Genomic DNA, 108,826 nt, shown 5'->3' with positions numbered 1-108,826 from the left:
CCACCCGACGAACGGCCGCACCCGGTCACCGGGCGCGGCCGTTCGTCGGCTTGCGGTCAGCTCGACCGGCCGCCACCGGCGGCATCGGACAGCGGCTGCGCCGGACGTCGCTGCCGGTCGGCGCCCCGGCGTGGCCGCGACCAGCGGCGCATCGCCGGCTGCTCGACCAACGCGTAGAGGGTCGATGCCAGGACCAGGCAGAGCAGGTACGTCGCGATCAGCACCGCGATGCCGGTGCCCAGGTCGAACGTCACCCGGCTGTACATGCCGGACACGCCATTCTCGCCGCTGAAGGCCGCGTGGACCATGAACATCACGGTGATGTGGATGACGAAGAAGGCGTACATCCGATCGCCCAGCCACACCATCAGACCGCTGTTCATCAGCGTCCGCCGCCCGTGGACGTCGGCCATCGCGAAGGCGGGGATCAGCAGTGCCATCGGGATGAGCGGGACGAAGGTGTACCCGTAGAAGATCGGCACGTCGAGCGTGACGAGGTAGGCGCCGAGGGTGAGCAGTGCGGCGGGCAGGGCGTGCAGGCCGATCCACCGGCCGGTGAGGACGATGCGCGCCATGATGATGCCGACCACGAACTCCAGGGCCCGGGTCAGCGGGAAGTAGAAGCCGAACCAGTGCTGGGGCCAGGAGATTTCCGGGGCGACCAGCGACGGCGGGTGGTCCGGCAGGAAGGCGCTGGCGATCACCGGGACGAGCGCCGCCAGGGCAGTCACGCCGATCGCCCAGGCCCACAGCCGGCTCGGCGAGATCTTCCTGACCAGAACGTAGAGCAGCGGGAACGCCGCGTACGCGAGCACGTCGATGTTGGCCGACCACATCGGACCGTTGAGATTCCCGAACAGGAACGACTCGATCGGGAACCAGGAGCTGACCAGGAACAATCCGGCCAACGCCTCGGCCGCCTTGATGGGCGTGCCGGTCGGGATCAGCAGGACCAGGAGGATGGTGTACACCACCACGTGGTTGGGGAAGAGCTTGAAGAATCGACGACGCCAGAATGACCGAGCATTGTCGGTCGACGACGCCGTCCACGTCACCACGAAACCAGTGAGGACGAAGAAGTAGGCGAGACCGAACATCCCGGCGTTGGCGCCATACAGGATGTAGCCGAGCATTACCTGGGGATCGGTGAACAGGCCCAGGGCGAGCCCGTGGGTGAAGAACACCGACAGGCCGGCGAGGGCCCGAAGTCCCGTGAGCGACGGTAGGCGGGTACCGCCGATTCCCGGAGAACTCTCCGGCCGTGCTCCGGGTTGGGTGGTCGTCATGGAGTGCACCTCCGGGTGGGAACGTCCGTCGGTACCGCCGACGGTCGGGAATTGGGGCAGCGGCGACAGTCGCCGGCCGGCTCTCGACGGCCCGGCGACGTCGCCGGCGTCGAGGTGGCCGCTTGGCCGGCGTGGCTCAGGCCGCGGTACGCGAGTTGCGTAGTACGCGCAGCACCATGCTCGGCCGCATCAGCGCCTCGAGCGGGTCGACCAGGCCGGCCGAGCGCATGAACTGCTCGGTCACGGCGGCGTCCCGGGTGGCGGCCACCTGGACGCGGTACATGTAGGCCTGCACCAGCTTGAGCATCGGGCTCCGCTGACCCTCGACGCCGGGGAAGCTGAGGTTGATGCCCTCGGTCATGCCCCAGGCGGGGTCGATGATCTGCCCGACCTGCCGCATGAACTCCGGAGAGTCCGGCGCCCCGCCGCGTCGTAGCGTGGCGCGTAGCGCCAGGGCCTGTAGCGCGGCGAGACTCTGCGCCTGGGCGAAGACCGGATTCGGGGTGCAGACGGCGTCGCCGAGCACGATCAGCCGCTCGGGGAACCGCGCCATCCGGTCGTAGCGGCGCCGCAGCGTGGTCGGGAACCGGAACAGCACCGGGTCGTTGAGCGGCTCGGCCTCGATGATCGCCTCGTAGATCTCCTTGGCGGCCAGCGTCCCGACGAAAGCGTTGAAGCCGTCGGGATCGGTGGGCGGGTGGTCGCCGAGCAAACCGTAGGCGGTCAACTCGACCAGGCCGCTGTCCGTCTTGGTGAAGATGGCTCCCCGGGGCAGCCCGGGGTTCGCCACCGCGATGATCGAGTGGTCGGTGCCGAACGGATCGGTACGTAACCGGTAGTGTCGGGTCACGTAGCCCAGCCCGATCTTGGTGCCCTCCTCCTCGACGCGCGGGTAGCCCGTGGCCTCCAACCACAGCGGGGTACGGGAACCGCGGCCGGTGGCGTCGACGATCAGGTCCGCATCCAGCGTCTCCTCCGCGCCACCGTCGCGCCGCTGTACCCGTGCCCCGGTCACCCGGGACCGGTCCGGCGACATGGCCAGGCCGGTGATGTCGTACCGCTCCATGAAGGTGACGTTGCCGAGCGCGTGCACCCGATCCCGGACGTGCGCCTCCATGACCGGGCGGCGTGCGCCCACGTTGGTCAGGCCCGCCCGCACCTGCTTGAGCGGCTTGCCGTTGAAATACCAGCGTACCGTGCCGGACAGGTCGGTCTGCGGGCATCCGGCGCTGATCATCTGTGCGGTGATCTCGGGAAAGAGCTCCTCCATGGCGCGGGCGCCCCGGGCGAGCAGCCCGTTGATGTGGCGCGCCTGCGGTGCCCCACGGCGTGCCTCACGTACTCCCAGGAGCTCGTCGCGATCGACGATGATGACCTCGCGGTAGCTCTCGGACAGCGCGCTGGTGGCGAACAGTGCGGTTATGCTGCCACCCAGCACGACCGCGCGTTCTCCGACGAATCTGTTCATGAACGGTCGTCTCCCTTGCGTGATGAACGATTTCGGCGACGTCACGAGAATCGTTTTGATGCCTGGGCGGAGTCGGCTCGCCATCCAGGCTTGCTCTGTGTGGGATCGTGTCAGCCGGTGTGGTCGCCGGGCATCTCCCTGACTGCCCTTGCCGGCGCGGAGACCCCTGGTCACGGCCGGGACGACCGGCCGGGGACGATCGGCGGAGCAGTGCGCCGAAAGCCGCGCGAAGGCGACCGCGAGCCCCTCTCGGCTGATGCCCTCCGACGAGATGTGTTGCCGTGGACCGGGTGCTGTCCGCACCCGACCCGCATCGCTGATCGAGGGGACGGGAAAGGTCTAGAAGGTAACGTCGGGTGCCCGTCGCGCCGGCCGAGCCGGGCCGTCGTCAGGGCCACCGGTGCCCTCGTCGGACTCGGTGACCAGATCCCGCAGCCAGGTCACCGCCGTCCACAGCGCTGTGGTGTCGAGCCGGCAGGGCCGCCGCTGGGCGTCCCGCCGCCGTCGGACGAGCCCGGCGTGCTCCAGGACCCGCAGGTGGCGACTCACCGCGGGCATGGTCATCGCGAACGGGGCGGCGAGTTCGGTCACGCTGGCCTCGCCACGGGTCAGCCGGAAGAGGATCGCCCGCCGGGTCGGGTCGGCCAGTGCCGCCATGATCCTGCTGAGTTCGTCGCTTGCCACAGCTGCTGACCTTCCGTTCTCAGGCGGGATGACCGGGGGCACCCGGCCACCGACGGCAGCACGCCGTCGTGACCGGCCGGCGTCGGGTGATCACGGGGTGGCGGCCTCCGACAGCAACCGTTCGATCCACTCGGGTCTGGTCGGCCGGGTACGCATCCGGGCGTGTCGATGGCGTACGTCGTGCGCCACGGTGGCGTCAATGCCGAGCTTCGCGGTCATCCCGCCGGCCGCGGACGGGTCGAGTCCGCTGCCGGCGGCCCGGGGCAGCACGAGCACGTCCCGGTCCGCCTGGACCCTGGTGGCCACCGCCCAGCCGACCTGTTCGTCGTCGTGGATGTCCACGTCGTCGTCGACGACGATCGCGTGCTTGACCGTGCCCGCCGCGCCGAGCGTGGAGAGCAGCACGTTCATCGACGACCCCGCGGTTTCCGCGCGCACGGCGACGACGGCGTGCAGGCGGCACGAGCCGGCCTCCGGCAGTCGTACGGCCGTCACTTCCGGATGCGCCCAGCGCAGCGTCCGCAGCAGCGCCGCCTCCCGTGGGATCCCGCCGAGCAGGAAGTGCTCGCGGCCGCCCGACAGGATTGTCTGGCACACCGCGCCGTCGCGGTGCCAGCCGCTGACCAGCTCGATCACGGGTGCCGGAGCGCTCGGCCCGTACGTGCGGGGGAACTCACCGAACGGCCCCTCCGGCTCCCGGACGTCGGCCCGGAAATGCCCCGCGAGGACGAACTCCGCCTCCGCGGGTACCGGCAGACCGTTGACCGGACAGCGGACCACCGGCAGCGGGCTGGTCCGCAACGCGCCGGCCACCTCAAGGTCGTCCAGGGTCCGGTCTGCCGCCGGGGCCTGGCTGGCCAGGCCGAGCAGCGGATCGACGCCCAGCACGATCGCCACGTCGAGGTCTAGCCCGCGACGCTCCGTCGCGGCCAGGATCCGGCGCAGCCGTCCAGGCAACACGAGCGTACGCAGGCTCCGTTCGCCGACGGCGAGCATCCGGTTGATCGAGAGGTTCGTCGCGCCGGTCTGCTGATCCCGGACCACGAGCAGCGCCGAGGTCAGGTATCGGCCGGCGTCGTGTTCGTGCTGCACCGTCAGGGGGAGCCGAGAGAGCAGCGCCTCGCCGTCGAGCCGGCGGGCGAGCACCGGCGCGCCGCCGTCGGGCACTGGCGTCCAGGGCCGAGGCCGGTCGAGGGCGGCCAGATAGCGGGTGGCGGTCTCGTGAGGCAGGCAGCCCATCGCCGCGGCGAGGTCGGCGCGGTCGCAGACGAGGTTCCCGGCGAGCGGGAACCTCGCCCCGGCGATGTCGCGGAACAGGACCGCCCGCCGCCCGTCGAGGCGTTCGAGGACCGTCGAAACCTCCTGGTCGAGTTCCACCCGGGAGCGCACCTGGCCGAGTCGGCCCCGGTCGATCAGGTGAGACAGCCAGGAACGCAGGTTCTGCTCGACCGGCCACGCCGCGGGTTGACTGACTGGTACGGCCGGCAGGTTCACGTGTGTGCTCCCGGGGCTGGGACGGCGAAGTGGATGTGCTTCAGCTCGGTGAACTGCTCGACGCCGGCCACCCCCCGGGACCGGCCGACACCAGAGGACTTGACGCCTCCGCTGGGTGTCTCCGGGTAGGAATGGTGGTAGCCGTTTATCCAGACCGTGCCTGCCTCGATCGCGTGGGCGAGGCGCCACGCCCGGCCGAGGTCGCGCGTCCACACGCCCGCCGCAAGGCCGTACGGTGTCGCGTTGGCCAGCCGTACCGCCTCGCCCTCGTCGTCGAACGGCTCGACGGTCACCACGGGGGCGAACAGCTCCTCCTGGACGACGGGTGCGTCCGGGCCGACCTCCGTCACCACGGCGGGCCGCACGAAGTACCCGGCCAGGCCGGCGGGGTGGACGCGGTGGCCGCCGTGTACGCCGTGCCGGGCGGCGGCGGCGGTCAGCGTACGGGTCAACCGCTCTCCGGCGGCTGGCGAAACCAGCGGCCCCATCTGCGTGTCGGGATCACCCGGGTGGCCGACCCGGATCCGGTCGAGCCCGTCGACGAGCCGGTCGAGTACGTCCCGGTATGTCGAGCGGGCAACCAGCACGCGGGTGCAGGCCAGGCACATCTGGCCGCTGGTCACCACTGCCGCCCGTACCGCCGTGAGAACTGCGGCCTCCAGGTCGGCGTCAGCGCAAATGACGAGGGTTCCCTTGCCGCCCAGTTCGAGCAGGGTGCGTTTCATGCCGCTGCCGGCCGTCCGCAGGAGCTCCGTGCCGACTGCGGTCGACCCGGTGAACGCGACGGCCCGCACCAGCGGATGCGAGACGGCGGCGCGGCCCACCGCGGGTCCACCGACAACGAGGTGGGCGACATCGTCGGGCAGCCCGGCCGCGCGACCGAGGGTCAGTATTCGAGCGGTGATCGTGCTGGTCTGCGGGGCGGGCTTGACCAGCGCGGTCACTCCGGCTGCCAGCGCGGGTGCGAGATCCCGGATCAGCAGGAGCATCGGCCAGTTCCACGGGACGACGAAGGTGGTGACGCCGACCGGTTGCCGGACGATGTGCGCCACCGTACCGTCGGGCAGGGTGCCAGCCACGCCTCCGAGGTGCCGGGCCAGGCCGGCGTTGTAGGTCAGCGCGTCCACACAGGCCCGGACCTCTTGGGTCGCCTCGGCCAGCGGCTTGCCGGTCTCGGTCACGAGCGCGTCGACCAGTTCGTTCGCGTGTGCGGCCAGCGCCTCGGCCCAGCCGTGCAGCACCGCGGCCCGGCGGCGGCCGTCGACCGGCCAGCCACCCCGTAGCGCCGCCTCGGCCCGTTGCGCGGCCTCGTCGAGGCGGGCCGGCGTGGTGACCGCGACCGGGGGCAGCGGGGCGAGGGTCGTCGGGTTGATTGGTCGGACGTGGCTGTCCGACAAGAAGGGCGCCGGGTCGTTCACGCCGCCGCCCCGACGGGCCCGCCGGCGTGCTCGGCCGCCGCGCTGACGGGCCGGACAGCTGCCGCACTCACGCGAACACCTGCCCGCCGTCGACGATGACGGTCTGCCCGGTGACGAACGCCGACGCCGGTGAGGCCAGCCAGAGCAGCGGCCCGACCAGGTCGTCGACGTACATCGGCCGGGGCAGGGCGCGGGCCCGGGCTGCCGCCGTGAGGTATTCCTCGGTGTTCAGCGTCCGGCTGGCGTCGTTGTCCACCAGCCCCGGAGCGACCGCGTTGACCCGGATGTTGTGTGCGCCGAGTTCCCGCGCAGCGGCCCGGGTGAGCCCCTCCACCGCCGCCTTGGAAGCGACGTAGTGAGCGAAGCCAACCGCACCGGTCCGCCCCACCACCGAGGAGATGTTGACGATGCTCCCGCCGCCGCAGTCCACCATCGACGGGGTCACCGCCCTGATGCCCAGCCAGGTGCCCTGGACGTTGACCGCGAAGACGCCGTCCCACTCCTCGACGCACAGGTCGCCCAGCGGGCGTTTACCGGCGAGCGACCGGTAGACGGCCGCGTTGTTGACCAACACGTCGAGGCGGCCGAACTCTGCGATGGTCCGCTCCACGACGAGTTGCCAGTCGGACGGCGAGGTGACGTCGGCGGGTGCGAATACCGCGCGGCCGGGCCCGGTCCGGGTCGCCGTGCGGGCCGTCTGCAACGCCTGCCGGGCGGTGCTCAGCAGGTCTACGGCGACGACGTCAGCGCCGGCGGCCGCGAAGGCCCGCACGTATGACTCACCGATCGGCGCGCCGGCGCCGGTCACGACGACGGTTCGTCCGGACAGCCCGGCCACGGGCGGCCCCGCCTTGGGCGGCAGTTCTCTCATCGAATCGCCTCCGTCGGGTCCGGGGTGCCGCGGCCGGCGGCGGTGTCGGCCAGGGCGTGGTAGTCACCATCGGCGAGCCGCCGACGAAGGATCTTGCCTACCGGAGAACGGGGTATCCGATCCACGGCGACGACCCGCTTGGGGCGTTTCAGCGACGGCAGCCCGGCGGCGGTCCGGACGAAGTGCTGGACCTCCCGGACGGCCTGGGCAGGGTCGATGCCGGGGCGCACCACGACGAACGCGGTGACGGACTGCCCCCAGCGCTCATCGGGGAGCCCGACCACGACGTTGTCGGCGACGGTGGGGGCGGTTGCCAGGGCCGCCTCGATGTCCGCCGGGTAGATGTTCTCGCCACCCGAGAGGATCATGTCGTCGACCCGTCCCCGGTACCACAGGTTCCCCTGCTCGTCGCGGCTGGCGAGGTCGCCGGTGTGGTACCAGCCGCCACGGATCGCCGCGCGGTCGGCGTCCGGCCGTCTCCAGTAGCCGGAGAACGCCTCCGGCGAGGCCATCGACGCGATTACCTGTCCCGGTTCACCCGGGTCCACGAGGTCGTCGGGGTGGGCGTCGGGCTCGTTGACGACGACCCGTACCCGGGAGAACAGACCGGCGCGTCCGGCACTGCCGGGCCGGGCCGCCACGTCCGGCTCCACGGTGAAGGTGAAGATCTCGGTGCTGCCGTAGTGGTTCACGAAGGCGTCCGGGCGCACCGCGTCGATGAGCTGGCCGGCGAGGTCCGGGGCCATCGGTGCGCCGGCGTACCCGAGCCGGCGCAGCGACGTCAGCTCGGGCAGCCGACCGGTGCGCAGCAACGACCAGTAGATGGTCGGCACCAGATACAGCGCGGTGACTTCCTCCCGGCTGACGAGCTCCGTCGACTCGTCCGCGTCGAACCTGCGCTGAGGCACCCAGGTACCGCCGACTAGAAGGCTGGCCAGCAACGTGCGTACGCCCATGGTGTGGAACAGGGGCATCACGCCGAGCGTCACGTCTACGGCACGGAGCCCTGACTGCAGCACGTGCGCCACGGTGGCGGTGTGTTCGGCGGCATGGGTCCGGGGCACCCCCTTGGGTTGCCCGGTCGTGCCGGAGGTGTACAGCAGCACGCTGAGTTCGTGGTCCGCGACGGTGACCCGCAACGGACCGTCGGGTTGGCCGGCGGCGAGTGACGCCAACGTGGCACCGGCGGAAGCCGCGTCGTCCGGACCGCCGGCGGCGATCCACGCCTGCGGGCCGGGCAGCTTCTCGCGTGCCCGCGCGCAGACATCGGACGTGCTGGCGTCGGTGACGGCCAGCGTGGGTGCGCTGTCTCGCAGGCAGTGCTCGACGTCGGCCGGACCGTACCGGGTCGAAAGCGGGACCGCGACCGCACCGAGCTTCTGCGCCGCCAGATAGGCACCGGCCAGGCCGGCCCCGTTGGTCATGTGTAGCACCACCCGGTCACCGCAGCTGACCCCTAGGGCGGCCAGAGCACGCGCCACCTGGTTGGTGTGGGCGTCCCACTGGCGGAAGGTCATCGGCCGTGGGCCCGCGACCGCGCGCCGGTGCGGGTGGCGCTCTGCCCCCCACGCCAACATCCGTCCGATTTCCACCGGTCAGCCGAGGTTCTCGACGGCCTGGCGGATCCGGCTCAGCCCCTCGTCGAGGACGTCGTCCGGCGCGGCATAGGTGATCCGCACGTGTCCCTCGCCCCGGTCGCCGAACGCCGTGCCGGCCACCACTCCCACCGAGTAGTGGTCGATGAGGTGGTCGGTGAACTGCTGCGCGTTCAGGCCGGTGCCACGGATGTCCGGGAAGACGTAGAACGACCCGTCCGGGGACGGGCAGAAGACGCCGGGCAGGGCATTCAGCGCGGCGACCACCCGGTCGCGCTTCGCCCGCAGGCGGTCGCGGGTGGCCACCACGTGGTCCTGTGGGCCGGTCAGCGCGGCGAGTGCGGCGAGCTGCACGAAGGCCGGCACGTTGGTCACGGAGTTCTGCTGGAAGATGTCCATCGCGGTGATCAGGTCGCGGTTCGCCACGCACCAGCCGATCCGGAACCCGGTCATGATGTAGCTCTTGCTGAACGTGTCGACCAGCAACGTCCGGTCGGCCATGCCATCCAGGGCGGCGATGGTGTGATGCTCGGCAGGCGGGTACACCAGGTGGCTGAAGATCTCGTCGGAGATCGCCATCACGTCGTGTCGTCGGCACAGCTCGCCGATCTCCTCGAGCCGGTCGACCGTCATGCCGTTGGGCCGCTGCGGAGAGTTTATGATCAACAGTTTGGTGCGGTCGTTCATCAGCCGCGCCAGGTGGTCGATGTCGAAGTGGAAATCCGGCTCGACCAGCGGCGTGTACACCACCCGACCGCCGGCGTAGGTGATCCAGAACTCGTCCGGCGGGTAGCCCGGGTTGGGGAAGATCGCCTCGTCGCCGGTGTCGACGAGCGTGAGCAGGCTCTGCGTCAGCGCGTGCTTGGCGCCCATCGTCACCAGCACCTCCTCGCGCGCCGTGGGTCGGCCGCGACGGGTCGCCTCCGCGGCGATGGCGTCCCGCAGCTCGGGTAGGCCGGGTCCGGGTACGTAACGCACGTGCCCGTCGTGCACCGCCTTGGCGCACGCGTCGAGGATGTGCGGTGCGGGCCGGAACTCCTCGCCCTGAAAGTCACCCTTTTCGAGGTGGATGATCTGGGTGCCGGTTTCCCGTTCGAGCTGCTCGGCCCGGCGCATGGACGCCCACTGCCTCGGCAGAACGAAGTGGTTCGTCCTGCTGGACAAGGGGCTCCGACTGGTCGGCGGTGGGGGGTACGGCGCGGTCACCCGTGATCACTCTCCTTTGTCGGCGCCGCACTGGCCTCGGCAGGCGACGTGCCGCTCACGATTCCAACTGCCGTCGCGGGCGGGCATCTCCGTGCGTGCGTTCGTCGTCACCGTCGTCGTTACCCGAAAGCCGCAGGTGCGGCTGAACTTCGCCGCAATCCGGGAGGTGCGGCGGTCCGATTCCCGGTGCCACGGTCATGGGCGACGTCATGGCCGGTGCGATGACGGGCACGCCGCCCGCGGCAATCAGCGGGACGGGCGGGCTGAGCCGCACCCGGATGGCAATCTTGAGGAGACGAGACGTGCAGCCATTCACGATCAACATCCGACAGTCCGAACTCGATGATCTGCGGCGGCGGTTGGCGCAGACCCGCTGGTCCCCCGATCTGCCCGAGACCGGCTGGTCGCGCGGCGTGCCCCTGGCCTATCTCAAGGAGCTGGTCACCCACTGGATGACCAGCTACGACTGGCGGATGGCCGAGTCCCGGCTCAACGGTCTGCCGCAGTTCACCACGACCATCGACGGGGCCGCTGTGCACTTCGCGCACATCCGTTCGCCCGAGCCGGACGCGCTGCCGCTGATCATGACGCACGGCTGGCCGGGATCGGTGGCGGAGTTCCTCGACGTGGTGGGGCCGCTGACCAACCCGGTGGCCTACGGCGGCTCCGCCAAGGACGCGTTCCACCTGGTGCTGCCGTCGATTCCTGGCTTCGGCTTCTCCGGTCCGCTGCCCACCGCCGGCTGGACGGTCAACCGGGTGGCGGCCGCATGGGTGGAGCTGATGCGTCGCCTCGGCTACGAGCGCTACGGCGCCCAGGGCGGGGACTTCGGATCACCGATCTCCCTCGCGGTGGGCCGTCTCGCCGCCGAGCACGTCGTTGGCGTACACAGCAACATGCTGACCGTCTTCCCGTCCGGCGACCCCGCCGAGTTGGACGGCCTCAGCGAGCAGGACCTGGGCCGGCTGGGCCGACTGGCCAGCTTCGACGCCGATAGATCCGGCTACCGCAAGCTGCTGTCGACGCGCCCCCAGACGGTCTCGTACGCGCTCAACGACTCGCCCGCCGGCCAGTTGGCCTGGATCGTCGAGCGCTTCAAGGAGTGGACCGACGCCGACCTGCCCGACCAGGTCATCGACCGGGACCTGCTGCTCACCAATGTGATGATCTACTGGCTGACCGGCACCGCCGGCTCGTCGGCCCAGATGTACCGCGAGGTCACCGAGGAACAGCGTGCGGCGACCGAGGACCCCAACGGGGAGATGCTGACCGGGTACCGGGAGCAGCCCCTGAGCGTGCCGCTCGGCGTGGCGGTGTTCCCGCAGGACTGCATCGTCCCGATCCGCCGGTTCGCCGACCGTGACTTCCCGACGATCACCCGCTGGACGGAGTTCGACCGGGGCGGGCACTTCCCCGCCATGGAGGTGCCGGAGCTGTTCGTCGGTGACGTGCGGGTCTTCTTCCGGTCGTTGGTCGACGTCTCCTGAGCCAGCCCGGCGTCGTAGCAGACCTCGACCACGCCCGGCCGACCAGTTCCCGCCCGGGCCGCGACCGCACGCCATCCGCGACCTCGTACAGGCTATTTCCCCCACGACAGAAGGACCGTAACGTGACGACAGTTGACATGGGAGCCCGGGCGAGCCGTCGGGAGTGGCTCGCGCTCGCTGTGTTGTGCCTACCGACCATGCTGACCACTGTGGACATCAGCGTCCTGATCCTCGCGCTGCCGAGGCTCGCGACCGACCTGGGGGCCAGCGCCACCCAGCAGTTGTGGGTGACCGACATCTACGGCTTCGTGATCGCCGGGTTCCTGGTGCTCATGGGCGTTCTCGGCGACCGGATCGGGCACCGGAACGTGCTGCTCGGCGGCGCCGCCGGCTTTCTGGTCGCGTCGCTGCTGGCGGCGTACTCGACCTCGATCGAGATGCTGCTCGTCTCGCGCACCCTCCTGGGCATCTCGGCGGCGACGGTCATGCCGAGTGTGCTCGCCCTGATCAGCCAGCTCTTCCCCAACCCGGCCCAGATGGGCGCCGCGATGGGGATCTGGGGCACCGCCGTCATGCTCGGAGTGATCCTCGGCCCGGTGGTCGGCGGTCTGCTGCTCGACTACTTCTGGTGGGGTTCGATCTTCCTTTTGGGTGTTCCGGTCATGGCCCTGCTGCTGCTGGTCGGTCCCGGGCTGCTACCGGCCTCGCGACATCCCCGGCCCGGTCGGCTCGACCTGCCCAGCGCCCTCCTCTCGCTGGCCGCGCTCCTGCCGGTGATCTACGGACTCAAGGAGGTCGCACGCGCCGGCTGGGACGCGGGCGCCGCCGGCACGATCCTCGTCGGACTCGCCTGCGGCCTGATGTTCGTACATCGCCAGCGGTACCTCGAACAGCCGATGCTGGACCTGGCGTTGTTCCGCAATCCGATGGTGAACACCATCATCATGCTGGGCCTGGCCTTCGGGTTCATCACCGCGGGAACAGGTTTGGTGGCGACCCTCTACATGCAGCTCGTGGTGGGGTTGAGCCCGCTCAAGGTGGCCCTGTGGATGCTCATTCCGGCGGCCGCGATGATCGTCGGCGGCAACGTCGGGCCGGCCATCGCCCGGACGGTGCGACCCGCCTACGTCCTCGCCGCCGGCATGCTGCTCGCGGCGGTCGGCGCGCTGATCGTCATGCAGGTCAGCGTCACCGGTGGCCTGGCCACCCTGCTCGTGGGCCTGGTCGTCATGTACGTCGGCGGCAGCCCCAGCGCGACCCTGGCCAACGCCGTGCTGATGTCGTCGGCGCCGCCGGAGAAGGCCGGCGCCGCCGGATCGCTCTCGTCGACCGGCGGGGAGCTCGGCGTCGCGCTGGGTGTCGCCATCCTCGGCAGCGTCGCCGGTGCGGTCTACGGCTCCGCGGTGCAGGTGCCGGCCGAGGTGCCCGCACCGGCAGCGGTGCCGGCGGGAGAGAGCATCGTCGGCGCCGTGGCGGTGGCGGAGACTCTGCCGGAGCCCGTGGCGGCCCAGTTGCTCGACTCGGCCCGGGAGGCGTTCACCGAGGCGTTGCACGGCGCCAGTCTGATCAATTTCGTGCTCTTCCTGGCGGTCGCGCTCATGCTCGCGATCCGGCTCAGGGGCCTGCCGCCGACCGGCGCAGGTCATCCCGGTATGCCGTCGCCGAGCGAGGCGCCGCCGGCTCCCTGACAACCCATCCTGCGAGTCGTCCCGGCTCGCGCCCGCCCCGGCGTGGTCCCGGAACACCGCCGGGGCGCGCCCAGTCGTCACCCCGTGCGGGTTGACGTAGGACCACTCCAGGCCTGTCCGCCCGACGATCTGAGGAAGTTGTCATGCCGCGTCGAAGAATCCGCACCGCCGCTGCGGCGACGGTGGCCGTGCTCGCGCTCGCCCTCGTCATCGTGATCACCCCGAATCCCGTCTCGGTCCGCTGGCGGCAGGTCGATGTCTGTGTCGCGCCGTCGGCGGGCAGCGGTGCTGAGGTCACCGCCAAGGTGCCGAGGTCGGTGGCGAACTGGCTGCTTCGCCGTACCGCCTCCTACTCCGGCGTCTGCGCCTCGTACGGCGAGTCGACGAAGCTGGGGAAGGGCACCATCCGGGCGTTCACCCAGTTCCGTGACGGGGTGCCACACGCGATCGGCCTGTCCATGACCGAGGGCGCGCTGGACGGGCTGCCGAGCCACCCGGCGACCGAGGGCCGCTGGTGCCACGACGTCAACCAGGACGGCGAGACCGATCCGAACACCGAGTGCACCGGCGGGTACGAATTCCCGTTGCAGCTCAGCAAGGAGTTCCGCGACGAGGTGGACACCCCCTTCCAGTACGTGTTGATGAACTGGAACCCGGCGGGGCACCTGCCCGAGCACATCTACGACCGTCCCCACTTCGACGTGCACTTCTACCTCACCCCCAACGAGGAGCGGATGGCCATCCGGCCGGGTCCGTGCGGGATGCTGGTCAACTGCGAGGACTTCGAGGTGGGCCGCCTGCCGCTGCCCGCGCAGTACCTGCCGGCCGACTACAGCGACTTCAGCGCCGTCGAGCCCGGTATGGGCAACCATCTGATCGATCTGACGGGGGCCGAGATCAACGGTGCGCCCTTCACCCACACTTTCATCTACGGCTCGTACGGCGGCCGTCTGACGTTCTACGAGCCGATGGTGACCCACGACTGGTTCCGCAGCGTGGCCTCGGGTGAGAGTGCCGACGGCTGCTTCCCGATCAAACAGCCGCAGGCGTGGCAGATCGGCGGCTGGTACCCCACGCGGTACTGCGTACGGCACCGGGAGAACCGGTCGGAGATCGTGACCACCCTGGAGGATTTCGTCCACCGCGCGGCGGGTTGATCCGGTGACCGCCGGTGGTGCGGCGACAGTGTGGTCGTCGCACCACCGGCCCGGCGCGGTCGTCCGGCATCGCGATTGTCGCGCCCCGACTTCGGTATGCTCACCGCGGGTATCGACGTCGATGCGGAGGCGAACGTGGGCAAGGTCGACAACACCGTTAACCGGACCGACGAGGTCGATGCGTTCATGGCAAAGCTCGATCATCCGTTCAAGGCCGAGGTCGAGCTGCTGCGCGAGGGCATCAAGTCGGTAAACACCAAGATCGTCGAGCAGGTCAAGTGGAAGGCGCCGTCCTTCGCCTACCAGGGCGAGTACCTGGTGACGTTCAACCTGTGGTCGAAGGAGCGCGTCCACCTGGTGTTCCACAACCCGCTGGTGGTCAACATCGACAGCAAGCTGCTCGAAGGCGACTACGCCGACGGTCGCCGGATGGTGTATCTCTCCGACATGAAGGACGCCAAGGCGAACAAGGCAGAGCTCAAGCGGATCGTCAAGCAGCTCATCAAGTTGATCGAAAAGTGATGATCGTCCTCATCCACACGTCGAAGGTGATGCGGCCGGCGCCGGCCGGCCCTCGCGCGTTGACCGAGCCGGCGCTGCGCGGCCCTGCGGAGGAGTTGGCGGGCTACCTGAAGACGCTGTCGGTCGAGCAACTCGCGGCCGTCATGGAGATCTCACCGGTGTTGGCCGCCAAGACCCGCACGCTGCTCGCCGACTGGGGCGTCGAGCCGGATCGGCAGTCGCCGGCGATGGACAGCTTCGCCGGTGACATCTACAGCGGTTTACGCGCGTGCGACCTCTCCGAGGCCGATCGGGCCTACGCCGACCGGCGGCTACGGATCCTCTCCGGGCTGTACGGGATCCTGCGTCCGCACGACGCGGTGCAGCCGTACCGGCTGGAGATGGGCTATCGGCTGCCAGATCCGCGCTACGCCGACCTGTACGGCTTCTGGGGTGACCGGATCGCCGAGTGCCTGCCGCGGCGGGGGATCGTGATCAACCTGGCGGCGGCGGAGTACCACCGGACCGTCACGCGGTTCCTGGACCGGGACCGGTTCGTCAGCCCGCGCTTTCTGACGGTGCATCCGAGGACGGGCGAGCCGCGGTTCGTGGTGGTGCACGCGAAGATCGCGCGCGGGGCGTTCGCCCGCTGGATGCTGACCAACCGCATCGACCAGCCCGAAGCGATCACCGATTTCGCCGAGATCGGTTACCGCTACGATCCGACGCTGAGCCGGTTCCGCGAACCGGCGTTCGTCTGCAAGGAGTTCGAGGGCAAGGGGCTCAGCGTCCGGCTGCTTGAGCAGTAGCAACAGCACCGCAGACCACCCTCGGCGAGCTGGAAGTCACGCTCGGAAACCTGGCTGTCTACCGTGGTCGTCCAAAAAAGTCCGATTGCATCTTTCACCGTACCGCTCTGACCGTCTACATGCTCGTCGTGGTCGCTCACTGGGCCGAGCACCTCGTCCAGGCGTACCAGATATGAGTGCTCGGCTGGCAGAGGCCGGCGGCCTGCGGCGTGCTGGGGATGCCGTTTCCCTGGCTGGTGAGTTCGGAGTGGCTGCAATACGGCTACGCCCTCGTGCTGGTCGGTCTCTTCCTGTAGCGCCCCGGGCTTCACCGGCCGGGCGAGGGCGTGGTGGACGGTGGCGCTCGCCCTCCAGTTCTGGCACCACATCGAGCACGCGCTGCTGCTCGTCCAGGCGCACAGCTCCTTCTGGTTCCCCGGCACCCCGTCGCGACCAGCCCGCTGCAACTCGTCGTTCCCCGGGTAGAGCTGCACCTGTCCTACAACTCGGTCGTGTTCATCCCCATGCTCGTCGCCGCATACCTGCGCGTTCGGCCCAACGACGCCGAGCGTGCCTCGATGACCTGCACCTGCGCGCCCGGCAACGGGCAGACCCGCACGTAGCGGCCGGTCGCGGCCACGGAAGACCGGCCGCCCCGGTGATGTCCACCCAGGCTCGCACCTACGCCGGCTCCGCCGTCGTGGTGGCGGCGCTGGTCGCGCTCCTCGCCTTCGTCGCCCACGTCGACTTCGCGTCGTCGACCGACTCGCCGTTGAGGGTGGTCTCGGTCGTCCCCGCCGAAGGCGCGGTGGTGACCGTGGCACCGTCGGCGGTCCAGATCCGCGTCTCGGGACGGCCAGACACGGGCCGCCCGCCACCCACGTCCACGGCGTCGATCCGGTTGGGGCGGCGCTGCTGGTCATCGACGGCATCGCGCTGCTCGTCGTCGTGCTGCTGCTGTTTCGGCGCCCCACCCGTGGCTGACCCCTCCTGAACCGCCGGCCGGGGCCGCACGCACGGAGATGCCCCGGCCCGCGGCACTGGCGACGCTGACGTTAGCCCCGTGGACGACGCCCGTGCCGGCAGACCCGCCGCGGCGCGCCGTCCGGCGTCGTCCTCCGACGGTCAGCAGACCGGTGAGGCCCACCCATCAGAAAGGTACGTGTCGATGACTCAACTCGGAGCCCGCGCTGTCGTGCTCGGCGGAAGCATGGGCGGCGTCCTCGCCGCCCGGGTCCTGGCCGAATCGTACGCAGAGGTCGTCGTCGTGGAGCGCGACACGGTGCTGGGCGTGAGCACCCCACGGCGGGGAGCGCCGCACACCGCCCACGCCCATGGGCTGCACGCCCGGGGACACCTTATCCTCGAGGAGCTCTTCCCCGGCCTCACGGAGGAGTTGCGCGCTGCCGGTGTGCCCACCGGTGACCTGGGCGAGATGCGCTGGTTCTTCAACGGCCGCCGGATCCAACCGGCCAACACCGGTCTCGTCTCGGTCACCGCTCCGCGTCCCGTCCTGGAGAACCACGTCCGCAACCGGGTCGCCGCGATAGCGAACGTGACCCTCGTCGAGGAGTGCGACGTGCTCGGTCTGGTCACCACCGGCGACCACGAGCAAGTCGTCGGGGTACGTGTGCGGCGGCGGACCGATCGGGCCGAGACGGAGGTGCTCGACGCCGACCTGGTCGTCGACGCCACCGGACGCGGCTCCCGTACCCCGGCCTGGCTCGACGAACTCGGGTTCCAGCGCCCGGAGGAGGAACGGGTCAAGGTGGGGTTGGCCTACACCACCCGGCATTACCGCATCCGGCCGGACATGTTCGACGGGGTGCAGTCGATCAACCCGGTGGCTTCTCCGGCCCATCCGCGTGGAGCGTTCTTCGGACAGGTCGCGCCGGACGTCTGCATCCTGTCGCTGACCGGAGTGCTCGGCGACTACCCGCCCACGGATCCGGATGGGTTCCTGGAGTTCGTCCGCTCCCTGCCGGTCGGAGACGTGTACGAGGCGGTACGCGACGCCGACGCGCTCGACGGCCCGGTCTCCTTCCGTTTCCCCGCCAGCGTCCGTCGCCGCTACGACCGGCTACTGCGCTTTCCTGGCCGGCTGCTCGTCCTGGGCGACGCCTTCTGCAGCTTCAACCCGGTGTACGGCCAGGGCATGAGCGTGGCGGCCATCCAGGCGATGACCCTGCGATCGCACCTGCGGGTGGGCCGACCACCGGAGCCGCACCGGTTCTTCGCGGACCTGTCCCGGGTTGTCGGCACCCCGTGGGACATCTCCGCCGGAGGCGATCTCGACTTTCCCGGCGTCGAGGGACGGCGCACCCTCAAGGTGCGGATCGGGAACGCCTACATGGCACGCCTCCAGTACGCGGCCACCAAGGATCCCGAGGTGACCAACGGCTTCATGCGGGTGGCCGGCCTGATGGACCCACCGGAGGCCCTCATGCGGCCCACGATGGTACGCCGGGTGCTGCGCCACGCGATCCGCCGACCCGCGCCCGGTCCGTCGTGGCTTGATGCGCCGTCGTCCGGCCCGGCCGTCGACCGGGGGCGCTGAGCCGCGTGCCGACCGGGTCGGCCGGCCCGTGACCTGATGACGACACGGGAAGCAGCAGGACGTCAGTGGATCCGCCCGGCGGCCGGCTGTACCACGGTGGTCTCGGTCGTCATCGGGCGTCACTCCCTCGATCGGTCGATCCGCCGTTGTTTGTATTGTCTCCCGCCTGCCGACCGTGGGGTGCGGGACGGCTATCCGGCGGCGGGGAGTTCATCGAGGGTGAGGCCGGGGCGGCTGTCGTCGATGGAGCGCATCCGCCAGCCGGTGGTGAACAGGGCGAGCAGGGCGCCGTCCCGGACGCGGGTGAGTACCTCGGCGTCGCCGACGCCGCGGAGGCGTTGCTCGCTGTCGGGATCGGTGCGACGGGCTACCTGGTAGGGCAGGTGTTCCAGTCGGGTGGTGACACCGAACTCGACGTCGAGGCGGGCGACGGCGACCTCGAACTGCATGGGCCCGACGGCGGCGAGCACGGGCGCCTGGTCGCCTCGACGGTCGGAGCGGAGGACCTGCACGACACCCTCGGCGTCGAGCTGCTCGACGCCGCGACGGAAGCGTTTGAAGGTGGAGGAGTCGGCGGCGCGCAGCACGGCGAAATGCTCGGGGACGAACGACGGCAGCGGCGGGAACGTCACAGCCGGACCCTCGTGCAGGGTGTCGCCGATACCAAGTGCGGTGGCGTTGACCAGACCGATCACGTCGCCCGGGTACGCCTGGTCGATGGTTTCCCGGTTGGCGCCGAACATCTGCTGGGCGTACTTCGTGGCGAACGGCCGCCCGGTGCCCGCATGGGTGACGCTCATGCCACGGGTGAACCGCCCGGAACAGACCCGGATGAAGGCCAACTGATCGCGGTGCGCCTTGTTCATGTTCGCTTGAATCTTGAAAACGAAGCCGGCAAACGGCGCGTCGACCGGTCGCGGCGTGCCGGTCACGTCCGAGCGGGGCCCGGGCGCGGGGGCGTGGGTGGCCAGGACGTCGAGCAGTTGCCGTACCCCGAAGTTCGCGACCGCCGCGCCGAACATGACCGGAGTACTGGTGGCCGCGGCGAAAGCCGCCTGGTCGTGGTCGGCGCCGGTGAGAGCCAGCAGCTCCAACTCCTCGTTCGTGCGGTGCCAGTCCTGGCCGTACCGGTGTGCCGCCCGCCCCGGATCGAGGTGCTCCTCGATCGCCGCGGTCGCACCGCCAGGGGTACGACGAAAGGCGGTCATCTGACCGGTGCGACGGTCGACGACACCATGGAACTCCCCGGCGACACCGACCGGCCAGGTCACCGGCGTCGGCCGCAACTTGATCCGCTGCTCGATCTCGTCGAGTAGCGCCAGAGGTTCCCGGCCCGGACGATCCCACTTGTTGATGAACGTGATGACGGGGATCCGGCGGGCCCGACACACTTCGAACAGTTTCAACGTCTGCGGCTCGAGACCCTTGGCGGCGTCCAGAAGCATCACGGCACAGTCCACCGCGGTCAGCACCCGGTAGGTGTCCTCCGAGAAGTCCGCGTGCCCCGGAGTGTCGAGCAGGTTCACGACCAGATCCCGGTACGCGAACTGCAGGACCGCCGAAGTGATCGAGATACCTCGCTGCTGCTCCATCGCCATCCAGTCGGAGACCACCCCCCTACGACCGGCCTTACCGTGCACCGCACCGGCCTCCCCGATTACCTCGGCGTGCAACGCGAGCGCCTCCGTGATGGTCGACTTCCCGGCATCAGGATGCGAAATCACCGCAAACGTCCGCCGCCGCGCCGCCTCCGCCACAACCCCAGCCACGCTTGCCACCGACGGCACTCACCCACCCCCTTCTACGCCGACCCAGCCGGAACAATACCTTCAATTCAAGGATGTCCGCGCGGGTAGGCCGGCAGCTCAGTTGCTGGTCGCGGCCCGGGTCACGATGGGCGACTGCAGTGCCTCCATCTGACCGGACAGGGTGCCCGCGAACTCTTCGGCGGTGGCGAGTTGCGACCGCAGTGCGGCGCATCGCTCGTGAACTGCTTCGCGGTAGCCCGCGAGGCTGTTCAGCATCCGCTCCCGCTCCGCCTTGGACAGCCGCGCATCACCGGCGAGCCGGTCGACGATGGCCAGCAGCTCGCGCATCTGCTCCAGACTGAACTCCAGCGGCTTCATCCGCTTGACCACCTGGAGCCGGTCCACGTCGGCGTCGGTGTAGAGGCGGAAGCCACCCTGACTGCGCGCGGAGGGCACGATCAAGCCGACCTCCTCGTAGTAGCGGATCGTGCGCAGGCTCAACCCAGTCCGCTCCGCCACCTCACCGATCTGCCGCAACACGCCGTCGCCCATGGCTTCCGTCCGCCTCCCGATCGCGCTCACCACCCGGTGGACGCCCACCAGACAACTGCCGTTCAGGCTAGCCGGCACCACTGGGAGCGAGGGCAACCTGCCAACACACCACCCTGGCACCGGCGGACCGCTGACCGACGGGAAGAGCTGCTGGTTCGTCGCCAAGGCGAACCACAATTCTCACGAAAGGCGAGCACGGGTTACGGCGTCAGCGGTCGTGCAAGAGTCCACCGGCCCGGCGCACCTCACGGTCGGCCTCGTCGTGGGCCAGGCCGGTGGTGCCCAGCAGATCCGTGGCGATCGCCCGGACCTGGGCGACGACGACGTTGCCGGAGAATCCCAGGCCCTGCCGGTAGGCGTCACTGGCCTCCCGCACGGCCCTGCACAGCAGGTCGGCCGCCTCCTGGGGCGGCTGGCCTCGACGAAGGTTGTTGCGGATCACGGTGGCGGCCTCCGCCAGGGCCGCTACCGACTCCCCTAGTTGCGGCGGGCTGGGTTCTCCGTCGCGTAGCAGCGTCACCGCGCGGCGGGCGAGCACCCGGGCGTTGCGGATCGAGCGTTCGATGTACTCGGCGGCGTCCAGATACTGGCGCAGGGCGTCACGCGCGTGCCAGCGCAGCGGAGCCATCGTCGCCGCCTCCTGCCCCTCGGGCAGGATGTCATGGAACTCGCCGAGTTTGCCCTCGCCCTCACTCAGCAGCACCAGAGCGTCGTGAGCCAGCCCGTCGTCCTGTTCCCGCAGGCCGCCCGCGGCGCCGCGCAGACCGTCGATCAGCACGCCGAGCGCAGGCTTGGCGACCCGCGACACCACGGTCAGCGGGTTCACCGGCAGCAGCACCGCCATCACCACCAGCGCCGCCACGCCTCCGATCAGAGCGTCGACGACCCGGGTGACGTAGATGCCCTCGGTGGGTGGGGTGAGGGTGGCGATCAGCACCGCGGAGGCCGCCGACTGGCCGACCACGCCCGCGCTGCCGCCGGCGACCACGGCTGCTGCCATCGCCAGCGCCACCGCCACACCGATCTGCCAGCCGCCGGTGCCGATGAACCAGATGAGCCCGTCGCCCACGGCGATGCCCACCGCCACACCGAAGACCAACTCGACCGCGCGGCGGTACCGCTGTCCGGTGGAGATACCCAGCGTGATCACCGCGGAGATCGGAGCGAACACCGGCTCCGGATTGCCGACGACCCGGCTGGCCACCGCCCAGGACACCGCGGCGGCCACCGAGGTCTGCACCACGACGACCGCGAGGGCACGCAGCCGAAGCCACCGTTCCCGCACGATCTCTGCCGCCCGCGCTCGTAGCCGTGCGGCAACTCCACTCACCCGGGCTCTTCCACGGCCGGCTCTGCCACGGCTCACACTCTAGGCAGCAGGACAGCCCGGACAGCACCGGATCGTCGCAGTTCGCCCGATTGGCAGCCAGCCCACTCCGCCTCTTACGTAAGGTTAGAGTTGTTGCCGAGTGGCGGACCTTTGGATCCGCACCCGCACGTTCAGGTAGGGTCGCGGAGCGCCAATCGTACGATCGGCGCCGCGACGCCTCGGGGTGACGAATGTCGACCCACCTTCCCGCCTCCCTCAGGCGAAGCCGCCCGCCCGGGTACCCGTCGTAGTGACACCGGTCCCAGTCCGACCCATGCAAGGGCGGCCGACGTCGGACACTCCGCGCGTCACCGCCCGCGCGCTGCCACAGTGAGGCCCGTGACCACCAACCCATCCTCGAAAGCCACACCTCAGCCCACCGGCGGCTTCCACGGTTGGCGAATCGCCGGCTATGCCGCTGTGGCGCTGGCGATGACCGCACCCGGCCAGACCGTTGCGGTGTCCGCCTTCGTCGACCCACTCATCGCCGACCTCGGGATCAGCCGATCGACGATCTCCACCGCGTACCTCATCGGCACGCTGACCGGGGCGGCGGCCCTGCCCGCGATCGGGAGACTGATAGACCGCCACGGAGTGCGTCACTGCATGCTGGTCATCGCGGCGGTGTTCGGCGCCGTACTGGTGGCCCTGTCCACCGTGTCGGGGATCGTCGGACTCACCGCCGGATTCGTCGGCATCCGGATGGCCGGACAGGGCGCTCTCAGTCTGGCCGCGACCACCCTCACCGCGCACTGGTTCCGGCGCCGACGGGGTCTCGCGATGGGGATCGCCTCCGCCGTGGGCGCCGCCGGGATCTCCCTCGCCCCGCTGCTGCTGGAGCGGCTCATCGCCCATCACGGCTGGCGCACTGCCTGGCTCGTTGAAGGGCTTCTCGTATGGACGATCGTCATCCCGATCGCGCTCTTCGGCATCCGCAACCGTCCCGAGGACATCGGCCAGCAGGTCGACGGCGCGGCCGCCAACGCCCACCCCGCCAGTCGCGCCCAGACCGACCTGACTCACCGCCAGGCGCTGCGCACGCCGTACTTCTGGGTGCTCTCCGCCAGCGTCGCCACCTCCGGCCTGCTCACCACCGCCATCGCCTTCCACCAGATCAGCCTGCTCACTGAACGGGGGCTCACCTCGGCGGCAGCGGCAGCGAACTTCCTTCCGCAAACCGTCGCGGGAATCGCGGCCACCCTGCTGGTCGGCGCCCTCATCGACCGCGCCAACCCACGGGTGACGCTCCTTGTCTCCATGGTCGGGCTGGCCGCCGCGCTCGCCTGGGCCACCCAGGCCACGCCAGGCTGGTCGGCACTCGGGTTCGGCGTGGCCATCGGCGCCGCCTCCGGCGCCATCCGCACCGCTGAAGCCGCCTTGACCCCTCGGCTGTTCGGAATCGGTCACCTGGGCACCATTCGCGGGACAGTCACCGCGGTCAACGTCGGCTCGACCGCCTTCGGCCCCGTCATGTTTGCCCTCGGACACGACCTCACCGGCAGCTACACCTCCGCCCTGCTGATCGGTGCGGCGCTTCCCCTGGCCGTGGGCGCCGCCGCGACCCTGGCCCCGCTGCCGGCCGAGGAGGGACACGCGACCCCTCGGCGAGCACACCGGAGCTCATCGACGGCTCGTTGACCCCCGCCCGGCCCGACGTCATCGCCCGGCTACACCGCCTACCTGATCGCGAGTTCCGCCAGGTACGCGAACTGTGGAAGGAGATGACCGCCCTGCCGAACCAAGCCCTACCGTCGGCCTGGCGGTCCTCGACCACCCGTGGCCTGCTCGCGGGTTGGCCGACCACGATCTGACCCTGCCATCACAGCCCAGACCCGCACCGCTTCCGACAAGATCGGCTCCGACTGACCCTGGCGCTGGTCACGCGAAACTACGCGGGGATCGCATCACCCCGTCACCCCACCCGAGAGGTCGACGGCGGTCGACGCCCTCGGCGGGAGCCGGCGGAACGGACCACGACAGTCACCCACCAGCACCCCCAAGGAATACCTGCGCGTACAACGACGACCCGAAGGCATTCGGGTGGACGGTCACCATCTCGCCGGTCTACCAAGGTCTCAGTTCCTTGCCCCACGATCCTGCGGTAGCCGCTGCAGTAGCAGCATGCTGGCAGCCGACGAGCCGGCCACTAGGTGCTGTACCAGGTGACCAGGAGCTGCCCATCGACCAGCCGAAAGGTGGTGTCGGCGGAGGAGGTGCGCGCGTGCGGGCTGCCCGAAGGCGGATACCGAAGATGTGTTCGCTGAGGTGGGTTGAGGGCCTGATCAAAGGTGGGTTGGATGCCTGATCAAAAAGCGCAAGCCGTGTCCCCGTCCAGGCTCTGACCGAGCTGCGATGCCACAGAAATTTGGAAGCGGCGTGCGTTTGACCAGGGTGTCGCATCGGCAGGTGGGGTTGGAACGGGCGGTCGCCGAGGACGTGCTCGACGAGGACGTTGACGCAGATGTGGTCGCGCGGGGCGCCGGTGCCGCGGACCTGAACGGCGACGCCCGCCCCTACGATTGTGGCCATGCCGAACACCTCCCCACTTCGGGCCAGCCTGGCGGCGGCGAAGAGTGGAATCCTCCTGCTCAGTCTGACCCCGCCCCGGCGTAGCTCCACGCCGGGGCGGGTTGCGGAGATCGCCCGGGTAACCCGAGACCGCCTCGACCGCCTCGACCTCGACGGGCTCATCCTGTACGACATCGACGACGAGAGCGACCGCAACGAGGAGGAACGGCCGTTCCCGTACCTACCCACCATGGACCCGGCCGAGTTCTACCGCGAGCATCTCCGCGACTCGCGGTATCCCGCGGTCATCTACCGGTGCGTGGGCAAGTACGCCGAAGAGGAGTTCACCACCTGGCTGAAGTCGGCCGACACCGACCGGGTCGTCAGTGTGTTCGTCGGGCCGTCCAGCGGGCAGAAGGCGGTACGTACCACGCTGTCCCGGGCGCACGCGCTGCGCACCGAGGTCCGACCGGGCCTCCTGGTCGGCGGGGTCTGCATCAGCGAGCGACACACCCGCTCCGGCGACGAGCACCTCCGGATGCTGGCAAAGCAGGACCGAGGCTGTGCGTTCTTCATCTCCCAGGTGGTGTACAACGTGGACGCCGTCAAGACAATGCTGTCCGACTACTACTACGCCTGCCGGGACCGCGGGGAGACGCCGCGCCCGGTCGTCCTGACGCTGTCGGTGTGTGGGTCCATGAAGACTCTGTCGTTCCTGCAGTGGCTCGGCGTCAACGTACCCGGCTGGATGATCAACACGCTGGACCACGCGGAGGACCCCCTCGCCGAGTCCTACGAGCAGTGCGTGGCGAACGCCCGCGATCTGACCGCGTTCTGCCGACGGCTCGGCATCCCCTTCGGCTTCAACGTCGAAAGCGTGTCGATCCGCAAGGTCGAGATCGACGCGGCGGTCACCCTGGCGGCCGACGTCCGCGCAATCCTCAAGGGCTAGCGCACCGTGGGCGCTGGACGCCGTCACACTGTCTCGGGTACGCCTGCCGGCCCGCCGTCGTCGGGCATCGGCTCGACCGGCGCCTCGGGCAGCCCGCCCAGCGTAGCGGGAAGCAGCTCTTCGCCGGTGTCCGGCGCGGGCTCAAGAGGTCGATCGTTCTCCCCGGCGACCCGGCCCTGCTGGTGGGCGGTGGAGCCCAGCGGCAGAAACGCGTCGTCATCGAGAACCCGTGGCAGGTGTGCACGCAGTCGACCGCCGCCGCCCAGGTGCTGACGGCATGGCGCCAGGACCGAGTTCGCGGACACGCAGTCCCGCGGTGATCCCGGCGTCACTGCCGCCGATGACTACTCGCGTCATGCCCGGTCCGGAATGAGTTCCCCGACGAGTTTGTCAATGCGGTCGCGGATCTCGTCGCGGATGGGACGGACCGCTTTGACGCCCTTGCCGGCAGGGTCCTCCAGCTTCCAGTCCTCGTACCGCTTGCCGGGGAAGACGGGGCAGACGTCGCCGCAGCCCATGGTGATTATGACGTCCGAGGACTCTACCGTTCCGTATTCGAGGAGCTTCGGGGCATGTCCGGTGATGTCGATGTCGACCTCCTGCATGGCCTCGACGGCGGCCGGGTTGATCTGGTTGGCGGGCTCGCTGCCAGCCGACCGGACCTCGACGGCGTCACCGGCGAGGTGGCGCAGCCACCCGGCGGCCATCTGCGAGCGGCCGGCGTTGTGCACGCAGACGAACAGAACGCTGGGCTTGTCACTCATTCCCGCACTCCTTGAGTGGTGTCAACTGGTGGCGGCGAGGTAGGCGGCGTTGCAGGTGGTGCGGCGCAGCTGTCGTGCCGCTGCCCGGCAGTTCATCGCACGGCCGGAGGCGACGTGACCCCCGGAAACAGCCGGCGGCGCAGGCCGAGGCTGACGTAGACCAGCGCGACCAGTACCGGCACCTCGATCAGTGGTCCGACCACGCCGGCGAGGGCCTGGCCACTGGTTACCCCGAACGTACCGATGGCCACCGCGATGGCCAGTTCGAAGTTGTTGCCGGCGGCGGTGAAGGCCAGGGTGGTGGTGCGCGCGTAGTTCAGGCCAATGGCGCGGCCCAGGGCGTAGGAGCCGGCCCACATGATGGCGAAGTAGGCCAGCAGCGGCACCGCGATCAGCGCCACGTCCCAGGGTCGGGAGGTGACGGCGTCGCCCTGCAGGGCGAACAGGATCACGATGGTGAACAGCAGCCCGTACAGGGCAACCGGGCCGATCTTGGGTAGGAACGTTGCCTCGTACCACTGGTGGCCCTTTGCGCGCTCCCCCAGACGACGGGTCAGGAAGCCGGCGAGTAGCGGGACGCCGAGGAAGATCAGGACGTTGGCGGCGATGGCCCAGCCGGTGACCTCCAGCTCGGCGCCGGGCAGGTTCAGCCACTGCGGCAGCAGGGTCAGGTAGAACCAACCGAGCAGGCCGAAGGCGAGGACCTGGAACACCGAGTTGAGCGCGACCAGGACAGCGGCGGCTTCCCGGTCGCCGCAGGCGAGGTCGTTCCAGATGATGACCATAGCGATGCAGCGGGCCAGGCCGACGATGATCAAACCGGTCCGGTACTCGGGCTGGTCGGGCAGGAAGATCCAGGCCAGGGCGAACATCAGCGCCGGGCCGACGACCCAGTTGAGCAGCAGCGAGGACAACAGCAGCCGCCGGTCACCGGTGACAGTGTCGAGGCGGTCGTAGCGGACCTTGGCCAGCACCGGATACATCATGATCAACAGGCCGAGGGCGATCGGCAGGGAGATTCCGCCGACCTTCACCGCCTCCAGGGCGCTGTTCAGGCCGGGAATCGACCGGCCGAGCAGCAGACCGGCTACCATCGCCAGGCCGATCCAGATGGGCAGAAACTGGTCAAGACGGGACAGGCGGCCAACTACCGCCGTGGCTCCCGGCGAACGCTCCTCGACGTCGGTCATCAGCACTCCCTGCGCGTGTCGCTTCGGGCGCGCGCGTGGCGCGCCAGGTTGGTGAGGTACCCGGCGGCGACTTCGAGGGCTTCGGGCACCAATCGGTAGTAGGTGAACCTTCCGTGCGGTTCGGCCACCACCAAGCCGGCCTCGCGCAGCAGCCGAAGGTGGTTGGAGATGTTCGACTGCTTGGCCCCGGTGTCCTCCACCAGGTGACAGGTGCAGGCCGGGCCACTGGCGAGTAGCGCGACGATCTGCGCTCGCAACGGATCCGCAAGTAGCCTGATCACATCAGGAGCTAATGATATCAGCACGAGGTGATGTAACTATAGACGGACGGCCGTCGTCCACCTCCCCGAGCCGGCCCGTTTGGCGATCGTTGACACGCTGCTGGCGGGAGACGCGTCCCCGGGCGAGCTGGCCCGTGCGCTGCACGTCCCGACCAACTGACGGCCACCACCTGAAGGTGCTTCAAGACAGCGGTCTGGTAGTCCGCCGCCGGTCCGAAGGGGACCGCCGCCACACCTACGTGCGGCTGGTGCCCGAGATGCTCCACGGCCTGATCCCCGCGCCCACCCGGACAGCGCCGCGCGTGGTGTTCGTCTGCACCCACAAATCCGCCCGATCGCAGCTCGCCGCCGCGCTGCGGGCTCACCGAAGCAGCATCACGGCGGCGTCGGCCGGAACCTCCACTCCTGTCGGCGTACGGACTCGCAGGTGGTGAGGTCGAAGGAAGCGATACCAGGGCGTGCGCGCGACGCCCTGGGCATGCGCGATGGCGCTCTACCGCCACGTCGTCGATCGTGAGGAGTTGGTGCGCCTGGTCGCCGACTGTGGGCCGGGGTGTCGTGCCAGCGGGTTCCGTGTCGGTGGTAGCTGTGCGTCACCGACCGCGCCGCCCGGGGCCAGCCGGGCGGTGTTGCGGGGCGGATCCGCCCTACGGACGGGGTCAGTGCTCGTCGTAGTGGCCGGCATGTGCCGCGTGCCGGTGGCCGTGGTGGATGTAGTCGAGGTGGTCGCCGTGCGGTACCGGTGAGTGACCGCAGCCGTTTCCGTGGACATGGTCGTGCTCCTCGGCGACCATGTGCTCGCCGGAGGCGCACTCGTCGTAGTGGTTGTCGTGCTTCTGGTGCACGTGCCCGTCGTGGAGATAGTCGGTGTGTCCGTCGTGCGCGACCGCAACATGCCCGCATCCGTCCCCGTGGCGGTGCTCGTGCTGCTCGGCGGGGCGGTGCCCCTCGGTGCTGCACTCGTCGTAGTGCCCGTCGTGTGCGTGGTGCAGGTGCCCGTCGTGTGCGAAGTCGATGTGGCCGAGGTGCTGGACGCTGGAGTGCCCGCACTCCGGCCCGTGGGTGTGGCGGTGCTCCTCGACATGGGTGGGGTGGATGGTGCGGGTGCTCATCTGATCCTCCTGAGGTCGGTTCGCCTCCCGACAATACATGCAGTAGTGCGCATTCGTTTAGTGGTCGGGGGAGTGTCGACTGGTGAGAGGCGGTGAGCGAAACGAAAATCAGTTCCGATAAGCTGGCGGCCACCCCCTCGACGAAGGAGATCTCGTGGCGGTACCGAAGCGGAAGATGTCGCGGTCGAACACCCGGCACCGGCGGGCGCAGTGGAAGGCGGTCGTGCCGCAGCTGACGCCGTGTCCGTGCCCACGCAAGGAGACGGTGGTACCGCACCGGGCCTGCGTCCACTGCGGTCTGTACCGGGGCCGTCAGGTGGTCGATCAGACGTGAGTGGGCGTCTACCGGTGACGGTGCTGTCGGGTTTCCTGGGTGCGGGAAAGACCAGCCTGCTCAACCACGTGCTGGCCAACCGGGACGGGCTGCGGGTGGCGGTGATCGTCAACGACATGAGCGAGGTCAACATCGACGCCGCGCTGGTACGCGACGGTGGGGCGCTGTCGCGGACCGAGGAGCGGCTGGTGGAGTTGACCAACGGCTGCATCTGCTGCACGCTGCGCGACGACCTGCTCGACGAGGTGGCCCGGCTGGCTCGGCAGGGCCGCTTCGACTACCTGCTGATCGAGTCCAGCGGCATCTCCGAGCCGATGCCGGTGGCCGCCACGTTCGCCTTCGGCGTGGAGGACGGGCAGGTGCTCGACGACCTGGCCCGGCTGGACACCACCGTCACGGTCGTCGACGCGGCGGGGCTGCGGAGCATGATCGAGGCGGGTGAAAGCCTGGAGGCGCGTGGGCTGGCTGCGTACGAGGGCGATGATCGGGGCATCAGCGATCTGCTGGTCGACCAGATCGAGTTCGCCGACGTGCTGGTGGTCAACAAGACCGACCTGATCAGCGCGGAGGACCTGGCCGTGGTCGTGGCCCTGCTGACCCGCCTCAACCCGACCGCTCGGCAGGTCCGGGCCGTGCACGGGCGGGTGGCTCCGGCAGAGATTTTGCACACCGGCCGTTTCGACCTGGAGCGGGCGGAGACCGCGCCCGGCTGGGTCGCCGAACTCAACGGCGGGCATGTGCCGGAGACCGAGGAGTACGGCATCTCCAGCATCGTGTTCCGCGACCACCGGCCGTTCCACCCGCAACGGCTGTGGGACCTGCTCATCGGCGGCCTGGACGCCTACGGCGTCGTACGGTCGAAGGGGTTCCTGTGGTTGGCCAGTCGCCCGGAGGTGCAGGCGCTGTGGTCGCAGGCCGGCCCGTCGGGACGCTGCGACCCGGTCGGCGTGCCGGTCGCGGCGTCCGGCGAATGGCCGCAGGACCCGGACGAACGCGCCGAACTGGAGTCCCGCTGGCATCCCGTGTTCGGTGACCGACAACAGGAACTCGTGCTCATCGGCGTGCACCTGGACGGCGACGGCCTGCGCGCAGCCCTGACGGCCTGCCTGCTCGCCGACACGGAGATCGACGCCGGAGAGGACGCCTGGCAGACGCTGCCCGACCCTTTCCCCGCATGGGACCTCGGCGACCTGCACGACCACGAGCGCGCCGGCCCGGTCCCGGTCTGACCATGGCCACCGCCGTGGCACCGCAGGTGATAGCCAGGTGGCGGCGCGACTGGGAAGCCATGATGCGCCACTACCAGCCAGGCCGTGACGATCTCCTCGCCGACGGGTGCGCGACTGGTGTACCGAGGCCCGACACCTGCTGCGGCCCGACGGGCTGCTCCTCGTCGCTGACGCGATGCCCGAGGCCCCGTACCTGCCCAGCGCGCGAGCTGTGGCTCAGACCCGTGGACCGTGTGGTGGGCCGGGCTGGCCGAGGAACCGGCGATGGCGCCGCTGCTCAACGAGCGGACCTCCGCGCTGGGCGTGCACAGCAGCGCGGAGTTCGTCGCCCCGGCCGACTGGCACCGCGAAGCGGCCCGACGAGCGGGATTCACCGACACGACGGTGCTCCGCCGGCACGCCGGCCACGCCCTGATGGCGTCCCGAGGATGAGTATCCACCGCCGCGCGGCGCCAGCGGTGGCTGTCGCCTACTGCCCGACCTGGGTGGGCGCTGAGACGTCACCTGTCGGAGCATGTCGCGCAGATCCCCTTCAGGTCGAGTCGGTCAGGGTGTGGGGTGAAGCCGGTGTGCTGGTGCAGTTCGCTCAGCCAGATGGTCAAGATGTCGGGTGGGCACTCGGTCACCGCCTCGCAGCTGGTGCAGATCAGGTGCTGGTGTGGTGCCGTACCGCAGTGTCGGTAGGCACGTTGACCGTCGAGGTCGAAGGTGTGCAGCAGTCCGGCGTCGGCAAGGCTGTGCAGCGCGCGGTAGACGGTGGTCAGGCCGACGTGCCGGACGGAGCGGTTGAGTTCGGCGTGGACCTCCTGGGCGGTGAGCGGGCGGGAGCGTCCGACCAGCAGAGCCAGGATGGCGCGGCGCTGTGCGGTGGGCGTCAGACCGACGATCCGCAGCTGCGCGTCCGGACCGATTTGGTTGATCATCGCGGGTCAGGCGCGTCGGCCGAGGTGCACGCTGCGGGCGGAGAGCTGGAACAGGTCTTCTCGGTGGCCGAGCCACCGCTGGTCGGCTGGATCGAGGAGGCGGTTCCAGGCGTCCAGGTCGGTGGCGGTGAGTAGACCGGTGGGCCGTAGCCGAGTGACCCGTTGGGCGAGGGTGCTCAGCACGGAACGCCGGGTGATGTCGGGTAGCGGTGGTGGTCGCTCGTCGAGGGTGGTGCGGGTGGTCACCGGAGACAGGCCGGCGTGGCGTAGCGCCTCGGTCCATCCGTACGGCATCCGCCGGCTGTCGGGCAGTTCGGCGCGCATCCGGGTGAACCAGCGGTCCTGGGCGATGTGCAACCTGCCTTCCAGGCCGGGTTCGCCTAGGCCGACGTCCCAGGGCAGGTGGTGCGCGGGTAGGCCACCTTCGGCGAGGGCGAGTCGTCCGCCGGGTGCGAGCAGTCCGGCGAGGGCGGTGACCGCCGCCTGCTGGTCGCCGACGTGGTGTACCGCGGCCGATGCCCAGATCAGGTCGGCTGGAGCGCCGAGCGACTCCCGCAGGGCGGCCGTCTCGGCGGGGATGTCGGCGCGCAGTGGCTCGACGCGTACCCGTGGGTCGGACCACTCGGCGCGGATGTGGTCGCGGGCGGCGTCGAGGACGGCCGGGCTCGCGTCAGCTGCGACGACCCGCCCGCAGACCATCATCCTGGCGATGGCCAGCGCCATGCCGGCGGCGCCGCAGCCGACGTCGACCGCGAGCCGGTCGGCGGGGCCGACCAGCTCGCGGGCGATCGTCAGGTACCAGGCCCGGTCGTGGCGGGCGGCGTCGACCAGATGCGGGGCCAGTTCGGTCCAGTCGACCGGTACCCCGGTGCTCATTTGCCCTGCGGCCCGCGGCGGGCGTACTTCTGGCGGAACTTCTCGACCCGGCCGGCGGTGTCGAGTAGGCGCTGCTTACCGGTCCAGAAGGGGTGACTGGCGGATGAGATCTGGACGTCGATGACCGGGTAGGTGTTGCCGTCGGTCCAGTCGATCGTCTGGTCGCTGGTGGCGGTGGAGCGGGTCAGGAAGGTGAAGTCGGCGCTCTTGTCGCGGTAGACGACAGGGTGGTACTCGGGGTGGATTCCGGGTTTCATGCGGGTCGCGCTCCTTCGGTTTCGGTGTCGGCTTCTTCGGCTGGGTTGAGGGGGAAACAGCCGGCGAACGGGTCGTGGTAGGTACGCCAGCCCTCCTCGCCGTCGGTGAGTTCGGCGTCGGTCAGCAGGCAGTTGGCGAGCGTGCGGTGCAGCTCGACGGGGTCGACGTCGAGCCCGATGAAGACCAGGTGTTGATGCCGGTCGCCGTAGTAGGGGTCCCACTCCAGGGCGGCGGCGAGCCGGCGTTGGTCGTTGACGTGTTCCCAGCGTTCCTCGGGCATGGTGACCAGCCAGTGTCCGAGAGAACCCATGGACAGACCTCCGCCGGCGAATTCCCAGGCCACCACCGTGTCGGGTTGGCTGGCCAGCCAGAAGTGGCCCCGGGAGCGGATCACCTCGGCGTTGACCTCCTCCAGCACGTCGTGCAGGCGCTGTGGATGGAAGGGGCGACGGGCACGGAAGACCGCGGAGACGACTCCACAGTCCGGATTCGGCTCGTGCGCACCCAGCGTGTATCCCTGTAGTCCTCGGGCGAGCACGCCGGGGGTCTCCGGCCGGTGCCGATGGGTGTGGCGTAGCTGACGGGTCAGCGTCCTGGCGTCGACGAGGTCGCCGTCGACCCGGACGTGGGCCGCCCACGGCGCCATCCGCTGCAGCAGGATCGACAGTCGACTGGTGTCGAACTCGCCGTCCTTGGACTGTCCCCAGAGCACCAGGGTGTCGGCGAACTCGATCTGCCGGACAACGACGTCGGCGAGCGAACGGTGGTCGTCCTCGGCGGCGTGAATCCCGAGGGTCCGTAGGTCGTCGGTGCTGGCGAGGCCGTCGAGTAGGTGTTCGGCGTCGAGGACGGTGACGTAGGAGTCGATGCGGATGAGCTCGGTGATCGGTGCGCCGTCGACGAGGCAGTGGGCGCAGGCGGCGGCGACCGCTTCGGGTTCCACCACCTCGGGCAGCATCAGCACCAGGTCCCGGCCGGGATGGCTGCGGGTGAGCCGGACAAGCGTGGGTAGGACATCCAAGCGCAGCGTGCAGGAGACGCAGCCGTGCCTCAGCTCGACCTGCTCGTCCTCCATGATGCCGGCGCCGCAACGGATCACTCGACGGACGACGCCGTCGCGGATTCCGGTGAGGTCGTGCCGGACCAGCAGGAGCGAAGGGTCGGCGGCCAGCAGCGCGCGGGCGACGGCGAAGGTCGCCGCCGGCCAGAACCCGGACAGCACGGTCAGCGACGGCCGGGTATCAACGTCGGCTGTCGCGGCGTGGGTCGGGGCCTGTGGTGACGACGACATCGTACTCCTCTCGACTCAACTGAAAACGATTGTCATTCTAAGCATATGCGAAGTGGCGAAGCCAGCGAGGATGTACCGGTAATTGCGGCCGCGGCGCGGCCTGTCGACGAGTTCTTCACCGTCACGGTCCAGCTGAGGCTCTGCCCGGCTGCCCGTGAGCAGGACGTGGACCGGTTCGCTGCTCTGCTGACGTTGCTGACTGGTGAGCAACGGGCGGCGTCGCCGCCGGACGCGCGCCTGCGGATTCATCCGCAGGCGCGAGCGGTCTACCGCGGCGGCACCGAGGTCCTGCTGACCCGTCGGGAGTACGACCTGCTGTGGTGTTTGGTCGAGCATCCGCGTCAGGTCTTCACCCGGTTGCAGTTGCTGGACCGGGTGTGGGGGCAGCCCTACACCAGTCCCCGCAGCGTCGACGTCCACGTCCGGCGGCTGCGCGTCAAGATCGGCGTCGATCTGCCGGTGGTGACCACGCTGCGTGGCGTCGGTTACCGCCTCGGTGCCGACTGCTCCGTCGAGATCGTTGAGGACCCCGGGATGGAACTGACCGATCAGCTGATGTAAAACTGAAAACCGTTGTCGTTATCGTAGGCCTGCGTAAGGAGTGATCATCGTGTCCAGACGTTGTGACGTCACCGGGGCGAAGCCGAGCTTCGGCAACGCCGTGTCCCACTCCCACCGGCGCACCCGCCGCCGGTGGAACCCGAACCTGCAGAACCACCGCTACTGGCTGCCGTCCGAGCGGCGCTGGATCATCCTCACCCTGACCGCCAAGGCGCTGAAGACTGTGGACCGCAAGGGCATCGAGAAGGTCGTCGCGGAGCTGCGCGGCCGGGGGGTGAGGGTCTGATGGCTCGCCAGACCGACGTGCGGCCGATCGTACGGCTGCGCAGTACTGCCGGCACCGGCTACACGTACGTGACCCGGAAGAACCGCCGCAACGACCCGGACCGGCTGGTCCTGCGCAAGTACGACCCGATCGTGCGCCGGCACGTCGAGTTCCGCGAGACCCGCTGATGGCCAGGAAGAGCCTGGTCAACCGGCAGGCGCGCCGTGAGGAACTGGTGGCCCGGCACGCCGAGGCGCGTTCGCGGCTGAAGCGGACGGTTGCCCATCCCGACACCGAATCGGAAGTGCGCGCCGAGGCGGTCCGCCGGCTCAGCCGGATGCCGAGGGATTCGAGCCCGGTGCGGCTGCGGTCGCGCGATCAGATCGACGGCCGTCCACGTGGAGTGCTGACCCGGTTCGGGCTGTCCCGGGTGCGGTTCCGCGAGCTGGCCCTGCGCGGCGAGTTGCCCGGGGTGCGCAAGGCGTCGTGGTGAAGGCGGCCTCATGTACCGCCGCGCGCAGGTGCGCGTGGTGTGAAAGGGGAGGTATGAATGCGATGGTGAGGGCTCGCGGTCTCGCGGCCCTGGTTGCCGGAGCGGTGGTGGTCGCCGGCACAATGCTGGCGCCCACCGCTGCCTCGGCAGCCGAGAAGGTGGTGCTGTCCAAGGGGCACACCGATGCGGTCGACGTGCACTACAAGGATGGTGCGCTGTCGTTGAAGGTGCACGATGACACGGTCAGCCCCGCGGTGACGCGGGACCCGGCGGACGTGACGTTCCAGGTCCTGCCGGAAGCGGCCATGGCTGTTCCGGCCGATCCCCGGTTCGCCTTCCTCGGGCCGGCGGGGAGCCAGGTCTGGTTGTTGCCGTTGACCCAGGATCCGGATCTGCTCTGGCCCGGCTGGAACACCACGACGCTCGCCTCGGGGGTGTTCGAGGCGAACAAGGTACGGCTCAGCCTGGTGGACGTGCAGGGGCCGGGCGATGTCACGCTGTTCACGCAGGACTCCTTCGGCGGTCCGATCATCAAGTTCCGCTCGGACGACGGGCTGCCGGACGTCATCGACGTGCCGGTGCACACCCACGCGCATTCGAACTGGGCGTTCAGCGCGTTGGGCAACTACACGCTGAAGTTCCAGGCCGACGCGACGCTGACCAACGGCACCACGGTCAGCACCGGGCCGGTCGACTACTCGTTCGTCGTCGGCGAGCTGACCGGCGGCGGCCCGGAGGTCAGCCTTTCGGTCAGTGGCATGGCCGACGAGTACCAGCCCAACGACACGGTCACGCTCAACGCGGTGCAGACGCCGCAGAGCGAGCTGGACCACTACCACTGGTTCAGCAGGTGCCCCGGCACGGAGGACTGGACCATCATTGCGGGGGAGGCGGGTGCGAGCTACTCGTTCACCGCGACCCGGGAGCTGAACGCCTGCGAGTACGTGGCCAAGCTGTACGGCGATGACCACTCGGTGGCCGCGACCAGCGAGCCGGTGACTCTCTGGGTGGCGTTCCCGCAGGATCCGGGCACCTCGCAGACGATTACCGCGTCGATCGACGAGACGCAGGGTTCGCTGGTGATCAGCGTCGACCCGGACGATCGGGCCGTGGTGCTGCCGCCCGCGCAGCTCGGTGCCGGTGGCGACCGTTGGGAGAGCAACGGTGAGCTTCGACCGGTCACGGTGACCGACACCCGTGCCGGCGAGCCGGGGTGGAGCGCCTCCGGGCAGGTTCCGGCCGACTTCACCGGCCCGGACGGAGCGACGTTCAGCGCCGGCTACCTGGGCTGGAGCCCTAGGGTGCTGGCTCAGGGGTCAGGGCAGGGCGTGGTTGCCGGTCCGGAGGTGGCACCGTACGTCGTCGGAGCCGGCGGCGGTCTGGGCAACAGTGCGGTGCTGGGTTCGGCGTCGTCCGGCGCCGGGCGGGGTACCGCGCAGTTGGGCGCGGGTCTGCGGCTCAGTCTGCCCACTGAGACGGCCGCGGGCACCTACACCACGACTCTCACCCTTACCGCGATCTGATCGCCCGAACCTGTCCGGTGGCCCGGCGCGCAACCGCGCCACCGGACGGTCGTGGGGGTGGGCGGGTCGTTGCCGCGACCCGCCCACCCCCGTCTCGGCGACGCCAGGAGCAGCCGGACCGCCTGCCCGCTGCGGCGACGCGAGCCCCAGCTGTGGATGCTGCTGCCGAACCAGATAGCCCGCCAGGCCCGGTCCGTGGAGTCCGACCAGACCGTCTAGACAGGACGGTGGCCCTACGCTTGGATAAACATGAAAGTCGTTTCCATTAGGGCTGTCGGAGCAGACGCGCTGGCGCTGCTCCTGGTCCGTCACGGACCGATCAGCGGCTCCAGAGCCAACGAGTAAGAGGTGATCGAGGCCATGACTGCTATCCGGACATCGAAAGACACCAGTTTCCTCGCGAGGGCGGGACGCAACGTCGTCGTCGCCATCGCCACTGGAGTCTGTGGGTCCCTGCTGGCCTTGGCTGGCGGCTCGCCCGCGTACGCCGGTGTCTACGCGACCAACGACATCACCACCGGTCACATCGACATCGTGAACATCGAGTGCCCGTCCGCCCCGACGCTCGCCCTGACCACGAAGATCGGTACGGGTACGCCGGTGAACCCGACCGACATGCACAACTATGCATTCGTCTACAACGATGTGAGCACCGCCGTGGCCTGGGTGCCGACGGCCGGGACTGCGGGCTACTGGAAGGTCGACATCGGCTCGGCCACGCAGTCCTCCGCCCCCTGGGTCGGGTTCAACTTCAACAGCGCCTGCCCGGGAAGTGGTGCGGTGTGGATGAGTGCCGCCGGCGCGAATCCTGGTGACGTCCGTCTGTACAACTCGGTCGGCACGCAGGTGCTGGGCACGTCGTCCGGCACGTACTCGCTCGGGTCGGGAGACCACACTCACTTCGAGTGGCGTTTCTTCGCGCCGTCGAAGGCGACCTCGCCGCAGACCTTCAATCTCTACTTCGGCTTCTCGACGGGGTCACCCCTGTCCACCCAGAACTGGCTTGCTGCGAAGTTCGTGATCGTCCCCTAAGTAAGCGCAGAGGGTGAGGGGCGGCCGTAAAGCGGCGGCCACCCCTCACCGGTGAACACCGACGGCGCAGCCCCGAAGGGAAACCCATGGAGCTCTCCAAGCGACCTCGGTGTCGGCAGATGCACAGGTCGATGGTCGCGGTCATGACGGCAACCGCTGTCGTGGCCGCGCTGACATCTGTTCCGTCGCCGGCCAACGCCACCCTGCCCGAGGAAATCTCCGCCGGCGAGCACGAGTTGACCTCGTATCCGACCGAAGGTGGGGGGATGACCATCGGCCTCGCCGATCGTGGCGAGATCACCGAGGTCGCGGGTGGCGAGCTCACCTTCCGTCTACCGTCGCAGGCGTCCTATCCGGTTCCCGACGCGGACGCGTACGCCTGGCTCGGGCCGGCCGGGTCGCCGGGATATGCGACCGAGGGCTGGCTGACCGGGTCGCCGGCTGCCAAGTTGTCGCTGTCCACCCGAGGAGTCGCGGGCTACGACTACTACGACGACCTCCTCGCCGAGAACGGACGCATCTCCTTCGCCTTCTCGGACGTGACCGGTCCCGGCGACTTCGCCTTCTATCAGATACCCGACCTGCCGTTCCTGGCCCCGGAACCGAACGCCCCGGCTGGCTCCCGATTCGGCACCGGAGTCCAACGCGACGGCACGCCGCAGGGGTCGATCCCGACCGAGTTGGCACCCCGCACCACGGTCAACGACCGCTTTCGCTTCTCGGTGGCCGGGATGTACTGCCTGTCCCTGACGACGAGCGCGCCGCTGGCCGGCGGCACGACCGGGACCGCCTCGGTGCGGCTGCGGTTCGCCGTCGGCGACGACATCGCCTTGGACGCGCAGTGCGGGGAGGTCCCTGGCGTCACCGACCCGACGGACCCGACTGATCCCACCGACCCGACGGACCCGACCGACCCGACGGACCCGACCGACCCTGGTGATCCGTCGGTCGCCGACTGGGTGGTCCGCGAGGGCCACGTCGACGCGGTCGCGGCCCGGATCGACACCGTCGACGGGGTGGGCGCTCTGTCGATGCGGGCGAGGTACGACCTACCTGACCGGTCCCGTACGGAGTGGATCGAGTACGACGACCTGGTCATGGTCGTTTCAGACGCCGTGCAACTGACGACTCCAGCGCAGTATGCCCCCGGTAACGACTGGTCCTTCATCGCCCCGGCTGCCACGTCGTACTGGAACCTCCCCCTCGGCCAACTGGCCGGCGCGCCGTGGGCCGGCCTCAGTACTGAGTCTCCGACACTGGCCGGCCTGGAACAGGACCGGGTGCTCTGGCGCGTCGATGCCGTCACCGGGCCAGACAACCAACCTGCCCCCGGAGACGTCGTCCTGTGGGAGGGGTACCCCCAGCGGGCTGGCATCGGCATGGAACGCATCGACCTGCCGGTATTCAGCACGAAGCTCGGCCTACCGGCGGCGCGCTGGGTGCCGCTGCACACGCACGCCCACTTCAACTGGTCGATCACCCAGCCCGGCGTGTACTGCGTCGCGATGACGCTCGAGGCGGAGACCTCAGGACGGCGGATGTCCGTCTCCGAGCAACTTACCCTCGTGGTCGGGGACAGCACCGACGCGGCCACCGTCACACCGTGCGGCCGGACGCAGGACTACCCCGAGCGGAGCCCGGCCGCGCCGGAACCGAATCCGGTGTCGGAGTCGTTCGTGCTGGGCGCCGGGGTGTCCTCGCTGGTCAGTGCCATCAACAACGGCGACCTGGAGACCCGACTGGCGGTCGCTGACCCGACGCTTGCCGGACCCGGGACGAGGCATGACCTGAAAAGTGTGATCTTCCACCGCCCGGCGGCGCTGTTCCGCGCGGGAACCGGCAACGTGCCCGGCTTCGACACCGGCGTGTACGGCAACTCCATGCAGGTGATCCGCTGGGACACCACCGGAGTCCTGCCCGAGCAACTCGACGGCGACCTGCGTTGGTCGCTCGACACCGTGGCGGGACCAGGAGAGGTGGCGCTGTCTCACGGACCCACCCAGACCGGGCCGTTCGTGTTCAATACCGCCACCGGCCAGACCGAGCCACACCGGCTGTGGCCAGGTTCGGGCGGCGGCGAGACCAACAGCGCCGTTCTGTGGTCGTTCAGCCGGCCCGGAAAGTACTGCCTCACCCTGGAATGGGCGGCCGACCTCCCCAGTGGGCAGGTCGCGGTGGACCGCGAGACGCTCACCTTCGTCGTCGACGGCCCGCTCGACCCCACCGTCCGCGCGAACCTCGACGGCACCTACCCGGGTGCCGCCTTCACCCACGACGTCACGACCCTGACGAAGACCTGTGCTGACGGAGGCCGGCCCACCACGTCCGAAGAGGTACCCGTACCCGGTGGAGACCCCGACCCGGTCGACGACCCTTGGAACGTGCCGAACTGGTCGCGTACCGCCTCTGGCGCGGTGATCCTCAACAGCGGCCATGTGGACATCGCCTCGATACTCGACGATGACGGACTGCACACCCGGGTCAAGGACACCACCGTCGAGGGGATCGCACACTCGTCAGACGGCGGCGGCGCGTCCTGGCACGAGCCGTCCGACGTGGTCTTCCAACTGCTTCCGCAATCCGAGACGGTGGTGCCGGGTGACACGTACAGCTTCATCGGGCCGGTGGGCAGTCGCGTCTGGAGCCTCGCGCAGGCCGAGCAGACCGGCCTGCTGTGGCCGGGGTGGTCGACGAAGACCATTCGCTACGCTGACCTTGGCAGGGATGGGCTGTCGTGGGCGCTGACCGGCGTCGACGGGCCTGGCGACGTGTTCGTCTACCAGACCGGCGCGTTCGGTGCGCCGATCCACATTTTCGACTCGAAGAACGGGCTGCCGGACAGAACGCGACTCCACGCGGGTACCCACGTGCACGCCAACTGGATTTTCACGGCGGAGGGCAGTTACTGCCTCGCGTTCGAGCGCACCGGGACGCGGGCCGACGGCTCGTCGCTGTCGGACGCGTTCAACGTGGCGGTGGTCGTCGGAAAGGCCGACCCGACCGCCGTCGATCCCGGCGCTTGCGGACAACTCTAGGCCCGCCAGGGGTTGAGGCTCACTAGGCGTCAACAGCGACGCGTAGTACGGGTCCGGACTCGGTAACCCTGGCGACGCCGGGCGTCCCTGGCAGCTACTGAAGGTGTCGCAGAACCTGACCGTTTCCTCACGCTTCTTCGAGAGGCTGGCCCTGTTGCCCGGGGATGATCCCGGCCGGAACGAACAGGAGGCACTAGATGCGTAGGAGTCGTGCGCTGCTCGTCGCAGCGATCGTGGTGGGCGTGCTGTCGGCGTGCGGCGGATCGCCGGAGACGGCCGGGGTCGACGGGGCGAAGGTGGCCACGCTGGCCAGTGCCGGGGCCACGCCGGTGCCGGAGGCCACGCCGCAGCGCCCGCGGGCCCGGCTGGACATGACGCCCGATGAAGAGGAGGCCCTGATGGTGCCCTACTTCAAGTGTCTGAAGGAGAACGGCTTCACCTTCCTGGAGGCGAAGAGGGCAGGGCTCGGGGACGGCAGCCCGGACGCGCCGGCGGAACTGCGGGCCTGTGAGGAGCAGTTCTTTCCGCTGGTGGCGTGGGAGAAGGACCCCATGAACCCGGAGGCCGCGGATTTCGAGGACGCCGTCAAGGACTGTCTCCGGCAGAAGGGCATCAGGTTCGACGGCGAAGGGTTCGCCGACAACGACGTCACCCGCGCCTTGGATCTGACCCCCGAGTGCGAGCGTAAGGCTGCCGAGTCGCTGAAGTAGCGGGGTTGATTGACGACGGGCGCGGCGGCCGATTGTCGGCCGCCGCGCCCGTCGTCGGCTACTGCATCGGCGTGGCCGAATAACAGCCGGTCAGACCGTGGCCAGCGCCTGCGTCGGGGTCAGCCGGGCCGCGCGGATGCTCGGGTAGGCACCCGCGAGGACTCCGACGACGACGGCTCCGCCCACGCCGGTCGCCGCCGGGCCTACCGCAACCACCAGCGGCCACTGCTGCCAGGACGCGTACCCGATGGTGGCGAGCAGGCCGAACGTGGTGCCGGCCACTCCGCCGAGCAGTGCCATCACGACCGACTCGGTGAGGAACTGCCCACAGATCTGGCCGCGGGTGGCGCCGAGCGCGCGTCGAAGGCCGATCTCGGCGCGACGTTCGAGGACCGCGACGACCATGGTGTTGGCCACTCCGATGCCTCCGACGACGAGGGCGACCGCGGCCAGCGCCAGGAACAGCACGGAGAAACTGCTCTCGGTGGCCCGTTTCGCGGCGAGTGCCTCCGAGGGCCGGGTGACGACCACCTGGCCGGGCCGCTCCGGGCTGATCGTTGTCGCTAGGACGCCGCGGACCGCCTCGACCTCCGACTCCACGCACCTCACGTAGAGGACGGTCGGGTGGCCGTCGAAGCCCAGGGTCGCACGGGCCGCCTCCCAGCCCACCAGGACCGAGCGGTCGATGTCCGGCGACAGCGGGGTGGGGTGCAGGATGCCGATGACGGTGAACGCGGTGTCGTCGATGATCACCTGCTGGGCGGGCTGCCCGGCGGGCAGCTCGGTGACGCCGAGCCGGACGGCCGCGACCGCGCCGAGCACGACGGTGGGGAAGTCCGCCGTGGCGGCGTTCAGCCAACGGCCGGAGCGGACCTCAGCGTTGATCGTGGGTAGGAGGTCGAGCCGGCTGGCCAGCACGGTCAGCGCGCCGCCGTCGTTCGGGTCGAGACGGTCGTTGCGGCGTACCCGGGTGTGGGTGTTGGCGACGGCGCTGACGGCGGTCACCGGGGCGATCCGTTCCACCATGCCCACCGCGGACTCGGGCAGCGGTAGCGCGTCGGGCGACCCGACGTTGGCCTGCGTGGCCTGCAGCCCGTCCGTGCCGAGTTCGGCGAGTTTCTCGCGCAGCGCAGCCTGGCTCGATGACGGGATGCCCGTCACCACGATCATCGTGGCGATGCCGATCGAGATGCCGAGCGCGGACAGCAGGGCCCGGGCCGGACGGGTACGCAACCCGACCAGGCCCAGGCCAATCAGGTCGAGTGGGGCGAGCCGGGTCATCGTGGGGCCGCCGCCGAGTCGCGGACCAGGCGTCCGTCCCGGATCTCGATGAGCCGAGGCATCGAAGCCGCGATGTCCCGGTCGTGGGTGATCAGCGTGATGGTGGTGCCCTCCTCGTTGAGCCGGCGCAGCAGCCTCAGGACCGCCTCACCGGCAGCGCTGTCGAGCGCGCCGGTGGGCTCGTCGGCCAGCACCAGCGACGGCCGGTTGACCAGTGCCCGGGCGATCGCCACGCGCTGGCGCTCGCCGCCGGACAGTTCATGCGGGCGGTGTCCGGTCCGGTGGGCCAGGCCGACTCGGGCTAGTGCGCGCAGTGCGAGTTCGCGGCGCTGCCGGCGCGGTACCCCGGCGTAGAGCAGGCCGGTGGCGACGTTCGCGGCGGCGGTCAGGCCGTCGGTCAGGTGGAACTGTTGGAAGACGAACCCGACCTCGCGGGCCCGCAGTTCGGACAGGCGCCGGTCGCTGAGCGTGGCGACGTCCTGGCCGGAGATGAGTACGGTGCCGGAGGTGGGTCGGTCCAGGGTGCCGATGATGTTCAGCAGGGTGGACTTGCCTGATCCGGACGGCCCGACGATCGCGGTCAGTTCTCCGGGCGCGATGTCGAGGCTGACATCTGCCAGCGCGGTCACGCCGCCGGGGTAGACCATGTTCACATTCCGCACCGACAGTACGTGTTCCGCAGTCACGAGGAGATCACCACGTCCGTGCCCTCGGTGAGTCCCGCGCCTTCGATCTCGACCCAGCCGCCGGCGAACATGCCGGTCCTGACCGAGACCAAGCCGGTTGGACCATGCACGGCGTAGCCGCCCTCGACGAGGGCCACCAGTGCCTCGATCGGTACGGCCAGCACGCCCTTGGCGGTACGGCCGACGAACCTCACCTTGACGGCGGCCGAGTCGAGGGCGGCGATGCTCTTCGCGTCGTTGACGGCCACCGCCACGGACACCGTCGGTGCTTCTGCGCCCTCAGCGGGTACGAGATTCCGGCCCACCGAGATGACCTTGGCCGGCACCGCGCGTTCGTCGGGCAGCACGATCTCGGCGCTGTCGCCCTTGGCAATCCCGGCGACGACGGGCAGTTCGGCGGAGACCGTGACCAGCTTCAGCGTCGAGGTGACCGACATCAGTGGCGCCTGCGCCGGGGATCCGGGCTGCACCGCGATCGAGTCGACGCGGACCGCGCCGGACTGCACCTCGACGTCGCCTACCCGGATCGTGCCGGTGACCGGCATCCCGATGTCCCGCTGCCAGCGTTTGAGCGCGTCGACAAGTGCCGTGGTGAGCACCCCTTCTCCCTTCTGGACCTGAACGGCCTTCGTGCCGTCTGCGGGAACCACCGACTCACCCACCGCCGGCTGGTAACCGATCGAGTAACCCAGCTCGGCGAGATTGTTCGCAATGACCCGGACGTCCCGGCCCACCAGGTTTCGGCCCTCGATCGCGCGGAACAGTGGCAGGTTGCCGTAGAGCAGGACGACCGGCTGGTCGTCGACCCGGAACAGTTGTTCGCCCCGCTTGATTGTGGCGCCGGGCTCCGGCAGCCACGTGACGGTGCCCTCCCGGTGTCCGCTCAGCGGCCGCACCGCACCGAATCCGATGTTTCCGTCCAACGATCTGGTGGTCGAGATGTCCCGGCGCTCCACTTTCGTGGTCGTGGCGCTGGTCGTCTCCTTCGGGGCCGGATCGGCGGCAGACCGGTGGCGGGTGAACGCGACCGTCGTTCCGGCCGCCAGCACGATGACGGTTCCCACGGCGGCAACCCACACCACGAGCCGCCGACGGCGCCGTGGCGGCACCGGTGCGGAGTGACCGCCAGCGAGGTCCGCCGTCGCGGACGAGGGACTCCGAGACGGGGAATCTATGCGCGGTATCAGTTCTGTCGGCGCGTCAGGGTTGGCAGGCATGACGACGAGCATGGGGACGGTTCGTTAGGAAACCGTCAGGTCGTCCGAGGATCGTTCAGCCTGCCGGAGAAGCTGGCCTATCATCACGGCCATGTGTGCTCAGGTCCTGGTAGCCGACGATGATCTGCGGCACGCGGAGGGAATCCGCCGGTACCTCGTCGCGGACGGGCACCAGGCCGTCGTGGTGCACGACGGTCGGGCGGCACTGGAGACCGCTCGCCAGATCCGGCCCGACCTGCTGGTCCTCGATGTGATGATGCCGAGGATGGACGGACTTCAGGTATGCCGGACGCTGCGGCAGGAGTCGGACGTGCTGGTGTTGATGCTGACCGCCCGCAGCACCGAGGCCGACCTGCTGCTCGGGCTGAACCTGGGGGCCGACGACTACCTGCGCAAGCCGTTCAGCCCGCGGGAGCTGATGGCCCGGATCCGCACCCTTCTGCGGCGGGCCGCTCGGGGTGCCCCGCCGGGCCTCGCGGAGAGGCGGCAGGTCGCAGGGATCGGGGTGGATCCGGTCGGGCATCACGTCACGGTCAACGGCGTCCAGATCGAATGCACCCGCGGCGAGTTCGCGATCCTGGCCGCCCTGTCAGAGCAGCCGGACCGGGTCTTCACCCGTACACAACTGCTGCACCACACCCGCGGCATCGACCGCAGCTCGACCGAGCGCACCATCGACGTTCACGTTATGAACCTGCGCCGCAAGATAGAGGACGATCCGCGACGGCCGGCGCACCTGCTCACCGTGCATGGCGTCGGCTACAAACTGGCACCGTGAACGACGACCGCGTGCCGCTGCGGCACAGCCTGCTGACCCGGCTGCTGGTCACGTCGATCCTGATCGCGGTCGCCGCGATCACCGCCACCGCCTGGCTCGCCGTCAGCACCGCGACCCAGGCGCTCAACCAGGAGCAGGGGCGCGCGTTCGCCGACGACAAGGGTGTCTACGACATGCTGGTCGGATACGCGGCCACGCACACGACCTGGTCCGACGTCTCGGACCAGGTCCGCGCACGGGGGGTTGAGACTGGCCGCCGGATCACGCTGATGACCGAGGACCGGGTGGTGATCGCAGACTCGTACGCCGGCCCGTCGCTGAGCACCGCCCACCCGTCCGCCGTGGTGGACCCGCTCAGCCTCGACCTCAGCTTGACCGGCGAGACCAAACAGATCGACGACCGGGTGGTCGGGCCGTACCTGGTTCCTCATGCGGAGCGGCCAGCACTGCGGGAGGCGGCCGAACGGCAGCTGACGTGCCTGGGCAAGCTGGCCTCGCAGGACGGAACTGTTCAGCAGCCGCCGGACGATAGCGTCCCGGTGGTCGGTCGGATCGAGGAGACACCAGGCGGCAGGCCCGCGGTCGTACCGGAGGCCGTTGTCACGTCAGGCTTCTGCGGGGCAGAGTTCGACGCGCTGGTCAGCAGCACCGAACGGGCGGCGCTGGACCAGCTCGGCGTGCTGACCGCCCGCTGCCTCAACCTCGCGGACCGCGCGCACCTGCTGCAGATCCGCCCCGACCTCACGGTCTACCTGGCCGAGTCGCCGGTCACCAGAATGCCGGGTGAGCAAGTCAAGATCCGCTATCCCGAGGAGGGCAGCCAGCTCACCACCGTGGAGGCGCGTGCCTGCGTGGTGAAAGCCCTGCAGATCCAACTTCAGCCATACGTCGCTCCGCGTGCGCTTCTCTTCGTCACCACACCGGATGCCGGCACCAGCCGGACAACGTTCACGCTGTCCACCTCGAACCTCGTCCGGATCATCGCGGTGACCAGCGCCGTCCTGCTCACCACGATCGCCGTCACCCTGCTGGTCGGTCGGCGTCTGGTCCATCCTCTGCGCGTCCTGACCGAGTCCGCCGTACGGCAGGCACCGGCGGCGGTGACGACCAAGGACGAGATCGGCCATCTGGCCCGAGCCCTGAACGACTCGGCTGGTCGCCGCGACCTGGCCGAGTCGCAGCGCCAGGCCATGGTCAATGACGTGACGCACGAGTTGCGCACCCCGCTGAGCAACATCCGCACCTGGCTGGAAGCGGCCCAGGACGATCTCGCCCCGACCGATGCCCAGCTGCTCGGCCTGCTGCACGAGGAGGCGCTCCTGCTGCAGCACATCATCGACGACCTGGGCGACCTGGCCGCCGCTGACGCCGGCATGCTGCGCATCCACACAGAACCGGTGTACGTCAGGGACGTGCTCACCCAGGTGGTGGACGGCCACCGCGGGACCGCGCACGCCGCCGGGGTACGGCTGCGGCTCGACATTGCCGGCGATCCGGTGCTGCCGGCCGACCAGGCGCGCCTGCGTCAACTGGTCGGCAACCTTGTCTCGAACGCGATCCGGCACACCCCGCCAGGAGGCGACGTCACGGTCGTCGCGCACGACACCACCATCACCGTCCAGGACACCGGTGTCGGGATCTCCGCCGGGGACCTGCCCCGGATCTTCGACCGGTTCTGGCGGGCCGACCAGTCGCGCAGCCGGGCCACCGGCGGCAGCGGCCTGGGGCTGGCAATCGCCCGCCAACTGGCCGAGGCGCACGGCGGCACGATCGGGGTGCAGAGCGAACCCGACCGTGGCACGCTCTTCACCATCCGCCTGCCAGGAACATGACCGGCGAATCCACCCTGGTACATCGGGGCGTAGCGTCAGCCAGCACAAGATGGACACACATCGTGTGGGGTGAGGTCCTCGGTCTGGGCGGGACTGAGCTCGCTCGCGGACGTAGCCAGCTCCGGCGACGTTGCGGCGCCGACGGTGACTGACCGAGCGGGCCGTCCGGCCAGCCCACTGGTCAAGCTGGCCTGTCTGGCGTACGCCGGGCCGTGGCCTGGTCCGCTCACCCGCCCGGGTGTGCACGTGGACCTCGGTGGCGTCTGCGCTGCCGGTTCTCTACGATGGGCCATCTTTGTATTCGCGGAGATGGATGCCATGGGGTGATCGGATGCTGGAAGGTAAGACAGTCGTGATCACCGGAGCCAGCGCGGGCATCGGCGCCGAGGCTGCCCGCCGGATGGCACGCCTGGGCGCGACCGTGGCGGTGGTCGGCCGGTCGCCCGAGAAGACGGCCGCCGTCGCTCGCCAGATCGGTGCCGAGCCACTGGTGGCCGACTTCGCCCGGCTGTCGGACGTGCGCAGGCTCGCCGACACCCTCCTGGGCCGTTTCCCCCGTATCGACGTACTGGCCAACAACGCCGGCGTCGTGCTGACCAGGCGCTGCCGTACCGAGGACGGTCACGACCTGATGTTCCAGGTCAACTACCTGTCCTCGTTCCTGCTCACCACCCTCTTACTGGACCGGATGACCGCCATCGGGCCGGCGCGGGTCATCACCACCTCCAGCAAAGGCCACCGGTTCGGCAGCGTCGATCTCGACGATCTCGAAGGTGCCGGCACACGATCCGCGCTGCTGCGGTACGGGACGACGAAGCTGCAGAACATCCTGTTCACCCGTGAGTTGGCGCGTCGTACTCGGGGCAGCGGGCTGACCGCGACGGCGTTCCACCCAGGGGTGACAGCCGCCACCGACATCAACCGGGAAGCCCCGCTGGTCGCTGCACTGGTCCGGTATCGGCTGCTGGGCGGCCTTTCCACCCTTGAAGAGAGTGCCGAACCACTGGTTCACCTGGCCACCATGCCGGATCGGGAGGTGTTCAACGGCGGGTACTACCACCGCCTCACGCCTGACGGGCCAGTCCACCGGCAGGCCAGGGACGACCGTCTGGCGACCCGCCTGTGGGAGCGAACAGCCGAGTTGCTCGGTGCGCCGGTGCCGTGACATCAGCTAAGGCGTCCGCTGTTGGAGGTGGCCGTCACGACGTCGGGGCCGTCGACATCGTGGTGCGGAACGTCTGCCGGTACGCCGTCGGCGAGACTCCGATCGCGGTGGTCCAATGCTGGCGCAGTGACGCGGCGGTGCCGAAGCCGGCCTCGGCGGCTACCGAGTCGACCGGTAGATCGGTTGTCTCCAGCAGACGTCGGGCGTACTCGACCCGCTGCCGCGCTATCCACTGCCCCGGTGTCATGCCGACCTCGGCGCGGAAGCGGCGGGAGAATGTCCGTACGCCCATCCGCGCGTGCCGGGCCAGTTCAGCGAGAGCGATCGGCCGGTGTAGCTGTGCGAGGGCCCACTGCCGGGTGTCGGATGTGGTCGCGGTCGTCGGCTCGGGCACCGGACGGTCGATGGACTGCGCCTGGCCGCCTTCGCGCCATGGCGGCACGACGCACAGCCGGGCAACCCGGTTGGCGGCGGCGCTGCCGTGGTCGCGGCGCACAAGATGTAGGCACAGGTCGATGCCGGAGGCGACGCCCGCCGCTGTGAGCACCTTCCCGTCGTCGGTGAACAGCACGTCCGCGTCGACCCTCACGGCTGGGAATGTGCTCTGAAAGTGCTCGGTGTTGTTCCAGTGCGTGGTTGTCGTCCGGGTCCACGCCGGGGTCAACCCGACCGACTTCTGGCACCGCGAGACCGGCGGCCTGCTCGGCCGGCCGGTGCGGCTGGGCGGGGACCTGTCCGGTGTGGTCGAGGCCGTCGGCATCGGCGCCGCGCTGTTCCGGCCCGGTGACGAGGTCTTCGGCATGCCACGGCTGCCGCAGCCGGCCGGCGGTGGTCATGGCCCACGAGATCAAAGCGGCCGTACCAGAGAGAAATCATCCTGACGCTCTGACCGGGGGCGCCTCGACGACATCCGTGACACGCGCCTCGCCGCCCGGCTACGCGAAGGCGTGCCGCAGCGCCGGAGACGGTGAACAGATCGTGCCCTCGTCAAGATGCCGTGTTGCGGGAATTGTATGGACGCCGTGGATGAGCGTGGCGCACAGTTGGACCATGGAGGATTCCATAGCCGTACGTCATCGCTGCACGGACGAGATCGTCGAAGGGCTGCACCTCGTCCGGCGGTCACCGCGGGGTGTCGGCACCCTGGCGTTGACCGTACGCCGGCCTGCCGTCGACGTCCGCGAGGTGCTGTCCCTGGCCGAACTGGACACTGACGCCGGGCTGCTCGGCGACAGCTGGAGCCAACGACCCAGCTCACGAACGAGTGACCGGTCACCGCACCCCGACATGCAGCTGAACGTCATCAACTCCCGTTTCATCGCACTGATCGCCGGTCCCGATCGGGACGCCTGGGCGCTCGCCGGGGATCAACTTTATGTCGATCTCGATCTGAGCATCGACGCCATGCCAGCAGGCTCACGTCTGGCGATCGGCGACCGGGCCGTCATCGAGGTGACCGACCAGCCACACAACGGCTGTGCCAAGTTCGCGGCCCGGTTCGGACGCGACGCCCACAAGATCGTCTGGACGGAGGAAGGCCAGCGACTACGGCTGCGCGGCCTCAACGCCCGAGTGCTCGTCGGCGCACCGATCGGCACCGGCGACACCATCCGACAACTCTCTGCTGAATAGCGCGTACGCCACAGGCACGGGCGGTGTTCACATCGTCTTGAAACTTCTTGTGGTGGCCGGCAGGAGCCGCCCGCCGTGGGCGCGCTACTTGCCCGTGACGGTGTGCTGCCGTCGGTGGAGCCGTTCGCCGGTGAGCTGGTTACCGAGTCGTTGCGCGAGGCTGGTCTTGGTACGGCGGGGCGTGGAGGCCGCTGAATCCGGTCCGGTGCCGGCGTCGGAGCGGAGCGTGCGGTGCTTATTGCCCTTTTTGTGGGGGTGATCGTACTGGTTCCGATCCGATAGGGTCGGTGCTCTGAGAAGCCAGACCATCACACGAGGTGAACGGGCATGTCCGAGTCTGACCCGGCCATACCTGCTCGCCGTCACCTCATCACGATCGGCGCCGCACGCTATCGCAACCTGCCGGATGCGGCCTATCTGCCGCAGGTGGAGGCGGATGCCGCGACGGTGACGGCACTGTTCGACCGCTTCGGATACCGCCGCGCGCTGGCTGGCCTCGGCGAGTACGCGACTGCCGAGCACGTCCGTCGAGTGATGTCCCACTGGTGCCAGGACGCCGGGATCGGGGGCGACGACATCGTCGCCGTCTACTACGCCGGCCACGGTCTTGTCGACGACCGCCACTACCTCCTCTGCTGGGACAGCACGGAGACGGATCTCGCGGCCAGCGCGCTGCCCACCGAGGACCTGGTCCGGATCCTCACCCGGACCGGCCTGCGCAACCTGCTGCTCATCCTGGACACCTGCTACGGCGGCGCGGGCAGCGCCGAGGCGGCCCGGGTGGCGCTGCAGACGTTGTCTCGCCGGCTGACCGGCGACGCCGCGATCACCGGCATGTGGTTCCTCGCCTCGGCCAGGAGTCGGGACGAGGCTGGAGACGGGACAATGGTGGCTGCGCTCCCGGCGGCGGTCGAGGCGGTGACGGCGCGGACCGGCCAGCGACAGGAGTTCCTGGACCTGCACGACCTGGTCGCGGAACTCAACACCGCGTTCCGGCAGGGCAGCAGCTCTCAGCGGGCCGAATTGACCTCAGGGCTGAGCACCGGCGTGGCCCCGTTCCTGCCCAATGTGGGCTACCGGGCCGACCTGCCGCCGCAGGGTACCGACCTGGAGATGCAACGTCTCGCCGCCAAGCGGGACCTGGTGGAGCACTTCGGGCCGCGTTCCCGGGGCGTGGACTTCGAGTCGGAACAGGGCACCTACTTCAGCGGTCGGGACGCCGCGCTGGCGCAGCTGGTCACCTGGCTCACCACCCCCGGCGGGGACGGCAAGGGCCGGGTGGTCACCGGCAAGCCCGGCTGCGGCAAGTCCTCTGTACTGAGTCGCGTGGTCGCGCTCTCCGACCGGGACTACCGTTCGGGCCTAGAGGTGGCCGACGTTGACCCGGCCACCGTCGTACCGGTGGGGACTGTAGACGTCGCGGTGCACGCCCGGCACAAGCGGCAGGAGGAACTCGTCGCCCGGATCGCCGCCGGGCTGGCGGTGGACGCCGACGGCACCGGCGAGCTGCTCCGGGCGATCAGCCGCAGGGCGCAGGCCGGCGTCAGGACCGTCATCGTGGTCGACGCCCTGGACGAGGCGGGTAGTGGCACCGCCACCGACACCGGTGGACGTGGCGAACCGCGGCGGATCGCCCGCGAGCTGCTGCGCCCGCTCTCCGAGATCCATGGGGTGCACCTGCTGGTTGGCAGCCGCCGAGAACTCGTCCGCAGTCTCGGACCGGCCATGCGAGCCATCGATCTCGACGATTCGGACCTGCTCGGCGCCTCGGACATCTCCCGGTACGTGGTCAAGATGCTCACCGCGCCGGACGAGCCGGACCTGGCCACCCCGTACCGGGACCACCCCGACCTGGCCGAGACGGTGGCACGGGCGGTGGGCGACCGCGCCGCCGGTGTCTACCTGGTGGCCCGGATGACCGCGCGGAGCCTGCGCCTCGCCGCCGAACCGGTCGACGTCAGCGTCCCCGGGTGGGAGAGCCGGCTGCCGAGCGAGATCGGCGAGGCGTTCGACGACTACCTGAGCCGGTTCGGCCCGGATGAGGTCCGGGTACGCCGCCTGCTCGCCCCGCTCGCCTTCGCCGAGGGGCAGGGGTTGCCCCGCGGGCTATGGCCGACGCTGGCGACCGCGATCGCCGGTCGGGAGTGCACCGAGGACGACGTCGACTGGCTGTTGGTCGCGGCCGGCGCGTACATCGCCGAGGTGGTCGAGCACGACCGCTCGGTCTACCGGCTCTACCACCAGACGCTGGCGGAACACCTGCGGCAGGATCCGCGACGACCGGCGGTCCAGGCGCAGCAGCGGATCGTCGCGGCGCTGCTGACCGAGGTGCCGGGGCGCGGCTCGGGACGGCCGAGCTGGTTCGAGGCCCACCCCTACCTGCGGCTCAACCTGCCCACCCACGCGGCGGCGGCAGAGCGGATCGATGAGTTGGCGCACGATCCGGGGTTCCTGCTCGCGGCCGATCAGTCCGCGCTGCTCAGCGCGCTGACCCTGGTGCACTCGGACACCGCGCGGCGGATCCGGACGGCCTACGAACAGGTCGCGCACCGGATCGACCGGGGCGACCTCGCCCAGCGAGCAGCGTACCTGCAACTGTCGGCCCGCCGCTGTGAGGCCGGTGGGCTGGCCGAGGACATCGACCGGCTGGGCCTGGCGCTGCTCTGGTCCACCCGGTGGGCAGAGTGGTCCCGAACGGGCGCGCACCGGCGCCTCCTCGGCCACGAGGGATACGTGACGGCGGTCGCGGTCGGCGGACTCGACGGTCGCCCGGTCGCGGTCAGTGGCGACGACCGGGGCTCGGTCCGGGTCTGGGACCTGACGATCAACCAGCAGATCGGCTTGCCGCTGGCCGGCGGGCCGGAGGGCACCGACGGGATCACCGCGATCGCCCTCGTGGAGGTGGAGGACTACTCGCTCGCGCTGCTCGGCACGGAGGACGGCGCGGTGCGGATCTGCGACCTCTCGACCGGCCAGGAGGTCCAGGCGGCCCTCCGTGGCCATACCAACGGCGTCACGTCAATCGCCGTGGGCGGGCTGGGCCAGCGCCCGGTGGCGCTCACCGGCAGCCGTGACGGCTCGGCGCGGCTGTGGGACCTGCGGAGCTGGCGTCAGCTCGGCGATCCGATCACCGGCCACCACGGCGGCATCCAGGCGGTGGCGCTGGCCGAGCTGCCGGGCCGGTCCGTGGCGATAACCGGGGGCGCGGACGGCCAGGTGCGGATTTGGGACACCACCACCCGGGAGCAGGTCGGCGGCCCGTTGAGCGGCCACACCGAGTCGGTCCAAACACTCGCGCTGGGCCGGTTAAACGACCAGATCGTGCTGCTCACCGGCAGCGCGGACGAGACGATGCTGCTCTGGGACCTGGCCGCCGGCCGCCAGTTGGGAGAGCCGGTTCCCGCCCACCGGCGCGGCGTCCGTACCGTGGCCGTCGACAGCGGTGGAGGGCGCCCGATCGCGATCAGTGGCGGCGACGACAGTCTGGTCCGCGTCTGGGACCTGCACAGTCGGCAGCAACTGGACCAGCCACTGACCGGGCACACCGACTGGGTGCGGGCCGCCGCGTTCGGCGTGGTGAACGGATGGCCGGTCGCGGTCACCGGCAGCGACGACCGTACCGTCCGAGTCTGGGACCTGGCCGCCGACCGGCCGCACGGCGGCCACGTCAAGACGGTCGGGTCGTATGCGCTGGACGCCGACGGCACGCTTCCGTACCTGGTGACCGGCAGTTATGACGGCAGCGCCCGGATCTGGAGCCTGCGCAGCCGGGCGGAGGTAGGCGCGCCGCTCACGGGGCACACCGACGAGGTCGGCGCGGTCGTCCTGGCGGCCGGACCGGGCGAACCGATCCTGGCCACCGGCGACGGCGAGGGGGTGATCCGGATCTGGACGGGCGACCCACCGCAGGTGCCCCGGCCCCCGCTGGTCGGGCACACCAACCGGATTTCGTCGCTCCGGATTCTGCACACCGCTGACCGGCACCTGCTGCTGTCCGGTAGCACCGACGGGACGGTCCGGTGTTGGGACCTGGTCGACCACGCCGCCGCTGGCCCGCCCCTGACCGGCCACAACGACGACGTGGACATGCTCGCCGCCGGCGTCGTCGACAATCGTCACGTGATCATGGCAGGTTCGGCCCAGGGTCGGATTTCCATCTGGGACCTGGAGACCCGGCAGCCGCTGGTGCTGCGCAGACCGAAGGACCGCAAGAGTCGCACCGTGGCCCTGGCTTGTCTGGTGGGCCGTCCGGTGGCGTTGCGCCAGTCGCCAGACCACAGCCTGGTCGGGTGGGACCTCCTGCGGGACCGGCCGGTCACCCCCGTCCTGAGTGGACACACCGGTTGGGTCCGTAGCGCCGCCGTCGACGCGGCCGGCGACCGGCCGATCGCGCTTACGGCCAGCGCCGACGGTTCAGCCCGGGTGTGGGACCTCCGCGACGGCGTCGCCCTCACGCCACCGATGCGGGCAAACTACCTGTGGCACGCGGCGCTCGGCCGGCTGGACGGCCGGTCGGTCGCGGTGACCGGTGACCAGATGTCGGCTCGGCTCTGGGACGTCGCCTCCGGCACGCTGCGCGGCGATCCGCTGGTGGACTACGAACCCTGGGTCAGCAGTTTGGCGGTGACGTCAGCCGGTGCGACGCCGATGCTGATTGTCGGCACCGAGGACATGCTCCGCGTCCACGACCTGACGCCCGAGCCCACCGTCATCTCCCGGATCCCCTGTGGGAGCGGGGTCAAGTCGGTCGCGGCGGCGACCGCCGCCGACGGTTCGGTCCTGCTGCTTGCCGGCTGCCGGGACCACACCCTCCGGATCGTGGACCTCGACCGGCAGCAGGAAATCGGGCGGATCTTCGATCCGTCGCCCGAGCCGTTCGGCGGTCCCGCGGCGCTTGCCACCGCGCACCGGGCCGGCCGGACCATCGTCGTCACCGGCTCGGAGGTGGCCACGCCCCGGGTCTGGGACCTGGCCACCCGGACCATGCTGGCCGAGCTGACCGGCCACACCGCCGCGATCATCGCCGTCGCGGTCTCCGACGACGGGTCGCTGGCAGTCACCGGCTCCCTGGACGCCACCGCCCGGCTGTGGCGGCTCGACGAGTTCAGCCCGCACGGTGCGACGCTCACCGGTCACGACGGCGGTGCCTGCGCCGTAGCGTTCGCCCGGTCCGGCGAACGGCCCGTCGTGGTCACCGGCGACGGCGAAGGGACCTTGCGATGCTGGGACGTTGAGACCCATCAGCAGGTCGCGCACCCGCTGACCCGACACGCGTTGAGGATCACCTGCCTGACCACCGGCTTGGTCGGCGCGAGCGACCTGCTCGGTGTCAGCAGCGCCGACGGGACGGTCCGGATCTGGCGGCTGCCCGACCAGACGCTGCTGACCGAACTCAACCTGGAGGCGTACATCAGCCGGATCGCGCTCACGCCCGACGGGGTGCTCTGCGTAGGCACCAGCTCGGGCCTGGCCACCTTCACGCTCCGGATCTGATCCACTCCGGAAAGAAAGCAGGTGGCGGATGGGACGAGTCGTCCTGGTTCACGGTGTCGCCCAGCAGACGATGGGCCCGGAAACGCTGGCGGCGCAGTGGCTGCCCGCGCTGCGGGACGGGGTGGCCCTCGCCGGCGGCACCTTGTCGTCGGCCACGGTGACGATGGCCTTCTACGGCGACGTCTTCCGCCCCGCCGGCACCCGGAGCCTGGGCGAGCCGCCGTTGACCGCCGACGACGTGACGGACCCGCTCGACCAGGAGCTGCTGTTGACCTGGTGGGCGGAGGCGGCCCGGATCGACCCCGGCGTCTGCGGCCCGGCCGCCACCACCCGGCTGCGTACCCCGTTCGTGATCCAACGGGCACTCGACGCGTTGAGTCACTCCCGGTTCTTCTCCGGCCTCGCCGATCACCTGCTCGTGGGCGCGTTGCGGCAGGTCCGCCGCTATCTGACCGACGACGAGATCCGGCAGCGGATCCGTCAGCGCGTGCTCGACGCGCTGACCGAGGACACCCGGCTGCTGGTGGCCCACTCGCTCGGTTCGGTGGTGGCGTATGAGGCGCTTCACGCCGTCGGTGCCGCCTACCCGCAGGCACTGGTCACCCTCGGCTCACCTCTTGGTATCCGCGGGATGATCTTCGATCGGCTGGCGCCGGCGCCGCGGGCCGGCGCTGGCCAGTGGCCGCCACAGCTAGAGAGCTGGACTAACATCGCTGATCGGGGGGACGTCGTGGCACTGGTGAAGACCCTGGCCCCCGTCTTTCCGGGAGCACTGACGGACGTCAGCGTGCACAACGGGACCAAGGCCCACGATGCTCGTCCCTACCTGACTGCCCGGGAAACCGGCGATGCCGTACGGACAGCGCTCGAGCGCCTGCCATGAGCCCGCCGCCCGGTCTGGTGGCGCTGTGTGAGGATGGCGACGGACCGGCCGGCGAACGCCGCGACGGTGAAGGCGCCGGGGGCCGGTACCCATGCCGCGTCAGTGACTCGCGGCTCGTGGTCGCCTCGCCGGCTACCGGTGGGGGTCGTCATGGATGAACTGGACTTCTGGGTGCGGCTTGAGTTTCGCATCTGCGCCGAGTTCGAGGGCTTCGCGGACAGGCGCCTTCGGTCGTGCTGGTGTGACGGTCTCGTGCGCCGGCGGGCTTGGTGGTTCTTGGTTGGGCCGCGGTGTCGCGCTGTGGCGGCCGGGACTGCCAGAATCGTGTTCAAGGAGCTGTGTGCGCCGGGCGAGGAGACGACATGAGTGACTGGAACGACAAGATCATTGCTGAGTTTCGTGCCAACGGGGGGCAGGTGGGCGGTCAGTTCACTGGGGCGCCGCTGCTGCTGTTGCACACGGTCGGCGCCAAGAGCGGCCAGCTTCGCGTGAACCCGATGATGTACCAGAAGGTGGATGGCGGCTACGCCGTGTTCGGCTCCAAGGCCGGTGCGCCCACCAATCCCGACTGGTATCACAATCTGCTCGCTCGTCCGCAGGTACGAGCGGAGATCGGTACGGAGACGGTCGAGTTGGTCGCCAGGGTTGCGGTGGACGACGAACGGGAACGGATCTGGAGCGCCCAGAAGGCCACGTATGCGGGCTTTGCCGACTACGAGCGGAAGACCACCCGTCAGATCCCAGTCGTCGTACTGGAACCTGCGCCATAGGCGGAGAAGGCGCGACCCCGGCGGTGCATGGTCAGGTCGCCAGAGGCCCTTGCCACTGCCCATCCTCACCGGATGTGAGGATCGATCACCCAGGTCCACCGGTGGCTGCGGCCGGTGAGGCCGAGGACCCGGTCGGTTAGGGGAGTACGGATGACCGACCCGGTCGGGTCGCTCGATCCTGGTCTTCGCGCTGGTCACCGACTTCAACGTCGTCAGGTACATCTTCTCCGCGACCTGCCAGTCACGCGCGTGAAGGTATGCACCCTCCTCGAGTCCACCATCGGAGCCCGGACGAAGCGCACCTCGGGTTGCCCGTCCAGCTCCACCGACCCAGGCAACACGAACCTCGCCCGGCTCGTCCAAGCCCTTACCGTTCATCGACGCCATTCAAGGGCGGCACTGGGGCTCAGACGCCTCGGCGGTAGGTCGTCGGCGTGAACCCCAACCGCTCACGGAACTCGCGGGTCAGGTGGGCGTGGTCGGTGTACCCGAGTTCGGTGGCGATCTGCGAGAGGAGAGCCGTCGGCTCCAGACGGACCCGCTGCGCGGCCTCCTGGAGACGTCGGCGCCGAATCATCTCGACCGGCGTGAGCCCGACATACCGGATGGCCAGCCGCTGCAGCGTACGCGGAGAGATGTGCAGGCGGCTCGCTGCGTCGGGGAGGGTTCGCACGTCGGGGTCGCTGTCGATCAGGTCGGCCATGGCATTGGCCAGCCGGCCTTCGCCGGAGGCGGGCAGGGCTCGGGCCGCCAGCCATTCGCTGAACGTCTCGACCGCTTCGACGTGACGGGCGTCCTGTTCGGGAACCCGCATGGCCTGGACAACCGCGCGGTGCAACTCCGGCGCCTCGATGAGACGTTCGGAGTCCCGAAGATCGGCGGGTGCGTCAACGAACAGGGGCACTGCGGCCGGGCGGAGCAGCGCGCCGACGGCCCAGCCGCGTCCGGTCAGGTCGCGATACGACAGCCGCGTGGTGGGTCCGGAGAGGCTGACCTGCGCGGGCTCGACCACCAGGTGGCAGGCCGGGTACGCGACCAGGTACTGGCGCGAGGAGTGGTCCGCAGCGAAATCCCACTCCGGGATCCAGAACCACCGCACCAGGTCGTCGAGATGCGGCGGCGGAGGCACCCGACGGAACGAGGGCAGCCGTGCCGGGTAGAGGATGCCGCGGGTCTCGGCGCTCATTTCGCGACCCTACGGCAAGGATGACGCGAATCGACAAGCGGCGCGGCGACCGGCGCTCGTAACGTTCTGCCTCATGAACGGTCAGCACACCACCAACGGCATACCGCACGGGTTTACGAGCCTGACCCCTTTCCTGGTGATACCGGAGGCCGCCCGGGCCATCGCCTTCTACCAGGACGTCTTCGGCGCCCGCGTCGTTGATGTCACCGAGATGGGCGGCGTCGTCGTCCACGCCGACCTCGACTTCGGCCAGGGACGCCTGCAGTTTGGCGAACCCAACCCTCAGTACCACCTCGTCGCGGCACCGGCCGGCGACGACGACTGCTACTCGGTGGGGCTGTACTGTTCCGACGCCGACGACCTCGTGGCCCGGGCGGAGAGCGCCGGCGCCACGGTACGCGAGCCCCTCGCGACGTTCGTCTCGGGCGACCGTTACGGCTCGATCCGCGATCCGTTCGGCGTCCGGTGGACCATCATGACGAGGGTCGAGGACCTGTCCCCGGAAGAAAGCACGCGGCGGGTCACCGAGTGGGCTTCCCAGCAGGGCTGACGCGTGCGGGTTACGTGGGGCCCCGGTCAGGTGGCGGGGAGGCGTACTTCGAATCGGCAGCCGCGGGCGGTGTTGCGTACGTCTACCCGGCCGCCGTGCGCTTCGACGAGGCCGCGCACGATGGCGAGGCCGAGTCCTCCTCCTCCGCCTGAGCCGGCCGCTCCGGGTGTGCGGGCGCGTTCACCTCGGAACGCGACGTCGAAGACCCGGTCCAGGTCTTCGCCGGGGATGCCGCCGCAGGTGTCGGAGACGGCCAGCCACACGTTGTCGGGTTCGTGGCCGGCGGCGATGTGTACGCTGCCGTCCTCCGGTGTGTAACGGACGGAGTTGATCAGCAGGTTGCTGACGATCCGGGCGAGTTCGCGTTCGCCGGCCCGGACGCTGGGCCAGCCGCTGTCCGCGGCGATCAGGTGGATGCGACGGCGGGCGGCGAGCGGCGCGACGCCGGCGATCGCGTCGGAAACCACGTCGCGTAACGGCACGGTGGTGGGCATGAGTCGCAGCGCGCCGGCGTTGATCCGGGACAGCTCGAACAGGTCGTCGACGAGCTGGGTCATGCGGTCGGTCTCCACCCGGATCCGCCGGTGGTATTCGTCGACGATGGCCGGGTCGTGGATGATGCGGTCCTCGAGGGCCTCGGCCATGGCCCGCAGCCCGGCCAGGGGGGTACGCAGGTCGTGTGACACCCAGGCCACCAGTTCCCGGCGGCCGGCCTCCAACCGACGTTCGCGTTCCCGGGCTGTCTGGGCCCACACCGCGGAAGCGGCCAGCCGGCTGCCGAAAACGGCGCCGACGGCGAGGCTGATCACCGCGGAGGCGCTGACCGTGACGAGGACGACCCACAGGTCGTGTCGGGACAGGAACATGGCCTGGGCGACCGTGGCGACGCCGGCGACCACGGCGAGCACGGTGACGGTGAGTAGTACCAGGAGGTGGAGAAGGATCGAGCGGCCACGGAGCAGCCGTAGGGTTGCGGCGCCGACCAGGCCGACGACACCTCCGGCGGTGAGCGCGTAGAGCCCGATGAGCAGCGTGTCGGTCACGGGCCGGCTTCCTCATCGAGAGGGTCGTAGCGGTATCCGACGCCCCAGACGGTGCGAATCCGGTGCGGTTCGGCCGGGTCGTTCTCGATCTTCTCGCGCAGCCGGCGGACGTGGACGGTGACCGTCGACTGGTCGCCGAACTGCCATCCCCACACCTTGTCCAGCAGGTCGCTGCGGGACCAGGCCTGCCCGGGATGGCGCATGAGGAAGATCAGCAGATCGATCTCCCGGGCGGTCAACGACAGTGGCGCGCCGTCGACCTTGGCGATGCGGCGGGCGGTGTCCACGGTCAGCGCCGCGTCGGTCAGCTTCGCGGGGACGGTGGAGTGGGCGGTGTGTGCGGCGGTACGGCGCAACACGGAGCGGATCCGCAGCACGAGTTCGCGGGGGGAGAACGGCTTGGTGACGTAGTCGTCGGCGCCGACCTCGAGCCCGAGGACACGGTCGGCCTCCTCACCGAGGGCGGTGAGCATGATCACCGGCAGGTCGGGCAGTTGTCGGCGGATCCGGCGGCAGACTTCGAGGCCGTCGATGCCGGGCATCATGAGGTCGAGTACCACGAGGTCGGGGCGTTGGGCGGCGATCGCGGCGAGGCCGTCGGCGCCGTCGGTGGCCAACTGGACCTGGCAGCCGGCCTGCTCCAGGTAACGCCGGACGACGTCACTGACCGTCAGGTCGTCGTCAACCACCAACACCCGGTGTCCCATCCCCACCACGCTATCGCCGGGATTCACCGACCACCTCCGTCGGGTCTTTCGGATTTCTTACGGACTGCCGCCGCCCCACGCGGCCGGCGAGGCAACACGCATGCCAGCAGCGTCGCGCCGGCGATGACGAGCAGGACGGCGACGAGATTGCGACCGTACGGCAACGGCAGCACCGACGCGTCGTCGGCGGCGCGTCCGAATCCCAGGGCGAGGGGGAGACCGACCACGGTGACCGCTGCGGCGGTGATCGCGGCAATCCGGACCGCCGGACGGTTACGCGCCGGGACGCGGGTCAGCGCGGCGCCGACGGCAAGGACCGCCGCCATCCAGACGGCGTCGTGGCCGACCAGCACGGCGGTCAGGAAGAGCAGCACGCCGGCCGGTGCCAGGTCGCTGTCGGTGAGAGCGCCGACGACGGCGTACGCCATGAGCAGACAGCCACCGATGATCAATCCGGTCCGGGTCTTCATCGTGGCTCGCGTACGGTGATCCGGCTGATCCACTTGGTCTGCAATACGCCGGGCCGGTTCGGCGCCATCAGCCGCGCCGGATAGCCGTGGTCGATGTGCAGGGGTTCGCCGCCCAGCCGCAGCGCGACCAGGGTCAGCGGGTCAAGGACGTGTTCCGGCGGCACGGTGCAGGTGCGGTACCGTCCGCCCACCTGCAGTGACTCGACCAGGGCGTGCGCGTGTCGCGGATCGGCACCCACGAGCGTGACCAGATCGCGCAACCGCACGCCGGTCCACGTCGCGGTGGCACTCCAGCCCTCCACACAGGCGATCGGCAGGTCCGCCGTGTGCTGCGGAAGTCGGTAGAGGGCGGCGAGGTCCAGGCTGACGCCCCGACCGGGTCCGATGACCCGCAGCCGGTACGCCGGATCGAGCGCTGCGGCGCGTACGCCGGCGCCGTTCGCGGTCCTGTTCACCGGTACGCCCTGCGGTCCCACATCGGGATGCCGTGGGGCGAGCACCGCTAGACCGGCGAGCGGCCGGATCGTCTGGCCGACCGTGGTCAGGGTGATCAGACCGGATGCGGCGGCGAGGCCGCCGAGCAGCCCGCGCCGGCTCAGCCCGTCCTGCCGAGGTTCGCGGGTGGGGCGGATGAGTGCGGCGCGGACAGCCGGCAGGTGGACGCCGATGTGTACCAACAGCCCGCCGACCGTCAGCCAGGCCACCCAGTAGTGCCCGGCGGTGAAGAAGAACGGCATCGGCGCATACCAGCGGGCGATGTTGAGGACGCCACTGACCAGCAGGAACAGTGCTGCGGCGACCAGCACCCCGGTGCCCGCGCGTTCGGCCGCGTGGGCGATCGAGCGGGCCGGCGGCCAGCTGAACAGGCGCGGGTAGACCGACCACAGCTTGGCGCCGAGCAGCGGTATCGAGGCGAGACCGGTCGCCACGTGCACACCCTGGGTGAACCGGTAGAGCCCGACCGGTCGGGCCGGCCACCAGAACCAGCCCGGTGGATGCTGGATCAGGTGACTGAGCAGGCCAGTTAGGAAGCAGAAGCCGAACGCCACGCCGAGGGCGGCGCCGAGCTGACTGGTCAGTCGGGCCGACCGCAACCCGGACCGGAACACCCCGGGGCGCATCGGTCCGCGCCGCAGAGCCACCGGCGGTGCCGGCAGTGGTGCCAGACACCACTGGGCGAGCCGCCGCAGCACCGTCGATCGACCGGTCACCGGGGTGTCAGGGTGGCGAACCATCTGCCCCCCTCGGTCCAGGTGTGGAGAACGCGCATCGCCGTGGCCTCGGCCAGCCCGGGAAGATTGTCGAGGGGGACGCAGGCCCAGCGCAGCGAGCGGGCACCTTCCGGGGTCTGCACCGTCGCAGTGCCTGACCAGGCGGGCGTGCCGGCCGGCGCCAGCTCCGTATGGAGATGCCCTTCGGCGGCGAGCAGTTGGCGGCAGCGGCGGAGCAGCCGGTACGGGTCACCGCCGATGCCGATGTTGCCGTCGGCCAGCAGCAGGTGGCGCCAGCGACCGGTACCGGGCACTGGACCGAAGACGTCGCGTTGCAGCGCGGGCGCGCCGCGTCGGCGGGCCAGGCGGACCGCGCTGGCACTGAGGTCGATGCCGAGTACCGTTCGGCCGGCGTCGGCGAGTGCGCTGGTCAGTCGCCCGGGACCGCAGCCGACGTCGAGGGTGTGGCCGGTGCAGGCGGCGATCAGCGCGCCGTCCCCGGCGATCACGTCGCGGCACCAGGCGGCCGGGTCGAATCGGTACACGGCGCCGCTGGCGTGCCGGGCCGTGAACCCGGCCGGGATGCCCGCCGCAGCCCGGTCTATCGCGGTGTCGAAGACCGCGACGGCGTTCACCGGGCAACCACTACGGGCAGTGGCACGTCGGTGGCGACAGCACGGGCGAATCGGCTCTCCGGCGGACACAGCGTGGCCACGGCGTGGGCGTCGGCCGCGGTGTCCACGTCGCGCAGCCGAGGCATCAGGTGCACCCGCAGGCCGCGGCGGCGCAACGCGATCAGGGTGCGCCGGCCGGTGGACGCCGTGGAGGTCGCGATGGTGCGCAGCACGGTGGCGTGGCCGGGGTCGCGCAGGCCCAACGTCCACCAGCCGCCGTCGGTGGCGGGGCCGAGGACCGCGTCCGGGCCGCCCGGCGTGCCGAGCAGCTCTCGGGCCGTGTCGAGGTGGTCGGCGGCGAGCTGTGGGGTGTCCATGCCGATCAGGACGGCGGGCGTGCCGGGTGTCCGCGAGTCCGCGAACGCGTTGGCGAGGCGGTCGCCCAGGGAACCGCCTCTTTGGGTGAGCATCGCCCACCCTGCGGGGGCGAGGTAGTCGCCGTCCAGGACGAGGACCCGGGAGCTGGCTGCGGCGGTGGTGACGGTGTCGAGGGTGTCGGCCAGGGCGGCGGCGGCGATCCGGGCCGCCTGCTCGGGGGTGCAGGGTGGGCAGAGTCGCGTCTTGACCCGTCCTGGTGCCGGCGCCTTGGCCAGCACCAGAACCCGGGGAGCACTCACCGGGCCAGCACCGCGCTCATGTCGCGGATGGCGCGGGCGGTGCCGAGCAGGGTGCCGGTCACCTTCGATCGGGTGCCGGCGGCCCTCGGGTGGTAGTCGACGTCGATCTCGACCACGCGCCATCCGGCCCGATCGGCGGCGATCAGCAGTTCCAACGGGTACCCGAATCGGCGGTCGCGCAGTCCCAGCGCCAGCAGGTCGTCGCGGCGCACGGCCCGGATGGGCCCGATGTCGTGGACGTCCAGGTCGGTCGTGCGGCGCAACCGGTGCGCGAGGACGGCATTGGCGGCCCTGGCATGCAGCGGCCACACCCCCCGCCCGGTCGGGCGGCGCCGGCCGGTGGCCAGTTGCGCCTGCCCGCTGCGGACGTGACCGGCCAGCCGGGGCAACTGCGCCGGGTCGAACGAGCCGTCGGCGTCCATCACGCACACCACCCCGTCGGCGGGGTCCGCCGCCACGACACCGGCGTGCACGGCGGCACCGTATCCGGGCTCGGTCACGCTGATGACTTCCGCGCCGTGGGCGCGGGCCACCCCGGCCGAGTCGTCGGTCGAGCCGTTGTCCACCACGATCGGCCGGTAGCCGGCCGGTATCCGGGCCAGCAGGCCGGGCAGTGCCGGAGCCTCGTTCCGGCAGGGAAGAACCACATCGGTCATGTGGCGGACGCTAACCAGGATCGAGCGGGTGAGGTATTACCGGCCGATGATGAAGTCTTACGAACCGCTGACGGCTTCCCGCCACGGCCGCCTTCAGTGCCTGGCTGGTTCTAGCGTCAGTGCGTGCCTCACGTACTCGTCACCGGCGGAGCCGGTTTCATCGGGACCCATGTCGTCACCGCGCTGCACCGCGCGGGTCATCAGGTGGCCGTCGTGGACGCCGGCCATCCCGCCGCGCACCGTGTGCCACTGCCACACACCGTGGCTGGTGTCCCGCTGAGCCGCATCGACCTGCGTGACCGGGCCGCCGTCGCAGGCGCACTGGCCGACGTCGACGTGGTCGTGCACCAGGCGGCCATGGTCGGGCTCGGCGTGGACCTCGACGACCTTCCCGAGTACGTCGGCTGCAACGACCTGGGTACCGCCGTGCTCCTCGCCGAGATGGCCCGCGCGGGTATCCACCGGCTCGTGCTGGCCAGCTCGATGGTCGTCTACGGCGAGGGTGCCTACACGTGCGCCCAACACGGTGCGGTCCGCCCCGCCCCACGCGCTGCCGTGGACCTGGCCGCCAGCCGGTTCGAGCCCGCCTGCTCCACCTGTGGCGCAGTCCTAAAGCCGGAGCTCATCGACGAGGAGGCACCGGTGGACCCACGTAGCGTCTACGCCGCCACCAAGGTTGCCCAGGAGCACCTCACCGCGGCCTGGTGCCGGCAGACCGGCGGAACCGTGGTCGCGTTGCGGTATCACAACGTGTACGGGCCCGGCATGCCGCGCGACACGCCGTACAGCGGGGTCGCGGCGATCTTCCGCTCCGCGCTGGCGGCCGGCCGGGCGCCTCGGGTGTTCGAGGACGGCTGCCAGCGACGGGACTTCGTTCACGTCGACGACGTGGCGGCGGCCAATCTGGCCGCGGTGGCCGCGACCGGAGGCCGTACCGGCTGGCGTGCCTACAACATCGCCTCCGGCCACCCGGCCACCATCGGGCAGATGGCCGCCGAACTCGCGCGGGCCGCTGGCGGGCCCGTGCCGGTGGTCACCGGCGATTTTCGGCTCGGCGACGTGCGCCACGTGGTCGCCTCACCGGCACGTGCCCAGGCCGAACTCGGGTTCCGCGCGGCCGTCCGCCTCGCCGACGGAGTCAGGCAATTCGCCCACGCACCACTGCGCGGATGATGGCGGTCCTCGCCCGGCTGCGGCGCGACGCCGGGCGGGCGGACCTGCTCGCCGTCCTGGTCGCCGTCGGGCTGTTCGCTGTGGCTGCCGCTGTCGGCGGTCTGCTCTACCTGCTGGGCCGTCCGGTGCATGCCGGCGCGGCGCCGCTGTACGCGCACTGGCGGCCGCACGTCGGCATCGGCACCCCGCTGGCGCTGGGGGTGGCCGTGCTGGTCTGCTGGCGCGGACCCGCGCTGGCAGCGCGGCTGCCCTGGCGGCGGCTGCTCGCCCTGTCCTACGCCACCGCGGTGGCCTGGATATTGTCACTGGCCCTGATCGACGGCTGGCAACGCGGCATCGCCGGTCGGTTGACCACCCGCCACGAATACCTGCACGAGGTCCCCGGCGTCACCGACGTCCCCGCAGTGCTGCGCGACTTCACCACCCGGATCCTCGACTTCCAACCGGACTCCTGGACCACCCATGTTTCCGGGCACCCGCCCGGAGCGCTCCTGGTGTTCGTCTCGCTCGACCGGGTCGGGCTGGGCGGTGGCGGCTGGGCAGGTGTGCTGTGCATCCTGGTGGCGGCGCTCGTCGCCGTCGCCGTGCCGCACACCGTGCGGCTGCTCGGCACCGACGAAGCCGCGCGTGTCGTGCTGCCCTTCGCGGCGCTGTTTCCCGGGGCGGTGTGGTCCGGGGTATCCGCCGACGGCCTGTTCGCCGGCGTGACCGCCGCCGGCGTCGCGTTGCTGGCGTACGGGGTCACCCGGGGTAGCGCGGTCGGCGCGTTCGGCGGTGGCGTGCTGCTGGGTTTCGGCTGCTACCTCTCCTACGGGCTGGTGCTGGTGGTCCCGCTCGCGCTGGCAGTCGTGCTGCTGGGTCACCGGCACCGAACCGCCACATGGTGGGCGCTCGGGGGTGCGGCACTGGTGGTGGGCGCCTTCACGGCTACCGGCTTCGACTGGCTGACCGGCTATCACCTGGTCATCGAGCGCTACTACCAGGGCATCGCCAGTCGGCGCGCGTACGGCTACTGGGTGTGGGCCAACCTCGCAACCCTCGCCGTCGCCGCGGGCCCGGCGACCGCCGTCATCCTCCGCCGGGCAGCAGTCACCGGATGGCAGGGGATCTCGTCGCTGCGACCAGTGGCGGGCATCCTGCGGTTGCCACGCGGCAGCCCCGGGTACGCCACATGGCTGTTGCCCCTCGCTGCTGCGGCGGCCATCGTCGCCGCAGACCTGTCCGGCTACAGCAAGGCCGAGGTCGAACGCATCTGGCTGCCCTTCACTTGCTGGTTCATGGCGGGTGCCGCCCTGATTCCCCACACCGGCCGCCGCAGGTGGCTCGCCGCGCAGGCAGCGGTGGCCCTCGCGGTCAATCACCTGCTCCTGACGGCATGGTAGGCGTGGCCCGACCATGAGGAGCACTCATGAGAAGTGGTTTTCGACAACTGAAAGGTGGCCGGTGTGTCCCCACTCGCGGAACTTGCCGTCATCGGCGGCTCGGGTCTCTACGCGCTGCTCGACGGCGCCACAGAACACGTCGTCCAGACACCGTACGGCGTTCCCTCCGATGCGGTGACGATCGCCGATGTGGGCGGCCGTACGGTGGCGTTCCTCCCCCGGCACGGCCGGGACCACCGGCATCCTGCGCACCGGATCCCCTACCGGGCCAACCTGTGGGCGTTGCGGTCTCTCGGGGTACGCCAGGTGCTCGCGCCGTGCGCCGTGGGCGGTCTGCGGCCGGAACTCGGGCCCGGCACGTTTGTGGTGCCCGACCAGCTCATCGACCGGACCAGCGGCCGGGCGCAGACCTACTACGAGCGGGATGCGGTGCACCTTTCCTTCGCCGACCCGTACTGCCCGGTCGGCCGGGGTGCCCTGCTGGCCGCTGCCGCCGGGCGGGGTGTGGACGCGCACGACGGCGGGACCATGGTGGTGGTGGAGGGGCCGCGGTTCTCCACCCGTGCCGAATCCCGGTGGTACACGGCGATCGGCGGCGCGGTCGTCAACATGACCGGCCACCCGGAGGCGGTGCTCGCGCGGGAGTTGGCCCTCTGCTACAGCTCGATCGCCCTGGTGACCGATCTGGACGCCGGGGTGCAGAGCGGTCACGGGGTGACCCAGGAGGAGGTGTTCCGGGTCTTCGGCGAGAACACCGAGCGGCTGCGAGGTTTGCTGCTCGACGCCATCGACGTGCTCCCGGCCGAGCGGGACTGCCCCTGTCCGCGCAGCCTGGACGGCATGAAGCTCCCGATCGAGCTGCCCTGAACGTGTCGACCTCGACATTGCTGTCGGTCCGGCATCAGTGGCCGGTGCTGAGGGTGCCGGCGAGAGTGCCGTGGATGGCCGCGCTGGGCGTGTTCAGCTCGACGATTTCAACAGTTTTACCCCGTGCCGCGTATTTTGTGGTGATGGCGTCGAGTGCGGCGACGGACGAGGCGTCCCACACGTGGGCGTGGGTCATGTCGATGATGACGTTGTCCGGGTCGTTCGCGTAGTCGAACTGGTAGACGAGATCGTTGCTGGAGGCGAAGAAGAGTTCGCCGTGTACGGAGTAGATGCGGGTGCTGCCGTCGGGGTCCAGCACGCTGGTGACCTCGACGAGGTGGGCGACTCGGCGGGCGAAGATGACCATGGCGGTGAGTACCCCGGCGATGACGCCGATGGCGAGATTGTGGGTGGCGAGCACCGCGCCGACGGTGGTGATCATGACGAGGGTCTCGCCGAGTGGCATGCGCTTGAGGGTGGCGGGGGCGACGGAGTGCCAGTCGAACGTGGCGACAGCGACGATGATCATCACGGCGACGAGGGCGGCCATGGGGATCACCGCGACCACGTCGCCGAGGCTGACCACCAGAATGAGCAGGAACACGCCGGCCAGGAAGGTGGACAGCCGGGTGCGGGCGCCGGATGCCTTCACGTTGATCATCGTCTGGCCGATCATCGCGCAGCCGCCCATACCGCCGAAGAAGCCGGTGACGATGTTGGCCACGCCCTGGCCCCAGGACTCGCGGGTCTTGTTGGAGTGGGTGTCGGTGATGTCGTCGACGAGTTTGGCGGTCATCAGCGACTCCATCAGTCCGACCAGCGCCACGCCGAAGGCGTAGGGGGTGATCAGGGTCAGGGTCTGTGTCGTCCACGGGATCTGCGGCAGGCCGAGCGTGGGCAGGCTGTTCGGCAGTTCACCCTGGTCACCCACGGTGGGTACCGCTACGGCGGCGACCACCGTGATCACGGTGAGGGCGACGATGGCGACCAGCGGGGCGGGGACGGCTCTGGTCAGTCGGGGTAGCCCGACCATGATCGCCAGAGCGAGGGCGACGAGAGGGTAGACCAGCCACGGTACGCCGAGCAGGTGCGGGACCTGGGCGGCGAAGATCAGGATGGCCAGGGCGTTTACGAAGCCGACCATCACGCTGCGCGGAATGAATCGCATCAGTTTCGCCACCCCGAGCACGGCCAGCAGTACCTGGATCGCGCCGCCGAGGATCACCGCGGCGATCAGGTAGTCAAGCCCGTGCTCGCGGGCCAGCGGTGCGACGATCAGGGCGATCGCGCCCGTCGCGGCGCTGATCATGGCTGGTCGGCCGCCGCAGATCGAGATGACCACGGCCATGGTGAACGAGGCGAACAGCCCGACGCGGGGATCCACGCCGGCCAGGATGGAGAAGCTGATCGCCTCGGGAATCAGGGCCAGGGCGACGACCAGGCCGGCGAGGACCTCGGTGCGGAACACCTTCGGCGACAGCCAGGGCGGTCGGGACAGACGCGGCCGAAAGGCCGCGGACAGCATCGAAGACATACAGCCGTTTCCGTTCAGGGTGTGCCCACCAGGCGCACACGTGTGGCCGCACCTGTCAGGGCAGCGGCGTATTATTCGCACATCAGTACCGGTCGGACGTTTCTGGACCGTTTCCGGGCATCGTCGCCCGGAGAAAGGCCGAGAGGGGCCGTAGCCGCACCTCGACGACCTGCACGAAATCTACCGTCTGGTGAGGGTAGAGTCCGACCAACGTGATGATCACCACTGCCGGTCCGCCGGTGTCGGGCCGGGTGGTGTGCCGGCGGACTGCTCTCGCTCCCGGTGGTGCCGGTGAGCGTGAATGGCAGTTGTCTGGTGGGGGCCACCGGGTTGCGGGGTGATCGGGAGGTGGGACGGAAGCGATGGGTGGTGGTGCGTTGCGGCAGATCGGTGAGGTGGCGGAGCGGACTGGGTGAGTCTGCGCACGATCCGCTACTACGAGGAGGTCGGCTTAATCGTGCCCTCCGCGCGCAGTCAGGGTGGCTTCCGCCTCTACACCGACGCCGACGTGGACCGGCTCCAGGTGGTCGAGCGGATGAAGCCGCTGGAGTTCAGTCTGGAGCAGATGCGCGAGCTGCTGGTGATTTCTGATCGGCTGCCTGGGATGTCCGGCTGTCGAGCGGGAGCGGCTGCTCGACACCCTTGCCGGCTACCGTGAGGCTGTTCACGAGCGGTGCGTCGCGTTGCGGTCGCAGCTTGCCACGGCGGAGGAGTTCGCGGCGACCCTGTCTGGTCATCTGGGCGTGTCGGGGTCCTCCAGCGCCACTCGGGCTGCTACCGGCGCCTGAGCGTCTGTCTCGTCCTTGATTGGGCATCCCTGACGTGAAGGTGTTGTTCCGGCTGGGTCGGCGTGGAAGGGGGTGGGTGAGTGCCGTCGGTGGCAAGCGTGGCTGGGGTTGTGGCGGAGGCGGCGCGGCGGCGGACGTTTGCGGTGATTTCGCATCCTGATGCCGGGAAGTCGACTATCACGGGAGGCGCTCGCGTTGCATGCCGAGGTGATCGGGGAGGCCGGTGCGGTGCACGGTAAGGCCGGTCGTAGGGGGGCGCCTCCGCGGCGTCGGCGACGCCGAGGTACTCACCCGCGTCCGGGACGGCGCCCTGCTCGCCCTGTTCACCACCGGCTGGCGGATGCGCTCCATCGACGACAGCCGCCCCGGCCTCACCCTCGATGAACTCCCCGCCGCCGGATAGCCGCCCCGCACCCCACGGTCGCGACCGCACATGCCGTCCTGATGCTCGACCCGCTACGTCAAAGCGGCTCCGTGACATTCTGGTCCGACCCGTCAGCCGTGCGACGGGCGAGGTGGAGAAGGTCGTCGACACTCCACTGATCATCCGCTTGGTGGCCGTACTTGTGGGCGTGGACGCGGCCGTCGGTGCCGATGAGGAAGTCGGCGGGCAAGCCGAGGGCGGTTTCCCCGCGACCAGGGGGTGTGAACTTGCCCGAGGCCACGCCGCGCAAGGCTGCGAGCCAGGTTCGTGGGTGCAGCGCCGCCCACGGTGAGGTGTCGACGCCGAAGCGGGCGTAGAGGCGGCGATGTGGATCGGCGACGGCGGCGAAGGGTAGGTCGCCCTGGTACGGGAGCATGGCGGCGGTTGTGGAGTGGAAGACGGCGACCTCCCGGATGCCAGCGGCGACAATGTCGTCATGCCGGCGGGTGACGGAGCGCAGGTGCAGGTTGCAGATGGGGCAGCCGGCGAAGCGGCGGAATTGCAGGTGGACCAGGCGGTCCGGGTCGGGAATCCGGACCGGTCGCCCGGTGATCGTGGTGAGGTCGAGTGGGCCGACGCGTTGTCCGTTGTGGATCTTGGATCTGGCGATGGTGTCGTCTCCTTCGTTGCTTAGGTGGGCTGGGCGAGGCGGGGCCAGGGGTAGCCGTTGGCCTCGGCTTCGGATAGGGATTCGCGGACGGCGGTCCGCCAGTCCTCGTGCGGGGTGTAGCCGAGTTTGCGGGCGGCGTGGTCGGTGGGGCAGTCCCAGTCTTCGGAGACGTGCACCAGGGAGCGGGTCAGGAAGGGATCGGAGCCGGACAGGACAGGGTGCAGCTTCTCCATCAGCCATGCGAAGGCGTAGCCGGCGGCGTACGGGACGCTGAACCAGGGGCGCGGGGAGCCGGTCTCGTCAGCGATGAACTCGATGACTTGGCGGGTGGTGGGCGACGTCGGGCCGCAGATGTTGAACGACTCGTAGTCGTCGAGCCCATCGGTGGTCGCGGCCAGTGCGTACGCCTCGCCTAGGTCGCTGCCGCCGACGAGCGCGAGGCGGGCGCGTCCGCCGGCGAGCCAGGGCACGAGGCGGGTGCGTAGCCGGGGTACGAGAGCCGGCACCAAACCGAGTGTGTTACCGGCGCCGACGAAGTGCCCGAGGCGCATGGTGACCATCTGGGTGCCGCGGTCGCTGCTGCGGCGCATGTGGTCGTCGAGGTCGATCAGCCGGTCGAGGTGGGGCCAGAAGCCGGTGCGGCGGGTCGGGGCGAAGTCGTCGATCGGTCCGCCGTCGGCGGGACGCGCGGCGATCGCGATCGTGCTGGTCTGGATGAAGCGGCGGACGCCGCGGTCGATGGCCCGGTCGATCAGGTCCCGGTTGGGCTCGAAGAACTGGCGGCGCTCCAGCTCGGCGTGGCCCCAGAAGGCGCCCCAGGTGCCGGCGTGGCAGACCACGTCGATTGAGTCGACTACCGCCTTGCGATATCCGGGGTCGCGCAGGTCGCCGACACGGGCCTCGCCGGTGAAGGCCGGGGGCAGCCGGTCGGGCGTGCGGCAGGCGGCGACGAGGGTGACGTTGGGGCGCGCGGCCAGCGCGGCGAGGATGTTGCGGCCGAGGAAGCCGGTGGCGCCGGTGACCAGCACTCGCGTGGCGCGCGACCGGGGACTCATGCCGTCGTCCCGGTCGGGCTGCCGGCGGCGCACATCCTGCTGATCGATGCGCCGAAGGCGCGGTGGTCGATGTCCCAGGGGTCGAACCGTTGGTGGTCGAGTAGGGGTGTCACGGCTGCTCCTTTGCTGGTGCGGGTTGGGGATTACAGACTTTGGATCCAGCCGGTGAGCCTGGAGGTCTCCCGGTCGATGTAGCCGGGGTCGCCGAGGCTGTGGGCGATCAACGACACGCCCTGCAGCGCGGAGAGCAGGTGCAGGGCCAGGTCGGCGGCGTCGGCGTCGTAGCCGAGCGTCCGGAATTGCCTTGCCAGCCAGCCCAGCAGCTCGGCGAAGATGGCCCCGGCCCGCTCGGCAAGGGGACCGCCCGCCTTGTGCAGCTCGGCACAGAGCGTGCCGACGGGGCAGCCGCTGCCGGCCAGCACCGCACGGTTGTCGGCCGTCATCTGCACGAACGCCGTCAGCCGTGACTGCGCGTCACCGGCCTGCTCCCACCGCGTGCGCAGGGTGGCGTAGTGCCCGGCGTGTTCGGCGACGAGGGCGTCGCCGATGGCGTCCTTGGTTTTGAAGTAGTAGTAGACGTTGCCCAGCGGCACCCCGGCCGCGCCGGCGATGTCTGCGAGCGTGGTCCGGGCGAATCCCTGCTCATGCACGAGCCGGACGGCGGCCTCGATCAGCCGGCTGCGTTTGTCGGATTGGCGGTTCACCACCTCATCCCACCACCCCTCAGTTAGCTAGCTAACTTATGCGAGTGTTAGGAGATCGTCAAGCAGGGGCAACCTCCCGGCCCTGGTGATGAGTTGTCGCGTCCGCATCCGTCATACCTAGGACGGGACACGGCAAGGCGGAAGGATGACGTGATGAGTGCGGACAGGCGGCTGGAGGAGCTGGGCGGAACCGGTCTGGGCGAGGTTGACGAGCCGGCCTTCTCGGGGCTGGCGCGGCGGCACCGGCGGGAGCTGCACGTGCACTGCTACCGGATGCTCGGGTCGTTCGAGGACGCCGAGGACACCGTGCAGGAGACGTTCCTGCGTGCCTGGCGGAGGCGGGAGACCTTCGAGGGGCGGTCGACGTTCCGGGCCTGGCTGTACCGGATCGCCACCAACGCCTGCCTGGACCTGCTGGCCAAGTGCCGCCCGGAGCCCGCGACCGGCGGCGAGGTGCTGTGGCTGCAGCCCTACCCGGACCGGCTGCTCGACGAGCTGCCCGCAGGCGACGCGGACGAGCCGGAGACCGTCGCCGTAGCGCGGGAGACGATCGAGCTGGCGTACCTGGTCGCGGTCCAGCACCTCGCACCCCGTCCGCGGGCCGCGCTGATCCTGAGGGACGTTCTCGGCTGGCCGGCGAAGGACGTCGCGGAGCTGCTCGGGGACTCCGTCAACTCCGTGAACAGTGCGCTACAGCGGGCCCGCGCCGGCATGCGGGAACACCTGCCGACCGAGCGGCAGGACTGGACCGGCGGCGAGGAGGACGCCGGGACGCGCGAGCTGGTACGCCGCTACACCGACGCCAGCGTGACCACGGACATCGACGGGCTCGCCACCCTGCTGCGCGACGACGTCCGCTGCTCGATGCCGCCCACGCCCGGCCTGCATGTCGGCCGCGACGCAGTGGTGAACGACTGGGTCCAGAGCGGCTTCCAGGGAATGAGGGGCCTGCGTGCCGTACCGACCTGCGTGAACCGGCAGCCCGCAGTCGCCTTCTATCTGTGGCGGGGGCAGGCGGCCGGGTACCTGCCGCTGACGATCGACGTCCTGCGCGTCACCGGCGGGGCGATCACCGAGATCATCACGTTCCACGACGACCGGTTCCCCCGGCTCGGGCTGCCCGCGCGCCTGCCGGCGGACGGCACCGAGTAGTCCGGAGTGGCCGCTCGCGCCGCACGGCGGAGCGCGTGCCGCGGTGCGGTGACCACAGGTCCAGCGACGTGATCTGCGCGTTGGGGTCTCGACCCAACTCTTCGTGATCGTCGCACCGACCAAGACCTCCGTCCGACCACCCTTCTCGCCGCGTGATCAGCCGGCGACCGCTGCCGCCACCGCCTGCTCCAGGATGCCGAGGCCCTCGGCCAGTTCCTGATCCGTCGACGTCAGGGGTGGCATGAGCTTCACCACCTCGTCCACGGACCCGGACCTCTCCACCAGCAGTCCACGGCAAAAGGTCTCCCGGGCGACCCGTTCGGCCATGTGGGGTTTCCGGAAGGCCAGGCCCCACACCAGGCCGCGACCACGTGACGCCGCTATGTGTGCCGGGTGCCGAGCGGTGAGTTCCCCTAGGCTCTCATCGAGCAGGATCTCCCGTTCCGCGGTCTGCTTCTCCAGTTTGCTGTCGGTCCAGAACTCGTTCAGTGCGGCGGCTGCCGTGATGAAGGCGGAGTTGTTGCCGCGGAATGTTCCGTTGTGTTCGCCGGGTTGCCATACGTCGAGTTCGGTGCGGAACAGGGTGAGGGACATCGGCAGGCCGTACCCGCTGATGGACTTGGACAGGCAGACGATGTCGGGGGTGATCCCGGCGTGTTCGAAGCTGAAGAACGGGCCGGTGCGGCCGCAGCCCATCTGGATGTCGTCGATGATCAGGAGGATGTGGCGGCGGGCGCACAGTTCGGCGAGATCGGCGAGCCAGGTCGCGCGGGCTGGGTTGATGCCGCCTTCGCCCTGTACGGTCTCCACGATGACGGCGGCGGGTAGGTCCATTCCGCTGCTGCGGTCGCCGAGCATGGTGTCGAGCAGGGTGAGCCCGGAGATCTGGCCGCCGGCGAAGCCGTCGTAGGGAATGCGCCAGGTATGCCCGAGTGGAACGCCGGCGCCTGCGCGTTTGGTGGCGCTTCCGGTGATGGCCAGCGAACCGAGCGACATGCCGTGGAAGGCGCCGGTGAAGGCGACGATGGTGTGGCGTCCGGTTACTTTGCGGGCGAGCTTCAGCGCGGCCTCCACGCTGTTGGTTCCGGTGGGTCCGGGGAACTGGACGCGATAGTCCAGGCGGCGTGGGACGAGTACCCGCCCAGCGAACTCGGTCAGAAAGTCCTGTTTGGCGGCGGTCAGCATGTCGAGGCTGTGGGTGACGCCGTCCTGCTCGAGGTAGTCCAGCAGGGCTCGTTTGAGCACCGGGTGGTTGTGGCCGTAGTTGAGGGCGCCGGCGCCGGCGAAGAAGTCGAGGTAGACGCGGCCGTCGCGGGCGAACATACGGCTGCCTTGCCCGCGGTCGAACACGACCGGCCAGTCCCGGCAGTAGCTACGGACCTCGGACTCGATTGTCGCGGCGGTCATGATGTCTCCATAGGGTTGTAGACCGGGCGGCCCGAGCGCTCGCTGGCGAATGTGGAAGCGACGCCGAAGACGCGTTCACCATCGCGGAGACGACCGGCCGCAGGACCTGCTCGCGGCGCTGAACGACAGGAAGCTCTGGTGCCGACCCGCCACACCGCGCTCGGCGGTCGACGGGTCGGCGTGGTGAGGTCCGACCTCGGCTTTCAGGTCTGAGCCATCTGCTCCCGGAGGCTCCGTGGCCGCATGTCCGACCACACCTTCCCGATGTGATCCAGGCACTCCTGCTTCGACCCGGACGTCCCCTCCGCGGTCCAGCCGAGCGGCAGCTCCCGGTCGGCCCACCAGATCGAGTACTGCTCCTCGTCGTTGCGCACGACGCGGTAGACACCGTCGTCAGTCATGACCCCTCCGGCGTGGTCGGGTGATCCGAGATTGTCAGCCGATACTGCCGGTGCGACCCGTGTCGCCGATAGAGACGAACGCGCAGACGCGTGGTGCGGCTCCGTCCCTGTTCGACGGCCCGCCGAGTCGCCCAGGCTCTGGGTGCGGCGGAACGCCACCTGGAAGGGGGCCCGACATGGCCGAGCGACGCCACCTGATCTCTGTCGGCGACCTCACCGACGACCAACTGCGCTGGATCGTCCAGCGCGGCGCCGAGTACTCGTGTGGCTCTGCGGGAGCACCCCGGCCGCTGTCCGACACGGTCGTCGGTCTGTTGTTCCGTAGGACGTCCACCCGTACCCGGACCGCGTTCTCCGCCGGCGCACTGCGTCTTGGCGCCGAACTGATCACGTACGGCCCCGACGACCTGCAACTGGCCACCGGCGAGTCCGTCGAGGACACCGGGGCGGTCCTCTCCGGGATGCTCGACGTTCTGGTCGCCCGGACCGCCGGGCCGGAGGCCGAGCTTCGGGCGTACGCCGCCCAGAAACGCATGTCGGTGATCAACGCGATGAGCGCGGTCGAACACCCGACGCAGGCCCTCGCCGATCTCACCACGATCGTGCGGCACTTCGGTCGGGTCGAGGACATCCGGGTGCTGTACGTGGGGGAGGGGAACAACACCGCCTCGGCGCTGACGCTCGCGCTGTCCCGATACCCCGGCACCGAGCTGCACCTGCGCACCCCGCCCGGGTACGGCGTCGAGCAGAGATACCTCGATCAGGCGGCGGCGTCCGCCCGACGTGGTGGCGGGCGCGTCGAGCAGCGGCACGATCTGTCTGGTCTGCCACCGGTCGATGTCGTCTACACCACCCGGTGGCAGACCACGGGATCGACGAAGCCGACCCCCGACTGGCGGTCCGCATTCGCCCCGTTCCAGGTCGACGAGGCGCTGATGGCAACCTGCGCGGGCGCGGTGTTCATGCATGACCTGCCGGCACACCGGGGCGAGGAGGTGACCGGGGCGGTGCTCGACGGACCCGCGAGCATCGCCTTCACCCAGGCCGAGAACAAGTACCACAGCGCCCGTGCGGTCCTTGAGTGGTGCGCCGCCGACCGGTCGAGCGGCGGAGCGGTGCTGTGACCAGCTTCCTCGACGACATCCTCATCCACGCCGCGACCCGGCCCGACGCGCCGGCGATCGTCACCCCGGACACCGTCGTGTGCTACCGGGACTTCGCCGCCCGGACCGATCGGCTGGCCCGGGCGCTGGTCGCCCGGGGCGTCGGACCGGAGCAGGTCTGCGCGGTCATGGTCGACCGGGGCCCGGCGGCAGTCATCGCGATGGCCGCCGTGCTTCGAGCCGGCGGCGCCTTCCTCACCCTCGACGCACAGCTACCCGACAAGCGGCTGGCGGGCATGGTCCGCACCGCCCAGGCCAGGTTCCTGGTCACCACGCCAACCCGGGCCGGGCACCTCGACCTCCTCCCCATCGACGGCCCGACCGTATTCGTCAACGCTCCTGACGTGCCGGCGCCCCTGCGACCGCTGTCGCCCCGTTCGCTCGCCTACGTGAGTCACACCTCCGGCTCGACCGGGCCACCGAACGCCGTACTGCTTGAGCACCGCGGCGTGACCAACTACCTACGGTTCATCGTCGACGACTACGGACTTGATCCGGACACCGTGGTGCTGCAGCTCGCGCCCTTCGGGTACGACGCCTCGATCCGCGACACGTTCGCTCCCCTCGTCGCCGGCGGGCAGGTGGTCCTGGTGCCGCGCTCCACCCTGTTGCGTAACCGCGGGTTCGTCGCGGCCCTCCGTGAGTGGGGGGTGAACACGATTCTCTCGGCCACTCCGACGTTCCTGACGTCGCTGCGCCGAAGCGACCTGCCCGACCTGCGGTTGACCGTCTCCAGTGGCGAGTCGCTGCGACCGTTCCTCCTCGCCGGCGGCCGGGACTGCCTGCGCGGACGGATGGTCAACCAGTACGGTCCGACCGAGACCACGATGACCTCGACACGATTCGACGTGCCGCCGGTCCCCGACTCGACGGTCGACCTGATCGGAACACCGATCGACGGTGTCAGCGTCCACCTGCTCGACGACGATCTGCGCACCGTCCCCGACGGCGGTGTCGGCGAAGTGTGGATCGGTGGATGTGGCGTCGCGCGCGGGTACGGCGGCCAACCGGCGTTGACCGCGGACCGGTTCGTGCCGGACCCCCACGGCGCGCCCGGCACGCGCATGTATCGCACCGCAGACCTGGCGCGCCGGCTGCCCGACGGTGACCTCGTGTACCTCGGGCGCATCGACCGGCAGTTCAAGGTCCGCGGATACCGGATCGACCCGGCCGAGATCGAGGGCGCGCTGCTGGCCCATCCCGCCGTCACCGGCGCGGTGGTCACCGCGGATACGGATGCCGGCGGCCGGGTCTTCCTCGTCGCGCACGTCGCTGGCGCGTCGGCGGAGGTGACGGACTCTGTCCTGCGCGCACATCTCGCGACGACGCTGCCCCACCACATGATCCCGCGACGGTTCGCCCGGATCGACACCGTACCCACGACCGTCAGCGGCAAGACCGACCGCAGGGCGATCAGCGTGGACGGGCAATGAGGACGACAGGCATCGTGCCCACCCTCGCGGATGTGCGCACGGCCGCCGACCGGATCACGGGGCTGGTGGATCGTACCCCGGTGCTGGCCCTGGACTCGCGGGTGCTGCTCAAGGCCGAGCACCGGCAGCGCGGCGGCTCGTTCAAGGCCCGGGGCGCGGCGAACGCGATGCTCGGGCGGTACGCGGACGAGGTGGTGGCCGGTTCGTCCGGCAACCATGGCATCGCCGTCGCCATGCTGGGTGCCGCATTGGGTATCAGGGTGACGATCGTGATGGCCGCCGGGGCCAGCGGCGGCAAGGCACACGCGATCCGCTCGCTCGGCGCCGATGTACTTCAGGTGGACGGCGGCGTCGTCGAACGCGACCGCCGGGCCGAGGACATCGCCGTGGCGACCGGAGCGGTCCTCGTGCCGTCCTCCGATGATGAGCTGGTGGTGGCCGGGGCCGGCACCGTCGGGCTCGAGGTGTTCGAGGATGCGCCGGACGTGTCGACGGTCTTCGTGCCGACCGGCGGCGGTGGCCTGCTGGCCGGCGTGTGCCTGGCCGCCTCGGCGCTGTCCCGAGCGGTCCGGGTCGTGGGGGTGGAGCCGATGTCCGCCCGCCGTTACGCCGTCTCGGTTGCCCGAGGTACGCCGACGGAGCTGCCGCCGTCCATGACGATTGCCGACGGCCTCCGAGGTCAACGACCCGGCGTGGTTCCCTGGCTGATCATTCGGCACCGGGTCGACGATCTGATCGGCGTGACCGACGGCGCGATCAGTCACGCACTGGGTGTCCTCCGCCGCGCTGGTGTCAGCGCGGAGCCGAGCGGCGCGGTGGCGCTGGCCGGCGCGCTACGGCGCGGATTCTCCGGCCGTGCGGTGGCGATCGTGTCCGGTGGAAACAGCACGGTCGGCACCGGCGGCAGAAGAACAGAAGAACCTCCGGCAGAACTGCTGCCGGCGTCAACCGGAGAGTCTGCACGTTCTTCCCTGCGCTGGCTCGGTGCTGTGGAGGAGCCTCGTGGCAGGCGAATCGTGGAGCGAGTGCAACTCGAGGAGCGGCTCTATGACCGAACAATCACCCCACGGGTCAGGAGTGCTGGCGACCATCGGAGCGACACCGATCGTCGAGCTGGTGAAGCTCGACCCGGAGAGTCCTTTCAGGACGTTTGCTAAGTTGGAGTCGCACAACCCCGGCGGCAGCATCAAGGACCGCTCGGCGCTGGAGATGCTGCGGGAGCGCATCCGCGACGGACGGCTCGTACCCGGACGCTCGGTGGTGGTCGAGTCCAGCTCCGGCAACCTCGGAATCGGTCTCGCGCAGGTCTGCGGGTACTACGGAATCCGCTTCATCTGTGTGGTCGACCCGCGTACCAACCGGCACAACATAGCCATCATGCGTGCCCTGGGCGCGCAGGTCGAGGTGGTCACCGACGTCGACCCGACCACCGGTGAGTACCTGCCCGTACGCATCCGCAGGGTTCGTGAGCTCGTCGCGACGACCGATCACGCGTACTGCCCGGACCAGTACTCCAACCCCCTCAACCCGAGGGCGCACCACGCGACCGTGCGAGAGATCGTGCGGGCCCTGCCCGAGATCGACTACCTGTTCTGCGCCACGAGTTCCTGCGGCACCCTGCGGGGGTGCGCCGAGTACATCCGCACGCACAAGCTGCCGGTGACCATCGTGGCGGTGGACGCGATGGGCAGTGCGATATTCGGTCCGGCGGTCGGTTGGCGGATGATTCCCGGCCACGGCGCGTCGGTGCGTCCGAAACTGTACCGCAGCGATCTGGCGGACATCGTGCTCCGGGTCGACGATCTCGACGCGGTCGCGGCCTGCCGTCGGCTGGCCGCCCGCGAGGCGATTCTCGTGGGTGGCTCGTCGGGCGCCGTCGTGGCGGGCCTGGAGCAGATGCGCGACCAGATCCGGCCCGGGGCCACGTGCGCGATGGTCTTTCCCGACCGTGGTGAACGGTACCTGGACACCATCTACGACGACGACTGGGTCATGACGTACTTCGGTGACGTGTCGCACCTGTGGAACAAGCCCGACATGCAGGTGGCGCCGTGTTGATTGTCGGGGCAGGTGAGGTCCGGGCAGTCCTCGACGGGGGCGAGCGCGAGGTGGTGGCCGCGGTGGACGCGGCGTACCGGGCGCATGCGTCGGGCCGGACGCAGGTACCGCAGTCGGTGTTCCTCCGCTTCCCGCACGGCGAACGCGAGCGGATCATCGCATTGCCGGCCTTTCTGGGCGGTGAGACGCCGACCTGCGGGGTGAAGTGGGTGTCGTCGTTCCCCGGCAACCTCGGGCGGGGTATGCACCGGGCATCGGCTGTGATGATCTTGAACTCGGTACACACCGGTGTGCCGGAGGCGATCCTCGAAGCGTCGGCGATCTCGGCCGGACGTACGGCCGCGAGCGCTGCCCTCGCGGCGTCCACGCTGTCCTCGTCGAGCCCGGAGACCGCTGTGACGCTCGTCGGCTGTGGTCCGATCAACTTCGAGGTGCTGAGGTTTCTGCGGACCGTGCTGCCGAAGGTCGACACGGTGACGTTGTACGACCTGAGCGCCGAACGGGCACATTCCTTCGCCACCCACGCGCGGTCGGTCTGGCCGACGCTGAAGGTCGACGTGGCCGCAAGCGCGGCCGACGCCCTGGCCCGCCACACGTTGGTGTGCCTGGCGACGACGGCGAGCGCCCCGCACCTCAGTGCCGGGCACTGCCGTCCGGGAACCCTGGTGCTGCACCTATCGTTGCGCGACCTCACCACCGACTCCATCCACTCCAGCGTGAACATCGTCGACGACGCCGACCATGTGTGCCGGGCCGCGACGTCGTTGGATCTGGCCCAACAGGAAGCCGGCCACCGCGACTTCATCTCCGCCTCGCTCGGCGACATCCTGGTGGCCGACGAGCGGTATGTCAGAAGCGACGAGGCCGTGACGGTGTTCTCCCCGTTCGGCCTCGGTTGCCTGGATCTGGCGGTGGCCGACATGGTCCGGCATGCGGCGTCGGCCCGCGGACTAGGCACCACCCTGGACGACTTTCTATCGACAGAGCAGCAGGTGAACGCATGACTGACATCCTCGAAACCGGCAACCAGGTCCGACTGTCGTTCGAGCAGGAGCAGCTATGGTTCCTCGACCAGGTCCGGTCCGGCGCCCAGGAGTACCTGTTGCACTGGGGATTCCGGCTGCGCGGGCCGCTGGACCGGGATGCGCTGACCACGGCCCTCTCAGAGATCGTCGGCCGGCACGAAATCCTGCGTACCCGCTACGCGACGGTTGACGGACAGCCGGTGCAGATTATCGACGAACCCGCACCGGCCGAAGTCACGGTGGTGGATCTCAGCGCGTACCCGGCGGGTGAACAGGACCGGCGGGTACGGGAGATCGGCGAAGCCGCCGTGAGCACGACGATCGACCTGCGCGAGGCCGTGCCATGGCGGCTGACCCTCGTCCAGCTCTCACCCAGTGACGCAATTCTGCTGATCGTGGTGCACCACATCGCCTTCGACGGTCCGTCACTGGGCATCCTGGCCAGGGAACTGGGCGTGCTCTACGCGACCCACGCTCCGGGCGAGGATCCGCCGCCGGAGCCGCTGCAGCCGGTGGAGCTCCAGTACGCCGACTTTGCCGACTGGCAGCGCACCCGCTGGAGCGCGGACGACGCGGCGCTCGCCCGGCAGCTGGACTACTGGCGGGAGCGACTGGCCGGACTGGAGCCACTGGAGCTACCCACCGACCGGCAGCGTCCCGCCGTCTGGGAACCGGCCGGTGACCTGGTCACGTTCGCTGTGCCGGCGCCACTGGCGGCGCGGATCATCGCCGTGGGACGCGCCGCCCGGGTGACCCCGTTCATGGTGTTCCTGGCCACCTACCAGCTCTTGATCAGCCGCTACGCGGACCAGCTCGACTTCGGTGTCGGCGTGTCGACCAGTGGGCGGAACCGTACCGAGCTTGAGCCGGTGATCGGCTCGCTCGCCCAGACGGTGGTGCTACGTACCGACCTGTCCGGCGATCCCACCTTCGTCGAGCTGCTCGTGCGGGTCCGCGAGACGGCCCTGGACGCCTTCGCACACAAGGACATACCCCTGCAACGCCTGGCCGCCGAACTGGCGCCGGACCGCGGCCTCTCCCGCAACCCGCTCTTCCAGGTCGGGTTCGCGGTCCTCAACGGCCAGGGCGAGCCGCTACGCCTGCCCGGGATCGAGGTGGACTGGGTGCCGACCCCCGTGCTCAGCGCCACCTTCGACCTGTCGCTACAGATGACCGAGGAGCCGGACGGATCGTGGGTCGCCCGGATGACCTATCCAACCGCGCTCTTCGACCGGGCCCGGGTCCAGCGGATGGCCGACAACTACCTGGCGCTCCTGGAGAACCTCGCGGCGGCGCCGGAGAGACCGCTGCGCGACGTGCCGACCGTGACGGCCGCGGAGCGGGAGCTGCTGTTCGGCTGGAATCCCACGGGGCGCGAGGCGCCCGGCGCGCTGCTGCCGCACCGGATCCGGGCACAGGCCGAGGCCACGCCGCACGCGGTGGCCGTGGTCCACGGTGAGGTCGAGCTGACCTACGCCGAGCTGATGTCCAGGGCGGACAGCGTGGCCGGCTTCCTGCACGCCCGTGGAGCTGGCGCTGAAACGGCGGTCGGTGTCGCCATGCACCGTGGTACCGACGTCGTGGTCGCGCTGCTCGGGACGCTCACCGCCGGCGCGGTCTACGTCCCGCTCGCACCCGACCTGCCAGCCGACCGGCTGGAGTTCATGATCGACAACGCCGGCATCGAACTGGTCCTCACCGCGGCGGCGCTGCGACAGCTGATACCGCGGCGTACACCGGTGGTGGCGCTCGACGAACAGTGGGACGACATCGTCCGCGCCGTGCCGCCGCCTCCGGTGGCGCTCGACGCCACGAACGCCGCCTACGTCATGTACACGTCCGGATCCACCGGTCGCCCCAAGGGCGTCGTGATCACTCACGGCGGGATCCGGAACCGGGTGCTGTGGGCGGTGGAGCGGCACCAGCTCACCAGTACCGACCGCGTACTGCAGAAGACGACCATCGGGTTCGACGCCTCGGTGTGGGAGTTCCTGGCGCCGCTGGTGTCCGGCGGCTGTGTGGTGATGGCGCCGCCGGACGCGCACCGCGACACCGCCGTGATGGTCGGTGCCCTCGCGGCCCACGGGATCACCGTGGTGCAACTCGTCCCGTCCGTGCTGCGGACCGTGGTCGACGAGCCGGAGTTGGCTGCCTGCGGGGCATTGCGGCTGGTGTGCTCAGCCGGCGAGCCGCTGCCGGCCGACCTGTGCGAGCGACTGCTCGGCGTGCTCGAGGTGGAGCTGTACAACACCTACGGCCCGACCGAGTGTTCGATCGACTCGACCGCGTGGCGCTACCAGCGCGGCGAGGCGGAGGGCACGGTCCCGATCGGCGCCGCGCTGCCCGGCGTCGCCGTGTACGTGGTGGACTCCGCCGATCGGCTCGCGCCGATCGGGGTACCCGGGGAGTTGTGTGTCGGCGGCGTCGGCCTCGCCCGCGGCTATGCCGGGCGCGGCGACCTCGCCGCCGAGCGGTTCACCCCGAACCCCTTCGCGACCCGGCCGGGCCAGCGGTGGTATCGCACCGGTGACCTCGCCAGGTGGCGGGCGGACGGGAGCCTGGAGTTCGTCGGCCGCCTCGATGCGCAGGTCAAGGTGCGGGGGGTACGCGTCGAACCCGGCGAGGTGGAGGCTGCGCTCCGGGCGCATCCGTCGGTCGCGGCGGCAGTCGTCACCCCCTACCGATCCGCCACCGGCGACCTGGAGCTGGCGGGTTACGTGGTGCCGGTCGCCGGGGAGACGGTTCAGCCCGACGAACTGTTCGGATTCGTCGGCACCCGGCTGCCCGCCGCGATGGTTCCCGCCGGAATCATCCCGCTGGTCGAGCTCCCGTCGCTGCCCAACGGAAAGGTTGACCGGTCGGCGTTGCCGGCCCCGGACAGCCAGCCGCGCGACGGGGACCCCGGTCACGTCGCGCCTCGAACGGAGACCGAGCGGGCGGTCGCCACGGTCATGGGCGAGCTGACCGCAGTTGAGCGGGTCGGCGTGGCGGACGACTTCTTCACGTTGGGTGGGCACTCGCTGCTGGCGATCCGGCTCGCGCACCGGTTGCGTCGAAGGTTCGGGCTGGAGCTGACGGTGGCCACGCTGTTCGAGGGACGGACCGTGGAGCGGGTCGCCGCGGCGATCGACGCGGGCACGACGCTCGACAGCGAGCCGCAGATCGTGCCCGTACCCCGCAACGGTGCCCTGCCGACCTCGTTCGGCCAGCAACGACTGTGGTTCTTGGATCAGCTCGAACCGGGCAGCGCGGAGTACCTGATCCCGATGGTGTACCACCTCACCGGGACGCTGGACACGGCGGCGTTGCGCCGCGCGGTGGAGCAGGTCGGCGCCCGGCACGAGGTGCTACGCACCCGCTACGTCGGAGACAACGGTGTCCCGATGCAGATCGTGGATCCGGCCGGCCCGGTGGTCTTCGACGTGGTGGACCTGACCGGTGAGGCGAATGCCGCGCCGCGCGCCAAGGCGATCATCGACGCGGCGAGCGCCCGGCCCTTCGACCTCACCCACGAGCGTCCGCTGCGGGTCGTGGTCGTGCACACGGCGGCCGACGAACACCTGGTCGCGATCACCCTGCACCACATCGCCTTCGACAACTGGTCGCTGGGCATTTTCCTGCGCGAGCTGAACGAGGCGTACGCGGCAGGCGTCGCCGGCACGCCGTGGTCCACGCAGCCGCTTGCGGTGCAGTACGCCGACTTCGCCGCCTGGCAACGTGACCGGCAGGCCGACGGCACCATCGGCAACCAGCTCGAGTACTGGCGACACCGGCTCGCCGGGCTGGTGCCGGTCGAGCTGACCCCCGACCGCCCCCGCCAGCCTGGGCGTGACCTACGCGGTGATCTGCTGATCGTCGATGTGCCGGAGGCCACCGGCGCGGCGGTACGCGAGCTGGGTAACCGCACCGGCGCCACGTTCTTCATGGTGCTGCTGGCCGCGTTCGACGTGCTGCTGAGCCGCTACACCGGCCGTACCGACATCGCGATCGGCACCCCGGTCGCCGCCCGGACACGGCCGGAGAGCGAGGACCTGATCGGCTTCTTCGTCAACAACCTCGTGATCCGTGCCGACCTGGACGGGGACCCGACCTACATCGGCCTGCTCGACCGGGTCCGCCGCACCACCCTGGAGGCGTTCGCCAACCAGGACGTGCCGTTCGAACATCTCGTCGACGCGCTGCAACCGGACCGCGACCTGTCCCGCAACCCGCTGTTCCAGATCATGTTCGAGGTACAGCACACCGACGGTGCCTCGGAGGCCATCCTCGCCGGGTGCACCGCGACCGGCCTGGGCAGCGGCGTCTCGGTGGCGAAGTTCGACCTCACCCTGTCGGTGATGGAGCAACCGGACGGGAGGCTGGAATGCTGGTTCGAGTACGCCACGGCGCTGTTCGACCGCTCGACGATCGAACGCCTCGCCCGCCAGTACCTACGTCTGCTGGGCAGCGTGAGCGCTGACCCGCACGCCCGGGTCAGCGAGCTCGATTTGCTGTCGGCCGACGATCGCCGGGCGATCGTTCACCAGTGGCCGGATCCCGACACCGACCGGCTGGACCTTCTCGACCCGCCCGGCGAACGGCACCTCTCGGTACCGCAGCTGTTCGAACGGTGGGCCGCGAGGACCCCGGACGCGACCGCGGTGGTGTTCGGCGACCAGCGGCTTGGTTTCGCCGAGCTCAACGCGCGGGTCAACGAGCTGTCGCACCATCTCCGTTCGATGGGCGTCGGCCCGGAGGTCGTCGTCGGTTCGTGCCTTGAGCGCGGGTTCGAGCCGGTCGTGGTACTGCTGGCGGTGCTCAAGGCCGGCGGGGTGTACGCGCCATTCGATCCGGAACATCCGCCGGAGCGCCTGCGTTTCATGCTCGCCGACGCCGGAGCGCACCTGGTGGTGACCACAGGCAAGTTCGCCGACCGGTTCGCCGGGCACGGGCGCCCGGTGCTGCTCGTCGACGACGGGGACCGGATGCGGGGCCGACCGTCGGTCAACCCGACGCCGGTGACGGTGCCGGACAATCTCGCGTACATCATCTACACCTCCGGGTCGACCGGCCGCCCGAAGGGTGTGATGATTTCGCACCGGTCCTACGCGCACCACTGCCGGGTGATCGCCGCCTACTACGGCATCCACCCCGGCGAGCGGGTGGTCCTGCTCTCGGCGCTCACCTTCGACGTCGCCATGGACCAGATCGCGGCCACCCTGACCGCTGGCGCCACACTCGTGGTGAGTGACCCGGTCTTCTGGACGCCGAGCGAGCTGCCGCCCAAGCTGGAGCAGCACGGTGTGACGATCATGGAGATCACCCCGGCCTACTACCGCGAGATGCTGGAGTCCGGTGTGGATCGGCTCGCCGCGCTGAAGCTGATCAACGTGGGCTCGGACGTGGTGACCGTCGCCGACGCCCAACGGTGGGCGGCGACCGGTCTACCCGGCCGGTTCCTCTGCAACTACGGGCCGACCGAGGCCAGCGTCACCTGCATGCTCAACCCGGTGTCAGGCGACCTGAACGGTGAGCGCAGCACGGCCACCCTGCACATCGGCCGCGCGATCGCCGGTACCCGGGTGTACGTGCTCGACGCCGGGCTGCGTCCACTTCCGGTCGGGGTACCCGGCGAACTGTGCATCGGGGGCGTTCGCCTGGCCCGCGGCTACCACAACCGGCCCGAGCTGACCGCGGAACGGTTCGTGCCCGACCCGATCGCCACCGAACCGGGAGCGCGTCTCTACCGCAGCGGTGACCTGGTCCGGCATCGGCCGGACGGTACGGTCGAGTTCCTCGGCCGCCTCGACACCCAGGTGAAGATCCGTGGTTTCCGGATCGAACTCGCCGAGGTCGAAGCCGCGTTGGCCAAGCACCCAGCGGTGTCCGCGGCCGCTGTCGTCGCGAGGGACGTCGGGCCCGGCGACAAGCGACTCGTCGCCTACCTGGAGTGGCCGCATGACACCGGGCCCGACATCGACGAGCTGCGGGCGTACCTACGGGAGTCGCTGCCCTCGTACATGATCCCGTCGGCCTGGGTAACCGTCGCTGCCCTGCCGCTGTCACCGAGCAAGAAGGTCGACCGGGCGGCGCTGCCCGATCCGACACCGTCCCAGCTCGACGGTGCCCGCGGGTACGTGGCACCGCGGGATCCGGCGGAGGAGACCATCGCCGGAATCTGGTCCGACATCCTCGGTGTCGACCGGATCGGCGTCGACGACGACTTCTTCGGACTCGGCGGGCACTCGCTGCTGGCGACTCGGGTCCTGGCCCGGCTGCGGGCGGCCCTCGCCGTCGAGGTCCCGCTGCGCTGCCTGTTCGAGGCGACCACCGTGTCGGAGTTGGCGGTGGTGGTGACCGACCTGATCGCGGCGGAGCTCGACGAGCTGACCGACGCCCAGATGAGCGAACTGCTTTCCCGGGATGGTGCACTGTGACTGAGACAATTGATCGAGCCGGTCTGCGCGCGGAGTTGCTTCGGCGCAGGCTCGTAGGTGACGCGGCCGTCGTGCCGGACGAGGTGATCGCCCGGGTACAGGTGCCGCGCGACAGGCCGCTCGCGTTGTCGTTCGCGCAGCGCCGGCTGTGGATTCTCGACCAGGTCCGGCCGGGCAGCACCGAGTATCTGGCCAGCGCCGGCCTTCGACTGTCCGGGCCGCTGAAGCCCGACGCACTGCGGGCGGCGCTGGACGGGATCGTGGCGCGGCACGAGGTGCTGCGCACCCGCTACGTGGTGACCGACGGTGAACCGGGCCAGGTGATCGACACTCCGCGGCCGGCCGCGCTGCACGAGGTGGACCTGCGTGGTCTCGGCCCCGCCGCGCAGGACGAGCGGATCGCCGGCTGGATGACCCACGACCGGGCCCCCGTCGAGCTCGCGACCGGGCCGGTGCTGACCGGAACCCTCGCGCTGCTCGCCGACGATCAGCACGCGCTGGTCGTGACCCTGCACCACATCGCCTTCGACGGCTGGTCCGAGCAGGTGCTGTGGCGTGAGCTCGACCGGTTGTACACCGCTGCGCTGATCGGCGGACCGTCCCCGCTGGCGCCACTGCCGGTGCAGTACGCGGACTTCGCCGCCTGGCAGCGCGGTGCGATGTCCGGTGTCACGCTGGACCGCCAGCTCGACTACTGGCGGCAGGCGTTGGCCGGCGCCACAGCTGTGGAACTGCCACTCGATCGGCCGCGCCCGAAGGTCCGGGACAGCGCCTGCGACCTGGTCCCGTTCGCGGTGCCCGCGCCGGACGCCCGAGCGCTGCGCGAGCTCGCCCGCCAGGCCGGCGCGACGCCGTTCATGGTGTTGATGGCGGTGTACGCGATCATCCTTGGCCGGTTCGGCCGAAGCGACGACATCACGGTGGGCACCCCGGTGGCCTGTCGCGACCGGGCCGAGGTGCAGGACCTCATCGGGTTGTTCCTCAACACGTTGGTCCTACGCACCGACCTGTCCGGCGACCCGTCCTTCCGCGAGGTGCTCCGGCAAGTGAAGGAGATGGCGCTCGGCGCGTACGCCCACCAGGAACTCCCGTTCGAACAGCTGGTGGACGAGCTGGCCCCGGTGCGTGACGCGTCCCGGACCCCGCTGTTCTCGACCATGTTCCTGTGGGCCAGGGGGGACTCCGCAGCCCGCCGCGTCGGCGGGCTGCGCGCCGAGGAACTGCCGGTCGGCGAGAGCGACGCCAAGTTCGACCTGACCCTGGTGGTCGTCGACCAGCCCGACGACACACTCACCGGTGTCCTGAACTACGCCACCGCGCTGTTCGACCGGGACACCGTCGAGCGGTTCGCGACCCACTTCACCACCCTCATCGGCGCCATCGCGGCCACGCCGGATGCCCCGATCAGTTGGCTGACCGGGCCGCCACCGGCGGAGCGGCGGCTGGTGCTGCGGAAGTGGAACGAGACCGAGGTCGCGTACCCGACCGCAACCCTGCCGGAGCTGTTCGCGCGGCAGGTGGCCCGCACCCCGGACGCCGTCGCCGTCCGTTTCGCACGCCAGGACGTCTCGTACGCGGAGCTGGACCGGCGAGCCGACCGACTGGCGCACCACCTTATCGACGCGGGCGTCGGGCCGGAATCGATCGTCGGCGTGTGCCGCCGTCGTGGCATCGAGCTGGTGGTGAGCCTGCTGGCGATCCACAAGGCCGGCGGGGCCTACCTGCCGTTGGACCCGGACCACCCGGCCGAGCGCCGTGACTACATGTGCGCCGACGCCGGCGTCACGATCGTGCTCACCGACACCGGACCGGTCATCCCCGACACCCGGCCGGCACCGGCGTACACGGCCCCAGCGGGGCCGGACCACCCGGCGTACGTGATCTACACGTCCGGCTCGACCGGCCGACCCAAGGGCGTCGTGGTGACCCACCGCGCGATCGTCAACCGGCTGCGCTGGATGCAGGACGCGTACCGGCTCGACGCCTCCGACCGGGTGCTGCAGAAGACCCCGTACAGCTTCGACGTCTCGGTGTGGGAGTTCTTCTGGCCACTGATCACCGGGGCGACGCTGGTGATGGCCCGTCCCGACGGCCACCGCGACCCGCACTACCTGGCCGAAGTGATCGCCACCGAGCAGATCACCACCCTGCATTTCGTTCCGTCCATGCTCCGGGTGTTCCTGGCCGAGGTGTGCGGGCCGTTGCCGTCGGTGCGCCGGATGATCTGCAGCGGCGAGGCGCTGCCCGCCGACCTGGTCGTCGCCGTGCACGAGCGGATCGGTGGCGAGCTGCACAACCTCTACGGTCCGACCGAGGCTGCCGTCGACGTCACCGCGGTGCGGTGCGTGCCCGGCACGCCGGTCACGATCGGACGGCCGATCGCCAACACGCGCACCTACATCGTCGACGACACCCTGCGACCGGTCCCGATCGGAGTGCCGGGTGAGCTGCTGCTGGGCGGCGTGCAACTGGCCCGCGGGTATCTCAACCGCCCGGGGCTCACGGCGCAGCGGTTCGTTCCCGACCCGTTCGAGGAGTCCGGCGCAGGAGGGCGGCTGTACCGCACCGGTGACCTCGCGAGGTACCTCCCGGACGGCCGGATCGACTACCTCGGCCGGCTCGACGACCAGGTGAAGATCCGTGGGCACCGGGTCGAACTCGGCGAGATCGAGGCGGTGGCGGCCGAGCACTCGGCGGTGTCCGCGGTCGCCGTCGCGGTGCACGACGGCCAACTCGTCGGCTACCTCGTCGTCCGGGACACAGACGCCGGTGTCGAGGCGAGCGACGTGGCGTCGTTTCTGCGTGGTCGACTGCCCGAGGCGATGGTACCGAGCCACTGGCAGCTGCTCCCCGCTCTGCCCCTGACCACCAGTGGAAAGACCGACCGGCGTGCGCTGCCGGCCCCGACACCTGGCCGCGCCTGGGCGGTTGGAGCGTACGTCGCCCCCCGCACCGAGGCCGAAGGCGTCGTCGCTGAGGCACTCGCGGCGGCGCTGGGCGTCGAACAGGTCGGTGTGCACGACCGCTTCTTCGACGTCGGGGGTGACTCGATCCGGGCCATCCGCGCGATCGGGACCCTGCGCCGTGGCGGACTGAACCTGTCGGTGCAGGACATCTTCACCCACCAGAGCGCGGCGCAGCTGGCGACGCTCGCCGACCGGCCGGCCACCGGTGCGGACGAGCCGCCGGTTCGCCCGTTCGAACAACTCGACCCGGCCGACCACGACCGGCTCCCGGACGGCCTGGTGGACGCCTACCCGATGGGTCAGGTGCAGGCCGGCATGGTGTACGAGATGCTGGTCGACGGCTCGCACCCGGCGTACCAGAACGTGACCAGCTTCGACATCGTCGACGATGGCCCGTTCTCGCTGGACGCGTTGCGTCAGGCCGCCCAATGGTTGGTTGACCGGCACGAGATCCTGCGCACCACGTTCCACGTGTCCGGTTACACCGAGCCGATGCAACTCGTCCATGCCGAGGCGCGGGTCGAGGTGGGCTTCGACGATCTGCGCGGGCTCCCGGTAGCCGAGCAGCAGGACAACCTTGAGCGGTATCGGGAGTCGGTGAAGTCGGCGATGCTGCCCATCGACCACGCCCCGCTACTGTGCTGGCAGGTGCACCGAACCGGGGAGCGGACGTGGGTGCTGACCCACACGGAGTGCCACGCCATCCTGGACGGCTGGAGCCATCACTCCCTCATCGCCGAGCTACGGGACACCTACCGGGCGATCCGGGACGTGGACACCGATGCGCTGAAGCCCCCACCTCCGGGGCGTTACGCCGAATTCGTCAGGCTGGAACGACGATCACTGTCGGCCGGGTCGGATGAAAGGTTCTGGCGGAGCCGGGTCGACGACTACGACCGTGTCGCGTTGCCGGCGGACACCGCCCCGGCCGGCCACGGCGCCGTGCCGGAGCTGCGAATGTCCTGGCGTCATCTCGAACCGGGGCTGCGGGAGCTGGCCGCGCGGACGCAGACCTCGCTCAAGGCCGTGCTGCACACTGCGCACCTCGCGATGATCGGCGTCATCACCGGCCAGCGGCGGTTCTTCAGTGGTCTGGTCGTCAACGGCCGGCCCGAACTGCTGCGTGGCGACGAGGTCATGGGGATGTACCTCAACACGGTGCCGTTCGCGGTGGACCTGCGTACGCCCCGTTGGCGCGATCTCGTGCGCGCCGTGTTCGCCGAAGAGCTTGCCGTGTGGCCGCACCGGCGCTACCCGATCCCCGCGATGCAGCGCGCCTGGGGCTCCGGTTCGCCGCTGATCAGCAGCATCTTCTCCTATCTCGACTTCCACGTGCTCGACGGGCAGCAGGACGTGTTCGGCACGGTCGTCGACGACAGCCCCAACGAGTTCGCCCTGGTCACGTTGACCTTCCCGGGCGAGCTACGACTGGAGTGCCGGGCCGGCTGGGCGACGCGGGAGCGGCTGACCGCCCTGGGAGAGACCTTTCTCGCACTGCTCACCGCGATGATCGCCGACGACGGGGCGAATCCGGTGGACCTCAGCTCGACCCCGGCGCACCAATTCACCGTGCCACAGCAGGACTGGCCCGCCCTGCCCGAGGTGTGCGTCACCGACCTGTTCACGACCCAGGCACAGTACCGGCCGGATGCCGTTGCACTCGAGTGCGGCGAGTCGCGCCTGACCTACCGTGAGCTCGACGCCCGGGCCAACCAACTGGCGTGGGCGCTTCGTGAGCGCGGCGTCGACGTCGAAACCCCGGTCGCGGTCTGCATGGAACGCGGGATCGACGCGGTGGTCGCGCTGCTCGCCATCCTTAAGGCCGGCGGCTGCTACCTGCCAATCGACCCCAAGTATCCGGACAGCCGCATCGAGTACCTTCTCGACGACTCCGGCACCCGAATCCTGCTGAGCGGGCCGACCCACGCGCACCGTTTCGCGGCGCGTGCCGGGCTGACCACGCTGAACCTGGACTGCGGGTGGTGGTCGCACGGCAGCCGACCGACCACCGCACCACGGGTGACACTGTCACCGGAAAACCTTGCCTACGTCACGTACACGTCGGGGTCCACCGGACATCCGAAAGGCGTGCTGGTCCCGCACCGCGGCGTCGTGCGGCTGGTGCACGGCCAGGAGTACGCGCAGCTGGACGCCGATCAGGTTCTGCTACAGGCTGGCACACTCGCCTTCGACGCGTCGACGTTCGAGGTCTGGGGCGCGCTGTGCAACGGGGCGCGGCTGGTCGTCTCCCCGGAAACGCCGACCGCGGCCGAGCTCGAAGAGACCCTGCGCCGACACCGGGTGACCGTGCTGTGCCTGCCGACCGGCCTTTTCAGCACCATCATGGACGTGCGGCCGCAAGCGCTGGCCGGGGTGCGGGAAGTGGTCGTCGGGGGTGAGGTGTTGCCTCCGCTGCACGTGCGTAGGGCGATGGAGCAGGGTGTGCTGGTCAGCAATGGGTACGGCCCGGCCGAAAGCACCACGTTCGCCACCGTCCACCCGCGGATCCCGCTGCCGGCGGTCACCGACGTCATCCCGATCGGGAAGCCGATCAACCACACCTACGTGCAGGTCGTCGACGAGAACCTCGACCCGGTCCCGTTCGGCGTGCCAGGTGAGTTGCTGCTGGGTGGTCCGGGCGTCGCGCGCGGATACCAGAGCCGTCCGGACCTGACCGCCGAACGATTCGTCCCGGATCCGTCTGGGAGCGCACCGGGAAACCGGCTCTACCGCACCGGGGACATGGTCCGCCAGGACCCGGACGGCACCGTCCACTTCAGCGGGCGGCGCGATCATCAGGTGAAGATCCGCGGACACCGCGTCGAGTTGGGCGAGGTGGAGGCCGTGATCGCCGGGCTGCCCGCGGTGCGGGCCGCCGCGGCGGCGGCGTACCGGGGCGTGGACGGGATCAAGCAGCTCGTCGGGTATGTCGTTCTCGACGAGGACGGCCCGGGCGACCCCGCCCGGCTAGGTGACCTGATGCGAAGCAGGGTGCCCGGCTTCCTGGTCCCGACGGCCTGGGTGCGCCTGGACTGGCTCCCGTTGAACAACAACGGGAAGCTCGACCGGGCCGCGCTGCCCCGGCCGGCGGTGGAAACCTCGGCACGGGAGTACAGCGCGCCGCGTACGCCGACGGAACTGGCCGTGGCCGAGGTCTGGACCGAGGTGTTCCACCTGCCCCGGGTCGGCCGCGACGACGATTTCTTCGACCTCGGTGGGCACTCCCTGCTGACGTTGCGGGCGATCGCGTTGTTGCGCGACCGGCACGACATCGAAACGACCGTCCGATCCTTCGTCGAACACCGCACGCTCGCGGCGCTCGCCGCGTCGATCGACGGCAGGCGGCTACCGGCCACGGCGCTGCTCTGGCTGCGCCGGAACGGCGACCAGCCCCCCCTGGTGTGCGTGCATCCCGGCGGCGGCAGCGCGCACTGGTACCGGCGGCTGGCCGAGAAGCTCGACCCGGATCTGCCGGTGGTCGCCTTCGAATGGCCGGGCCGCGACCCGTCGACCGGCTCCGTCCCGTCCACCGAGGAAATGGCGACCCGCTACCTCGCAGAGTTGCGGGAGGCCGTCCCGCACGGGCCGTACCGGATCTTCAGCTGGTGTGGCGGCAGTGGGGTGAGCAGCGAGATGGCCAACCGGCTGATGGCCGACGGTGAGCAGGTCACCTTCATCCTGCTCGACCCGGGGCAGGACGCCTGGCAGAAGGAGCACCTCTGGTCGGAGTACGCGCTGATCAAGCAGTGTGTGACGAACCTGGAGCAGCTCGACGCGGCGCCGCCGGATGAGGATACGTCGGTGCTTCGGCAGGAGACCCTGGCGCTGCTCGAACACATCGTGGACGACATCGTCGGCAACGACGGGATCACGCTGCCCGAGCGCGGCGCGGGAACCATGTGGCTGCCCGCCGCGCGAATGTGGGAGGAGGTGATGGAGATGGTGCTGTCCTACCGAGATCGACCGTACGCCGGTCACCTGGATCTGATCGTCAGCGACGAACTGGCGCTGGGCGCGCACGAGGTGGTCAGTTCCGGCCAGAGCTTCAGCGACTACCTGGAGCGGTGGCGCGAACGGACCGCCGGACTTGGGGTGCACCGGGCGAAGGGCGAGCACTTCTCGGTGATGAAGGAGTACGTGGCGGATCTCGCTGGCATCCTGACGGGGCTCATCGACAAGCCAGCCGGTCAACGGTGAAGATCATGTCAACCGGTCAACAAGCCGGACCGGCCCGCGCCAGACGGGCCCTCGCGGCGGTGTACGCCGCAGGCGGCGGCTCTGCTGTCGGAACCCAGATGACGACGCTCGCGCTGCCGTGGCTGGTGCTGGAGAGCACCGGCTCGGCACCGCGGGCGGGTCTGGTGTTCGCCGTGTCGGTGTTGCCCATGGCTCTGCTCGGATTCGCCGGCGGCGAGGTGATTCAACGGTACGGCGCACGCCGAACCATGGTGGTCATCGACGTCGCGCAGGCCGCGGCCATCGCGGCGATACCCGCGCTGGTCGCGGTGAACCTGCTCAGCTTTCCCCTGCTCCTGACGATCGTCGCGGTGATCGGGGTGCTCGGAGTGCCCTATTTCGCCGCGCAACGCGACCTGGCCACCGACCTCGCCGGTCCGGACCCGAAGGCGCTGATGCGGGCGAACAGCGTTCTGGAAGGATGCTTCAACATCGCCGCGCTCGCCGGCCCGGCCGTGGCGGGTGTGTTGATCGCGACGCTCGGCGCGGAGAAGGTACTGTTGTTCGACGCCGCGACCTCGGCGGTGTCCGGTCTGTTGCTGTGGTGGTTCGTCCCACGCGGGCGGCGGACGGAACCGTCGGCGCCAGCTCCGCAGGAACGGCAGACCGCGGACCACGCGAAGATCCTGGCCGGGGTACGCGCATTGCTCCGGGACGACTTCCTGCGACGGGTGATGTTCACGACCGTCAGCTTCGGCTTCCTCATGCGGGTCCTGATGCTCGCGCTGCCGCTGCTGGCGTTCGACCGCTTCGCCGGCGACGCCAAGGTCGGTGGGTTGCTGCTGTCGGGCTTCGGTGCCGGCGCGATCGCCGGGGCGGCTGTCAGCTACCTGATCGGCAGCCGGTTGTCCCCGACGCTGGTCTTCGGGCTGGCCGCCTTCCAGCTCGTTCTTCCATGGTGGGTGCTGCTGTTCGACGTGCCGGTGCCGGTCCTGGTCGCCGCGCTCGCGGTGTCCGGTGCGGCACTTCCGTTGTCCAACGCCCCGTTCTTCAGCATCCTGGCCACCCGGTTCGTGGCCGACATCCGCGCGAAGGTGATCCAGGCGGTCATGACCATCAGCAACATCGCCGGCCCGCTGGGTTTCCTCGCCGGCGGGATGGCGATCGGCCGTTTCGGGGTGACGACGACCCTGCTCGTCCTCGCGGCCCTGTCCACCCTTGCGGCTGTCAATCTCGTGGTGACGCTGCGACACTTCCATCCGGTGGCGCTGACCAGCCCACAGCCCGAGCCCGAGCCGGTAGCTGCCCGGTAGCCACTGCAGCCCGGTGCTGGCGGGCCGGCTGGCAGCAGGCGCCCACGTGGAACAGTCGACCCGACAGGCGCAGTAGATGATGTCCGGGCCGACGTCGGCCCGGACACCGCCCTGGTGACGACGCGAAGGGAGCGCCGCGGTCACGGCCCCGGTAGTCGAGAACTGTAGCGACCGCGCGGTGACGAGCGTCAGCCACGAACTGACGGGCGCGGTCGCGGATTCGCAACCGCACCCGTCGGGTGGCCGGTGGGGTAGGCCGGCTCGCAGCCTGTCACGTCGACGTCGTCCTCAGGACGGCGCCGACGGCGTTTCCGTCTCGATCGCCGCGACGGCCAGTAGCCGACCGGTGGCGGTGTCACGGAGTTCCAGGTCGGCGATCTCGGAGAGCGGTTCGGTGACGTTCTGCCACCGCCGCGCGGTGACGGTGAAGAGTGAGCCCAGGTCGGCGTTGCCGAAGAAGCCCACCTTCTGATCGATCACCCGCCGCTGGAGGAACTGTCGCTCGGTACGGCCGAGCCCCCGCCACAGACGCAACAGCGCCGTGTCGAAAATCGAGAAGTACGCGGCGAAGTAGACCAGCCCGGCGCCGTTGATGTCCCGTATGGCGTCCAAGGCGTACTCGAAGGACTGCTCGTCTCCGGCGACCGCGAATCCCGGCGGCGCCGGGGTGAGGAAGCTGCCCGCACCGCGGGCGCGGCCGACGAGCGTACGTGGTGAGAACTGATTGGGAAGTCGCGGCAACTCGGCGCTGTCGAAGTCGTGGGGGACGGTTTCGGAGAGAACCCGGTTGCTGTCCGGTTGGCCCCGGGCGATCCACCGGTTGAGCGTCTCCGCGTACATGCACTCCGGGTCCGGCGTCTCGTAGACCTCCGCCGGGTCGAGGAACGCTGTGCCGAGGCCGGAACCGGCGGGTGCGAGCCGGTGCAGCGTGAGAACCGAGCCGCCGCCGAACTGGAAGACCCTCGACGTTACCTCGAGTTCGTCGCCGAAGGCCAGGCCGTGCGGGTGAACGACCTTCCCGCCCCGCACCCGGTAGTAGTAGAAGGACAGGTAGGTCGGTTGGCCCTCGGCGGTACGAGCGGCGTGCACGGTGGTGCGGCAGGCCTCGGCCACCGCCTCCCACGTCCAGTCACCGATTCGCCCGAAGATCAGAGAACCACCGCTGCACATTCCCGGCGCGACGACCACCTTCCGGGAGAGGACTGTGTTCTCGGGCATCATCTCACCGCTCCAGTCGTGAGTAGTTCCGGTGCGTCGGGGACGCGCCACTGGTGTGCCGCCGCGAGGAGAGCGTCGTTGTCCGAGGGCGATCCGATCGACACCCGGATGCCGTCACCGTCGAAGGCCCGCAGCTCGATGCCGGTCCGTGCACACCAACGGCCAAACGGGCCCGCGTCCTCGCCGAGCCCGAGCCACACGAAGTTGGCCTGGCTGGCGGGGACCGCGAAGCCGTCGGCCATCAGGGCCGCGCGCACCCGGGTACGCTCGGCGATCGTCTCTCGGACACGCGCCAGGAGCACCTCCTCGATGCCGAGGGCAGCGACTGCCGCGTGCTGGGCCGGCCCGCTCACCGCATAGGGCAGCGACAGCTCGCGCAGCGACGCCACGATGCGCGGGGCGCCGATGAGATAGCCGATCCGAAGTCCTGCCAGGCCGTACGCTTTCGAGAACGTGCGCAGGACCACCAGGTTCGGATACGTGTCGCACAGCCCGAGGCCGCCGGTCCCGACCGGCTCGTCGACGTACTCGAAGTACGCCTCGTCGAGGGCCACAAGGCAGGTGGGCGGGGTGCGATCGAGGAACGCGCGCAGCCGGTCCAGGCCGATCAACGTACCCGTGGGATTGTTGGGGTTGCAGATCACGACCAGCCGGGTGGTGGCGGTGATGCGGTCGGCCATGGCGGTGAGGTCGTGCGCGTCGTCGGCCAGCGGCACCCGCTCCGAGCAGATCCCCATTTGCCCAGCGAGGATCGGGTAGTACTCGAAGGATCGCCAGGCGTGGACAACCGGCGCACCCGGCCCGGCGAGCTGGAACAGCGCCTGGAGTAGCGCACAGGACCCGGCGCCCACCGCCACCCGGTCCGGTTCGACACCGTGCCGGCGAGCGAGCGCCAGGGTCAGGCCGGTACACGCCGGGTCGGGATAGCGGTTGACTTCCCGGCCGCTCGCCGCGACCGTGGCGACGATGTCCGGCGACGGGCTGTGTGATGACTCGTTGCGCGACAGGACCCGTGTGGCGGCATGGCGCCCTCCGGCGGTCGGTCGGGCGGCGTCAACCACGACAGCGCTCCGCGACCAGATCGGCGATCTCGCCGACCGTCACGAGTTCCAGCAGTTCGTAGTCGGAGATCTGGATGTCGAGCCGCTTGCTGAGCAGGGCCGACAGCTCGACCACGGCGAGGGAGTCGAGGCCCACCTCGGCGCGATCGGCCGTGGCGACGACGTCCTCGGTCCGCATCTGTAGATCCTCGACCAGGATGGTCTTGAGTTGGTCAAACATGGCTTGCCATCCGTTCACCTCGGCCCGTGGACCCGGCACGCAACGCGAGCGCCACGTCCTCGATGAGGTCCTCCTGTCCGGCCACCGCTTGCCGGCTGCCCAGTTCGAAGAAGACATCGCGCGGATCGACGCCCTCGCGAGCGGCGACGTCCAGCACCCGGTTCTTGAACCCGGAGAACACCCCCGCGAGGCCACTCACTACGCTGATCGAATCGATGGTGGGCGGCGCGGGCATCAGTTCCCGCTCGGCGATGTCCGCCGCGTCCAGCAGCCGATAGAGGTCGACTCCGGTGTCGTAGCCCAGCCGCTCGAGTACGGGCACGAGAACTTCCAGCTGCGTGTTGCCGGCCCCCGCGCCGAACCCCCGGGCGCAAGCGTCCAGGATGGTGGCACCTGCGTCGGCGGCCGCGATCGAGTTCGCTACCGCCATACCGAGATTGTTGTGTCCGTGGAACATCACCGGTACCTCGACGGCGGACCGGATGGCCGCGATACGCGTGGTCACATCCGCCGGCAGGTAGCAGCCGGAGGAATCGAGAATGCCCACGCCGGTCGCACCGAACCCGACGAGCCGTACGCACTCCTCGGCCAGGCGCTCAGGATTGGCCATATGGCTCATCAGCAGAACGCCGTGTGCATCGACGCCGGCGTCGCGCAGGAGCCCGAGGTGGCGTTCGGCCAGGTTGCCCTCGGTGCAGTGGGTGCCGACCCGGACGAGGTCGACGTCGTGCAGGATGGCCTGCCGGATGTTCCCGGTCGTGCCCCAGCCCGGCAGCATGAACACACCGAGCTTGCTGGTCGTCAACGCATCCCGGACCACCGACAGCATTGCCTCGTCGCTGAGCAGGGCTCGGCCGGCCTGCAGGGACGAGGCGCCCAGGCCGTTGCCGTGCCCCACCTCGACGACGGGTATCCCGGCGGCGTCCGCGGCTTCGGCGTACGCGCGGAGTTGCTCCCGCCCGAGCTGGTGGCGGACGGCGTGGTGTCCGTCGCGCAACGTCGGGTCATGGATCAGGATCGGTTGTCTCGGTGAACTCACCGGGGCTTGTTGGCTCATGACGCCACCTCCATGACCTCTTTCGATCGGCGTTCCACCGCACAACGCTCGGCGACCCGTATCGATGCGGAGTTGATGATGTCGAGGTTCCCCGCGTAGGCGGGTATCTGGTCGCCCGCAGAGGTCACCTCCACGGCGATGAACGCCATGTTGTCGTCCACGATGCAGCTCGTCACGGTGTAGCCGGCGGCGAAGGCGCGGACGTCGGCGGCGGCGTCCGCCACGAGTGGGCGCACCGAGTCGTGGGTCAGCCCCTCACCGACCAGAGACATGGCGACCCTGAAGGTCGCCGGGGGACGCGCCGGGCTGATGTTGAGGAGGGCCTTCACATTCTCTACGCCGGTGAACTCGCGGAGCGCGTCCTGGGTGGTCTCCACGTACTCGTCGAGGTTCAGCCTGGTCCCTCGGCCGACGCTGAGCGTCGCAGCGGTCGCGACCACCTCCACATAGTCGATGCGGTGGGCTCGTGCGATCGCCCGTACGATCGGCACCGACGCCTGCCCGCCGCAGCTCACCATGTTGAGGTCGCGGTGAGCGGCGACGTCCGCGTCGTTCACGGTGGGGACGACCATGCGTCCGATCCGGCTCGGCGTCAGGTCGACCAGCAGTGTGCCGAGCGGCACCAGCGCATCGGCGTGTCCGGCGTGCGAGCCGGCGTTGGTGGCGTCGAAGACCACGTCGAGCGGTTCGTTGAGTTCGGACAGTGAGGACAGGCCCCGGCCTGCGACCGGCAGTCCCAGACGAGCGGCCTGCTTGAGGCCCGAGCTTTCGGCCGTCCGGCCGGCCACGAGATGAAGGTCCAGCGCGGCGGACCGCTCGACCTTCATCGCCAGGTCGACGCCGATGAGGCCGGCGCCGAGTACCCCAACTGACAGCCGTCGTTCTGAATTCATCGAGGGGATCGCCTTCCTACCCGGGTGCCTACGCATTCGCGACTCGAAGAGTTACCGTGCCCAGATGATCGAATTCGGCGTCGTAGCGGTCACCGGGGATCATCGGGATCGCGGCGTGCAGGGCTCCGGTCATGACCAGCTGCCCGGCCTCCAGCGTGACGCCGCTCTCGCCCAGCAGGTTCGCCAGCAACGCCACCACCGCCACCGGGTCGCCCAGAGCATCGGTGCCCCGGCCGGACGCGACCAGCTCCCCATTGCGGCGGAAGGCCATTCGCATGAGCCGGTAGTCCAGGTTCGCGCGGGCCGGGACCGGGCGTCCCAGCACGGCTGCGCCATTCGAGGCGAGGTCGGCGATCGTGTCGCCCAGCCGGATGCGCCAGTCCGTGATCCGGGAGTCGACGATCTCGAGACCGGCGATGACCTCACCGATCGCCGCATGGGCCTGCTCCACAGTGACGCCAGGACCGGTCAACGGGCCCGCCAGGCGGAAGACGATTTCGGCTTCCACCTTCGGGGAGATGAACTCGCCGCGAGCGAAGCGCGTACCGTCCGGGTGGACGGTCGAGGCGAACACCGGGCCGTAGTCCGGGGCGTGGACCCCGAACATCGCCTGCATCGGGGCGGAGGTGAGTCCTGCCTTGTAGCCGACCACCCGCTCCCCATCGGCGATCAGCAGGTCGGTCAGTCTCCGCTGCACGGCGTATCCGCCCACCGCGTCGAGCGTGGGGCAGGTGTCGGTGAGCGGAGCGATCGGCACGCGTTTCCTCCGCGCCTCGTACAGCGCCACGGCCATGCGTTCGGCGTCGTGCTCCGCCGGGGCTGGTGAGTCGCCGTCCCGGCTCATCGCGTGGCCACGAAGAGGCGGCTGCCGGGCATCCGCAGACGGGTGCTGGTCACCTCGGAGAAGCCGGCCTGCCGGAACAGTCCGCACCACTGGTCCTCGGTCGGCAGCCGCACGCCCATCGAGCTCTCATGCAGATAGCTGAACAGGGCGCTGAAGGCACGCTCGCCCGGAGTGTCCACGTACGGCACCGCATCGGTGACCATCAGGCAGCCGCCGTCGGCGAGGTGCTCGCGGCACGCCCGCAGCACACCCGCGAAGACCTCGGGAGTCTGAGCGACGTCGTGCATGACGAAGCCGGCGTGGACGATGTCCGCGCCGTCCAGTGGACCGGGGTCGTCGACGAGCGTCTCGACGGACCGGTTCACCACTGTCAGCCGGTCGCCCACCTGAGCGCGGCGACCGGCGCGTTCGGCCTCCTCACAAGCCCCCGAGCTGAGGTCCAGGGCCACGCCGGTGCTGGTCGGCAGCTCGGTCAGGAGCCGGATCAGAAGTGCGCCCGCGCCGGCGCCGAGATCGACGACGCGCCGGGGCTTGCGGTTGAGGATCTCGGACAGCACACCGGGATAGAAGCCACGCGAGCCGATCCAGCGGGACGAGACCGCAACGCGTCGGCCATCGCGCTGGTGTCGCCGGCCGGCCGCCTCCGGATCGCGAAGGAACCGCTCGGCGTGATCGATGTATGGACGGTTCGCATCGAGCGACCAGGAGAGGTAGCCCACCTCGTACCGCCGCTCCGCGAGCTGTGCACAGGCCGCGAACGGCCCGGTCTCGGCGTTGCGCTCGAGCAGCCCGGCGGCGACCATGGCGCGCAGGAAGGGCAGGGTACGAGCTTCGGGAACGCCAGCTGCGGTCGTTGCGTCGGCCAGCGTGAACGGCGTGCCACGATCGAGGAGCGGCGAAAGACCCAAGTTCTCGGCGATCTCCAGAAGTGCGGCGTTCGCAGCAAGATCCGCAGCGATTTCACTGACGTCAGAACTGATCACTTTCTCACCCACGTTCCGCCGAGTCGGCGATTGTTCGGTATCGACCCTTGCTGTTCTGGTTCGTGTCCGTCCAGGCAGGAGGCCGGCGATCCCGCGGATGGTGTCGAGCCTCGAAGCTGATGTGGAACGACCGTCAATGTGTCACGGGACCATGACCGCCTGCAGAGAAGGATCGGCAGACATGCGGGAGGACATCGACTGTCGTTGCTTCTTTCGCCTGTCGGTCGTCGATCGTGTCGCGGGAAGTGGGGTCGCAGGGCAGCCGGGCCGGCGTACCAGCGCCACGGCCGACGCCGAGCGACGATAGCGAGTCGATGCTCCGCTATCGTCCTGCGCCGGCGGCTGACAGCGAGCCGAGAGCGATCAGTTAGCTCGTCGCGAAACCATTCGCCCAGGACTATCCGACGCCACGCCACGCCAGGGCGCGGCGATGAAGGAGGCGTGATGGGCGAACCGATGTGGGTCAACGTCGTGGCGACCGACCCCGTGCTGGAGGCGGGCGTGACGAGCGCGATGCTCGGGTGCCCGGACATCGCCGTGGTGACAGCACGGGAGACCTCCGCGGTCACGGTCCTGGTGGTCGACCATCTCGGCGACGACGCGCTGGATCTGGTGCGGGCCGTCCGTGCCCGGGCGGGCCGGCCTGAAGTGGTGCTGGTGGTGCCCGAGGTGGAGCCGGCTGACGCGCTGCGGGCCATCGCGGCTGGTGCGCGCGGGATGCTCCGGCGCCGGGAGGCGACCGCAGACCGGCTCACCCGTACCGTGCTGGCCGCCGGCGAGGGGGACTGCACGGTCTCGCCGGACATGCTCGACCGGTTGCTCGCCGCCCCGGCCGTTCCCGCCGGCACCCTCGCGTCGAACATCAGCGACCGCGAGCGCGCGGTGCTGCGGCTGCTCGCCGACGGCCGGGAGACCGGCGAGATCGCGCAGGAACTGTGCTACTCGCCGCGTACCGTGACGAGTGTCGTGCACGACATCACGCGGCGCTTCCGGCTGCGCAACCGGGCCCACGCGGTGGCCTTCGCCCTGCGGGCCGGGATGTTGTGAACGGCGAACAGGAGAAGATCGTGACAGCGCCGACCGCACATGTGGTGGCCCCGGACGCGACCATCCGGGCCGAGGTGCTGGCCGCGCTGCGGCAGGCCGGCGTCACGTCGGTGCCCGAGCCGAACAGATCACCGGACACCGTCATCGTTACCGCGGTCGCTACCGTGAGTGAGGCGTTGGTGGTGTGCCCGCCGCAGCCGCGGTCCGCGCCGCAGGGGAGGCTGGTGGTCGCGGACCGCTTCTCGCCGGCGGACGTGGTCCGCGTACTGCGCGCCGGGACTCTGGTGATGCTCAGGTTCGCCGACGCCACACCGAGCCGATTGGCTGCCGCGTTGCAGGCGGCCCGGGACGGAGAGGTCCGGTTGCCGCACGAGGTGCTCGTCGGGGTGCTCGGTGGCGCCGGCACACCGGATCCTGCCGGAACGTCCCGGACGGACGGCCGGTCACCGCTGACGCCCCGGCAGACGAGGGTGCTCGCGTTGATGGCCGAGGGTCAGGACAACGCGATGATCGCCCGATCGCTGCTGTGTTCCAACCACACGGTGAAGAACGTCATATACGACATGATGGCGCGGTTGCAGGTTCGCAACCGCGTACACGCCGTGGCCTGTGGGGTAGAGGCCGGGTTGATCTGAGTCCGTCGTCCGGGATCTGTGGCGCCGGGCCGGCCGGTGTCACCACCCGACCGAGGGATGTCACCGGCCGAGCACCGGCGCTCGGTCCGCGATGACCTGCAACAGGTCGGCTGGCTCGGTCGCGTAGCTCAACGCCGACCCGGGCAACTGCACCAGATCGGTGTCCCCGTACGCCGACCAGCCGGCCAGTGCCTCCGGCCCGATGCCATGGTCGAGCCACCGAATAGTGGTCAGCGGGCAGCGTAGCGGTGTCGGGAGTGGCATCCGATAGGTCCGCAACGCGGCCAGTTCGGCCCGGAGGGCACACACGCCGGTCGCAACGATCGAAGGCAGCGGGTTGCCGCCGATGGCCACCGCGGTCGCCAGCACGCGCTCAATCAGTTCGTCGTCGGTCGGTTCGACGTGTGCCTGGGCGGTATACCGACTGAGATACTGGGGTGCGGGGCAACCCGACACGAACAGGCGCAGTGGTGCCGGCACGCCCCGCCGGTCCAATTCGACCGCGACCTGGTAGCCCAGCAGCGCGGCGCCTTCGTGGCCGAACAACGCGAACCTCTTGACCCCTCGACGTACGAGGTGGGCCACGAACTCCGCAGTTCGCTCCGGTAGCCCTGATGGCGTCGGCGTGGCTGGGGCCGCGCTGCTCGTCGGCGGTGCTTCGCCGCCTGGTCCGCCCGGAGCCGGCGCGCGGACAACGCACCACGGGCCGACGGTGTCGGGCCACCGGTCGAACTGGAGGTCGCCGTTACCGGCGCTGGGTATGCAGATCAGCGCCGCGGTGTCGGCACGCGGCAGATCGGTCCGGTGGACCAGCCATGAGGCCATGAGGAAGGTCGCCTTCGTAGATGGAGAGTAGGCAATTTTTACCCAGTCATCGTTTCGGGCGCCTCCGTTTCGCTATCGCCGATCGGGTAGGTCCCGGTCGGCGAGGAAAGCGTTGTGATGGTGAGCTGAAAACGGCCGGCCATAGCTTCGTTTCTGTCGGCGGCAGCCGGCACGAAAGCCGAAGCAGACAAGGGGTACTGAGTTGCGAGTCTCAATGGTTTCCGGCCCGCGCCCGATCTTCACGCCGCCCGCATCGTTGGTCGCTGTTTCCGGCGACACTCCGTGGGGCTGATTATCCCCTCCTCCGAGAGACTCACGGAGGGTCGCCACAAAGGTGACCCTCCGTCGCTCTGTGTCACCTGCCACTACGAAACCGGGGACGGTTCGGCCATCGCCACGGCGATCTTGCGTGATCCGGTGAACGGTTCGCGGCCGTGGGCGGAAAGCATGTTGTCGACGATCAGCACGTCGTTCCGTTGCCAGTCGAAGCGGCGCTGGGCAGCGCGGTAGCAGTCGCGCAGGTGCGCCACGATGTCGTCGGGGACCGCCCCGCCATCTCCGTAGTACGTGTTGGTGGGCAGGTCCGCCTCGTCGAACATCTCCCGCAACCCCTCGCAGTCCTCCTCGGGCAGCGTGGTCACGTGGAAGAACGTGAGGTGGTTGAACCAGACGGTCTCGCCGGTCACGGGGTGCTGATGCACCGCCCGTCGGCGGGCCGTCGTACGCAGGCCGGTGCGCCCGATCCACTGAACCTGCACACCGCTACGCGCACAGTAGCGCTCGACCTCGGCCCGGTCGGTGGTGTTGAACGCCTGTTGCCATGGCACGCCGAAGCCCTCGGTGAAGTTACGCACCACGGTCCAGCCGCGCCGGGTGAATTCCTCCAGCACGGCCGGGTCGATCGAGTGCAGGATCCGGCGGGTGTCGGCGAGTGGGGTGGCACCGAGGGTGTCGGGCGGGGTGATGCAGTAGAAGAACAACGTCAACGGCCAGGTCGCCTGGTACGAGTTCTCGTTGTGCAGGAATATCTCCTCGGTCGGCGGGTAGTCCGTCGACGTGTAGACCCGGCCCTCGATGGTGCTGCGTGGTGACGACCGCTCGGCATAGGACAACGGCGCGCCGGACACCGCGCGGACGACTCGTTCGAACTCGCTGACGTCGCCGATGTCGAAGCCACGCAGCAGGACCGCGCCGTGTGTACGCAGCTGCCGGCGGACCGAGTCCCGGGCCCCTGCGAGGTGGCTCGCGGCCGGTACGCCGCCGGTGGGCGCAGTCAGCACACCGGGCAGTGCCGACTCGTCGGGTGACACCGTGGGCATGAGACGCGCGGGCGTGATCTTGGTCGTGGTCACCCGTCGGCTCCCTTCGTCGAATTTGGTGGGCGGTTGGGATCAGCAGAGCCCCGGGTCGGCGGTACTGACGTTTCGGCCGGATCCCTGGCAGCAAACGTCGGTCCACGCGGCTGGGTCATCGCGGTCGCCGGGGACGCGCTCGTAGATGACGTAGTGCTGTGGCGCCATCGCCGTCGGATACGCCTTCAGCGCTGCCATGCAAACGGCGTGGGCCTGTTCGGGTGTGCTTACGGACTCGGTGCGCGCCAGATGAGCGACCAGCGGCAGGCCGTTGACGGCGGTGAAAACCTTGGCACCCGTGGACGCCATCCCGTCGTCGAGCAGCCGTTGCACTTCGGCCACCTCGACCCAGCAGCCGTCAACGAGCAGCCAGCCGGAGCCCCGCTGAAGCGGGCTGAGCGGGATCGAGCCGCGGATCTCCGGGGCGTCGAGGTCTCCGGAACCGGCCGCGATCAGCAGGTTCTCGACCGCCACGAGCAGGGACTCGACCTCGTCGTCGGAGATGCGGCCGGTGTCGCTGCTCCAACAGCCGAGACGCAACTGGGTGTCGGTCTCGTAGAGGTCGAACCGGATCAGCGTGGTCCCGGCGGGCATCGTCTGCCGCCGGAGGTGCGTCGCGTGCCGTGCGGCATCCAGCTCGCCCGCCGTGGGTACCGGTGCCGTGGCCCTGCCGGTTGCTGGACCCGACTCGATGACAAGGTTGTTGAACAGCGGTTCGTGGCTGAATGCAATGCCGCGCTCGTGTTCGATCCGGTCTCCGATGGCGCTCCGCCGGTTCACGTCGTAGCGGCCGTACCGGCTCGCGTCGATGACTGCGGCCCACGCTTGCCGGACCAGCCTGTCGAAGGTGGTGTCACCGATCGTGAGCGTGATCAACGTGAGCTGCGCGAGGCTGCCGACGTGTTGCCGAAGATGCGGCTCGAAGCGATTGGCAGAAAGGGTGGGGAGCACGAGATCCCGGGTGCCGATCCGGTGCGAGAGCACCGCGCCGACGGCAGCCAGCACGACGCTGGCGCGACTCGTCCTGGTGCGGGCCGTGACCGCTCGCAACGCCATCCCGGCCGCGGTGGAGGTCATTTCGACGGCTACCGACCCGTTGCCGGCCGCGACCCTCGGGACGGGGTACAGGCACTGCGGCATGCGGGAGAGACGGTCCTTCCAGTAGCTCATGACCGATTCCTCGCGCCGCAGGGCCTTGGGTGTGCGTTCGAGGGCGGCCAGGTCCAACGGCTGGATCGGTGCTCCGCCGGCTGGCCGTGCGGTGCGATCCCGGATCAGGTCCGCGAACTCACGCTTGATGATCTCCATGGCCTGATAGTCGACAGCGAGATGCGAGCAGCCGATCACCGCGGCCCGCACCAGCGGGGTGGAGTTGGTGGAGGCGTCACTGGGCAGTACCGCGAGGGCGGCCCGGAGCGGCAGTTCGCCTATGCGGTACGCGCCCGCAGCGCGCAACCGCCGGGTGAGGTCCCTGGACAGGCTGGCCTGGTCGACGAGTTGCGGGTCAGCGGCCTCGATTGCGTAGACCTCCACGACAAGGTCGCCGCTGGCGTGCACGAACTGCTGTGGTTCGACGCCGTCGACGTACGTCGTGCGCAGTCCTTCGTGCCGTTCGACCAGGACTGCGAGTGCCGTGGCGACGTCATCGACCACGGCTGAGGCCGGAACGTCGAGTTCCCCCGCGACAGCCGCGAAGAACTGTTCCGACTCACGGCGCAGCCACTGCAGGATGTTGTACTGGCCGATATTGAGTGGCCCGTCGGCCGCCCGCGTTCCGGTGAACCGTACGGTCACCGACGGCTGCGGAATGAGGCTCACCGATCGCCCCCGGCGGCGGGGACCGCGGGTCCGGTTTGCCTGGTGGGCCGGCGTCGTCCGAATGCTCGGCGCGGCACTATCGACGTGCCCTGGTGAGACCATGTGCGCCAGGCTATTGAGCGGCCCGCGCCGTGCGGTAGAGAAGGACCGGCAGCTACTCGCGGGTCAGATCGTGTGCGTTGTTCTGCCGGTTGTTCTCTGCGTGCGCCAGGCATCGCGAGCCATCATCGACCTGCGTCCGTCCTGTGTGCGCCGGCTCGGTCTGCCTCGTGGGCTTGCGGTTCGCTCACGACGGTCGGCCCGACCAGCATGTCGCCGACCGCCGGGTGGATGACGACGCACTCGATCGTGGGAGGCCCGAATGAGCGTATCGATCCGCCAGCGGATGACTGCTATCGCGGAGAAGTCTACCGATCAGCCCGCAGTTGTCGGCTTCGACGAAGGCGCCGCCGAGCAGGTACTGACGTGGCGGGAGCTGGCCGAGCTGAGTGGCCGGCGGGCGGACGCACTGGTGGACGCCGCCGCCCGGCGGACCGGTCCGGCGGTCATCGCGATCGAGGCGAGCAACACGATCCAGACGGTGGTCGACATCGTGGCCGTCCTCTCCGCGGGTCTGCCACTGCTGCCGCTGAACCCGGCCTCGCCCGCACCCGAGCGGGAGAAGCTCCTCGACTTCGTCGGTCAGACGTACGGGCGGGCTCAGCTCATCGACGCCGACGCCGACGCCGACGCCGACGCCGACGCCGACGCCGACGCCGACGCCGACGCC

The 108,826-nt window shown here is 69.9% G+C and carries 96 protein-coding genes and 2 pseudogenes; 48 read left to right on the top strand and 50 right to left on the bottom strand.

From position 1 onward, the window contains the following. Nucleotides 1-56: 56 nt before the first annotated feature. The 9 genes from ACFHWY_RS18930 to ACFHWY_RS18890 all read right to left on the bottom strand — a co-directional run bounded on the left by ACFHWY_RS18930 (nt 57) and on the right by ACFHWY_RS18890 (nt 10,347). On the bottom strand, nt 57-1,286 hold the full coding sequence (locus ACFHWY_RS18930) for an acyltransferase family protein (RefSeq protein ID WP_416581536.1): 1,230 nt from the start codon (nt 1,284-1,286) through the stop codon (nt 57-59). 136 nt (nt 1,287-1,422) lie between these two features. After that, nucleotides 1,423-2,754 (bottom strand): FAD-dependent oxidoreductase, encoded by a 1,332-nt coding sequence (locus tag ACFHWY_RS18925; RefSeq protein ID WP_416581535.1) that lies wholly within the window; start codon nt 2,752-2,754, stop codon nt 1,423-1,425. 339 nt (nt 2,755-3,093) lie between these two features. Beyond that, nucleotides 3,094-3,438 (bottom strand): ArsR/SmtB family transcription factor, encoded by a 345-nt coding sequence (locus ACFHWY_RS18920; RefSeq protein WP_416581534.1) that lies wholly within the window; start codon nt 3,436-3,438, stop codon nt 3,094-3,096. A gap of 90 nt (nt 3,439-3,528) precedes the next feature. Further along, a complete protein-coding gene (locus ACFHWY_RS18915) occupies nt 3,529-4,932 on the bottom strand; it encodes a UbiD family decarboxylase (RefSeq protein WP_416581533.1) in 1,404 nt (467 codons plus the stop codon). Continuing rightward, nucleotides 4,929-6,350, bottom strand: a complete 1,422-nt coding sequence (locus tag ACFHWY_RS18910) for an aldehyde dehydrogenase family protein (RefSeq protein WP_416581532.1) — start codon at nt 6,348-6,350, stop codon at nt 4,929-4,931. Before ACFHWY_RS18910 ends, ACFHWY_RS18915 begins: the two co-directional genes overlap by 4 nt. 67 nt (nt 6,351-6,417) lie before the next feature. Beyond that, nucleotides 6,418-7,221: an SDR family NAD(P)-dependent oxidoreductase gene (locus ACFHWY_RS18905; protein ID WP_416581531.1), complete on the bottom strand. Its 804-nt coding sequence runs from the start codon at nt 7,219-7,221 to the stop codon at nt 6,418-6,420. Continuing rightward, entirely contained in the window at nt 7,218-8,798 is a 1,581-nt protein-coding gene (locus tag ACFHWY_RS18900; RefSeq protein WP_416581542.1) for a class I adenylate-forming enzyme family protein, read from the bottom strand. Before ACFHWY_RS18900 ends, ACFHWY_RS18905 begins: the two co-directional genes overlap by 4 nt. Before the next feature lie 18 nt (nt 8,799-8,816). Continuing rightward, nucleotides 8,817-9,980 carry a pyridoxal phosphate-dependent aminotransferase gene (locus ACFHWY_RS18895; RefSeq protein ID WP_416581530.1) on the bottom strand — a complete coding sequence of 388 codons (1,164 nt, stop codon included), beginning with the start codon at nt 9,978-9,980 and terminating at the stop codon, nt 8,817-8,819. A gap of 97 nt (nt 9,981-10,077) precedes the next feature. Further along, on the bottom strand, nt 10,078-10,347 hold the full coding sequence (locus tag ACFHWY_RS18890; protein ID WP_416581529.1) for a hypothetical protein: 270 nt from the start codon (nt 10,345-10,347) through the stop codon (nt 10,078-10,080). On the opposite strand from ACFHWY_RS18890, the gene ACFHWY_RS18885 reads away from it, so the two are divergent. The 6 genes from ACFHWY_RS18885 to ACFHWY_RS18860 all read left to right on the top strand — a co-directional run bounded on the left by ACFHWY_RS18885 (nt 10,325) and on the right by ACFHWY_RS18860 (nt 16,129). Continuing rightward, the gene (locus tag ACFHWY_RS18885; RefSeq protein ID WP_416581528.1) at nt 10,325-11,509 is read left to right on the top strand and encodes an epoxide hydrolase family protein; all 1,185 of its coding nucleotides are present in this window, start codon (nt 10,325-10,327) and stop codon (nt 11,507-11,509) included. The genes ACFHWY_RS18890 and ACFHWY_RS18885 overlap by 23 nt on opposite strands. Before the next feature lie 122 nt (nt 11,510-11,631). Then, on the top strand, nt 11,632-13,197 hold the full coding sequence (locus tag ACFHWY_RS18880) for an MFS transporter (protein ID WP_416581527.1): 1,566 nt from the start codon (nt 11,632-11,634) through the stop codon (nt 13,195-13,197). Between the two features lie 143 nt (nt 13,198-13,340). Further along, on the top strand, nt 13,341-14,354 hold the full coding sequence (locus ACFHWY_RS18875; RefSeq protein ID WP_416581526.1) for a hypothetical protein: 1,014 nt from the start codon (nt 13,341-13,343) through the stop codon (nt 14,352-14,354). Between the two features lie 30 nt (nt 14,355-14,384). Next, nucleotides 14,385-14,876, top strand: coding sequence for a DUF1801 domain-containing protein (locus ACFHWY_RS18870; protein ID WP_416581525.1), 492 nt, complete (start codon nt 14,385-14,387; stop codon nt 14,874-14,876). Next, the gene (locus ACFHWY_RS18865) at nt 14,876-15,664 is read left to right on the top strand and encodes a YaaA family protein (protein WP_416581524.1); all 789 of its coding nucleotides are present in this window, start codon (nt 14,876-14,878) and stop codon (nt 15,662-15,664) included. Before ACFHWY_RS18870 ends, ACFHWY_RS18865 begins: the two co-directional genes overlap by 1 nt. Before the next feature lie 336 nt (nt 15,665-16,000). Next, nucleotides 16,001-16,129 carry a hypothetical protein gene (locus tag ACFHWY_RS18860; RefSeq protein ID WP_416581523.1) on the top strand — a complete coding sequence of 43 codons (129 nt, stop codon included), beginning with the start codon at nt 16,001-16,003 and terminating at the stop codon, nt 16,127-16,129. Nucleotides 16,130-16,324: 195 nt separating this feature from the next. On the opposite strand, the gene ACFHWY_RS18855 is transcribed toward ACFHWY_RS18860, so the two are convergent. Beyond that, nucleotides 16,325-16,657 (bottom strand): hypothetical protein, encoded by a 333-nt coding sequence (locus ACFHWY_RS18855; RefSeq protein ID WP_416581522.1) that lies wholly within the window; start codon nt 16,655-16,657, stop codon nt 16,325-16,327. A 154-nt stretch (nt 16,658-16,811) separates the two neighbouring features. Between ACFHWY_RS18855 and ACFHWY_RS18850 the strand changes: the two genes are divergently transcribed. Further along, a complete protein-coding gene (locus ACFHWY_RS18850; RefSeq protein WP_416581521.1) occupies nt 16,812-18,200 on the top strand; it encodes an FAD-dependent oxidoreductase in 1,389 nt (462 codons plus the stop codon). A gap of 191 nt (nt 18,201-18,391) precedes the next feature. Here ACFHWY_RS18850 and ACFHWY_RS18845 read toward each other — a convergent pair whose 3' ends face one another. The 3 genes from ACFHWY_RS18845 to ACFHWY_RS18835 all read right to left on the bottom strand — a co-directional run bounded on the left by ACFHWY_RS18845 (nt 18,392) and on the right by ACFHWY_RS18835 (nt 21,830). Next, nucleotides 18,392-19,957, bottom strand: a complete 1,566-nt coding sequence (locus ACFHWY_RS18845; protein ID WP_416581541.1) for a peptide chain release factor 3 — start codon at nt 19,955-19,957, stop codon at nt 18,392-18,394. A gap of 108 nt (nt 19,958-20,065) precedes the next feature. Beyond that, nucleotides 20,066-20,500 (bottom strand): MerR family transcriptional regulator, encoded by a 435-nt coding sequence (locus ACFHWY_RS18840; RefSeq protein ID WP_416581520.1) that lies wholly within the window; start codon nt 20,498-20,500, stop codon nt 20,066-20,068. A gap of 208 nt (nt 20,501-20,708) precedes the next feature. After that, nucleotides 20,709-21,830, bottom strand: a complete 1,122-nt coding sequence (locus tag ACFHWY_RS18835) for an FUSC family protein (RefSeq protein ID WP_416581519.1) — start codon at nt 21,828-21,830, stop codon at nt 20,709-20,711. 378 nt (nt 21,831-22,208) lie between these two features. Between ACFHWY_RS18835 and ACFHWY_RS18830 the strand changes: the two genes are divergently transcribed. The 3 genes from ACFHWY_RS18830 to ACFHWY_RS18820 all read left to right on the top strand — a co-directional run bounded on the left by ACFHWY_RS18830 (nt 22,209) and on the right by ACFHWY_RS18820 (nt 25,329). Next, the gene (locus ACFHWY_RS18830; RefSeq protein ID WP_416581518.1) at nt 22,209-23,507 is read left to right on the top strand and encodes an MFS transporter; all 1,299 of its coding nucleotides are present in this window, start codon (nt 22,209-22,211) and stop codon (nt 23,505-23,507) included. Next, nucleotides 23,504-23,680, top strand: coding sequence for a hypothetical protein (locus tag ACFHWY_RS18825; RefSeq protein WP_416581517.1), 177 nt, complete (start codon nt 23,504-23,506; stop codon nt 23,678-23,680). The genes ACFHWY_RS18830 and ACFHWY_RS18825 overlap by 4 nt, the downstream gene beginning before the upstream one ends. Before the next feature lie 716 nt (nt 23,681-24,396). Further along, a complete protein-coding gene (locus tag ACFHWY_RS18820) occupies nt 24,397-25,329 on the top strand; it encodes a 5,10-methylenetetrahydrofolate reductase (protein ID WP_416581516.1) in 933 nt (310 codons plus the stop codon). 23 nt (nt 25,330-25,352) lie between these two features. Here ACFHWY_RS18820 and ACFHWY_RS18815 read toward each other — a convergent pair whose 3' ends face one another. From ACFHWY_RS18815 to ACFHWY_RS18795, 5 genes are all read right to left on the bottom strand, one after another. Beyond that, a complete protein-coding gene (locus ACFHWY_RS18815; protein ID WP_416581515.1) occupies nt 25,353-25,634 on the bottom strand; it encodes a hypothetical protein in 282 nt (93 codons plus the stop codon). A 48-nt stretch (nt 25,635-25,682) separates the two neighbouring features. Continuing rightward, nucleotides 25,683-26,093: an arsenate reductase ArsC gene (locus ACFHWY_RS18810; RefSeq protein ID WP_416581514.1), complete on the bottom strand. Its 411-nt coding sequence runs from the start codon at nt 26,091-26,093 to the stop codon at nt 25,683-25,685. Between the two features lie 92 nt (nt 26,094-26,185). After that, a complete protein-coding gene (arsB, locus tag ACFHWY_RS18805; RefSeq protein ID WP_416581513.1) occupies nt 26,186-27,283 on the bottom strand; it encodes an ACR3 family arsenite efflux transporter in 1,098 nt (365 codons plus the stop codon). After that, nucleotides 27,283-27,564: an ArsR/SmtB family transcription factor gene (locus ACFHWY_RS18800; RefSeq protein WP_416581512.1), complete on the bottom strand. Its 282-nt coding sequence runs from the start codon at nt 27,562-27,564 to the stop codon at nt 27,283-27,285. Before ACFHWY_RS18800 ends, arsB begins: the two co-directional genes overlap by 1 nt. A 659-nt stretch (nt 27,565-28,223) precedes the next feature. Next, nucleotides 28,224-28,676: a hypothetical protein gene (locus ACFHWY_RS18795; RefSeq protein ID WP_416581511.1), complete on the bottom strand. Its 453-nt coding sequence runs from the start codon at nt 28,674-28,676 to the stop codon at nt 28,224-28,226. 154 nt (nt 28,677-28,830) lie between these two features. Here ACFHWY_RS18795 and rpmF point away from each other — a divergent pair, with 154 nt between their 5' ends. From rpmF to ACFHWY_RS18780, 3 genes are all read left to right on the top strand, one after another. Further along, nucleotides 28,831-29,010, top strand: a complete 180-nt coding sequence (gene rpmF, locus ACFHWY_RS18790; RefSeq protein ID WP_416581510.1) for a 50S ribosomal protein L32 — start codon at nt 28,831-28,833, stop codon at nt 29,008-29,010. Then, on the top strand, nt 29,007-30,239 hold the full coding sequence (locus tag ACFHWY_RS18785; RefSeq protein ID WP_416581509.1) for a GTP-binding protein: 1,233 nt from the start codon (nt 29,007-29,009) through the stop codon (nt 30,237-30,239). Before rpmF ends, ACFHWY_RS18785 begins: the two co-directional genes overlap by 4 nt. A gap of 264 nt (nt 30,240-30,503) precedes the next feature. Next, a complete protein-coding gene (locus tag ACFHWY_RS18780) occupies nt 30,504-30,671 on the top strand; it encodes a hypothetical protein (RefSeq protein WP_416581508.1) in 168 nt (55 codons plus the stop codon). 68 nt (nt 30,672-30,739) lie between these two features. On the opposite strand, the gene ACFHWY_RS18775 is transcribed toward ACFHWY_RS18780, so the two are convergent. The 4 genes from ACFHWY_RS18775 to ACFHWY_RS18760 are packed head-to-tail and all read right to left on the bottom strand — an operon-like array spanning nt 30,740 to nt 33,587. After that, nucleotides 30,740-31,162: a Fur family transcriptional regulator gene (locus ACFHWY_RS18775; RefSeq protein ID WP_416581507.1), complete on the bottom strand. Its 423-nt coding sequence runs from the start codon at nt 31,160-31,162 to the stop codon at nt 30,740-30,742. 6 nt (nt 31,163-31,168) lie between these two features. Continuing rightward, entirely contained in the window at nt 31,169-32,038 is an 870-nt protein-coding gene (locus tag ACFHWY_RS18770; protein WP_416581506.1) for a class I SAM-dependent methyltransferase, read from the bottom strand. Further along, nucleotides 32,035-32,295, bottom strand: a complete 261-nt coding sequence (locus ACFHWY_RS18765) for a type B 50S ribosomal protein L31 (protein WP_416581505.1) — start codon at nt 32,293-32,295, stop codon at nt 32,035-32,037. Before ACFHWY_RS18765 ends, ACFHWY_RS18770 begins: the two co-directional genes overlap by 4 nt. Then, complete coding sequence (locus ACFHWY_RS18760) at nt 32,292-33,587, bottom strand: CobW family GTP-binding protein (protein WP_416581504.1); 1,296 nt, start codon at nt 33,585-33,587, stop codon at nt 32,292-32,294. The genes ACFHWY_RS18765 and ACFHWY_RS18760 overlap by 4 nt, the downstream gene beginning before the upstream one ends. Nucleotides 33,588-33,632: 45 nt before the next feature. Between ACFHWY_RS18760 and ACFHWY_RS18755 the strand changes: the two genes are divergently transcribed. The 8 genes from ACFHWY_RS18755 (at nt 33,633) to ACFHWY_RS18720 (ending at nt 41,206) form a co-directional block, all read left to right on the top strand. Continuing rightward, nucleotides 33,633-34,148 carry a winged helix-turn-helix domain-containing protein gene (locus ACFHWY_RS18755; RefSeq protein ID WP_416581503.1) on the top strand — a complete coding sequence of 172 codons (516 nt, stop codon included), beginning with the start codon at nt 33,633-33,635 and terminating at the stop codon, nt 34,146-34,148. 49 nt (nt 34,149-34,197) lie between these two features. Next, nucleotides 34,198-34,434, top strand: coding sequence for a 50S ribosomal protein L28 (gene rpmB, locus ACFHWY_RS18750; protein WP_416581502.1), 237 nt, complete (start codon nt 34,198-34,200; stop codon nt 34,432-34,434). After that, nucleotides 34,434-34,601: a 50S ribosomal protein L33 gene (rpmG, locus tag ACFHWY_RS18745; protein WP_416581501.1), complete on the top strand. Its 168-nt coding sequence runs from the start codon at nt 34,434-34,436 to the stop codon at nt 34,599-34,601. The genes rpmB and rpmG overlap by 1 nt, the downstream gene beginning before the upstream one ends. After that, nucleotides 34,601-34,906: a 30S ribosomal protein S14 gene (rpsN, locus tag ACFHWY_RS18740; RefSeq protein WP_416581500.1), complete on the top strand. Its 306-nt coding sequence runs from the start codon at nt 34,601-34,603 to the stop codon at nt 34,904-34,906. Before rpmG ends, rpsN begins: the two co-directional genes overlap by 1 nt. A gap of 53 nt (nt 34,907-34,959) precedes the next feature. Beyond that, nucleotides 34,960-36,429 (top strand): choice-of-anchor M domain-containing protein, encoded by a 1,470-nt coding sequence (locus ACFHWY_RS18735; RefSeq protein WP_416581499.1) that lies wholly within the window; start codon nt 34,960-34,962, stop codon nt 36,427-36,429. Nucleotides 36,430-36,789: 360 nt separating this feature from the next. Further along, complete coding sequence (locus tag ACFHWY_RS18730; RefSeq protein ID WP_416581498.1) at nt 36,790-37,461, top strand: hypothetical protein; 672 nt, start codon at nt 36,790-36,792, stop codon at nt 37,459-37,461. A gap of 143 nt (nt 37,462-37,604) precedes the next feature. Beyond that, entirely contained in the window at nt 37,605-40,496 is a 2,892-nt protein-coding gene (locus ACFHWY_RS18725; protein WP_416581497.1) for a choice-of-anchor M domain-containing protein, read from the top strand. Between the two features lie 197 nt (nt 40,497-40,693). Next, nucleotides 40,694-41,206, top strand: coding sequence for a hypothetical protein (locus tag ACFHWY_RS18720; protein WP_416581496.1), 513 nt, complete (start codon nt 40,694-40,696; stop codon nt 41,204-41,206). 90 nt (nt 41,207-41,296) lie between these two features. Here ACFHWY_RS18720 and ACFHWY_RS18715 read toward each other — a convergent pair whose 3' ends face one another. Genes ACFHWY_RS18715 through ACFHWY_RS18705 form a run of 3 tightly spaced genes read right to left on the bottom strand, consistent with a single transcriptional unit; the run spans nt 41,297 to nt 44,237 of the window. Beyond that, nucleotides 41,297-42,487: an ABC transporter permease gene (locus ACFHWY_RS18715; protein ID WP_416581495.1), complete on the bottom strand. Its 1,191-nt coding sequence runs from the start codon at nt 42,485-42,487 to the stop codon at nt 41,297-41,299. Further along, entirely contained in the window at nt 42,484-43,134 is a 651-nt protein-coding gene (locus ACFHWY_RS18710) for an ABC transporter ATP-binding protein (RefSeq protein WP_416581540.1), read from the bottom strand. Before ACFHWY_RS18710 ends, ACFHWY_RS18715 begins: the two co-directional genes overlap by 4 nt. Before the next feature lie 35 nt (nt 43,135-43,169). Continuing rightward, nucleotides 43,170-44,237 carry an efflux RND transporter periplasmic adaptor subunit gene (locus tag ACFHWY_RS18705; protein ID WP_416581494.1) on the bottom strand — a complete coding sequence of 356 codons (1,068 nt, stop codon included), beginning with the start codon at nt 44,235-44,237 and terminating at the stop codon, nt 43,170-43,172. A gap of 244 nt (nt 44,238-44,481) precedes the next feature. On the opposite strand from ACFHWY_RS18705, the gene ACFHWY_RS18700 reads away from it, so the two are divergent. The 3 genes from ACFHWY_RS18700 (at nt 44,482) to ACFHWY_RS18690 (ending at nt 48,165) form a co-directional block, all read left to right on the top strand. Further along, nucleotides 44,482-45,168: a response regulator transcription factor gene (locus ACFHWY_RS18700; protein ID WP_416581493.1), complete on the top strand. Its 687-nt coding sequence runs from the start codon at nt 44,482-44,484 to the stop codon at nt 45,166-45,168. Beyond that, on the top strand, nt 45,165-47,000 hold the full coding sequence (locus tag ACFHWY_RS18695; protein WP_416581492.1) for a sensor histidine kinase: 1,836 nt from the start codon (nt 45,165-45,167) through the stop codon (nt 46,998-47,000). The genes ACFHWY_RS18700 and ACFHWY_RS18695 overlap by 4 nt, the downstream gene beginning before the upstream one ends. Before the next feature lie 331 nt (nt 47,001-47,331). Continuing rightward, on the top strand, nt 47,332-48,165 hold the full coding sequence (locus ACFHWY_RS18690) for an SDR family NAD(P)-dependent oxidoreductase (RefSeq protein WP_416581491.1): 834 nt from the start codon (nt 47,332-47,334) through the stop codon (nt 48,163-48,165). Between the two features lie 34 nt (nt 48,166-48,199). Here ACFHWY_RS18690 and ACFHWY_RS18685 read toward each other — a convergent pair whose 3' ends face one another. Beyond that, on the bottom strand, nt 48,200-48,754 hold the full coding sequence (locus ACFHWY_RS18685) for a GlxA family transcriptional regulator (protein WP_416581490.1): 555 nt from the start codon (nt 48,752-48,754) through the stop codon (nt 48,200-48,202). A gap of 28 nt (nt 48,755-48,782) precedes the next feature. Here ACFHWY_RS18685 and ACFHWY_RS18680 point away from each other — a divergent pair, with 28 nt between their 5' ends. The 5 genes from ACFHWY_RS18680 to ACFHWY_RS18660 all read left to right on the top strand — a co-directional run bounded on the left by ACFHWY_RS18680 (nt 48,783) and on the right by ACFHWY_RS18660 (nt 56,943). Continuing rightward, the gene (locus tag ACFHWY_RS18680; protein ID WP_416581489.1) at nt 48,783-49,046 is read left to right on the top strand and encodes an alcohol dehydrogenase catalytic domain-containing protein; all 264 of its coding nucleotides are present in this window, start codon (nt 48,783-48,785) and stop codon (nt 49,044-49,046) included. Between the two features lie 169 nt (nt 49,047-49,215). Then, a complete protein-coding gene (locus ACFHWY_RS18675) occupies nt 49,216-49,797 on the top strand; it encodes an MOSC domain-containing protein (protein ID WP_416581488.1) in 582 nt (193 codons plus the stop codon). Between the two features lie 327 nt (nt 49,798-50,124). Then, nucleotides 50,125-55,290: a caspase family protein gene (locus ACFHWY_RS18670; protein ID WP_416581487.1), complete on the top strand. Its 5,166-nt coding sequence runs from the start codon at nt 50,125-50,127 to the stop codon at nt 55,288-55,290. 28 nt (nt 55,291-55,318) lie between these two features. After that, the gene (locus ACFHWY_RS18665; protein ID WP_416581486.1) at nt 55,319-56,173 is read left to right on the top strand and encodes a hypothetical protein; all 855 of its coding nucleotides are present in this window, start codon (nt 55,319-55,321) and stop codon (nt 56,171-56,173) included. A gap of 362 nt (nt 56,174-56,535) precedes the next feature. Then, nucleotides 56,536-56,943, top strand: coding sequence for a nitroreductase family deazaflavin-dependent oxidoreductase (locus ACFHWY_RS18660; RefSeq protein ID WP_416581485.1), 408 nt, complete (start codon nt 56,536-56,538; stop codon nt 56,941-56,943). A gap of 406 nt (nt 56,944-57,349) precedes the next feature. Here the strand turns inward: ACFHWY_RS18660 and ACFHWY_RS18655 are convergent, their stop codons facing one another. Next, entirely contained in the window at nt 57,350-58,129 is a 780-nt protein-coding gene (locus ACFHWY_RS18655; RefSeq protein ID WP_416581484.1) for a helix-turn-helix domain-containing protein, read from the bottom strand. A gap of 73 nt (nt 58,130-58,202) precedes the next feature. Here ACFHWY_RS18655 and ACFHWY_RS18650 point away from each other — a divergent pair, with 73 nt between their 5' ends. After that, complete coding sequence (locus ACFHWY_RS18650; protein ID WP_416581483.1) at nt 58,203-58,679, top strand: VOC family protein; 477 nt, start codon at nt 58,203-58,205, stop codon at nt 58,677-58,679. A gap of 26 nt (nt 58,680-58,705) precedes the next feature. On the opposite strand, the gene ACFHWY_RS18645 is transcribed toward ACFHWY_RS18650, so the two are convergent. From ACFHWY_RS18645 to ACFHWY_RS18615, 7 genes are read right to left on the bottom strand one after another with little or no spacing between them, the layout of a single operon-like run. Continuing rightward, nucleotides 58,706-59,722 carry a sensor histidine kinase gene (locus ACFHWY_RS18645; RefSeq protein WP_416581482.1) on the bottom strand — a complete coding sequence of 339 codons (1,017 nt, stop codon included), beginning with the start codon at nt 59,720-59,722 and terminating at the stop codon, nt 58,706-58,708. After that, nucleotides 59,719-60,429 carry a response regulator transcription factor gene (locus tag ACFHWY_RS18640; protein WP_416581539.1) on the bottom strand — a complete coding sequence of 237 codons (711 nt, stop codon included), beginning with the start codon at nt 60,427-60,429 and terminating at the stop codon, nt 59,719-59,721. The genes ACFHWY_RS18645 and ACFHWY_RS18640 overlap by 4 nt, the downstream gene beginning before the upstream one ends. 23 nt (nt 60,430-60,452) lie before the next feature. Next, nucleotides 60,453-60,899: a hypothetical protein gene (locus ACFHWY_RS18635; RefSeq protein ID WP_416581481.1), complete on the bottom strand. Its 447-nt coding sequence runs from the start codon at nt 60,897-60,899 to the stop codon at nt 60,453-60,455. Beyond that, nucleotides 60,896-62,110, bottom strand: coding sequence for a molybdopterin-dependent oxidoreductase (locus tag ACFHWY_RS18630; protein WP_416581480.1), 1,215 nt, complete (start codon nt 62,108-62,110; stop codon nt 60,896-60,898). The genes ACFHWY_RS18635 and ACFHWY_RS18630 overlap by 4 nt, the downstream gene beginning before the upstream one ends. Then, the gene (locus tag ACFHWY_RS18625) at nt 62,107-62,745 is read right to left on the bottom strand and encodes a class I SAM-dependent methyltransferase (RefSeq protein WP_416581479.1); all 639 of its coding nucleotides are present in this window, start codon (nt 62,743-62,745) and stop codon (nt 62,107-62,109) included. Before ACFHWY_RS18625 ends, ACFHWY_RS18630 begins: the two co-directional genes overlap by 4 nt. Next, entirely contained in the window at nt 62,742-63,401 is a 660-nt protein-coding gene (locus ACFHWY_RS18620; RefSeq protein ID WP_416581478.1) for a TIGR04282 family arsenosugar biosynthesis glycosyltransferase, read from the bottom strand. Before ACFHWY_RS18620 ends, ACFHWY_RS18625 begins: the two co-directional genes overlap by 4 nt. Further along, nucleotides 63,398-64,057, bottom strand: coding sequence for a glycosyltransferase family 2 protein (locus ACFHWY_RS18615; RefSeq protein ID WP_416581477.1), 660 nt, complete (start codon nt 64,055-64,057; stop codon nt 63,398-63,400). Before ACFHWY_RS18615 ends, ACFHWY_RS18620 begins: the two co-directional genes overlap by 4 nt. A gap of 123 nt (nt 64,058-64,180) precedes the next feature. Here ACFHWY_RS18615 and ACFHWY_RS18610 point away from each other — a divergent pair, with 123 nt between their 5' ends. From ACFHWY_RS18610 to ACFHWY_RS18600, 3 genes are all read left to right on the top strand, one after another. Next, nucleotides 64,181-65,230 carry an NAD-dependent epimerase/dehydratase family protein gene (locus ACFHWY_RS18610; protein WP_416581476.1) on the top strand — a complete coding sequence of 350 codons (1,050 nt, stop codon included), beginning with the start codon at nt 64,181-64,183 and terminating at the stop codon, nt 65,228-65,230. Continuing rightward, nucleotides 65,227-66,612 carry a hypothetical protein gene (locus ACFHWY_RS18605; protein ID WP_416581475.1) on the top strand — a complete coding sequence of 462 codons (1,386 nt, stop codon included), beginning with the start codon at nt 65,227-65,229 and terminating at the stop codon, nt 66,610-66,612. Before ACFHWY_RS18610 ends, ACFHWY_RS18605 begins: the two co-directional genes overlap by 4 nt. A gap of 63 nt (nt 66,613-66,675) precedes the next feature. Further along, nucleotides 66,676-67,479: an S-methyl-5'-thioadenosine phosphorylase gene (locus ACFHWY_RS18600; protein ID WP_416581474.1), complete on the top strand. Its 804-nt coding sequence runs from the start codon at nt 66,676-66,678 to the stop codon at nt 67,477-67,479. A gap of 34 nt (nt 67,480-67,513) precedes the next feature. On the opposite strand, the gene ACFHWY_RS18595 is transcribed toward ACFHWY_RS18600, so the two are convergent. Continuing rightward, nucleotides 67,514-69,013: a SulP family inorganic anion transporter gene (locus ACFHWY_RS18595; RefSeq protein WP_416581473.1), complete on the bottom strand. Its 1,500-nt coding sequence runs from the start codon at nt 69,011-69,013 to the stop codon at nt 67,514-67,516. A 362-nt stretch (nt 69,014-69,375) separates the two neighbouring features. On the opposite strand from ACFHWY_RS18595, the pseudogene ACFHWY_RS18590 reads away from it, so the two are divergent. Then, nucleotides 69,376-69,801: pseudogene (locus tag ACFHWY_RS18590) on the top strand (MerR family transcriptional regulator). Nucleotides 69,802-70,024: 223 nt separating this feature from the next. Continuing rightward, nucleotides 70,025-70,204, top strand: a complete 180-nt coding sequence (locus ACFHWY_RS18585; protein WP_416581472.1) for a hypothetical protein — start codon at nt 70,025-70,027, stop codon at nt 70,202-70,204. Nucleotides 70,205-70,262: 58 nt separating this feature from the next. Here ACFHWY_RS18585 and ACFHWY_RS18580 read toward each other — a convergent pair whose 3' ends face one another. Next, nucleotides 70,263-70,640 (bottom strand): hypothetical protein, encoded by a 378-nt coding sequence (locus ACFHWY_RS18580; RefSeq protein ID WP_416581538.1) that lies wholly within the window; start codon nt 70,638-70,640, stop codon nt 70,263-70,265. Here ACFHWY_RS18580 and ACFHWY_RS18575 point away from each other — a divergent pair. After that, nucleotides 70,617-70,859, top strand: a complete 243-nt coding sequence (locus tag ACFHWY_RS18575; protein ID WP_416581543.1) for a hypothetical protein — start codon at nt 70,617-70,619, stop codon at nt 70,857-70,859. The two genes, ACFHWY_RS18580 and ACFHWY_RS18575, sit on opposite strands and share 24 nt — an antisense overlap. Here ACFHWY_RS18575 and ACFHWY_RS18570 read toward each other — a convergent pair. Together ACFHWY_RS18570 and ACFHWY_RS18565 are read right to left on the bottom strand one after the other, a co-directional pair. Then, nucleotides 70,856-71,890: an NAD-dependent epimerase/dehydratase family protein gene (locus ACFHWY_RS18570; protein WP_416581471.1), complete on the bottom strand. Its 1,035-nt coding sequence runs from the start codon at nt 71,888-71,890 to the stop codon at nt 70,856-70,858. The two genes, ACFHWY_RS18575 and ACFHWY_RS18570, sit on opposite strands and share 4 nt — an antisense overlap. Nucleotides 71,891-72,033: 143 nt before the next feature. Then, nucleotides 72,034-72,594, bottom strand: coding sequence for a TetR/AcrR family transcriptional regulator (locus tag ACFHWY_RS18565; protein ID WP_416581470.1), 561 nt, complete (start codon nt 72,592-72,594; stop codon nt 72,034-72,036). A 153-nt stretch (nt 72,595-72,747) separates the two neighbouring features. On the opposite strand from ACFHWY_RS18565, the gene ACFHWY_RS18560 reads away from it, so the two are divergent. Next, nucleotides 72,748-73,746, top strand: coding sequence for an RNA polymerase subunit sigma-70 (locus tag ACFHWY_RS18560; RefSeq protein WP_416581469.1), 999 nt, complete (start codon nt 72,748-72,750; stop codon nt 73,744-73,746). Nucleotides 73,747-73,902: 156 nt separating this feature from the next. Here the strand turns inward: ACFHWY_RS18560 and ectB are convergent, their stop codons facing one another. Together ectB and ACFHWY_RS18550 are read right to left on the bottom strand one after the other, a co-directional pair. Further along, complete coding sequence (gene ectB / locus ACFHWY_RS18555) at nt 73,903-75,153, bottom strand: diaminobutyrate--2-oxoglutarate transaminase (protein ID WP_416581468.1); 1,251 nt, start codon at nt 75,151-75,153, stop codon at nt 73,903-73,905. 203 nt (nt 75,154-75,356) lie between these two features. Next, nucleotides 75,357-75,554: an MbtH family protein gene (locus ACFHWY_RS18550; protein WP_416581467.1), complete on the bottom strand. Its 198-nt coding sequence runs from the start codon at nt 75,552-75,554 to the stop codon at nt 75,357-75,359. A gap of 176 nt (nt 75,555-75,730) precedes the next feature. Between ACFHWY_RS18550 and ACFHWY_RS18545 the strand changes: the two genes are divergently transcribed. From ACFHWY_RS18545 to ACFHWY_RS18510, 8 genes and pseudogenes are all read left to right on the top strand, one after another. Then, the gene (locus ACFHWY_RS18545) at nt 75,731-76,678 is read left to right on the top strand and encodes an ornithine carbamoyltransferase (RefSeq protein ID WP_416581466.1); all 948 of its coding nucleotides are present in this window, start codon (nt 75,731-75,733) and stop codon (nt 76,676-76,678) included. After that, a complete protein-coding gene (locus ACFHWY_RS18540; protein ID WP_416581465.1) occupies nt 76,675-78,150 on the top strand; it encodes an amino acid adenylation domain-containing protein in 1,476 nt (491 codons plus the stop codon). Before ACFHWY_RS18545 ends, ACFHWY_RS18540 begins: the two co-directional genes overlap by 4 nt. After that, a pseudogene (locus tag ACFHWY_RS18535) lies at nt 78,147-79,082 on the top strand (threonine ammonia-lyase); the annotation flags it as partial. The gene ACFHWY_RS18540 and the pseudogene ACFHWY_RS18535, both read left to right, overlap by 4 nt. A gap of 115 nt (nt 79,083-79,197) precedes the next feature. Next, the gene (gene sbnA / locus ACFHWY_RS18530; RefSeq protein ID WP_416581464.1) at nt 79,198-80,208 is read left to right on the top strand and encodes a 2,3-diaminopropionate biosynthesis protein SbnA; all 1,011 of its coding nucleotides are present in this window, start codon (nt 79,198-79,200) and stop codon (nt 80,206-80,208) included. Further along, a complete protein-coding gene (sbnB, locus tag ACFHWY_RS18525; RefSeq protein WP_416581463.1) occupies nt 80,202-81,212 on the top strand; it encodes a 2,3-diaminopropionate biosynthesis protein SbnB in 1,011 nt (336 codons plus the stop codon). Before sbnA ends, sbnB begins: the two co-directional genes overlap by 7 nt. Beyond that, nucleotides 81,209-87,649, top strand: a complete 6,441-nt coding sequence (locus ACFHWY_RS18520) for an amino acid adenylation domain-containing protein (RefSeq protein WP_416581462.1) — start codon at nt 81,209-81,211, stop codon at nt 87,647-87,649. Before sbnB ends, ACFHWY_RS18520 begins: the two co-directional genes overlap by 4 nt. Next, nucleotides 87,646-94,812 (top strand): amino acid adenylation domain-containing protein, encoded by a 7,167-nt coding sequence (locus ACFHWY_RS18515; protein WP_416581461.1) that lies wholly within the window; start codon nt 87,646-87,648, stop codon nt 94,810-94,812. The genes ACFHWY_RS18520 and ACFHWY_RS18515 overlap by 4 nt, the downstream gene beginning before the upstream one ends. A gap of 5 nt (nt 94,813-94,817) precedes the next feature. Then, nucleotides 94,818-96,104 (top strand): MFS transporter, encoded by a 1,287-nt coding sequence (locus ACFHWY_RS18510; RefSeq protein ID WP_416581460.1) that lies wholly within the window; start codon nt 94,818-94,820, stop codon nt 96,102-96,104. 288 nt (nt 96,105-96,392) lie between these two features. On the opposite strand, the gene ACFHWY_RS18505 is transcribed toward ACFHWY_RS18510, so the two are convergent. From ACFHWY_RS18505 to ACFHWY_RS18475, 7 genes are read right to left on the bottom strand one after another with little or no spacing between them, the layout of a single operon-like run. Further along, nucleotides 96,393-97,322, bottom strand: a complete 930-nt coding sequence (locus ACFHWY_RS18505; protein WP_416581459.1) for an LnmK family bifunctional acyltransferase/decarboxylase — start codon at nt 97,320-97,322, stop codon at nt 96,393-96,395. Next, nucleotides 97,322-98,383: a histidinol-phosphate transaminase gene (locus tag ACFHWY_RS18500; RefSeq protein WP_416581458.1), complete on the bottom strand. Its 1,062-nt coding sequence runs from the start codon at nt 98,381-98,383 to the stop codon at nt 97,322-97,324. Before ACFHWY_RS18500 ends, ACFHWY_RS18505 begins: the two co-directional genes overlap by 1 nt. Beyond that, on the bottom strand, nt 98,376-98,603 hold the full coding sequence (locus tag ACFHWY_RS18495) for an acyl carrier protein (RefSeq protein ID WP_416581457.1): 228 nt from the start codon (nt 98,601-98,603) through the stop codon (nt 98,376-98,378). Before ACFHWY_RS18495 ends, ACFHWY_RS18500 begins: the two co-directional genes overlap by 8 nt. After that, the gene (gene dmpG / locus ACFHWY_RS18490; RefSeq protein WP_416581456.1) at nt 98,596-99,660 is read right to left on the bottom strand and encodes a 4-hydroxy-2-oxovalerate aldolase; all 1,065 of its coding nucleotides are present in this window, start codon (nt 99,658-99,660) and stop codon (nt 98,596-98,598) included. The genes ACFHWY_RS18495 and dmpG overlap by 8 nt, the downstream gene beginning before the upstream one ends. Then, nucleotides 99,657-100,553 carry an acetylating acetaldehyde dehydrogenase gene (locus ACFHWY_RS18485; protein ID WP_416581455.1) on the bottom strand — a complete coding sequence of 299 codons (897 nt, stop codon included), beginning with the start codon at nt 100,551-100,553 and terminating at the stop codon, nt 99,657-99,659. The genes dmpG and ACFHWY_RS18485 overlap by 4 nt, the downstream gene beginning before the upstream one ends. 28 nt (nt 100,554-100,581) lie before the next feature. Then, entirely contained in the window at nt 100,582-101,397 is an 816-nt protein-coding gene (locus ACFHWY_RS18480; RefSeq protein WP_416581454.1) for a 2-keto-4-pentenoate hydratase, read from the bottom strand. Beyond that, nucleotides 101,394-102,380: a class I SAM-dependent methyltransferase gene (locus ACFHWY_RS18475; protein WP_416581453.1), complete on the bottom strand. Its 987-nt coding sequence runs from the start codon at nt 102,378-102,380 to the stop codon at nt 101,394-101,396. Before ACFHWY_RS18475 ends, ACFHWY_RS18480 begins: the two co-directional genes overlap by 4 nt. A gap of 444 nt (nt 102,381-102,824) precedes the next feature. Between ACFHWY_RS18475 and ACFHWY_RS18470 the strand changes: the two genes are divergently transcribed. Continuing rightward, nucleotides 102,825-103,427, top strand: a complete 603-nt coding sequence (locus ACFHWY_RS18470; RefSeq protein ID WP_416581452.1) for a response regulator transcription factor — start codon at nt 102,825-102,827, stop codon at nt 103,425-103,427. A 20-nt stretch (nt 103,428-103,447) separates the two neighbouring features. Then, on the top strand, nt 103,448-104,062 hold the full coding sequence (locus ACFHWY_RS18465) for a helix-turn-helix transcriptional regulator (RefSeq protein WP_416581451.1): 615 nt from the start codon (nt 103,448-103,450) through the stop codon (nt 104,060-104,062). 60 nt (nt 104,063-104,122) lie between these two features. On the opposite strand, the gene ACFHWY_RS18460 is transcribed toward ACFHWY_RS18465, so the two are convergent. From ACFHWY_RS18460 to ACFHWY_RS18450, 3 genes are all read right to left on the bottom strand, one after another. Further along, the gene (locus tag ACFHWY_RS18460; protein WP_416581450.1) at nt 104,123-104,887 is read right to left on the bottom strand and encodes a thioesterase II family protein; all 765 of its coding nucleotides are present in this window, start codon (nt 104,885-104,887) and stop codon (nt 104,123-104,125) included. A 365-nt stretch (nt 104,888-105,252) separates the two neighbouring features. Further along, nucleotides 105,253-106,206 (bottom strand): TauD/TfdA family dioxygenase, encoded by a 954-nt coding sequence (locus ACFHWY_RS18455; protein ID WP_416581537.1) that lies wholly within the window; start codon nt 106,204-106,206, stop codon nt 105,253-105,255. A gap of 72 nt (nt 106,207-106,278) precedes the next feature. Beyond that, nucleotides 106,279-108,057 carry a condensation domain-containing protein gene (locus ACFHWY_RS18450; RefSeq protein WP_416581449.1) on the bottom strand — a complete coding sequence of 593 codons (1,779 nt, stop codon included), beginning with the start codon at nt 108,055-108,057 and terminating at the stop codon, nt 106,279-106,281. A gap of 361 nt (nt 108,058-108,418) precedes the next feature. Between ACFHWY_RS18450 and ACFHWY_RS18445 the strand changes: the two genes are divergently transcribed. Continuing rightward, nucleotides 108,419-108,826 (top strand): AMP-binding protein (locus ACFHWY_RS18445; protein WP_416581448.1); only part of this gene is annotated, 408 nt, incomplete at its 3' end.

Source organism: Micromonospora sp. LOL_024 (assembly GCF_048060415.1).
Lineage (GTDB): Bacteria > Actinomycetota > Actinomycetes > Mycobacteriales > Micromonosporaceae > Micromonospora.
Note: the sequence above shows the minus strand (reverse complement) of the source record. Positions and strands in the feature narration are given on the sequence as shown.

What these genes read in the sequence shown, in the direction of transcription:
- ACFHWY_RS18770 (WP_416581506.1), bottom strand. Translation starts at nt 32,038, where the DNA reads ATGAGCACCGGGGTACCGGTCGACTGGACCGAACTGGCCCCGCATCTG.
- ACFHWY_RS18890 (WP_416581529.1), bottom strand. Translation starts at nt 10,347, where the DNA reads ATGTTGATCGTGAATGGCTGCACGTCTCGTCTCCTCAAGATTGCCATC.
- rpsN (WP_416581500.1), top strand. Translation starts at nt 34,601, where the DNA reads ATGGCCAGGAAGAGCCTGGTCAACCGGCAGGCGCGCCGTGAGGAACTG.
- ACFHWY_RS18665 (WP_416581486.1), top strand. Translation starts at nt 55,319, where the DNA reads ATGGGACGAGTCGTCCTGGTTCACGGTGTCGCCCAGCAGACGATGGGC.
- ACFHWY_RS18480 (WP_416581454.1), bottom strand. Translation starts at nt 101,397, where the DNA reads ATGAGCCGGGACGGCGACTCACCAGCCCCGGCGGAGCACGACGCCGAA.
- ACFHWY_RS18875 (WP_416581526.1), top strand. Translation starts at nt 13,341, where the DNA reads ATGCCGCGTCGAAGAATCCGCACCGCCGCTGCGGCGACGGTGGCCGTG.
- ACFHWY_RS18460 (WP_416581450.1), bottom strand. Translation starts at nt 104,887, where the DNA reads ATGGCCTCATGGCTGGTCCACCGGACCGATCTGCCGCGTGCCGACACC.
- ACFHWY_RS18710 (WP_416581540.1), bottom strand. Translation starts at nt 43,134, where the DNA reads ATGGTCTACCCCGGCGGCGTGACCGCGCTGGCAGATGTCAGCCTCGAC.
- ACFHWY_RS18755 (WP_416581503.1), top strand. Translation starts at nt 33,633, where the DNA reads ATGCGAAGTGGCGAAGCCAGCGAGGATGTACCGGTAATTGCGGCCGCG.
- ACFHWY_RS18925 (WP_416581535.1), bottom strand. Translation starts at nt 2,754, where the DNA reads ATGAACAGATTCGTCGGAGAACGCGCGGTCGTGCTGGGTGGCAGCATA.
- ACFHWY_RS18485 (WP_416581455.1), bottom strand. Translation starts at nt 100,553, where the DNA reads ATGAATTCAGAACGACGGCTGTCAGTTGGGGTACTCGGCGCCGGCCTC.
- ACFHWY_RS18810 (WP_416581514.1), bottom strand. Translation starts at nt 26,093, where the DNA reads ATGAGTGACAAGCCCAGCGTTCTGTTCGTCTGCGTGCACAACGCCGGC.
- ectB (WP_416581468.1), bottom strand. Translation starts at nt 75,153, where the DNA reads ATGACCGCCGCGACAATCGAGTCCGAGGTCCGTAGCTACTGCCGGGAC.
- ACFHWY_RS18660 (WP_416581485.1), top strand. Translation starts at nt 56,536, where the DNA reads ATGAGTGACTGGAACGACAAGATCATTGCTGAGTTTCGTGCCAACGGG.
- ACFHWY_RS18545 (WP_416581466.1), top strand. Translation starts at nt 75,731, where the DNA reads ATGGCCGAGCGACGCCACCTGATCTCTGTCGGCGACCTCACCGACGAC.
- ACFHWY_RS18760 (WP_416581504.1), bottom strand. Translation starts at nt 33,587, where the DNA reads ATGTCGTCGTCACCACAGGCCCCGACCCACGCCGCGACAGCCGACGTT.
- ACFHWY_RS18775 (WP_416581507.1), bottom strand. Translation starts at nt 31,162, where the DNA reads ATGATCAACCAAATCGGTCCGGACGCGCAGCTGCGGATCGTCGGTCTG.
- ACFHWY_RS18455 (WP_416581537.1), bottom strand. Translation starts at nt 106,206, where the DNA reads ATGCCCACGGTGTCACCCGACGAGTCGGCACTGCCCGGTGTGCTGACT.
- ACFHWY_RS18635 (WP_416581481.1), bottom strand. Translation starts at nt 60,899, where the DNA reads ATGAAGACCCGGACCGGATTGATCATCGGTGGCTGTCTGCTCATGGCG.
- ACFHWY_RS18470 (WP_416581452.1), top strand. Translation starts at nt 102,825, where the DNA reads ATGGGCGAACCGATGTGGGTCAACGTCGTGGCGACCGACCCCGTGCTG.
- ACFHWY_RS18840 (WP_416581520.1), bottom strand. Translation starts at nt 20,500, where the DNA reads ATGGGCGACGGCGTGTTGCGGCAGATCGGTGAGGTGGCGGAGCGGACT.
- ACFHWY_RS18900 (WP_416581542.1), bottom strand. Translation starts at nt 8,798, where the DNA reads ATGTTGGCGTGGGGGGCAGAGCGCCACCCGCACCGGCGCGCGGTCGCG.
- ACFHWY_RS18905 (WP_416581531.1), bottom strand. Translation starts at nt 7,221, where the DNA reads ATGAGAGAACTGCCGCCCAAGGCGGGGCCGCCCGTGGCCGGGCTGTCC.
- ACFHWY_RS18730 (WP_416581498.1), top strand. Translation starts at nt 36,790, where the DNA reads ATGACTGCTATCCGGACATCGAAAGACACCAGTTTCCTCGCGAGGGCG.
- ACFHWY_RS18930 (WP_416581536.1), bottom strand. Translation starts at nt 1,286, where the DNA reads ATGACGACCACCCAACCCGGAGCACGGCCGGAGAGTTCTCCGGGAATC.
- ACFHWY_RS18495 (WP_416581457.1), bottom strand. Translation starts at nt 98,603, where the DNA reads ATGTTTGACCAACTCAAGACCATCCTGGTCGAGGATCTACAGATGCGG.
- ACFHWY_RS18700 (WP_416581493.1), top strand. Translation starts at nt 44,482, where the DNA reads ATGTGTGCTCAGGTCCTGGTAGCCGACGATGATCTGCGGCACGCGGAG.
- ACFHWY_RS18780 (WP_416581508.1), top strand. Translation starts at nt 30,504, where the DNA reads ATGGCGCCGCTGCTCAACGAGCGGACCTCCGCGCTGGGCGTGCACAGC.
- ACFHWY_RS18720 (WP_416581496.1), top strand. Translation starts at nt 40,694, where the DNA reads ATGCGTAGGAGTCGTGCGCTGCTCGTCGCAGCGATCGTGGTGGGCGTG.
- dmpG (WP_416581456.1), bottom strand. Translation starts at nt 99,660, where the DNA reads ATGAGCCAACAAGCCCCGGTGAGTTCACCGAGACAACCGATCCTGATC.
- arsB (WP_416581513.1), bottom strand. Translation starts at nt 27,283, where the DNA reads ATGACCGACGTCGAGGAGCGTTCGCCGGGAGCCACGGCGGTAGTTGGC.
- ACFHWY_RS18595 (WP_416581473.1), bottom strand. Translation starts at nt 69,013, where the DNA reads ATGTCTTCGATGCTGTCCGCGGCCTTTCGGCCGCGTCTGTCCCGACCG.
- ACFHWY_RS18640 (WP_416581539.1), bottom strand. Translation starts at nt 60,429, where the DNA reads ATGGGACACCGGGTGTTGGTGGTTGACGACGACCTGACGGTCAGTGAC.
- ACFHWY_RS18675 (WP_416581488.1), top strand. Translation starts at nt 49,216, where the DNA reads ATGGAGGATTCCATAGCCGTACGTCATCGCTGCACGGACGAGATCGTC.
- ACFHWY_RS18510 (WP_416581460.1), top strand. Translation starts at nt 94,818, where the DNA reads ATGTCAACCGGTCAACAAGCCGGACCGGCCCGCGCCAGACGGGCCCTC.
- ACFHWY_RS18550 (WP_416581467.1), bottom strand. Translation starts at nt 75,554, where the DNA reads ATGACTGACGACGGTGTCTACCGCGTCGTGCGCAACGACGAGGAGCAG.
- ACFHWY_RS18765 (WP_416581505.1), bottom strand. Translation starts at nt 32,295, where the DNA reads ATGAAACCCGGAATCCACCCCGAGTACCACCCTGTCGTCTACCGCGAC.
- ACFHWY_RS18560 (WP_416581469.1), top strand. Translation starts at nt 72,748, where the DNA reads ATGAGTGCGGACAGGCGGCTGGAGGAGCTGGGCGGAACCGGTCTGGGC.
- rpmG (WP_416581501.1), top strand. Translation starts at nt 34,434, where the DNA reads ATGGCTCGCCAGACCGACGTGCGGCCGATCGTACGGCTGCGCAGTACT.
- ACFHWY_RS18520 (WP_416581462.1), top strand. Translation starts at nt 81,209, where the DNA reads ATGACTGACATCCTCGAAACCGGCAACCAGGTCCGACTGTCGTTCGAG.
- ACFHWY_RS18615 (WP_416581477.1), bottom strand. Translation starts at nt 64,057, where the DNA reads ATGACCGATGTGGTTCTTCCCTGCCGGAACGAGGCTCCGGCACTGCCC.
- ACFHWY_RS18605 (WP_416581475.1), top strand. Translation starts at nt 65,227, where the DNA reads ATGATGGCGGTCCTCGCCCGGCTGCGGCGCGACGCCGGGCGGGCGGAC.
- ACFHWY_RS18850 (WP_416581521.1), top strand. Translation starts at nt 16,812, where the DNA reads ATGACTCAACTCGGAGCCCGCGCTGTCGTGCTCGGCGGAAGCATGGGC.
- ACFHWY_RS18715 (WP_416581495.1), bottom strand. Translation starts at nt 42,487, where the DNA reads ATGACCCGGCTCGCCCCACTCGACCTGATTGGCCTGGGCCTGGTCGGG.
- ACFHWY_RS18505 (WP_416581459.1), bottom strand. Translation starts at nt 97,322, where the DNA reads ATGCCCGAGAACACAGTCCTCTCCCGGAAGGTGGTCGTCGCGCCGGGA.
- ACFHWY_RS18725 (WP_416581497.1), top strand. Translation starts at nt 37,605, where the DNA reads ATGACGGCAACCGCTGTCGTGGCCGCGCTGACATCTGTTCCGTCGCCG.
- ACFHWY_RS18670 (WP_416581487.1), top strand. Translation starts at nt 50,125, where the DNA reads ATGTCCGAGTCTGACCCGGCCATACCTGCTCGCCGTCACCTCATCACG.
- ACFHWY_RS18865 (WP_416581524.1), top strand. Translation starts at nt 14,876, where the DNA reads ATGATCGTCCTCATCCACACGTCGAAGGTGATGCGGCCGGCGCCGGCC.
- ACFHWY_RS18820 (WP_416581516.1), top strand. Translation starts at nt 24,397, where the DNA reads ATGCCGAACACCTCCCCACTTCGGGCCAGCCTGGCGGCGGCGAAGAGT.
- ACFHWY_RS18735 (WP_416581499.1), top strand. Translation starts at nt 34,960, where the DNA reads ATGAATGCGATGGTGAGGGCTCGCGGTCTCGCGGCCCTGGTTGCCGGA.
- ACFHWY_RS18650 (WP_416581483.1), top strand. Translation starts at nt 58,203, where the DNA reads ATGAACGGTCAGCACACCACCAACGGCATACCGCACGGGTTTACGAGC.
- ACFHWY_RS18795 (WP_416581511.1), bottom strand. Translation starts at nt 28,676, where the DNA reads ATGAGCACCCGCACCATCCACCCCACCCATGTCGAGGAGCACCGCCAC.
- sbnA (WP_416581464.1), top strand. Translation starts at nt 79,198, where the DNA reads ATGACCGAACAATCACCCCACGGGTCAGGAGTGCTGGCGACCATCGGA.
- ACFHWY_RS18570 (WP_416581471.1), bottom strand. Translation starts at nt 71,890, where the DNA reads ATGAGTCCCCGGTCGCGCGCCACGCGAGTGCTGGTCACCGGCGCCACC.
- ACFHWY_RS18655 (WP_416581484.1), bottom strand. Translation starts at nt 58,129, where the DNA reads ATGAGCGCCGAGACCCGCGGCATCCTCTACCCGGCACGGCTGCCCTCG.
- ACFHWY_RS18690 (WP_416581491.1), top strand. Translation starts at nt 47,332, where the DNA reads ATGCTGGAAGGTAAGACAGTCGTGATCACCGGAGCCAGCGCGGGCATC.